The sequence below is a fragment of the Bacillus sp. S2(2024) genome (assembly GCF_050474045.1).
Lineage (GTDB): Bacteria > Bacillota > Bacilli > Bacillales > Bacillaceae_G > Bacillus_A > Bacillus_A yunxiaonensis.
Genome location: NZ_JBFLUS010000003.1, coordinates 312,501 through 427,458, shown reverse-complemented (window position 1 = coordinate 427,458; position 114,958 = coordinate 312,501). Strand labels below are relative to the sequence as shown.

116 protein-coding genes, 19 tRNA genes, 2 rRNA genes, 2 pseudogenes, 6 riboswitches and 2 other annotated features (1 of these 147 running past the window's edge) are annotated in these 114,958 nt (G+C 36.8%); of the genes and pseudogenes, 45 read left to right on the top strand and 94 right to left on the bottom strand.

The window, feature by feature from the left end; translation table 11 throughout:
• Positions 1–18: 18 nt before the first annotated feature.
• The 8 genes from AB1284_RS02345 to AB1284_RS02310 all read right to left on the bottom strand — a co-directional run bounded on the left by AB1284_RS02345 (position 19) and on the right by AB1284_RS02310 (position 8,047).
• Complete coding sequence (locus AB1284_RS02345; protein WP_429751976.1) at positions 19–708, bottom strand: pseudouridine synthase; 690 nt, start codon at positions 706–708, stop codon at positions 19–21.
• A 271-nt stretch (positions 709–979) separates the two neighbouring features.
• Positions 980–1,792: a DUF4247 domain-containing protein gene (locus AB1284_RS02340; RefSeq protein WP_429751978.1), complete on the bottom strand. Its 813-nt coding sequence runs from the start codon at positions 1,790–1,792 to the stop codon at positions 980–982.
• A gap of 12 nt (positions 1,793–1,804) precedes the next feature.
• Positions 1,805–2,311: a DUF4178 domain-containing protein gene (locus AB1284_RS02335; RefSeq protein WP_429751980.1), complete on the bottom strand. Its 507-nt coding sequence runs from the start codon at positions 2,309–2,311 to the stop codon at positions 1,805–1,807.
• Between the two features lie 21 nt (positions 2,312–2,332).
• Positions 2,333–2,737, bottom strand: a complete 405-nt coding sequence (locus AB1284_RS02330) for a DUF350 domain-containing protein (protein WP_429751981.1) — start codon at positions 2,735–2,737, stop codon at positions 2,333–2,335.
• Positions 2,738–2,846: 109 nt separating this feature from the next.
• Positions 2,847–3,512, bottom strand: coding sequence for a PspA/IM30 family protein (locus tag AB1284_RS02325; RefSeq protein WP_429751983.1), 666 nt, complete (start codon positions 3,510–3,512; stop codon positions 2,847–2,849).
• 297 nt (positions 3,513–3,809) lie between these two features.
• Positions 3,810–5,369 carry a fatty acid--CoA ligase gene (locus AB1284_RS02320; protein ID WP_429751985.1) on the bottom strand — a complete coding sequence of 520 codons (1,560 nt, stop codon included), beginning with the start codon at positions 5,367–5,369 and terminating at the stop codon, positions 3,810–3,812.
• Positions 5,370–5,511: 142 nt separating this feature from the next.
• On the bottom strand, positions 5,512–7,002 hold the full coding sequence (locus tag AB1284_RS02315) for a coproporphyrinogen III oxidase (RefSeq protein WP_429751987.1): 1,491 nt from the start codon (positions 7,000–7,002) through the stop codon (positions 5,512–5,514).
• A 172-nt stretch (positions 7,003–7,174) separates the two neighbouring features.
• Complete coding sequence (locus AB1284_RS02310) at positions 7,175–8,047, bottom strand: Cof-type HAD-IIB family hydrolase (RefSeq protein ID WP_429751989.1); 873 nt, start codon at positions 8,045–8,047, stop codon at positions 7,175–7,177.
• Positions 8,048–8,213: 166 nt separating this feature from the next.
• Between AB1284_RS02310 and AB1284_RS02305 the strand changes: the two genes are divergently transcribed.
• Together AB1284_RS02305 and AB1284_RS02300 are read left to right on the top strand one after the other, a co-directional pair.
• Positions 8,214–8,759: an NADPH-dependent FMN reductase gene (locus tag AB1284_RS02305; RefSeq protein WP_429751991.1), complete on the top strand. Its 546-nt coding sequence runs from the start codon at positions 8,214–8,216 to the stop codon at positions 8,757–8,759.
• Positions 8,760–8,923: 164 nt separating this feature from the next.
• Positions 8,924–9,538 carry a DNA-3-methyladenine glycosylase gene (locus AB1284_RS02300; RefSeq protein ID WP_429751993.1) on the top strand — a complete coding sequence of 205 codons (615 nt, stop codon included), beginning with the start codon at positions 8,924–8,926 and terminating at the stop codon, positions 9,536–9,538.
• A gap of 44 nt (positions 9,539–9,582) precedes the next feature.
• Here the strand turns inward: AB1284_RS02300 and AB1284_RS02295 are convergent, their stop codons facing one another.
• Positions 9,583–9,933, bottom strand: a complete 351-nt coding sequence (locus AB1284_RS02295; RefSeq protein WP_429751995.1) for a YlbF family regulator — start codon at positions 9,931–9,933, stop codon at positions 9,583–9,585.
• 291 nt (positions 9,934–10,224) lie between these two features.
• Here AB1284_RS02295 and AB1284_RS02290 point away from each other — a divergent pair, with 291 nt between their 5' ends.
• A complete protein-coding gene (locus AB1284_RS02290) occupies positions 10,225–11,292 on the top strand; it encodes a YheC/YheD family protein (RefSeq protein ID WP_429751996.1) in 1,068 nt (355 codons plus the stop codon).
• 75 nt (positions 11,293–11,367) lie between these two features.
• Here the strand turns inward: AB1284_RS02290 and AB1284_RS02285 are convergent, their stop codons facing one another.
• Both AB1284_RS02285 and AB1284_RS02280 read right to left on the bottom strand, forming a co-directional pair.
• A complete protein-coding gene (locus AB1284_RS02285; protein WP_336483360.1) occupies positions 11,368–11,613 on the bottom strand; it encodes a hypothetical protein in 246 nt (81 codons plus the stop codon).
• Between the two features lie 53 nt (positions 11,614–11,666).
• Positions 11,667–11,861, bottom strand: a complete 195-nt coding sequence (locus AB1284_RS02280) for an alpha/beta-type small acid-soluble spore protein (protein WP_230575247.1) — start codon at positions 11,859–11,861, stop codon at positions 11,667–11,669.
• A 252-nt stretch (positions 11,862–12,113) separates the two neighbouring features.
• Here AB1284_RS02280 and AB1284_RS02275 point away from each other — a divergent pair, with 252 nt between their 5' ends.
• Positions 12,114–12,314, top strand: coding sequence for a small, acid-soluble spore protein, alpha/beta type (locus tag AB1284_RS02275; RefSeq protein WP_429751998.1), 201 nt, complete (start codon positions 12,114–12,116; stop codon positions 12,312–12,314).
• 49 nt (positions 12,315–12,363) lie between these two features.
• Here AB1284_RS02275 and AB1284_RS02270 read toward each other — a convergent pair whose 3' ends face one another.
• The 5 genes from AB1284_RS02270 to AB1284_RS02250 all read right to left on the bottom strand — a co-directional run bounded on the left by AB1284_RS02270 (position 12,364) and on the right by AB1284_RS02250 (position 19,100).
• A complete protein-coding gene (locus AB1284_RS02270; protein WP_429752000.1) occupies positions 12,364–13,098 on the bottom strand; it encodes an amino acid ABC transporter ATP-binding protein in 735 nt (244 codons plus the stop codon).
• 27 nt (positions 13,099–13,125) lie between these two features.
• Positions 13,126–13,827 carry an amino acid ABC transporter permease gene (locus AB1284_RS02265; protein WP_429754368.1) on the bottom strand — a complete coding sequence of 234 codons (702 nt, stop codon included), beginning with the start codon at positions 13,825–13,827 and terminating at the stop codon, positions 13,126–13,128.
• A complete protein-coding gene (locus AB1284_RS02260) occupies positions 13,814–14,620 on the bottom strand; it encodes an amino acid ABC transporter substrate-binding protein (RefSeq protein ID WP_429752002.1) in 807 nt (268 codons plus the stop codon). The genes AB1284_RS02265 and AB1284_RS02260 overlap by 14 nt, the downstream gene beginning before the upstream one ends.
• 728 nt (positions 14,621–15,348) lie before the next feature.
• On the bottom strand, positions 15,349–17,349 hold the full coding sequence (locus AB1284_RS02255; protein ID WP_429752004.1) for an ABC transporter ATP-binding protein: 2,001 nt from the start codon (positions 17,347–17,349) through the stop codon (positions 15,349–15,351).
• The gene (locus AB1284_RS02250; protein ID WP_429752006.1) at positions 17,346–19,100 is read right to left on the bottom strand and encodes an ABC transporter ATP-binding protein; all 1,755 of its coding nucleotides are present in this window, start codon (positions 19,098–19,100) and stop codon (positions 17,346–17,348) included. Before AB1284_RS02250 ends, AB1284_RS02255 begins: the two co-directional genes overlap by 4 nt.
• A 656-nt stretch (positions 19,101–19,756) precedes the next feature.
• Between AB1284_RS02250 and AB1284_RS02245 the strand changes: the two genes are divergently transcribed.
• Entirely contained in the window at positions 19,757–19,936 is a 180-nt protein-coding gene (locus AB1284_RS02245) for a hypothetical protein (protein WP_429752007.1), read from the top strand.
• 353 nt (positions 19,937–20,289) lie between these two features.
• Positions 20,290–20,469 carry a hypothetical protein gene (locus AB1284_RS02240; RefSeq protein WP_429752009.1) on the top strand — a complete coding sequence of 60 codons (180 nt, stop codon included), beginning with the start codon at positions 20,290–20,292 and terminating at the stop codon, positions 20,467–20,469.
• Positions 20,470–20,531: 62 nt separating this feature from the next.
• Here the strand turns inward: AB1284_RS02240 and AB1284_RS02235 are convergent, their stop codons facing one another.
• A complete protein-coding gene (locus AB1284_RS02235; RefSeq protein WP_429752011.1) occupies positions 20,532–20,903 on the bottom strand; it encodes a hypothetical protein in 372 nt (123 codons plus the stop codon).
• A gap of 338 nt (positions 20,904–21,241) precedes the next feature.
• Positions 21,242–21,421: riboswitch (Lysine riboswitch) on the top strand.
• Between the two features lie 130 nt (positions 21,422–21,551).
• On the opposite strand from AB1284_RS02235, the gene AB1284_RS02230 reads away from it, so the two are divergent.
• The 3 genes from AB1284_RS02230 to AB1284_RS02220 all read left to right on the top strand — a co-directional run bounded on the left by AB1284_RS02230 (position 21,552) and on the right by AB1284_RS02220 (position 25,115).
• Positions 21,552–22,970 carry an amino acid permease gene (locus AB1284_RS02230; protein WP_429752012.1) on the top strand — a complete coding sequence of 473 codons (1,419 nt, stop codon included), beginning with the start codon at positions 21,552–21,554 and terminating at the stop codon, positions 22,968–22,970.
• Positions 22,971–23,058: 88 nt separating this feature from the next.
• Positions 23,059–24,258, top strand: a complete 1,200-nt coding sequence (locus tag AB1284_RS02225) for an ABC transporter permease (protein WP_429752013.1) — start codon at positions 23,059–23,061, stop codon at positions 24,256–24,258.
• A gap of 284 nt (positions 24,259–24,542) precedes the next feature.
• On the top strand, positions 24,543–25,115 hold the full coding sequence (locus tag AB1284_RS02220; RefSeq protein ID WP_429752014.1) for a manganese efflux pump: 573 nt from the start codon (positions 24,543–24,545) through the stop codon (positions 25,113–25,115).
• A 96-nt stretch (positions 25,116–25,211) separates the two neighbouring features.
• Here AB1284_RS02220 and AB1284_RS02215 read toward each other — a convergent pair whose 3' ends face one another.
• From AB1284_RS02215 to AB1284_RS02205, 3 genes are all read right to left on the bottom strand, one after another.
• Positions 25,212–25,757 (bottom strand): GNAT family N-acetyltransferase, encoded by a 546-nt coding sequence (locus AB1284_RS02215; protein ID WP_429752016.1) that lies wholly within the window; start codon positions 25,755–25,757, stop codon positions 25,212–25,214.
• Positions 25,758–25,783: 26 nt separating this feature from the next.
• On the bottom strand, positions 25,784–26,329 hold the full coding sequence (locus AB1284_RS02210) for an N-acetyltransferase family protein (RefSeq protein WP_429752018.1): 546 nt from the start codon (positions 26,327–26,329) through the stop codon (positions 25,784–25,786).
• A gap of 75 nt (positions 26,330–26,404) precedes the next feature.
• Positions 26,405–27,664 carry an MDR family MFS transporter gene (locus AB1284_RS02205; protein WP_429752020.1) on the bottom strand — a complete coding sequence of 420 codons (1,260 nt, stop codon included), beginning with the start codon at positions 27,662–27,664 and terminating at the stop codon, positions 26,405–26,407.
• A gap of 105 nt (positions 27,665–27,769) precedes the next feature.
• On the opposite strand from AB1284_RS02205, the gene AB1284_RS02200 reads away from it, so the two are divergent.
• On the top strand, positions 27,770–29,506 hold the full coding sequence (locus AB1284_RS02200) for an ABC transporter substrate-binding protein (protein ID WP_429752022.1): 1,737 nt from the start codon (positions 27,770–27,772) through the stop codon (positions 29,504–29,506).
• A gap of 6 nt (positions 29,507–29,512) precedes the next feature.
• On the opposite strand, the gene AB1284_RS02195 is transcribed toward AB1284_RS02200, so the two are convergent.
• On the bottom strand, positions 29,513–30,010 hold the full coding sequence (locus AB1284_RS02195; RefSeq protein ID WP_429752024.1) for an Lrp/AsnC family transcriptional regulator: 498 nt from the start codon (positions 30,008–30,010) through the stop codon (positions 29,513–29,515).
• 268 nt (positions 30,011–30,278) lie between these two features.
• On the opposite strand from AB1284_RS02195, the gene AB1284_RS02190 reads away from it, so the two are divergent.
• A complete protein-coding gene (locus AB1284_RS02190; protein WP_429752026.1) occupies positions 30,279–31,208 on the top strand; it encodes a DMT family transporter in 930 nt (309 codons plus the stop codon).
• 116 nt (positions 31,209–31,324) lie between these two features.
• Here AB1284_RS02190 and AB1284_RS02185 read toward each other — a convergent pair whose 3' ends face one another.
• On the bottom strand, positions 31,325–31,687 hold the full coding sequence (locus tag AB1284_RS02185; protein WP_429752028.1) for a MerR family transcriptional regulator: 363 nt from the start codon (positions 31,685–31,687) through the stop codon (positions 31,325–31,327).
• Positions 31,688–31,800: 113 nt separating this feature from the next.
• On the opposite strand from AB1284_RS02185, the gene AB1284_RS02180 reads away from it, so the two are divergent.
• Complete coding sequence (locus tag AB1284_RS02180; RefSeq protein ID WP_429752030.1) at positions 31,801–32,562, top strand: SDR family NAD(P)-dependent oxidoreductase; 762 nt, start codon at positions 31,801–31,803, stop codon at positions 32,560–32,562.
• Positions 32,563–32,653: 91 nt separating this feature from the next.
• Here the strand turns inward: AB1284_RS02180 and AB1284_RS02175 are convergent, their stop codons facing one another.
• The gene (locus AB1284_RS02175; protein ID WP_429752032.1) at positions 32,654–33,781 is read right to left on the bottom strand and encodes a cation:proton antiporter; all 1,128 of its coding nucleotides are present in this window, start codon (positions 33,779–33,781) and stop codon (positions 32,654–32,656) included.
• A 320-nt stretch (positions 33,782–34,101) separates the two neighbouring features.
• On the opposite strand from AB1284_RS02175, the gene AB1284_RS02170 reads away from it, so the two are divergent.
• Positions 34,102–35,505 (top strand): amino acid permease, encoded by a 1,404-nt coding sequence (locus AB1284_RS02170; RefSeq protein ID WP_429752034.1) that lies wholly within the window; start codon positions 34,102–34,104, stop codon positions 35,503–35,505.
• Between the two features lie 47 nt (positions 35,506–35,552).
• On the opposite strand, the gene AB1284_RS02165 is transcribed toward AB1284_RS02170, so the two are convergent.
• From AB1284_RS02165 to AB1284_RS02155, 3 genes are all read right to left on the bottom strand, one after another.
• The gene (locus AB1284_RS02165) at positions 35,553–35,753 is read right to left on the bottom strand and encodes a hypothetical protein (protein WP_429752035.1); all 201 of its coding nucleotides are present in this window, start codon (positions 35,751–35,753) and stop codon (positions 35,553–35,555) included.
• 90 nt (positions 35,754–35,843) lie between these two features.
• Complete coding sequence (locus AB1284_RS02160) at positions 35,844–36,446, bottom strand: DedA family protein (RefSeq protein WP_429752037.1); 603 nt, start codon at positions 36,444–36,446, stop codon at positions 35,844–35,846.
• A gap of 11 nt (positions 36,447–36,457) precedes the next feature.
• On the bottom strand, positions 36,458–36,736 hold the full coding sequence (locus AB1284_RS02155; RefSeq protein ID WP_429752039.1) for a YkvA family protein: 279 nt from the start codon (positions 36,734–36,736) through the stop codon (positions 36,458–36,460).
• Between the two features lie 420 nt (positions 36,737–37,156).
• On the opposite strand from AB1284_RS02155, the gene AB1284_RS02150 reads away from it, so the two are divergent.
• Entirely contained in the window at positions 37,157–37,978 is an 822-nt protein-coding gene (locus tag AB1284_RS02150; protein WP_429752041.1) for a Ku protein, read from the top strand.
• Positions 37,979–38,062: 84 nt separating this feature from the next.
• On the opposite strand, the gene AB1284_RS02145 is transcribed toward AB1284_RS02150, so the two are convergent.
• Both AB1284_RS02145 and AB1284_RS02140 read right to left on the bottom strand, forming a co-directional pair.
• Positions 38,063–38,842, bottom strand: coding sequence for a DUF2935 domain-containing protein (locus AB1284_RS02145; RefSeq protein WP_429754369.1), 780 nt, complete (start codon positions 38,840–38,842; stop codon positions 38,063–38,065).
• 96 nt (positions 38,843–38,938) lie between these two features.
• The gene (locus tag AB1284_RS02140) at positions 38,939–39,328 is read right to left on the bottom strand and encodes a VOC family protein (protein WP_429752043.1); all 390 of its coding nucleotides are present in this window, start codon (positions 39,326–39,328) and stop codon (positions 38,939–38,941) included.
• Between the two features lie 107 nt (positions 39,329–39,435).
• On the opposite strand from AB1284_RS02140, the gene AB1284_RS02135 reads away from it, so the two are divergent.
• The 3 genes from AB1284_RS02135 to cotJC are packed head-to-tail and all read left to right on the top strand — an operon-like array spanning position 39,436 to position 40,505.
• Positions 39,436–39,651 carry a spore coat associated protein CotJA gene (locus AB1284_RS02135; RefSeq protein WP_429752044.1) on the top strand — a complete coding sequence of 72 codons (216 nt, stop codon included), beginning with the start codon at positions 39,436–39,438 and terminating at the stop codon, positions 39,649–39,651.
• A gap of 20 nt (positions 39,652–39,671) precedes the next feature.
• Entirely contained in the window at positions 39,672–39,923 is a 252-nt protein-coding gene (locus tag AB1284_RS02130) for a spore coat protein CotJB (RefSeq protein ID WP_429754370.1), read from the top strand.
• A gap of 12 nt (positions 39,924–39,935) precedes the next feature.
• Positions 39,936–40,505: a spore coat protein CotJC gene (cotJC, locus tag AB1284_RS02125; protein WP_098308199.1), complete on the top strand. Its 570-nt coding sequence runs from the start codon at positions 39,936–39,938 to the stop codon at positions 40,503–40,505.
• Between the two features lie 236 nt (positions 40,506–40,741).
• On the opposite strand, the gene trpB is transcribed toward cotJC, so the two are convergent.
• A complete protein-coding gene (trpB, locus tag AB1284_RS02120) occupies positions 40,742–41,938 on the bottom strand; it encodes a tryptophan synthase subunit beta (RefSeq protein WP_429752046.1) in 1,197 nt (398 codons plus the stop codon).
• Between the two features lie 76 nt (positions 41,939–42,014).
• Positions 42,015–42,279 (bottom strand) — a binding site (T-box leader).
• Positions 42,280–42,542: 263 nt separating this feature from the next.
• On the opposite strand from trpB, the gene AB1284_RS02115 reads away from it, so the two are divergent.
• Together AB1284_RS02115 and AB1284_RS02110 are read left to right on the top strand one after the other, a co-directional pair.
• Positions 42,543–43,133: a DUF2441 domain-containing protein gene (locus AB1284_RS02115; protein WP_429752048.1), complete on the top strand. Its 591-nt coding sequence runs from the start codon at positions 42,543–42,545 to the stop codon at positions 43,131–43,133.
• 184 nt (positions 43,134–43,317) lie between these two features.
• Positions 43,318–43,574: a binding site (T-box leader), on the top strand.
• Between the two features lie 55 nt (positions 43,575–43,629).
• The gene (locus tag AB1284_RS02110; protein ID WP_429752050.1) at positions 43,630–44,988 is read left to right on the top strand and encodes an amino acid permease; all 1,359 of its coding nucleotides are present in this window, start codon (positions 43,630–43,632) and stop codon (positions 44,986–44,988) included.
• A 348-nt stretch (positions 44,989–45,336) separates the two neighbouring features.
• Here AB1284_RS02110 and AB1284_RS02105 read toward each other — a convergent pair.
• Both AB1284_RS02105 and AB1284_RS02100 read right to left on the bottom strand, forming a co-directional pair.
• A pseudogene (locus tag AB1284_RS02105) lies at positions 45,337–46,329 on the bottom strand (ABC transporter permease).
• 2 nt (positions 46,330–46,331) lie between these two features.
• Positions 46,332–47,228: an ABC transporter permease subunit gene (locus AB1284_RS02100; RefSeq protein WP_429752052.1), complete on the bottom strand. Its 897-nt coding sequence runs from the start codon at positions 47,226–47,228 to the stop codon at positions 46,332–46,334.
• Positions 47,229–47,485: 257 nt separating this feature from the next.
• Here AB1284_RS02100 and AB1284_RS02095 point away from each other — a divergent pair, with 257 nt between their 5' ends.
• Positions 47,486–48,610, top strand: coding sequence for an LCP family protein (locus AB1284_RS02095; RefSeq protein ID WP_429752054.1), 1,125 nt, complete (start codon positions 47,486–47,488; stop codon positions 48,608–48,610).
• 162 nt (positions 48,611–48,772) lie between these two features.
• Here the strand turns inward: AB1284_RS02095 and AB1284_RS02090 are convergent, their stop codons facing one another.
• From AB1284_RS02090 to AB1284_RS02055, 8 genes are all read right to left on the bottom strand, one after another.
• Entirely contained in the window at positions 48,773–49,552 is a 780-nt protein-coding gene (locus AB1284_RS02090) for a sulfite exporter TauE/SafE family protein (protein WP_429752056.1), read from the bottom strand.
• Positions 49,553–49,663: 111 nt separating this feature from the next.
• Positions 49,664–50,143 (bottom strand): DsrE/DsrF/DrsH-like family protein, encoded by a 480-nt coding sequence (locus AB1284_RS02085; RefSeq protein ID WP_098308181.1) that lies wholly within the window; start codon positions 50,141–50,143, stop codon positions 49,664–49,666.
• 108 nt (positions 50,144–50,251) lie between these two features.
• Positions 50,252–50,548 carry a rhodanese-like domain-containing protein gene (locus tag AB1284_RS02080; protein ID WP_429752058.1) on the bottom strand — a complete coding sequence of 99 codons (297 nt, stop codon included), beginning with the start codon at positions 50,546–50,548 and terminating at the stop codon, positions 50,252–50,254.
• Between the two features lie 16 nt (positions 50,549–50,564).
• Positions 50,565–50,933 carry a rhodanese-like domain-containing protein gene (locus tag AB1284_RS02075; RefSeq protein WP_429752059.1) on the bottom strand — a complete coding sequence of 123 codons (369 nt, stop codon included), beginning with the start codon at positions 50,931–50,933 and terminating at the stop codon, positions 50,565–50,567.
• Positions 50,934–50,954: 21 nt separating this feature from the next.
• Positions 50,955–51,182, bottom strand: coding sequence for a sulfurtransferase TusA family protein (locus AB1284_RS02070; protein WP_429752060.1), 228 nt, complete (start codon positions 51,180–51,182; stop codon positions 50,955–50,957).
• A gap of 69 nt (positions 51,183–51,251) precedes the next feature.
• Complete coding sequence (locus AB1284_RS02065; protein WP_429752062.1) at positions 51,252–52,382, bottom strand: MBL fold metallo-hydrolase; 1,131 nt, start codon at positions 52,380–52,382, stop codon at positions 51,252–51,254.
• A 48-nt stretch (positions 52,383–52,430) separates the two neighbouring features.
• On the bottom strand, positions 52,431–53,000 hold the full coding sequence (locus tag AB1284_RS02060) for a sulfurtransferase TusA family protein (protein WP_429752063.1): 570 nt from the start codon (positions 52,998–53,000) through the stop codon (positions 52,431–52,433).
• An 88-nt stretch (positions 53,001–53,088) separates the two neighbouring features.
• Positions 53,089–53,352 (bottom strand): metal-sensitive transcriptional regulator, encoded by a 264-nt coding sequence (locus AB1284_RS02055; protein WP_154712724.1) that lies wholly within the window; start codon positions 53,350–53,352, stop codon positions 53,089–53,091.
• Between the two features lie 357 nt (positions 53,353–53,709).
• On the opposite strand from AB1284_RS02055, the gene AB1284_RS02050 reads away from it, so the two are divergent.
• The 8 genes from AB1284_RS02050 to AB1284_RS02015 all read left to right on the top strand — a co-directional run bounded on the left by AB1284_RS02050 (position 53,710) and on the right by AB1284_RS02015 (position 62,842).
• Positions 53,710–55,926 carry an MMPL family transporter gene (locus AB1284_RS02050; protein WP_429754371.1) on the top strand — a complete coding sequence of 739 codons (2,217 nt, stop codon included), beginning with the start codon at positions 53,710–53,712 and terminating at the stop codon, positions 55,924–55,926.
• A 393-nt stretch (positions 55,927–56,319) separates the two neighbouring features.
• On the top strand, positions 56,320–57,714 hold the full coding sequence (locus tag AB1284_RS02045) for a sensor histidine kinase (RefSeq protein WP_429752065.1): 1,395 nt from the start codon (positions 56,320–56,322) through the stop codon (positions 57,712–57,714).
• 157 nt (positions 57,715–57,871) lie between these two features.
• Positions 57,872–58,945 (top strand): ABC transporter permease, encoded by a 1,074-nt coding sequence (locus AB1284_RS02040; protein WP_429752067.1) that lies wholly within the window; start codon positions 57,872–57,874, stop codon positions 58,943–58,945.
• Positions 58,945–59,658, top strand: a complete 714-nt coding sequence (locus tag AB1284_RS02035; protein WP_336483299.1) for an ABC transporter ATP-binding protein — start codon at positions 58,945–58,947, stop codon at positions 59,656–59,658. Before AB1284_RS02040 ends, AB1284_RS02035 begins: the two co-directional genes overlap by 1 nt.
• Positions 59,659–59,884: 226 nt before the next feature.
• A complete protein-coding gene (locus AB1284_RS02030; protein ID WP_429754372.1) occupies positions 59,885–60,253 on the top strand; it encodes an HsmA family protein in 369 nt (122 codons plus the stop codon).
• A gap of 74 nt (positions 60,254–60,327) precedes the next feature.
• Entirely contained in the window at positions 60,328–60,726 is a 399-nt protein-coding gene (locus AB1284_RS02025; protein WP_429752069.1) for a DUF2871 domain-containing protein, read from the top strand.
• Positions 60,727–60,739: 13 nt separating this feature from the next.
• On the top strand, positions 60,740–61,234 hold the full coding sequence (locus AB1284_RS02020) for a CcdC family protein (RefSeq protein WP_429752071.1): 495 nt from the start codon (positions 60,740–60,742) through the stop codon (positions 61,232–61,234).
• A gap of 405 nt (positions 61,235–61,639) precedes the next feature.
• Positions 61,640–62,842, top strand: coding sequence for a macrolide family glycosyltransferase (locus AB1284_RS02015; protein ID WP_429752073.1), 1,203 nt, complete (start codon positions 61,640–61,642; stop codon positions 62,840–62,842).
• Between the two features lie 41 nt (positions 62,843–62,883).
• Here the strand turns inward: AB1284_RS02015 and AB1284_RS02010 are convergent.
• From AB1284_RS02010 to AB1284_RS01990, 5 genes and pseudogenes are all read right to left on the bottom strand, one after another.
• Positions 62,884–63,030 (bottom strand): annotated as a pseudogene (locus AB1284_RS02010) (stage V sporulation protein R); the annotation flags it as partial.
• Positions 63,031–63,145: 115 nt separating this feature from the next.
• The gene (locus AB1284_RS02005; protein ID WP_429754373.1) at positions 63,146–64,234 is read right to left on the bottom strand and encodes a GerAB/ArcD/ProY family transporter; all 1,089 of its coding nucleotides are present in this window, start codon (positions 64,232–64,234) and stop codon (positions 63,146–63,148) included.
• Between the two features lie 27 nt (positions 64,235–64,261).
• The gene (locus AB1284_RS02000; protein WP_429752075.1) at positions 64,262–65,452 is read right to left on the bottom strand and encodes a Ger(x)C family spore germination protein; all 1,191 of its coding nucleotides are present in this window, start codon (positions 65,450–65,452) and stop codon (positions 64,262–64,264) included.
• Positions 65,449–67,044 carry a spore germination protein gene (locus AB1284_RS01995; protein WP_429752077.1) on the bottom strand — a complete coding sequence of 532 codons (1,596 nt, stop codon included), beginning with the start codon at positions 67,042–67,044 and terminating at the stop codon, positions 65,449–65,451. Before AB1284_RS01995 ends, AB1284_RS02000 begins: the two co-directional genes overlap by 4 nt.
• Positions 67,045–67,515: 471 nt before the next feature.
• Positions 67,516–68,931: a SpoVR family protein gene (locus AB1284_RS01990; protein WP_429752079.1), complete on the bottom strand. Its 1,416-nt coding sequence runs from the start codon at positions 68,929–68,931 to the stop codon at positions 67,516–67,518.
• 158 nt (positions 68,932–69,089) lie between these two features.
• On the opposite strand from AB1284_RS01990, the gene AB1284_RS01985 reads away from it, so the two are divergent.
• Entirely contained in the window at positions 69,090–69,431 is a 342-nt protein-coding gene (locus AB1284_RS01985) for a DUF952 domain-containing protein (RefSeq protein ID WP_429752081.1), read from the top strand.
• Between the two features lie 41 nt (positions 69,432–69,472).
• Here the strand turns inward: AB1284_RS01985 and AB1284_RS01980 are convergent, their stop codons facing one another.
• The 3 genes from AB1284_RS01980 to AB1284_RS01970 all read right to left on the bottom strand — a co-directional run bounded on the left by AB1284_RS01980 (position 69,473) and on the right by AB1284_RS01970 (position 72,440).
• Positions 69,473–70,033, bottom strand: coding sequence for a nitroreductase family protein (locus AB1284_RS01980; RefSeq protein ID WP_429752083.1), 561 nt, complete (start codon positions 70,031–70,033; stop codon positions 69,473–69,475).
• Positions 70,034–70,360: 327 nt separating this feature from the next.
• Entirely contained in the window at positions 70,361–71,767 is a 1,407-nt protein-coding gene (locus tag AB1284_RS01975) for a sensor histidine kinase (RefSeq protein ID WP_429752085.1), read from the bottom strand.
• Positions 71,754–72,440: a winged helix-turn-helix domain-containing protein gene (locus tag AB1284_RS01970; protein ID WP_429754374.1), complete on the bottom strand. Its 687-nt coding sequence runs from the start codon at positions 72,438–72,440 to the stop codon at positions 71,754–71,756. The genes AB1284_RS01975 and AB1284_RS01970 overlap by 14 nt, the downstream gene beginning before the upstream one ends.
• A 183-nt stretch (positions 72,441–72,623) precedes the next feature.
• On the opposite strand from AB1284_RS01970, the gene AB1284_RS01965 reads away from it, so the two are divergent.
• The 5 genes from AB1284_RS01965 (at position 72,624) to AB1284_RS01945 (ending at position 77,771) form a co-directional block, all read left to right on the top strand.
• Positions 72,624–73,256 carry a hypothetical protein gene (locus AB1284_RS01965; protein WP_429752087.1) on the top strand — a complete coding sequence of 211 codons (633 nt, stop codon included), beginning with the start codon at positions 72,624–72,626 and terminating at the stop codon, positions 73,254–73,256.
• Between the two features lie 182 nt (positions 73,257–73,438).
• Positions 73,439–74,965, top strand: a complete 1,527-nt coding sequence (locus tag AB1284_RS01960) for a spore germination protein (protein ID WP_429752089.1) — start codon at positions 73,439–73,441, stop codon at positions 74,963–74,965.
• Positions 74,962–76,044 carry a Ger(x)C family spore germination protein gene (locus AB1284_RS01955; protein WP_429752091.1) on the top strand — a complete coding sequence of 361 codons (1,083 nt, stop codon included), beginning with the start codon at positions 74,962–74,964 and terminating at the stop codon, positions 76,042–76,044. Before AB1284_RS01960 ends, AB1284_RS01955 begins: the two co-directional genes overlap by 4 nt.
• Before the next feature lie 13 nt (positions 76,045–76,057).
• A complete protein-coding gene (locus tag AB1284_RS01950) occupies positions 76,058–77,149 on the top strand; it encodes a GerAB/ArcD/ProY family transporter (RefSeq protein WP_429752093.1) in 1,092 nt (363 codons plus the stop codon).
• 58 nt (positions 77,150–77,207) lie between these two features.
• A complete protein-coding gene (locus tag AB1284_RS01945) occupies positions 77,208–77,771 on the top strand; it encodes a PCYCGC motif-containing (lipo)protein (protein WP_429752094.1) in 564 nt (187 codons plus the stop codon).
• 213 nt (positions 77,772–77,984) lie between these two features.
• On the opposite strand, the gene AB1284_RS01940 is transcribed toward AB1284_RS01945, so the two are convergent.
• Together AB1284_RS01940 and AB1284_RS01935 are read right to left on the bottom strand one after the other, a co-directional pair.
• Entirely contained in the window at positions 77,985–79,406 is a 1,422-nt protein-coding gene (locus AB1284_RS01940; protein WP_429752096.1) for a PH domain-containing protein, read from the bottom strand.
• Positions 79,399–79,878 carry a PH domain-containing protein gene (locus AB1284_RS01935; RefSeq protein WP_429752098.1) on the bottom strand — a complete coding sequence of 160 codons (480 nt, stop codon included), beginning with the start codon at positions 79,876–79,878 and terminating at the stop codon, positions 79,399–79,401. Before AB1284_RS01935 ends, AB1284_RS01940 begins: the two co-directional genes overlap by 8 nt.
• Positions 79,879–80,039: 161 nt before the next feature.
• Here AB1284_RS01935 and AB1284_RS01930 point away from each other — a divergent pair, with 161 nt between their 5' ends.
• The 5 genes from AB1284_RS01930 to AB1284_RS01910 all read left to right on the top strand — a co-directional run bounded on the left by AB1284_RS01930 (position 80,040) and on the right by AB1284_RS01910 (position 82,658).
• Positions 80,040–80,297, top strand: a complete 258-nt coding sequence (locus tag AB1284_RS01930; protein WP_429752100.1) for a YhdB family protein — start codon at positions 80,040–80,042, stop codon at positions 80,295–80,297.
• Between the two features lie 170 nt (positions 80,298–80,467).
• Positions 80,468–81,367, top strand: a complete 900-nt coding sequence (locus tag AB1284_RS01925; RefSeq protein ID WP_429752102.1) for an LCP family protein — start codon at positions 80,468–80,470, stop codon at positions 81,365–81,367.
• Positions 81,368–81,520: 153 nt separating this feature from the next.
• On the top strand, positions 81,521–81,952 hold the full coding sequence (locus AB1284_RS01920) for a disulfide oxidoreductase (protein ID WP_429752104.1): 432 nt from the start codon (positions 81,521–81,523) through the stop codon (positions 81,950–81,952).
• A complete protein-coding gene (locus AB1284_RS01915; RefSeq protein WP_429752106.1) occupies positions 81,952–82,368 on the top strand; it encodes a thioredoxin family protein in 417 nt (138 codons plus the stop codon). The genes AB1284_RS01920 and AB1284_RS01915 overlap by 1 nt, the downstream gene beginning before the upstream one ends.
• 74 nt (positions 82,369–82,442) lie before the next feature.
• Positions 82,443–82,658, top strand: a complete 216-nt coding sequence (locus AB1284_RS01910; RefSeq protein ID WP_429752108.1) for a DUF1540 domain-containing protein — start codon at positions 82,443–82,445, stop codon at positions 82,656–82,658.
• A 51-nt stretch (positions 82,659–82,709) separates the two neighbouring features.
• Here AB1284_RS01910 and AB1284_RS01905 read toward each other — a convergent pair whose 3' ends face one another.
• The 3 genes from AB1284_RS01905 to AB1284_RS01895 form a co-directional block, all read right to left on the bottom strand.
• Entirely contained in the window at positions 82,710–82,982 is a 273-nt protein-coding gene (locus tag AB1284_RS01905; RefSeq protein ID WP_429752109.1) for a hypothetical protein, read from the bottom strand.
• A gap of 140 nt (positions 82,983–83,122) precedes the next feature.
• On the bottom strand, positions 83,123–83,896 hold the full coding sequence (locus AB1284_RS01900) for a L,D-transpeptidase (RefSeq protein ID WP_429752110.1): 774 nt from the start codon (positions 83,894–83,896) through the stop codon (positions 83,123–83,125).
• A gap of 381 nt (positions 83,897–84,277) precedes the next feature.
• Positions 84,278–85,147, bottom strand: a complete 870-nt coding sequence (locus AB1284_RS01895) for an SDR family oxidoreductase (RefSeq protein WP_429752112.1) — start codon at positions 85,145–85,147, stop codon at positions 84,278–84,280.
• 233 nt (positions 85,148–85,380) lie between these two features.
• On the opposite strand from AB1284_RS01895, the gene AB1284_RS01890 reads away from it, so the two are divergent.
• The 4 genes from AB1284_RS01890 to AB1284_RS01875 all read left to right on the top strand — a co-directional run bounded on the left by AB1284_RS01890 (position 85,381) and on the right by AB1284_RS01875 (position 90,552).
• Positions 85,381–86,682: an NCS2 family permease gene (locus tag AB1284_RS01890; RefSeq protein ID WP_429752114.1), complete on the top strand. Its 1,302-nt coding sequence runs from the start codon at positions 85,381–85,383 to the stop codon at positions 86,680–86,682.
• Positions 86,683–86,771: 89 nt separating this feature from the next.
• Positions 86,772–86,880: riboswitch (SAM riboswitch) on the top strand.
• Positions 86,881–86,964: 84 nt separating this feature from the next.
• On the top strand, positions 86,965–88,077 hold the full coding sequence (locus AB1284_RS01885) for a sugar ABC transporter substrate-binding protein (RefSeq protein WP_429752116.1): 1,113 nt from the start codon (positions 86,965–86,967) through the stop codon (positions 88,075–88,077).
• Entirely contained in the window at positions 88,074–89,558 is a 1,485-nt protein-coding gene (locus tag AB1284_RS01880; RefSeq protein ID WP_429761865.1) for a sugar ABC transporter ATP-binding protein, read from the top strand. The genes AB1284_RS01885 and AB1284_RS01880 overlap by 4 nt, the downstream gene beginning before the upstream one ends.
• Positions 89,542–90,552 (top strand): ABC transporter permease, encoded by a 1,011-nt coding sequence (locus tag AB1284_RS01875; protein ID WP_429752120.1) that lies wholly within the window; start codon positions 89,542–89,544, stop codon positions 90,550–90,552. The genes AB1284_RS01880 and AB1284_RS01875 overlap by 17 nt, the downstream gene beginning before the upstream one ends.
• 36 nt (positions 90,553–90,588) lie before the next feature.
• Here AB1284_RS01875 and AB1284_RS01870 read toward each other — a convergent pair whose 3' ends face one another.
• From AB1284_RS01870 to tenA, 19 genes are all read right to left on the bottom strand, one after another.
• Positions 90,589–91,443, bottom strand: a complete 855-nt coding sequence (locus AB1284_RS01870; RefSeq protein WP_429752122.1) for a patatin-like phospholipase family protein — start codon at positions 91,441–91,443, stop codon at positions 90,589–90,591.
• Between the two features lie 159 nt (positions 91,444–91,602).
• On the bottom strand, positions 91,603–92,748 hold the full coding sequence (gene kdpDN, locus AB1284_RS01865; RefSeq protein WP_429752124.1) for a KdpD-like non-kinase potassium sensor: 1,146 nt from the start codon (positions 92,746–92,748) through the stop codon (positions 91,603–91,605).
• 216 nt (positions 92,749–92,964) lie between these two features.
• A complete protein-coding gene (kdpC, locus tag AB1284_RS01860) occupies positions 92,965–93,546 on the bottom strand; it encodes a K(+)-transporting ATPase subunit C (protein ID WP_429752126.1) in 582 nt (193 codons plus the stop codon).
• Positions 93,547–93,564: 18 nt separating this feature from the next.
• Positions 93,565–95,664 carry a potassium-transporting ATPase subunit KdpB gene (gene kdpB, locus AB1284_RS01855; protein WP_429752127.1) on the bottom strand — a complete coding sequence of 700 codons (2,100 nt, stop codon included), beginning with the start codon at positions 95,662–95,664 and terminating at the stop codon, positions 93,565–93,567.
• A gap of 13 nt (positions 95,665–95,677) precedes the next feature.
• The gene (gene kdpA, locus AB1284_RS01850) at positions 95,678–97,345 is read right to left on the bottom strand and encodes a potassium-transporting ATPase subunit KdpA (protein ID WP_429752129.1); all 1,668 of its coding nucleotides are present in this window, start codon (positions 97,343–97,345) and stop codon (positions 95,678–95,680) included.
• A 19-nt stretch (positions 97,346–97,364) separates the two neighbouring features.
• On the bottom strand, positions 97,365–97,445 hold the full coding sequence (gene kdpF, locus AB1284_RS01845; RefSeq protein WP_336483473.1) for a K(+)-transporting ATPase subunit F: 81 nt from the start codon (positions 97,443–97,445) through the stop codon (positions 97,365–97,367).
• Positions 97,445–97,546 (bottom strand): signal peptide protein, encoded by a 102-nt coding sequence (locus AB1284_RS01840; RefSeq protein WP_429752130.1) that lies wholly within the window; start codon positions 97,544–97,546, stop codon positions 97,445–97,447. The genes kdpF and AB1284_RS01840 overlap by 1 nt, the downstream gene beginning before the upstream one ends.
• 97 nt (positions 97,547–97,643) lie before the next feature.
• Positions 97,644–97,787: riboswitch (cyclic di-AMP (ydaO/yuaA leader) on the bottom strand.
• Positions 97,788–98,027: 240 nt separating this feature from the next.
• Positions 98,028–98,264, bottom strand: a complete 237-nt coding sequence (locus AB1284_RS01835) for a hypothetical protein (protein ID WP_429752132.1) — start codon at positions 98,262–98,264, stop codon at positions 98,028–98,030.
• A gap of 17 nt (positions 98,265–98,281) precedes the next feature.
• Positions 98,282–98,683: a hypothetical protein gene (locus AB1284_RS01830; protein ID WP_429752134.1), complete on the bottom strand. Its 402-nt coding sequence runs from the start codon at positions 98,681–98,683 to the stop codon at positions 98,282–98,284.
• A 94-nt stretch (positions 98,684–98,777) separates the two neighbouring features.
• A riboswitch (cyclic di-AMP (ydaO/yuaA leader) is annotated at positions 98,778–98,924 on the bottom strand.
• 93 nt (positions 98,925–99,017) lie between these two features.
• Entirely contained in the window at positions 99,018–99,830 is an 813-nt protein-coding gene (gene thiD / locus AB1284_RS01825; protein ID WP_429752136.1) for a bifunctional hydroxymethylpyrimidine kinase/phosphomethylpyrimidine kinase, read from the bottom strand.
• Positions 99,831–99,844: 14 nt separating this feature from the next.
• On the bottom strand, positions 99,845–100,864 hold the full coding sequence (locus AB1284_RS01820) for a thiazole biosynthesis adenylyltransferase ThiF (RefSeq protein WP_429752138.1): 1,020 nt from the start codon (positions 100,862–100,864) through the stop codon (positions 99,845–99,847).
• Positions 100,857–101,627, bottom strand: a complete 771-nt coding sequence (locus tag AB1284_RS01815) for a thiazole synthase (RefSeq protein WP_429752139.1) — start codon at positions 101,625–101,627, stop codon at positions 100,857–100,859. The genes AB1284_RS01820 and AB1284_RS01815 overlap by 8 nt, the downstream gene beginning before the upstream one ends.
• A gap of 2 nt (positions 101,628–101,629) precedes the next feature.
• On the bottom strand, positions 101,630–101,833 hold the full coding sequence (gene thiS, locus AB1284_RS01810; RefSeq protein WP_377885001.1) for a sulfur carrier protein ThiS: 204 nt from the start codon (positions 101,831–101,833) through the stop codon (positions 101,630–101,632).
• 15 nt (positions 101,834–101,848) lie between these two features.
• A complete protein-coding gene (gene thiO, locus AB1284_RS01805; RefSeq protein WP_429752141.1) occupies positions 101,849–102,958 on the bottom strand; it encodes a glycine oxidase ThiO in 1,110 nt (369 codons plus the stop codon).
• A complete protein-coding gene (gene tenI / locus AB1284_RS01800; RefSeq protein ID WP_429752143.1) occupies positions 102,942–103,571 on the bottom strand; it encodes a thiazole tautomerase TenI in 630 nt (209 codons plus the stop codon). The genes thiO and tenI overlap by 17 nt, the downstream gene beginning before the upstream one ends.
• 10 nt (positions 103,572–103,581) lie before the next feature.
• Positions 103,582–104,583, bottom strand: a complete 1,002-nt coding sequence (locus tag AB1284_RS01795) for an ABC transporter substrate-binding protein (RefSeq protein WP_429752145.1) — start codon at positions 104,581–104,583, stop codon at positions 103,582–103,584.
• Complete coding sequence (locus AB1284_RS01790; protein WP_429752146.1) at positions 104,580–105,332, bottom strand: ABC transporter permease; 753 nt, start codon at positions 105,330–105,332, stop codon at positions 104,580–104,582. Before AB1284_RS01790 ends, AB1284_RS01795 begins: the two co-directional genes overlap by 4 nt.
• Positions 105,329–106,078 (bottom strand): ABC transporter ATP-binding protein, encoded by a 750-nt coding sequence (locus AB1284_RS01785; RefSeq protein WP_429752148.1) that lies wholly within the window; start codon positions 106,076–106,078, stop codon positions 105,329–105,331. The genes AB1284_RS01790 and AB1284_RS01785 overlap by 4 nt, the downstream gene beginning before the upstream one ends.
• Entirely contained in the window at positions 106,047–106,742 is a 696-nt protein-coding gene (gene tenA, locus AB1284_RS01780) for a thiaminase II (protein WP_429752150.1), read from the bottom strand. Before tenA ends, AB1284_RS01785 begins: the two co-directional genes overlap by 32 nt.
• A gap of 85 nt (positions 106,743–106,827) precedes the next feature.
• Positions 106,828–106,928: riboswitch (TPP riboswitch) on the bottom strand.
• Between the two features lie 58 nt (positions 106,929–106,986).
• Positions 106,987–107,095, bottom strand: a riboswitch (TPP riboswitch).
• A 498-nt stretch (positions 107,096–107,593) separates the two neighbouring features.
• On the opposite strand from tenA, the gene AB1284_RS01775 reads away from it, so the two are divergent.
• Both AB1284_RS01775 and AB1284_RS01770 read left to right on the top strand, forming a co-directional pair.
• Entirely contained in the window at positions 107,594–108,748 is a 1,155-nt protein-coding gene (locus tag AB1284_RS01775; RefSeq protein ID WP_429752152.1) for an SH3 domain-containing protein, read from the top strand.
• 6 nt (positions 108,749–108,754) lie between these two features.
• The gene (locus tag AB1284_RS01770; RefSeq protein ID WP_429752154.1) at positions 108,755–109,090 is read left to right on the top strand and encodes a hypothetical protein; all 336 of its coding nucleotides are present in this window, start codon (positions 108,755–108,757) and stop codon (positions 109,088–109,090) included.
• A gap of 433 nt (positions 109,091–109,523) precedes the next feature.
• On the opposite strand, the gene AB1284_RS01765 is transcribed toward AB1284_RS01770, so the two are convergent.
• From AB1284_RS01765 to AB1284_RS01655, 23 genes are all read right to left on the bottom strand, one after another.
• Complete coding sequence (locus AB1284_RS01765; protein ID WP_429752156.1) at positions 109,524–110,675, bottom strand: DUF3965 domain-containing protein; 1,152 nt, start codon at positions 110,673–110,675, stop codon at positions 109,524–109,526.
• Positions 110,676–111,124: 449 nt separating this feature from the next.
• Complete coding sequence (locus AB1284_RS01760; protein WP_429752158.1) at positions 111,125–111,544, bottom strand: CBS domain-containing protein; 420 nt, start codon at positions 111,542–111,544, stop codon at positions 111,125–111,127.
• Between the two features lie 626 nt (positions 111,545–112,170).
• A tRNA-Glu gene (locus tag AB1284_RS01755) sits at positions 112,171–112,242 on the bottom strand.
• Position 112,243: 1 nt separating this feature from the next.
• Positions 112,244–112,318 (bottom strand) — tRNA-Asn (locus AB1284_RS01750).
• A 3-nt stretch (positions 112,319–112,321) separates the two neighbouring features.
• Positions 112,322–112,398: transfer RNA gene (locus tag AB1284_RS01745), tRNA-Ile, on the bottom strand.
• A 13-nt stretch (positions 112,399–112,411) separates the two neighbouring features.
• Positions 112,412–112,482: transfer RNA gene (locus tag AB1284_RS01740), tRNA-Trp, on the bottom strand.
• A gap of 3 nt (positions 112,483–112,485) precedes the next feature.
• Positions 112,486–112,561, bottom strand: a tRNA-Thr gene (locus AB1284_RS01735).
• 18 nt (positions 112,562–112,579) lie between these two features.
• Positions 112,580–112,655: transfer RNA gene (locus tag AB1284_RS01730), tRNA-Phe, on the bottom strand.
• A 10-nt stretch (positions 112,656–112,665) separates the two neighbouring features.
• Positions 112,666–112,741, bottom strand: a tRNA-Asp gene (locus tag AB1284_RS01725).
• Positions 112,742–112,743: 2 nt separating this feature from the next.
• A tRNA-Met gene (locus tag AB1284_RS01720) sits at positions 112,744–112,820 on the bottom strand.
• Positions 112,821–112,848: 28 nt separating this feature from the next.
• Positions 112,849–112,941 (bottom strand) — tRNA-Ser (locus AB1284_RS01715).
• 10 nt (positions 112,942–112,951) lie between these two features.
• A tRNA-Ala gene (locus tag AB1284_RS01710) sits at positions 112,952–113,027 on the bottom strand.
• A 14-nt stretch (positions 113,028–113,041) separates the two neighbouring features.
• A tRNA-Pro gene (locus AB1284_RS01705) sits at positions 113,042–113,115 on the bottom strand.
• A gap of 9 nt (positions 113,116–113,124) precedes the next feature.
• Positions 113,125–113,198, bottom strand: a tRNA-Arg gene (locus tag AB1284_RS01700).
• 3 nt (positions 113,199–113,201) lie between these two features.
• Positions 113,202–113,290 (bottom strand) — tRNA-Leu (locus AB1284_RS01695).
• 14 nt (positions 113,291–113,304) lie between these two features.
• Positions 113,305–113,379 (bottom strand) — tRNA-Gly (locus AB1284_RS01690).
• 36 nt (positions 113,380–113,415) lie between these two features.
• Positions 113,416–113,496, bottom strand: a tRNA-Leu gene (locus tag AB1284_RS01685).
• A gap of 17 nt (positions 113,497–113,513) precedes the next feature.
• Positions 113,514–113,589 (bottom strand) — tRNA-Lys (locus AB1284_RS01680).
• Between the two features lie 5 nt (positions 113,590–113,594).
• Positions 113,595–113,669 (bottom strand) — tRNA-Gln (locus AB1284_RS01675).
• Between the two features lie 65 nt (positions 113,670–113,734).
• Positions 113,735–113,818: transfer RNA gene (locus AB1284_RS01670), tRNA-Tyr, on the bottom strand.
• A gap of 16 nt (positions 113,819–113,834) precedes the next feature.
• Positions 113,835–113,910 (bottom strand) — tRNA-Val (locus AB1284_RS01665).
• A 4-nt stretch (positions 113,911–113,914) separates the two neighbouring features.
• Positions 113,915–114,030 (bottom strand): 5S ribosomal RNA (gene rrf, locus AB1284_RS01660).
• Between the two features lie 93 nt (positions 114,031–114,123).
• Positions 114,124–114,958 (bottom strand): 23S ribosomal RNA (locus tag AB1284_RS01655) (it continues 2,088 nt past the right edge of the window).

Sequence of the window (114,958 nt, the reverse complement as noted above, 5' to 3'; positions counted from 1 at the left end):
GTTTTTCTTATTATCTTTTTAACCCAACAATGTAAGGAGCTCACTCAGCTCTTCCTCAGTAAGGTCACGCCACTCTCCCATTTCAAGACCATCTACTGTAATATTCATAATCCGAATGCGTTCTAATCGAGTAACTGTATATCCAAATGCTCGGCACATACGGCGAATTTGACGGTTCATTCCTTGCGTCAAAATAATCCGGAATACGCAATCACTCATACGATATATTTTACACGGATCTGTTTTTCCATCACGAATCGTTACACCACCGGCCATTCCCTCTAAAAAGGTATCGTCAAATGGCTTATCCACCGTTACAATATACTCTTTCTCATGGCCATACTCAGAGCGCATCATTTTATTTACGATATCACCGTCATTTGTCATTAAAATTAATCCTTGCGACGCTTTATCTAAGCGGCCAATCGGAAAAATGCGCTCTGGATAATTAACAAAATCGATAATATTTCCTTCTATATGCTTCGCTGCTGTACAAGTAATACCTACAGGTTTGTTTAAAGCTATATAAATATGGTGTGTCTTAGTTGGAATCGGCTTCCCATCAACAAGCACAATGTCACTAGGCTCTACCTCTTGACCTGGTTCACAAATCTCTCCATTAACAGTAATTCGCTTTGCCTCAATAAGGCGATTCGTTTCTCTTCTTGAATAATAACCCGTTTCACTAATGAATTTATTAATTCTCATGCAAAATTCCTTTCCTTATTCGCGCTTTTACCATTTTATCATGAATGAATCATGCAAAAAAACACACAACGCCATGCTCATGGGTGTGTGTTTTTATCCCGCATTAACGGGCAGTAAGACCCCCACTTCAAGATTCAGAGAAAATCGAAGAAGGTCGGTGGGGGATAACTGCCCGTAAAAGCCCGATTGGTTCAACTAACCATCAGTGGGGATACCCTCCACTGATGGAAGTTTCACTTTATCCCGCATTAACAGGAAGTAAAACTTTACTTTACCGTCTCTTCGTAATTTTCCCAGAACCTCCAACTCTCGTTTTCGGAGGGGATGTGTTTTTTGGAGGAGTAGTGATAGATGACTTTGGTTTAACATCTGATCCACTTGGGTTATCAGGTGATTTAATGATTTTTCCTTTATTCTGCTCAGACGGCGGAACAGTTTGATTCCCCTTTTTTGTAACACCATCTTCACTTCCAACAGATGTACCTGAATTGTTTACCTTGTCACTTCTCTTAATGATAGATCCAGTACCTTGTTTTGTTAATGGCGGCAGCGTTTTTTTCTCTTGAGCAGTAGGCGGACGGTAATCAATTATCGGTTTGTACGTTTTCCGGCTTGTATACCCGCGGTAATCACCGTAATACGATTTATGAGAATCAAATAAATTGCTGACTATACTTCCTACAATGTAACCTTCTAAAAAAGACGGCTGATAATTTTGACGTACAAATTCTTTATTGCTTACTTCAATTAATGTATCTGATGATTTTTCTTTATCCTTTTGAATGTTATACCACTCATCAGGATATACGAGAAACATTTGGTTCTCATCTTCCTTAGACATTTGCTCTGGCTTTTTTTGATCGGCCAGTTTTTTCGCTATGTTAGGAACGGATTCATTCGCAGCCCGATATACATATGATTCTTGCTTTCCGTCTTTTACAACGGATTCTAATGGATAAAGATCTTTCACCTCTTTGTCATTATCGCAACCTGACAAAGCGAAAAGAGCGATTATGAATACAAAAGAAGCAGCGATGGTAGAGCCTATGGATGCTTTCATCATGGTAAACAATCGCTTTAACATGATTACACCCCCTTACGTCGCTCGTATAATTTGCACATCTGCAGGAAGAGTCGTTTCCCCTTCGTACATCATTGTGCGCCCTTCTTGCCATTCAATTCTAAGTAATTTCCGATTATCAGACTGAAACTCCCAAATATGCTGTTCACCTGATATTGCAAACGGTGTTCTCCCTGTAACAGACGCCCTGCAAGAATATTGTTCCTCTAGATAATATTCTAAATCATCCATTTCAATTGTCGTAGGAATTTCGTTGAAGGAATCTAATCGACCATCAATTGGTGCATATAGCTCATAATAGACCTTTTCGCGATTTTCAACCTTTAAATAACGAATCGTATTTCCGTCCTGCAATGTTAAGAAAATTTCGTTTCGTTCATGCATACGAGTTTTTCCTATAATTTCATAAGTGACCAAAGATACCTCAAGAATATCCCCAGGCTCTAAAGACAACACGCTTTTCTCAGGCTTAACAGGTTCAGGACTTTTCAATATATTTTTAATACGTTTAAATAAACTCAAAAGCTATCCCTCCTCTTCTTATTATAGACACGCCGCTAAAATGAGAGCACCAACGATATGCAATGAACCTGCTACAAGTGCATGAGCAACCTTTCCTTGCAGAGCCCCCTCCTCCAAGTCTAAACCAGCTAGCTTCTTTAACATAAATTCTACTAACATTTCTAAAACAAATAAGATAACAAAAGAAACAACAGAGGCCAACAAAGCTTGCCATAAATCGTTTGACTTCAAGATCGACTGTGACAAAATATATCCTTGTGCAAAAAGCTTCATAACAAAGCGGGTCGTTACAGCAACATTCCCTTTTTTTATCTCGGCTAAATCCTTATATTTAGTAAAGATTGAATCTATCCACATGAGCACAAATAAAAGAACAGCACTTGACAACGTCCATACAAACATTGCCGCAATATTCATCCATGTCATTACAAATCCTCCCTTACCCCTTTTAAGTAAAAATAGAGAACCGACATCATCTACTCTTGACGACATGTCGGTTCTTCACATACATTTTCTATAATGTCTTCTCGTTCAATTATTTCTCGTACTGCTTCATAATCCGAGCTAACTCATCTTCTACCTGCTTATCTTTATTCATATTCGCAAACTCTTCATCTAACGACTTTTCTTTTTTGTATATTTCACCGCTTGCTTCTGCTTCCGCTTCTAGTTGAAGAGCTTTTTCCTCCATACGGCTTAAACCTGCTTTTGCTGTATTGGAATCAAATCCAGACATCGCCTTGTTAATATTCTTTTGCGCTTTCGCTGCGTTCACCCTTGCAACAAGTGTTTCACGTTTGTTCTTTAACTCCGTCAATTGCTTACGCATCTCTTCTAATTTTGCACGAAGATTATCAGCTGCCAGCTTATTTTGTTCATAACTCGTTTTATACTCATTCATTTTTTGTTCTGCAGTTTTCTTTTCCTCTAAAGCACGGCGCGCAAGATCAATATTATTTGCTTGTACAGCCATATGTGCTTGCTCCTCACGCTTCGTTACGAGTGCAGATTGTTCTTCATATAATAATTTAAACTTTTTCTCAAGTGCAATTTGAGCAGCTACACTCTTCTCCGCTTCCTCTACATCTTCTTGCATATCACGTAAATATTGATCTGTCATCTTAACTGGATCTTCAGCTTTTTCAATTAATGCATATACATTTGACATCGTTAAATCGCGCAATCTTTTAAACATAGACATAAAAAAATTCCTCCTATAAATGAAATAACAATTCAAATTCAATTGTAGACAACACAAAACGTAAATATTACCACAAAGTAAGAATATTCACATTTTCCAAATTATGTGTTTATTATAACAAACTCAACAGGAAAAGCACAGTTTCAAAATGAAACTGTGCTTTCATTTTATCCCGCTCTAACGGGCAGTAAGACTCCCACTTCAAGATTATGAAAATTCAAAGAAGATAAGTGGGAGCTAACTGCCCATAAGAGCCCGATTGGTTCAACTAACCACTAGTGGAAGTTTCACTTTATACTACGATTTCTTCGCTTCCTTCAAAGATTCACGCAGTACAAACTTCTGCAATTTTCCGCTCGCATTACGCGGAAGTTCGTTCGTAAATATGTAATGACGAGGGCGTTTATAATCGGCTAATTCATCACTTTCCTTACAATAACGATCTAACTCCTCAGCTGTTAATGACTCGTCTTTCTTCACAACTACCGCTACTACACGTTCTCCCCATAATTCATCTGGTTCTCCAAGTACAGCAACATCTAAAATACCATCATGGCTGTGCAAGAAGTCTTCAATTTCACGCGGATAAACGTTCACACCGCCGCTAATGACCATATCATCAACACGGTCTGCCACGTATAAATAACCATCTTTATCAAAATAGCCAAGATCACCGGAGTGATACCAGCCTTTATACATTACTTTTTTAGTTGCTTCTTCGCGGTTATGGTATCTAGCCATCATAGTTGGTCCGCGTAAAATGATTTCTCCAACTTCGTAAGGCGGAAGGACATCGTCTGGTTCTGATGGTTCATCTTCATTTGACCTCACGATGCGCACTTCATGACTAAAGCAAGGTGTCCCCGCTGATCCTGCTTTTGTAAGTTGATCTTCTTCTACAAGAAATGCAACAACAGGTCCAAATTCTGTCATCCCGTAAATTTGTACAAGATCGATATAAAGACGTTCTTTACATTCTTTCACAAGCGCCGGCGCCATTGCCGCTCCGCCGTAAACCCCTATCTTCATTGAAGTTAAATCGTATTTTGTTACATCTTCTTGCAGCAGCATGTTCCACATTGTCGGTGCTGCAAAGAACGTTGTAATTTTTTCTTCTTGAATTGTTTCTAACACTGTTTTCGTATCAAAATGGTGTAAAATAACATTTTTCCCGCCAACTTGAATGCGCGGCAGAAAACCAGCGTTTAATTCACCGCAGTGATATAGCGGTGCTACACTTAATCCGACGCTATCACGTGTATATTTTATATAATACGTACAAATCATACTATGCTCAGCCATGTCCCGGTGGCGGTGCAGCACGCCTTTTGGATTCCCAGTCGTACCGCTCGTATATAGCATAGAACAATAGTCCATTTCGTCAACTTCAATGTCAATTGGTTCCGCCTTCGCTTCATTTACTTTTTCATGATAAGAAGCAGCATAAGACGGCACATCATCTTCAATGTACCAAAATGAAGTATGCGGAAAATCACGTTCAATCATAGAAATGGTTGGTTCAACTTCTTTTTCAAACACAACAACTTTAGAGGAAGCATCTTGCAATATGTAGGAAACTTCTTTTGCTTTTAAACGGAAATTGATCGGATTAAAGATTGCGCCAATCTTTGTACAAGCTAGGTAAACGGTTACAAATTCATGTGAATTATATAAGTAAACGGAAACGCGGTCCCCTTTTCTTACCCCTTCTGCAAGTAGTGCGTGTGCAGTTTTATTCACCATATTATCCCACTGTTTATATGTCCAGCGAATGCTTTTTGCAGCTTCTACTAACGCTTCTTTTTGTGGATATTTTTGCACAGCTAGATCGAAAATTCTGCCAATCGTCATATACATGTCGCATTTTCCCCCTTTAAAGTTTTCATAATTTTATGATTTCGTTCACATTTAGACATCTCCTGCTAATTTTTACTTCCTTTTTCTGATCATTCTCGACAGCGTTTTACATAAAAAAAGAAACCGCCAAACTGGCAGCTTCTTATCCGAATAACTCTTGTAAAATTTTAAGTTTATCTTCTGTATACTTTATATAGCCATCATTATATGATTTTGGATCTTTCGGGTTGGCAAAGTGCGTAATAGCACCTGTCTTTGGATGAACAAATTTACTTGATGCACCGCAGCCAAGACCGATAATAGACTGCACTTCTTCCATAATCACAATGTTATAAATGCTTTCTTGACTTGGCATTGCATAACCAACGTTCTCCAAGTTACCTAAAATATTCTTTTGACGATATAAATAATACGGTACGTAATTATGCTCTTTCGTCCACTCTTCTGCTTCATGCATCATTGCTGTAATCTCTTCACGGCCTGCCACTTTATATTTGCGCTTATTTTGCGTCATTTCAGAAGCACGCTTAAAGGATAATGTATGCACCGTTAACGATTCTGGCATAAGCTTTTCTGTTTCATCTAATGTATGCTTAAAGATGTCTAATCCTTCACCTGGAAGACCGATAATTAGATCCATATTAATATTGTTCATACCCATTTCGCGAGCAAGATGGTATTTTTCAATTGTTTCTTCCACTGTATGATGACGTCCAATTGCTTTTAGTGTTTCTTGATGGTACGACTGCGGATTAATACTAATTCGGTCGATATTCCATTTATTTAACACCTCTAGCTTCTCTGGTGTAATTGTATCTGGACGTCCTGCTTCTACCGTTACTTCACGAACTTGTTTCACATCTGGGAACGACTCATACATTTCTTCATACAGCATGTCCATTTCTTCTGCTGTAATACTTGTTGGCGTACCGCCGCCATAGTAAATTGTCGTTACTTTCACGCCTTTTTCTTTTAAAAACTTTCCGATTTCACGAACTTCATAATGTAAGCCGCCTAAGAATGAATCGACAGATCCTTGGCGTCCATTAATCGCATAAGCCGGGAATGTACAGTATGCACATTTTGTTGGACAAAACGGAATTCCAATATAAATACTTACTTCTTCTTTTAAACGATATAGATCTGGCACAACAGCGAGTTGGCAATCCACAATACGTTGCATAAGCTCAATTTTCTCATCATGAATTAAATAACTTTCACGAAGTTCGTTATGCGCTGCCTCTTTTGTCATACCGCTTTGTAACATTTTATGAAGAAGCTTCGTTGGGCGCACACCCGTTAAAATCCCCCACTTTTGCTCCACACCTGTTAACTGTTGGAGAACAGACAGATATACATAAGAGACAACGTGCTTCACTTGCTTCATACGTTCCTTTTCTTCCGTAAAGGACGATAAATCTTTAGAAAACGTCTCTTCATACACGTTTCCTGTCTCAACTTCTGTTAAACGTGCAGAAGCTGTTACATTTCCTTCTATATTTATATCAACAATGATATTTGCATTTTCTTTTTCAAATGCTACCGTACTTTCTTCAAAAAATAAGCCGCTAATATTTTGCAGCGGACGTAAAAAACGATCATCTTGTAACGTTTTAATTGAAATTAACAACAATCATCACCTTTTCTATTTTCAAGCTTCCTTTAGTTTACTTGAAGGCTGATAGTAGGTCAACAAAGAACTATTGGGCATGGGGCTTCTAATTTTTAGAAGCAAATATCCTAAGTTTTTGATGAATTTTTACCATCAGCCTAAAAAACCTCAGGTATTCGCCTGAGGTTTTTTATTACCATTTCTTCATTTGTATATGATTGTTCAAGAACTTAATTGGAAACTGCTTTCGAAAATGTTCTTTAATCATATATTGCACACCATTATCATGATTTGAACGCGTAATCCAATCGGCTGCTTTCTTTAAAGCAACCGGAGCATTCCCCATTGCCACTCCTAATCCAACGCTTTCGATAACGTCTAAATCTTCCAGACTATCTCCAATTGCTACCATTTCCTTTAATTCAATGTCAAGATGCTCACCCAATAATTGCAATCCACGTAATTTCGAGACATGAAGCGGTAATATTTCAATTTGTTCTTTCCCGCATTCTACCAAATGGACATTTTCAAATGATTTTTTTAAGGTTGTGAGCGCACGCCGCTTTTCACTTTGATTCGCAAATGTAACATCGATTTTCGGTGCAGCTACCGGTTGATCGCGAAGTGTATCACCGAGTGAATCAACAAATTGAACCGGGTAAAATAACGGATCAGAAGTTGACAAGACTGTCCGCGCAATTAAATTTGGCGTATGTTGATGCCGATTTCCAATCGAAAATCTTTCATGAGAAATGCGAATGTTACATTCAAAATGCTCGAGTACCTGCACAATATTAAATGTCACTTCTTCTGATAATCGTTTTTGAATTAACGGTTTATCTAATGAAGATGAAATAAATGCACCGCTATGCGTCACTAATATAGAATTTAATTTTAATGATTTTGCTATTTTATGAGCGGATTGAAAATTTCGGTTCGTAAACAGCGTAACATATACACCTTTTCTCTTTACAAATTCAATCGCTTCACGCGTTCCTTTTTGTAATTTCCCATTTGGAAGTAAGAGTGTTCCATCTATATTAAGAGCTAATAAACGATAAATCATGATGAAGTACCTCCTCTTCTTAGCTGCTCTTTTCTATTATTAACTTATGAGACGATGCTGTTAATTAGAACGAGTTAGAATCCAGATAATACGTTTACGATAAAATCGTTCAATATTTTTGATTTCTTTCTAGTTAAGGGAGTATTCTGTTTGTAGAGGTGATTATATGGGTAACTGCAAAAAGATAATAGCTATTTCCGGAAGCATTCGAGAAGGTTCCTCCAACACCAATGTATTAAAAACTTTAGCAGCGTTTATTCCCGAAAATATTGATTATAATATTTATAACGGAATACAAGAACTTCCTCATTTTAATCCAGATATTGATCGCATTCAGGCACCAACTGTTGTTGAAGATTTTCGAAAGACGCTAGCTGAAGCGCATGCACTCATTATCTGCACACCAGAGTATGCAAAAAGTGTACCAGGAGTCTTGAAAAATGCATTAGAATGGCTTGTCTCATCAGCTGAACTTTACAAAAAACCAGTGGCTGTTATAACAGCTTCTCCATCAATTACCGGCGGAGACAAAGCACATGAATCTTTACTACTTACACTAGGTATGTTGGATGTTACTATTGTTCAAAATGGATCAGTTCTTATTCCATCTGTTGGAACTAAATTTAATAATGATGCTACAGTCACAGATGAACAAACAAAGCAGGACCTTATTTCTCTCATTCATGGTATACTGCAAGAATTACATGATTGATTTGTAAAGTGAAACTTTAATCAGTGGGGGGTTTTCTTCATCCCCAACTGATTATCAGCCCCCACCAATCGGGCTTTTACGGGATAAAACAATTCATTTTAAGCAGCATCATACGAAAAGATGCTGCTTTACTCATTTAAAGTCTTACGAAAGGAATTTGCTAAATGAAATGGCCACTTTCTTGGTATGAAGGCGATACATTAGACGTTGCAAAGCGATTGCTTGGACATAAACTCGTTCACGTTGTTAACGGAGTAAAGCGAGGCGGAATCATTGTAGAGGTAGAAGCATATAAAGGGCCTGATGATAAAGCCGCACATAGCTATGGCGGCCGCCGCACAGAACGAACAGACATTATGTTTAGTACTGCTGGTCATGCTTATGTATATCTTATTTATGGCATGTATCACTGCTTTAATGTTATTACGGCACCAGAAGGTATACCGCAAGGAGTGTTAATTCGAGCATTAGAGCCCATAGAAGGTATAGAAGATATGAAGCAAGCAAGATACGGGAAAACAGATATTACAAAATCGCAGTTCAAAAACTTAACAAATGGACCTGGCAAGTTATGCAAAGCAATGGGAATTACGTTAGAGCAAAAAGGATTGCTGCTTACGAGTGATGAGTTATATGTTGAACGGGTTACCGAAGACCATCACCTTTCTCAAACATATGACATTACTGCAGGTCCCCGCATTAATATTGATTACGCAGAAGAAGCAGTGCACTATCCGTGGCGTTTTTACTTTCAAGGTCATCCGTTTGTTTCGAAATGAAAAAGGCACTTCCTCGCTTACGAGAAAGTGCCTTTTTCTTATGATTACATGTATGTGTTATATAAGTCTTCAAGCGGCTTCATGATGATTTTATTTAAATCACCAATTAAGACATTTAGACGTTGCTCTGCTTGCATTAAGTTTGTGATTTTTACATTTTGCTGTACGAATGCTACAACTTCTTGCGCCTTTTGATTATCTTCGTCTGTTAATTGCTCACCTTGCATCATTTTTTGCTGAAGTTCCATTTGCATCATACGGAAACGATCAAATAATTGTTTCGCCTCTGCATCTGCTTGTACTTCTGCATAGCTTACTTTTAATGCTTGAAAATCTGGATTTTCTGTAATTGCTTTTTGTAATTCATAAGCAGCATCATGCATGTTTTTTGCCATCTTATATATCCTCCTTGCAATGTGATATAATATCACACTGTTTATATGTTTTTCAGTCCTTACATACTCTTCTTACGATATCAGACTATGTATGATATGTGAAGTAAATTCACTTTATGACATTATAATTCATATATACATCCCCTTCATTATAACTGCTCTACAATGCTCCAACTAGCCCACTATAAAAAATACTGCTCATTATATTCGAAGCAGTTGGTATAAGACACATTTCTTTGAATATTACTCAATTAAACACATGTTTTTTGCCCTATAAAAGGAGGTTTTTTTATGGTTCTCGGAATATTAACATCGCGTTTTCATCACGAGCGAGAATACTACACAGAAATTGCAAAACGTGCACGCTCCTATCATATTGTCGTTGTACAGTTTACTCCCTTTAGCATCGACCCGCAAACAGAGCTTGTTAACGGACTTCTCTTTGATACCGAAAAACAGGATTGGATAGAGCAACAATTCATGATTCCATCTCGTATATACAATCGATGCTCATACAAAGATGAAAAAAATGTTAAAAAGGCACTCCCTATCATACATTGGCTTCAAAGCCGCCCAGAATCAATATTTTTAAATGATGAGCTTCCAAATGATGCAAATATGTATGAAATTCTTACAAAAAACAACCAACTCATACCGTATATACCTGCAATAAAACAAGCAAGTAAAACAACAACGTTACAGCTATTACAAACAAAAAAAGATGTAATTATAAAGCCATTGCATTCACTTTCAAAGCAAAATATGTACCACATTTTTTATCGAAATCGCACATTTCATGTTACTGCATTAGAACGAAATCGCTTTCCAACAAAAACATTCCCAACAAAAGATACATTTTTACCTTGGTTACAATCGTTACTTCAAACAGGTGATTATACAGTACAGCCTATATTACCTCACTCCACATCTCCTGTTCATATTCGCTCTATTTTACAAAAAAATAAAGCAGGTACATGGGAAGAACTAGAAAAAGTCATTCAAATAGACAACGCACCTTACTCTTTCTTATTTCCCCTTACAGAGCAAACGAAGTTTACTGCATTTAAAAATTGGCAACATCACCTATCAAAAATTGACTTTGCATTCTTACAGGATGGTCTACACACTATTACGAAAGAAACGCCTCGAGTTTTAGAAAATACTTTTCCTCATCTTTTTGAATTAGAGCTCTCTATTGTAATAGATGCAAGTGGTGCCGTTTGGTTATACCACGTAGATGCAAAACCTACTTATACAGCCTTTATTCGACATAATATCAATACTGCTGAAAAAATATACACAGCACCTCTTCGTTATTATCAATCATTACTTTCCTTCAAAGAGAAACAGGAACTGTAAAATGATGATGAAATAGGTTATAGAAACTTTCTGTATTACAAAAAATCCGTCTCAACTTCTTGCTGAGACGGATTTTCATATAAGCTGCACGGTTACTTCTGTTTGCTTTTCACATGTAGGACAATATAAAAGATGAAGGCAATATTGCTGCGAATCATGCGCAGATAATCCATCGACTTTTTCTAACAGTTCTTGCTCCATATAAGCACTATATGGACCAATATAATCGACAGTTTTTCCATAATCTTGGAGTATACTTGTACAAGTAGGACAAGTATATGCTTTATATTCTAATGCATTACAAAGAGGACATATCGCCATTTTGATTCCTCCAAAAAAGGGACGGTATTCCCGTCCCCTATAGCCATTTTGATTTATTTTTGGAAACCACCTAAATGTTGCTCTGCATAAGACACAAGGCGTTTTGTAATTTCACCGCCAACAGATCCGTTTGCGCGTGCAGTTGAATCTGGTCCAAGTTGTACGCCAAACTCAGTTGCGATTTCATACTTCATTTGATCTAAAGCAGCTTGTGCACCAGGAACTGCAAGACTATTGTTTCTAGCCATGTTATATCACCTCCTTGTATTGGTGTATTCATAGTATGTAAAAGCGAATTATTTCTATGCAAACAGGACATTTGTAATTTTTGGCATTATTTAATTTTACAAATTTTACAAACTAACATTCCGCATATCTTTCTACGTATCATCCATACTATGATTACAATCACTCCACACGATGGATTAGCGCCAAATGGGGCGATTCTGGTTCAACTCCAGCTAATCCAACCAAAACTCACACTAAGGAGGACATTTCCTATGACAAACCAAAGTTCTAATCAATTAGTAGTACCTGGTGCAACTGCTGCAATCGACCAAATGAAATACGAGATTGCAACTGAATTTGGAGTAACATTAGGTGCTGATACAACAGCTCGTGCAAATGGTTCAGTAGGTGGAGAAATTACAAAGCGTTTAGTAGCAATGGCTGAACAAAGCCTTGGCGGATTTCAAAAATAAATAGATATGGCAAAAAGGTCTCAAGCATCGCTTGAGACCTTTCTATTTTCTACTGCAGCATTTGTAGAAATCTCTTTGTCCGTTCTTCTTTCGGATGTACTAACACTTCTTCTGGTGTGCCTTGTTCCACAATCACACCGCCATCCATAAAAATAACACGATTCGCAATTTGATGAGCAAAGCGCATCTCATGCGTGACAATTACCATCGTCATTCCCTCCTGCGCAAGTTCTCTCATTACTTTTAATACTTCTTGCACAAGTTCAGGATCGAGCGCTGATGTCGGTTCATCAAATAAAATCACTTGTGGCTCCATCGCAAGCGCGCGTGCAATCCCTACGCGCTGCTGTTGTCCACCTGAAAGCTGAAATGGATATAAATCCATCTTATCACCGAGTCCAACTTTTCTTAGAAAATACTCCGCTTTTTCTCTCGCCTTCTCTTTTGAAAATTTCTTAACGGTTACAAGGCCTTCCATCACATTTTCACGTGCTGTAAAATGCGGGAATAAATTGTGATGCTGAAACACCATACCTGTTTGCGTACGCAGCTTCACAATACCCTGCTTCGTCACCTTTTTTGAAAAGTCGAGTGTTTCATCACCGATACGAATTACACCGCTATTAGGGGTTTCTAATACGTTTAGACAACGAAGGAATGTTGTCTTACCAGAACCAGAAGGTCCAATAATAACAACAACTTCACCTTTTTCTACTTCCATATCAATTTGCTTCAAGACAGTGTTATCACCGAAACTTTTTTGTAAATGTTGAATTGAAATCATATAAACCAAAACTCCTTTTAACAAGGATTATTTTAAAGTATAACGCTCTGTTCGTTTTTCAAGAATTTGCTGCACAATAGATAATAAGAAACAAATTACCCAATACATGAGTCCCGCTTCTGTATAAACAACTAAGAATTCATAGTTTGTCGCTGCAATTTCCTGCGCTTTCCGAAACATTTCTGTTACTAAAATCATTGACGCCAGCGATGTGTCTTTAATCAAACTAATAAATGTATTGGAAAGAGGCGGAATCGAAACACGTGTTGCCTGCGGTAGAATAACACGGCGCAGCGCTTGCGGGTACGACATACCAATGGTATATGCAGCTTCCCATTGCCCTTTCGGAATCGATAAAATAGCAGCGCGAATAATTTCTGAAGCGTACGCTCCGACACTTAACGAGAAACCAATGATCGCTGCTGGAAAAGAATTAATTGTAATCCCAATTGTCGGAAGTCCATAAAAAATAATAAATAACTGAACAAGGAGCGGTGTACCGCGAATAATAGATACATAGATGCGTGCAATCCATTCTAATACGCGATTTCCAGAAATGCGGCATAGTGCTGTTAATGTCGCTAACACTAAACCAATTGCAAATGAAATCAACGTCAGCGGTATCGTATCAGAAATAGCACCCTTCAGCATAGGCATGAAGGATGCTTTTGTTATATCAACCCAAACAGATAACCGATCTAAATCAAATATAGCATTACTTAGATACATCTTCACCAAACCATTTCTTCGAAATTTTGTCGTAAGTGCCGTCTTTTTTCATATCATCTAACGCTTTATTTACTTCAGCAACAAGTTTGTCGCTGCCTTTACGGAACATCAATCCGCTTTGTGATGCTTCTTTTTCTGTATCAACAATTTTTACTGCTGCATCTGGTTTTGTTTTTAAGTAGTTTAATACAGATAAACGATCATTAATTGTTAAATCTACACGACCAGATTTTAATAATTCAACCGCTTGGTTAAAGCCTTCTACACCAACGATTTCCGCACCATTTTTCTTCGCAATGTCAGTAAAGTTACTTGTTAAAGATTGTGCTGCTTTTAAACCTTTTACATCTGCGAATTTCGCTGGTTTGTCTTTATCTTTCGGAATGACAAGTACTGCTGAAGAAGATACGTATGGTTTAGAGAAATCATATTTCTTTTGACGATCGTCGCGAATCCCAACTTCGTTTGCAATCATGTCAACACGCTTTGCGTCAAGCGAAGCAAATAAGCTATCCCATTGTGTTTCTTTAAATACCGGTTTCACGCCAAGGCGTTTTGCTACTTCTTCTGCAATCTCAACATCAAACCCTGTTAACTTTCCACTTGCATCATGGAATGTGAACGGCGGATATGTACCTTCTGTTCCAACTACAATCTCTCCGCTCTTTTTAATTTGATCAAGCGCATCTGTTTTAGTGCCTTGCGCTGTATTATCTTTTGCTTGTTTTCCGCAACCTGCTACAACTCCCACAACCAATAGTGCAAGTACGAAAAATGAAAGTAATTTTTTCATAACGACAGTCCTCCAAGTATTCTGATAGGAATTTAAGAACAATATTGATTATTGTATTCAATCTCGCAATATTTTTCAATCAAAATGTTTTCACTTAGTGTATCCTTTTCGTTCAAAATCAAACAATTATATAAATACATGTAGAAATTAAATTTTATTTAAAGTTCCAGCGGCCCAACTTCTCTTGTGTCGAACATCACCGAAAGGTCTTTATCCCGCTATTCGCGGGCCGTAAAGGATGGCGAAGAACAGGGAAGAAAACTGCCCGTAAACGCCCCATCGGTGAGAGCTTTCCATCAGTGAAAAAACATCACTGATGGAAGTTTCACTTTATATTCTGTCGAAGCGCCGATATATTGGCGGACACGTAAAAAAAGAACTTGCCAGGGCGGCAAGTTCCTCAAGAATCTAATACACAATATCCAATCATTCCACATAGTAACAAAAAGAATGCGATGTTGAATGTAACTGATAATTCCTCCATCATATATTCCCCCTTTATCCCGCATTAACGGGCAGTAATCCATATAACCTATATTCGAAGAAAAACAAAAGCATTGAATGAGGGATAACTGCCCGTAAACGCCCGATTGGTTCAACTAACCAGCAGTGGGGAAACCCTCCCACTGCCGGAAGTTTCACTTTATCCCAAAATATCATGTAGACAAAGGAAGAATACGTCGTACTTGTAAACATTGTTTTAAAATTTTCTGAACATTCCATGAACGTTACGCACTTTGACTACCTGCAATTTGCGTTTTATACATTTCATAATAACGGCCTTTCTTTGCCATCAACTCTTCATGTGAACCTTTCTCAAGAATCATTCCGCGATCTAGTACGATAATTTGATCGGCACTTTTAATTGTTGATAACCGGTGGGCAATAATAAATGTCGTGCGCCCTTTTTTCACGACTTCGAGCGCCTGTTGAATCATTGCTTCTGTTTCTGTATCAATGCTGGATGTTGCTTCATCTAAAATTAAAATTGCTGGATCAAATGCAAGTGCACGTGCAAAGGAAATAAGCTGCCTCTCACCAGTTGAAAACGTACTTCCTTTTTCCGCTACTTCCTCCCCGATGTTGTTTGCAAAACGTTCCGCTCCAATATCACGCAGCGCCTTCATAATCTGTTCCTTCGAAATTTGTTCTTGCTCTAAACTTACATTTGAAGCCACCGTTCCTGTAAATAGGAATGGATCTTGCAGTACAATTCCCATATGCTCGCGAAGCGCCTGTTTTGAGATAGCCTTTATATCATATCCATCAATCGTGATGTTCCCTTTTTGAAATTCGTAAAATTGAAAGAGTACATTCATAATTGAACTTTTCCCTGATCCTGTATGCCCGACTAACGCAACCGTTTCTCCTTGCTTCGCTTCAAAGGAAATGTTTCGCAGAACTTCATCTTTCCCGTTATAAGAAAACGAAACGTTATCAAACCGAACATTTCCTCGTAAACGCGGGATGTGCTCTTCCTCTACTTTTTCTCCCTTTTCATCTAACAATTCAAACACACGCTCTGCAGCCACGCGCGCTTGCTCTAAATTTGCTAACTGATTCACCATATTGGTAATTGGTGAAAATAACCGTGTTAAATAATCAACGAACGCATATAGCACACCTAATGAAATTACCCCCGCTGCACTTAATGATGCGCCGCCAAAGTACCAAATCACAGCTGTAAACGCAATGTTGCGGAGCACACCAACTAAGTTGTGAGACGTTGCTGCATTTAAACTCAAAATTTTATTTTGATACATATAATACTCTTCATTTAGCTGTTCAAATTCCTGTTTTACCGCACGTTCTTGACGAAACGCTTGAATAACAGGCATTCCTTGAATGGATTCATTGACCGTTCCATTAATATCCGATAAACGTGAGCGCATTTTATGATTGTACACAGACGCATACTTGCGGTAGAAAATCGCCCACACACATAAAATCGGAATAAGGATTAAACACATGAGCGCAAGCTTCACATCTAATAAGAATAGGGCAATGAAGATACCAATAATGTAAATAAAGCTAGAAAAGAATGTCGATAGTACTGTTACGTACATCTCTCGAATTGCCTCCGTATCATTTGTCACACGAGAAACAACTTTTCCTGCTGGTAAATGATCAAAATAACGAATCGGCAATGTTTGAATATGAGAAAATACGTCCTCTCGCATAATTTGAATAATTTTATTCGCTGCTTTTTGTAAATAAAATTGTTTGCCGTATGCAAAGAGAGAGACAACAAGTAAAAGCACTAAATATCCGCTTCCGAGTAAAAATAGTCGTTTTATTTCTGGCTGATAAAACGAGAAAACTTCCTTACCTGTAAGCTTAGCCCCTTTATATACTTGCGTTGCTTTCCCTTTCTGAATTGTAATCATATTCCCTTTCACTGAACGTGCTCCATCAAATGCAATTTTGTTAGGAATGAAATAATAATCACTGCCAATTTGAACAATATGAACTTCTTTTCCTTTCTGTTCTCCTGCTTTAAACCGATCGCTTCGCTTATACCAAGCACCGTTATAAAAAACAGTATCGTCTCCTTTTATCGTTTCATGCCAAGGCTTTTCAATCCCAACGATATGTTCATCAATCATCGTTTTTGCAACAAACGGACCAGCTAATTCAGCAATAACGAAAATAAATAACATCGCTAAAGCCACTCCTATCGTTGCTTTTACTTTCATTGCATATTGAAATAATCGTTTTCCAACGCTCATATTTTCACCTCGCCTTCTACGGCTTCCCCTTGCTGTCTTTCAAATTGCTCTGTATACCAACCGCCCTGTTGAATAAGCATGTCATGCGTTCCTTCTTCAATGATTTCACCATTATCCATTACAAGAATCCAATCAGCATGCTCTACAGCGGATAAACGATGTGTCGTAATGATTGTTGTTTTATCACTGCGTTCTTTTCGAATATTTTCAATGATTGCAGCTTCTGTTCTTGCATCAACAGCTGATAATGAATCGTCTAAAATTAAAATTTCTGGATTTTGAATGACTGCTCGTGCAATAGAAATACGTTGTTTTTGTCCCCCTGATAGTGATACACCTTTTTCTCCAACAAGTGTTTCTAATCCATCCGGCAAAAATTCTAAGTCTTTCTTGAAAGCAGCAATTTCAATTGCCTTTTGCAGCTCTTCTTCACTTGCTTCTCGGTTTCCAAATAAAATATTTTCCCGTGCTGTTTTCGAAAAAAGGATGTGTTCTTGCGGGACATATCCAACCCAGCTTAATACATGATCAATGTGTATATTTTGAAGCGATGCACCGGATACTGTAATTTCACCTGTTCCGAGTGGATACTGGCGAAGAAGCTGCCGAACAAGCGTTGTTTTTCCACTTCCCGTTTTCCCAACAATCCCAAGTGTCTCCCCTCTATTCAACGAAAACGAAACGTTTTTCAAATTCAATGTAGGAGATGTTGGATACGAAAAGGATACATCTTCAAAATCAATGCAGTCTGGTTGATGCACACGCAAGGGTTTCCTGATATTTTTTACGTCTTGTTTATATGCCAACGTTTCGTTTACACGATCAAGTGAAGCATTCCCGCGCTGCATCACGTTAATCAGCTCCCCAATCGCAAACATCGGCCAAATCATCATACCAAGGTACACGTTAAACGATACAAGTTCCCCAATCGTTACCTCGTTTTGAAATACTAAAAACGCTCCGTACACAAGGCCGATTAAATAACTCATTCCAACAAGCATTTTCACTGTCGGTTGAAACAGTGAATCAATTTTTGCGACTTTCATATTCTTTGCATACACATCTGTTGCTAACGTATGAAAGCGCTTCTCATCTTCTCTTTCCTGTACATAAGCGCGAATCACACGTACACCGGCAATCGACTCCAGCACTTTATCATTCATATCCCCAAATGCATCTTGTGCAACTGTAAAGCGCTCGTGTAATCTCTTTCCATAAGCACTCACTGCATACGCCATAATCGGAAGCGGTAATAATGCTGCAAATGTTAACTTCCAACTAATTGAAATACCCATCATAAGCACTATTGTGAGCATATATAAGCTCGAATCAACGAGCGTTAAAATACCAAATCCAGCTGTCATGGCAATAGCTTTCAAATCGTTCGTTGCTCTTGCCATTAAATCACCAGTGCGATTCCTTTGATAAAAAGTTGGCGTCATCTTCAGCAAATGCCCCATAAATTTGGAACGCATCGTTTTTTCAAGCACAAATGCACCGCCAAATAAATGATATTGCCACACATAAGAAAGTACATAACCCGCAGTTGCTGCACCAAGTAACATCCCTACATACTTCATAATCCCCGCGTTTGTTAAATCTCCGGCTTTTATATCATCAATTGCCAATCCAATTAACTTTGGCGGAATAATCTCGACCACATTGACAAGAAGTAAACAAACAATGGCAATGCTATACCTTTTCCAATGCGTTTTAAAAAACCACGTTAACTTTTGTAATACAGAAAACAATCTAACCTCTCCCTTCTCGTTGTTGTGTAAACATAGGTTTGTTATCCACTATCCAGCGTCTCCGTTTTTACCATTCGCACCTCATACTTTTTCATCGTCATTCCTTCCTTTCTCAAATTGATTTATTTATTGAAACTATACAAATGTATAGGAACAATCTAAAAAAAGAGACAAAAAAAGCATACCGTCGCTTTGACGATATGCGAAAAACGCATAAAAGCGTACGTCACGACACACGCAACGTACGCTTTCCTTTTCAACTAAAAAGAAGCGTTATTTGTCCGTAGAGGTTGCGTGATGATATTTATTGTTTTCACTGCGTAAAACACCTGATCCAGTCATATTTACAATTACAATCATCACGCACACCTCCTTCTTCTTTTATTTTCCATTTTTAATTGTATAACTTTAAAGACTTTTCTGTCAATTGTTTTTTCATTTTTATGGAAAAACAAAATGAGACTTCCATCAGTAGTATCTTACTACCTACGAATAGTGGAATTAAATTTAATGTAACGCTATAAAGGTAAGTACAAAATATCTCTATTTACCTTTATATTTTACAAAAATGGTTGCTAGCACTACATTTCTCTCACACACGCTCTCTATCTTTTTCATATATATATATTAGCTTCTGAAAGAGAGGTGGTGGTCACATGGCAACATTAAACGGCTTAACAGAAGGCGACAAAATCCGCGTTTTCTCAGCAGGACGTGAAATCGATGGTCAAGGTGTTTTCCTTCGCTTTGAAGGCAACTTCCTAGTCTGGGTGGACAACCGCGCTAATATCAATGTTACAAATTTAAGTGCAATTAGCATTAGTAAAATTTCCTAATTACCTATAAAGAAAATATTCTAAATTCTTTTCACTAAAAGAAGACGAGTCTATGTCAAAAGAGGTTATATAAAACCTTTTTGAATAGGCTCTTTTTTATCCCGCATTAACCATAACAAATGGCTCTGTTCAGATTAGCGGACGCATAAGGTATTCGTAAGAATCTTGAATCTATGACACGTGAGAAAATAACAATATTGAATTTAATGTAACTCTATAAAGGTGAGTAAAAAATAATTTCTACTCACCTCTATATTTTATAAAAATAGTTGCTAGTACTACATTTCTCTCGCACACACTCTCTATCATTTTCATATATATATATTAGCTTCCGGTAGAGAGGTGGTGGTCACATGGCAACATTAAACGGCTTAACAGAAGGCGACAAAATCCGCGTTTTCTCAGCAGGACGTGAAATCGATGGTCGAGGTGTTTTCATTCGCTTCGAAGGTAACTTCCTAATCTGGGTGGACAACCGTGCTAATATCAATGTTACAAGTTTAGATACAATTAGCATTAGTAGAGTGTGCTAATTACTCATAAAGTGTTCTAACTCCTAGGACAAAAAAGCAAAGTCTATTTCAAAAAGAGTTATTTAAACCTTTTTTTGAATAGACTCTTTTTTTATAATATTTTTTACACCTTTTATATGACTAATGGTTAGATCATAATCAACGTTAACCCAATATAACCATTCGTTTGTACACTCAATAAAGATCCCCTCTGTACGTGTCTCTCCATCAAATACTTCTATCTTATCTCCTAATGAAAAAAGAGGTAGCAATGCACTCTTTTCTGTTTTTTTACTTACATTCTTTTGTGTATCATAGAGTAGTCTCATACATCGTTCTAAAGAAGCTGCGAGCTCTTCATTTTGCCTTTTTAACTCCTCTATTACATCGGTCTCCCGTTGCCTATGAATTTCCTTCCCGCATATAAAGCATTTTCTCTTAAACCAGCTCTCCATCCGCAATCCCTCTTTATCCCGCTATTCGCGGGCAGTAAGACCCCCACCTCCAGATTCAGAGAAAAACGAAGAAGATAGTCAGGGGATAACTGCCCGTAAAAGCCCGATTGGTTCAATTAACCATCAGTGAGGGATGAAAAAAGCCTCAGTAATAGCAGCTTTGCTTTATCCCTCATTTTATATACATATTATATGATGGGAAGCCTTAAGTTGTTTCATTATCTTAGACACACCCTATTCTCACAATAATCTGATTATGTTTATTTGCATTGACGAATAAAAAGCCATTTGTTACCCTTGATTATGTTAACTTTATAAATAAATCCTCATTCGTATCTCGGTGAGGTAGAGGTTGCAATTATTAATAGTATGATTTAGAAGATGTGTGGCATCGCTGAACAAATCAGAAAGGAATGATTGCCGAAGTAAGAAGTATCCACAGTACTTTCTTGCTGGGACTGCATTGAATAAGTGCAGGACTGTCACGGGCTTTTTGCTTGTGGAGAGCTATCAAGAGATATGTCCGTGGGTTTCTTAATAAGATTGAAAAACGCGTGAACATACGCGTTTTTTTGTTTTGTTTGGAACTTCAAACACATACATATCTCCGCGCTTGACTTGGTTATACTAATTTTGGAGGTAGTTTCTATGCAACAAAAAAAATGGGGCTTTTGGGTACTCACTGCATTTGTAGTTGGAAATATGGTTGGGGCTGGTATTTTCATGGTTCCAAGTACATTGGCACAAACAGCTAGCCCTCTTGGTGTTACATTAGCTTGGTTAACAACAGGATTTGGCGTATTAATGCTAGCTCTTGTTTTCGGTAATTTAGCGATTCGTCGTCCTGATTTAACAACAGGTCCGCAAAGTCATGCCTATGCGCTCTTTTCTTCACAAAAAACAAAAAAAATGGCAGGATTTAGCATCGTATGGGGCTACTGGGTTGCAAACTGGGCAAGCAACGTAGCCATCATTACATCATTTGCTGGTTATTTATCACTCTTTTTCCCAATTATGAAAGATACTCACATATTGTTTTCAATTGGAACTTTCGACATTGAAGTTGGAAAATTGATTACGTTCTCCATTTGTACCATTTTATTATGGGGTACACATATGATTTTGGCGAACGGCATAAGCGGTGCTGGTAAATTAAACTTTTTAGCAACAACAACGAAAATAACAGGATTCCTTCTTTTCATCATTGTGACATTATTTGCATTCCAAGCTTCTAAACTTGGGCAATGGTATACACCAATTATTGATAAAGAAGGTATTTCACACGGATTACTATCACAAGTAAACTTAGCAGCATTAACAACACTTTGGGCTTTTATCGGCATTGAGTCAGCTGTATTATTATCCAATCGTGCTGTTTCACCAAAAACGGTAAAACGTGCTACTGTTACTGGTTTATTATTAACAGTTTGTATTTATTTAGGGATTACGATTTTAACAATGGGTGTTCTTCATATAGATAAACTACAAGCATCTGAACGACCATTAGCGGATGCATTAACTGCAGTAATGGGTCATAACGGCGGAAAATTAATGGCGCTGCTTGCACTTACTTCTTTATTTGGATCCATTCTTGGATGGATTTTATTAAGCTCAGAAGTACCATATCAAGCAGCAAAAGAAGGATTCTTTCCATCCTTCTTCACAAAAACCAATAAAAAAGGAAGCCCGATTCATTCGCTGCGTTTAACAAATATTATGTCGCAAGTGTTCCTATTCTCAACACTATCCGGGACAATTGCTCAGGCGTATACATTTGTTATTACCGTTTCAACACTTGCCTATTTAATCCCATACCTCGTTTCTCCAATCTTCCAGCTGAAGCTTGTTGTGACAGGTGAAACATACGAAAAACAAAAAGGTGCTCGTATAACGGACGGAATCATTGCCGCTATTGCTCTTATTTATGCATTATGGGTTATTAAAACTGGCTCTGCTGATATGAAAACATTCCTCCTTGGCATTGGATTATTTATAGTTGGCTTTGCTTTCTATCCATTAATGAAACGTGACGAGAAAAAAGATAAACAAGACGAGCAAGTTGCCTAATAAAAGGTAACTTGCTTTTTTATTCCGCTATTCGCGGGTAGCAAGAAGAACACAATCCTGCTTATAATGAAACAAAGGAGTGATTTCAGTGACAATCGAAACGCTTTGGAATGATCGTTTTCAGCAACATCTACAAAAAGTCACAATGTACTTTGCACGTATTGCAAGCAGTTTAGTTTATAGCTTCCTTTTTCTTCTTAGTGTAGGCGGCTATTATTATGCAAAATTTCTTCGCTCACTTCCACCTAAGTTTGTTGTATTAACCATTGTGACGATTTTACTTACAATTGTACTTACTCGTTCTCCCATTCGGACATTTTTACAAAAGCCGGATATCGTATATGTATTGCCACTGGAAGAAAAACTAGCATATTATTTTAGACGCTCTCTTTTGTACAGTTATATCATTCAGCTCTTTCCATTATTATGCGCAGTACTGATCATTACACCTCTTGCAGAGCAGTCATTACATACGACTTCTGCGTTTTTATTCGGAGCTTTTTTCATTCTTGCTCTTATAAAAGGCTGGAATATGTATCTGTATTGGACGCATGGAAGTACAGAATTTGCTCAACTTTGGTTTATCATCCGAATCATCTGCAACGCGACAATTACATATGCACTCTTCCAATTTACTTCTATTACAATCATGGGAAGTCTACTACTTTTAGTAGCCCTTTTATTTTTATATACGATAAACAAAAACACACGGCAAATTCAGTGGGAATATGTAATAGAGCAAGAAGAAAAAATGGACATGCGCTTTTATCAATTTGTTCATTTCTTTACGGATGTACCGCAGGTAAAACAGCAAGTAAAACAAAGAAAATGGCTCACCACTGGGATTGAAACATTACTGCATCAAAAACGATCTCCTTTTTTATATTTGTATAGTTTATCCTTCTTACGCGTGAACGGTTACCTTGGCATTTACATACGATTGACCGTAGTAGGATGCATTGTTTTATACTACATTCCTACGTTCATCGGAAAGGGAATCATCACGTTATGCATCTTATACATATCTGCCTTACAAATTCGTGCCCTTTGGAATTATTTTTCGGGAAATAGTATTGTAGCATTGTATCCAATTTCGCTTATAGAACGAAAACGCGCTTTTATTACGCTTGTATTTCTAGTGACAATCATGCAGCTAATGTTCTTTTCAATTATGATTCTACTTAGTACAGCTCATCTCTTATTTACACTCTTACTACTAGGTGGAAGTATACTGTTTATTCATTTCATTGTTCTAAAAAAAGCAAAAGCATATATTTCTACTTTATAAGCTCCGCCCCCATATTTACACCTTATCTAGGCAAGCTATATGGCTACTATCGCAAGACTGCGTATAGTAGTCTTTTTCGATTTTCTAGGCACCAATCCCATAAACCTCTCATATAGTAAGAACAGATTTATCCCGCTATTCGCGGGCAGTAAGACCCCCACCTCAAGATTGAAGATAGGTGGGGATAACTGCCCGTAAAAGCCCGGTTGGTTTAACTAACCATGAGTGGGAGATAAAAAAAAGCCACTCATGGAAGTTTCACTTTATTTTTTGGAGGTTTTCCTATGCATTGGTTATCCATTTTACTTATCGGAATTGGAGCAAACTTAGATAATTTAGGAATTGGTTTATCTCTTGGAATGAAAAAAATGCGCATTACAGTAATGGCTAATCTCTTTATTGCTATTATCTCTATGTGCGCGGTATACCTTTCCGTTATAGCTGGTTCATTTATTTCGCAATATATCTCCAAAGATGCCGCAAATATAAGCGGCTGCATTCTCCTTATTAGTCTAGGCGCATGGACGATCTTATCTGAATATTTATCACGCCCCTCTCCTGTGCTTCAAAACCCAGAACAAGTAGACAAAGATGATAATCATACAATTTCTTGGAAAGAATCTTTTTACTTAGGAATTATTTTATCTCTAAATTGCCTTACGATGGGTTTTGGCGGTGGAATGAGTGGAATTTCTCCAATTTGGACTGCAGCATCTGTTGGATTCTTTTCATTCGTTTCGATTATGATTGGTTCGCAATCTGGATATAAGCTGTCACAAACATTCATTGGCAAATATTCAAATGTTTTATCTGGTCTTTTGCTCATTGTAATTGGTGTATATGAATTTTTCGCATGACCAGAAAATAAAAAGAATCCATTTTGGTCAAAATGGATTCTTTTTATATCGAACATTGCCGAAGGGTCTTTATTTTCTACCAAAGCACCAATAAACTTAATTCCGAGTAAAAGCGGTAGTTGGAAGCAAGGAGTAAACGTTCGTGTCATATGGAACATTATTTTGATACATATAATTTCTAAGAACGCCTTCATTTTGAAAGCCTAGTTTTGTTAGTAACACATTAGATGCTTTATTTTCTGTAAAAACAACTGCTCCAATACGAGTTAATTCAAGCTCATTAAATCCGTATGATATAACTTTTAAAACTGCTTCAGTGGCATACCCGTTTCCCCAGTGTTCCGGTAAAAGTGCATAAGCGATTTCAGCTCTCTTATGTTCAGAAGACCAGTCGTGAAATCCAATCGTTCCAATAATCCCTTCTGTTTCTTTTCTTTCAATTCCCCATTTTATTCCGCGTTTTTCTTTGTAGTTATTTGAAAAATTTCTAATTATATTTTTAACCTGCTCTATATCTGTTAATGGATTTTGCCCGTAGTAACGTAATACATCCTCATTCGAAAAGCAATTCAATATCCCTTGTGCATCATCTTCTATTAGCTCTCTCAAGATTAGTCTTTCTGTTTCTAATATAGGAAACATTCTCCCACTCCTTTTCCTTTAACACTTTATCCATTAAACCTCCCCATCAAAATAGTATTATAGTAATTTCCATCCGATAGCATTTTGTCATTTTTCAAGATACCCTCTACTTCAAAACCATATCCTTCATAAAGACTTTTAGCTTTCGCGTTCATTTCTAGAACATACAACGTCATTTTCTTAATTCCATTTGCATCTGCCCAATGAATGGATTCTTTTAAGAGGTTCTTTCCGATTCCATATCCCCAATACTCTTGTAATACGCAGACGCCAAATTCTACTTTATGGGCTGTTCTTTTCAATTTATTTCCTTCACACCTTGAAAAACCTACAATTCTTCCATTCACTTCGGCTACTAAAAATAGATTACTAACACTGTCTGTATCCTCTTTAATGATCTTTTTAAACCCAGCTTCATCTATGTATGCTTCGCCTTTTTCTCTATCTAAATTTTCTGTTTCGCCATCTATTTGTAATCGTACTTCAGATAAATTTTTTGCATCTTCTTCCATTGCAGACCTAATCATATAACGTGTATTACGAATATAAAATTCTTTTGGACTAATTTTCATTACAATTACCTCCTATCCGAACTATTTAACATCTTTTAAGAAAGCTACTTGTCCTCAAAACAAGCAGCCTTCTCATTACCCTATCTTCTCTACCTTCGCCCCTTGACGATGATACATATCAACTGCTTTTTTAAATAAGAATATACTGCTTATCCCTATTAAACAGTACAAGATGCTCATTCCCCAAGAAGCAATAACGGAACCAATCATAATGCCGAGCGTTCCAACCATTTTCGCAATTTGAAAGACCATGCCGTTAATCGCCATATAAGAACTTCTTGCATCGTCCCTTGCCATATCTGCCCGAATAGACTGACTTACTGGAACATACATCATCTCTCCAATGGTTTGGAACAAACCTGCTAGTAATAAAATCCATAGACTGTTACTTGCTCCAAATATCGTAAATCCAATTGTATATATAAATAAACCTGTATAAAGTACTTTCCGGTCCTCAAAGTGATTCATGATTTTCACAGCAAGAGCTGAAAATAAAACGATTAATACGGTATTCTCAGTGGAGATCCAGCTTAGCATTCGAATACCTGTTAAATCAAAATGATTTCCATTCCATAGTGAAAATGTCAATGTCTCAAATTCTTTTTGCAGACGAACACCGACATAGTTGTTAATTTGAAACTCTAATGATAATGCGCATACACTTGCCAAGCACAATATGATAAATGCTCGGTCTTTTACGACAACTCGGTAATTATTTACCATATCTTGTAATACGTTTTTCTTTTCTGCTTTCTTTTCAACTACATATACTTCTTCCATATACACTGTAATTAAATACAGTGTTAATAATGCAATGCCTGTCAGCAGCATAAATAATTGGAATCGGTAGTGTTCAAAAAGAAGTCCTCCGAAAATTGCACCAATGGCAATGGATAAATTGACTGCCCAGTAATTAATACTGTACATCATTTTTCGATTTTCCGGTGTACTTACATCAATTAACATTGCTTCTGTCGCTGGATTCATCACGCCAGAACCGATGCTGTTTATAAGTAAAAAGACAAATGTGAGCCAAGGTGAATCTATATAATCTGAGTTCACAACCCCCATGCAAGCAATAGAGACTACTTGAATTACCTGCCCAATAATCATGACCTTTTTCCGCCCTAATGTATCAGCAATATAACCTCCATATAAGCCAACGATAAGTGAGGCAATTACATTTAATAACAATAAAAACCCCGCTAATGCTGCTCCTAATTTTACAGAAAAGTAAATTGCCATAAACGGAAAAATCATCGTTCCTACTGTCCGAGTTAAAAAGGATGTAATAATTCTAATTTTAATGTTGCGATGCATTGACCAAAATCCCATCTGTTTCCCCCTCCTTCTGTTCCTTCATTTTACTTTGAAAAAGAGGAAGAAAAAGGTTAAAATATTCTGAAGAGTTTCCCCTTTTAGAAAAAGGAGATGGATAACATGAAAATTATGGACCACTACATTCGGCTAAGACTTTCCTTTCCAAATGAACAACATATACAACATAGTCTCCAAGAATTGGCTGCTATCTTATTTTGCAGTACAAAAAATGTGAAGATTTTACTAAAAAAAATGAGTGAAGAAAAACTGATTGAATGGATACCAGGAAGAGGCCGGGGAAATAAAACAGAAGTTCACTTCCTACAAACATTTGGAGAAGCGATTTTACCGCATGTTGAAGAACTTTTAAAAAATGAGAAGTTAAAGGAAGTATTTTTATTATTGAAAGAACCGCTGCCTTTCTTACTGCGAGAAAAGATAGAAGAGCGATTAAACACTTATTTTGGACATACAACTTCAGATGATTTATATGATGTATTAAAAATTCCATATAAACGAAAATTACTCCCCATTGATCCGGCATTTGCTGCTGTTACAACTGAAAGTCATCTTATTAGCCAAATCGTTGATACATTGGTGAGATATAACGAAGAAACAGATACATTCGAGCCGCATTTAGCACACACGTGGGAAATGAGCGAAGATCAATTAACGTGGACATTTTATTTACGAAAAGGGGTTCGTTTCCACCACGGCAAAACATTATCGGGAAAAGATGTAATCTTCTCCTTCGAAAGATTACAAACGATTCACTCACCTTTTACTTGGTTAACAGAGGAAATTACTTCAATGAACACTCCTTCTCCTTTGCAGGTAGTGTTTCATTTACGAAAACCGAATCGTTTTTTTCTACATTACATAAGCTCTGTACAATTATCGATTTTACCGCATGACGTAATAATCCAAAATCACCAGTATATTGGTACGGGTCCCTTTAAAATCAAAAGCTTCACTGAAGATCACATTATCTTAGAAGCATTTCCCGATTATTTTAAAGAACGGGCACTGTTGGATCGAATTGAATTTTGGCTCGTTCCAGAACAGTCCAATATACAAACAAATTACGTATTACCGAATATGAGATGTGAAGAAGAAAAAGCAGTGGAAACAGAAGAAATCGGCTGTATATACGCAGCGTTTAATTTTCAAAAAGACGGCCCGCAGCATGATATTTACTTCCGAAAAGCATGGGCAGAAATAATGGACCCTACATCATTAATTCAAGACCTCGGCGGGAAACGTACGATGCCAGCTTATAGCTTCTTTCCTGATAAGAGCCGAACAATGTATAAAGAAACATCTTTATCGAAAGCGAAAGAATATTTACAACAAAGTACGTATAACGGAGAGACTATACACATCTATTTCTTTGCCTTTAAAGGCAGCGAGCACGATGCGATCTGGTTACAAAAACGCTGTGAACCACTCGGCATACACTTACAGCTTCACCCATTTCCAATCACTGATTACTTTAACGAATATATTGTAAACCAAGCTGATATTATTTTGACAGGAGAAGTTCTCGATGCAGATCTTGAAATGGCCTTTTTACATATATTCAAAAATAAAAGCTGTTTTGTTCATCGATTTAGACATCCACATCTTCAAAAACAAATTGATAAACTACTCGATCAACTTATAGCAGAACCAAGTAAAGAAAAACGATACAACTTAATATATGAAATAGAAAAAATCCTTAGGGATCAATACCTTCTTGTCTTTTACTATCATGTCTTAAAAAGAAGAAGTTTCCCTTCCTCTTTGCAAAATGTCACCATTGATTCTTTCGGATGGACAGACTTTGCAAAACTATGGATTCGTCCCCATACACAATAGGCGGAGCTAAACAGCTCCGCCATCTTTTTCGCTCTGCAGGGGCAATACAGTAGAATACTTAATTTCTCGCAGTGCTAAACTCGTTTGAATTCTCGTAATACCGAGCATATTTAATTTACGAATAAAACGTTCCAGCTCGCTTCGATCTCGGTGCACAACTTTTAAAATATAATCATACTCCCCCGTTAAACAATGACATTCTAATACTTCTGGCATTTCGTTCATAGCCTTCTCTAACACTTCTAGCTTCTCCGCTTGATGAATATTTGTACTGACAAAAATAAAGCATAATAAACCAAATCCCAATTTCTCCTGATTTAAAATCGCTACTTGCCGGTTAATAAACCCTTCACTTTCTAATCGTTTCACCCGTGCATGTGTAGCTGGCGGCGAAAGATTCACGCGGCGTGCAACCTCAGCGTTACTAAGCTGTCCTTCTTGTTGCAGCACATCTAAAATTTGCATATCTAAATCATCTAACCCTTTGCGAACTACATGTTCCATTTCCAATCTCCTTTTTTACAACAAACGATTATTCACCAAAACATATAACAACTGCACTTAAAATGAATAAAATTCTGCAAAATAAAATAACAACTTTACATTATTTCGAATTTTATTAATTACACAAAATAACATATATGACAAACAAGAAAAATGCTACAATTTACATAGTTTACAGTATATATCCTACCACCGTGCACAGTGGCTATCTTTCATCAAATGGGCAATGCGCAAGCCCTACTTTCTTGTAAAGGAGCTAACTCATATTATGCCTTATGTCATTTTATTACTCATCACAAGCTTATTGTGGGGCGGAAATTTCGTAGTGGGAAAATCTCTTGTCGAGCATGCTTCTCCGATGACACTGACTACTCTTCGATGGATTATTGCAGACATTTGTCTTTTCCCCATTGTATGGTTAAAAGAAAAGAAACTTTTTCCACCGAAAGATGCAATTCTCCCTTTATTTCTTATGGGGGTTACTGGCGTTGTTTTCTTTAATATTTTTCAGTTTTGGGCATTAGAACATACATCAGCAACAAATGTTGGTCTTATTTCTACATTAAATACGATTTCTATCGCTGTTTGTTCCGCCCTATTTTTAAAAGAAAAAATTAACATCTTTCAAATTACATCTATGATTGTCTCACTTTTTGGAGTTACTCTCGTTCTTTCAAAAGGAAAAATGGATACCCTACTTTCCTTACATTTTAATATAGGTGATTTATGGATGATGGCTGCGGTATGTGTATGGGGAATTTATTCCGTTTGCAGCAGATGGGCAACAAAAAAGACGACACCAATGATGTCCACCTTATATTCTGGTATCTTTGGTATCATCATACTAGCTCCCTTTAACATCTCTCATTTTACTATTTCAAATATGAACGCTTCATTCTTAGGATCCATTCTGTATACAGGCGTTATCTCAACTGTGTTATGTATGGTTTTTTGGAATATCGGTGTCCAAAAATTAGGTGCGACTACTTCCGGTATTTTTTTAAATTTCAATCCTATTTTCACTGCTATTTTAGCGTTTCTATTATTAGGTGAACAAATGACGTGGATTCAAATTGTAGGAAGTATGATTGTTATTGCAGGGTGTTATTTATTCTCACACTTTAAATCTAAAACAGTTCCTAAACAAAAATATACAACTCCGCAGCATACAAATACTAACGTTGCACGTAGCAGCTAAAATATTGAATATATCAAAGAAATCCCGCCACTTCTCTTTAAAGAATGAAGCGGCAGGATTTCTATATTATATAGAGCGCAATACACTTAATTTATTTGCTCTTATAGAACCTGTATCTAATTTTGTTTACTGATGAAATCTTTGTAAGCGGAAATTTTATACTCAAGCATCTCATCCGCAGATTTTAACGTTCTGATTTGTTCCTGAATGGAGTGTTTATGTTCTTCTAAAAGGTTTAATCGCTCTGTTGTGGTATGGTCTCCTTCTAAAACTAATGAAGCATATTTCTTTATTTTCGCAATGGGCATTTGTGTTTCTTTTAACTTGATAACAAATTGCAGCCATTTCATATGCGAGTCGTTATATCGTCTGTCTCCACTTGTATCACGAACGGGAATTATAATTTTTTCCTTTTCGTAATACCGCAATGTATGTGTACTTATCCCTAATATTTTAGCCACTTCACCAATAGTGTGCATAAAAAAACCCCCACATTAAATTCCTCTTGACTTAGAGTTCACTCTAATCAGTATAATCAGCTCATAGTTCTTTCACAATAAAATAAAATTAATAAAATTCAGGAGGAATTTATATGAAATATACAGTTATTACAGGTGCCAGTTCAGGAATCGGGTATGAAACGGCTCTTGCTTTTGCGGCTCGCGGAAAAAACTTAATCCTAGCAGCACGCAGAACGGAGGAATTGGAAAAATTAAAATCAAAAGTGGCTGACATTAACGCAGATCTGGATGTTGTCATTCGAACTGTTGATTTATCTGTTACTGCAAATGTTTATGAATTCTACGAAAGTCTTCAGGATTATCAGATTGAAACCTGGATCAACAATGCTGGATTTGGAAACTTTGCTTCCGTTGGGGAACAAAATTTAAATAAAATTGAGAAGATGCTTCACTTGAATATTGAAGCCCTAACTATTCTGTCCTCTCTTTATGTACGTGACTATGCAAATATTGAAGGAACGCAACTCATCAATATTTCTTCTGGAGGAGGATACGTGATTGTCGCCGATGCTGTGACCTATTGTGCGACAAAGTTCTATGTAAGTGCCTTTACAGAAGGTCTAGCACAAGAACTGAAAGAAAAAGGAGCAGCCATGCAAGCAAAAGTATTGGCTCCCGCTGCAACTGAAACTGAATTTGCTAAACGTTCTTTGGATGCGGATGAGTTTACTTATAAAGGAGCCGTTCCAAAATTTCATACTGCAAAAGAAATGGCCGGATTTATGTTAGATCTTTACGATAGCGAGAAGGTACTTGGAATTGTGGATGGAGAAACGTATGAATTCGAATTAAGAGATCCAATTTATCCGTATGTGACACGGACAAGAAAATAGTTTTTAAAATCACCAATTTCCGGTACGTTAAAAAGTTGGTAATTCTTAATAGGGGTAATGACAGAGTGTTGTCATTACCCCCTATACACTCTCAAACAAAATACTTCTTCAACAAAGGGGGCGTGATAATCGTTGTCAAAATAACAACAATCACAATCGACGTAAAATTCTCTTTCGCTAACAGATTCGCAGTCAATCCGTTAGAAGCGATAATAAGTGCCACCTCTCCCCTTGATACCATTCCCGCTCCAATACTAATAGAGGATCGTAAATCAAATCCCGTTAATCTTGCTCCGAGTCCTGAGCCAACTAATTTTGTTACTATAGCAATAATGGTCATAATGACAATGAACCATATTTGGTTTCCTAATCCTTGAAAGGTAATTTCCATTCCAATACTAACGAAAAAGACTGGGACGAAAATCGCATACGCAATTGGCTCAATTTTACGTTCTACTTCATGCTTATATGAAGTTTGTGAAATTGCGATTCCGGCAGCGAATGCCCCAATAATTCCAGCAATCCCCATGACTTCACTATAATAAGCGAATGAAAAACAAATAATGAGCGCTGCACTAATTAACGACTCTGAAACACGAAGCGGTGACAATATTTTCATAATGAAAGGGACACCTTTCCAGCTAATTAGAAAAATAGTAACAAAAAAGATGACTTTCTTCGCAATTACCAGTGTTACACTCACATCTTGTGAACCGAGAAAACTCATCACAAATGCTAACAATATAACAACGATCACATCATCAAATACAGCAGCTCCTAAAATCGTTGTACTTTCCCTCGTATTCATTTTTCCAAGATCTCGCAATGTTTGAACGGAAATACTAACAGACGTAGCACAAAGAAGCAGTCCTAAAAAAATTGCATGTGCCTGCGGCATTCCAAATAAAAGGCCTGCAACATATCCTCCAATAAACGGAAAGATAATCCCCCCTATTGCTACAGCAAAGGACGATGTAAGGTTGCGGTTTAGTTCCTCTAAATCTGTTTCAAGTCCTGCCATAAACATAAGAAGCAATACACCAATTGCACTTAATTCATCGATAAGCTCAGAACTATTAATAATACCAAACATAGCTGGGCCAATAACAATTCCAATAATTAATTTTCCTAATACAGCTGGTTGTCCAAGCCGAACACTAATATCACCAGCAAGTTTTGTGCAAAGTAAAATGATGACAAGTTCAAAATAAAATAACATAGTTATCTACTCCTACATAAAAAATGCATTAATTTCTTACAATAGTGTTTGCTCAAATATGTCGTTTTATTTGTTACACTTTTCATTGACGAAATATTCTGAATTATGATAAATTTACTAATGAAATTACATATTTATCCTAAAAATAACGTACAACTGCACCATTCTCCATTTTATTTATACATAATACTATTTCTACTCTCTACTTAGTGCTCTAAGGGGCTACGTTTAAACTTAGCAGTTGTATCTATTTATCCCGTACTAACAACGGGCAGTAAGACCCCTACTAATGATTAACCTTATAGAGAGGAGATTCAAATTTGAAAACACTTTTACGAAAGAAACCCCTTACAACCGAAGCACCACGTCAACTCAATCGAACATTAAGTGCCCTTGATTTAACCTTTTTAGGAATTGGAGCTGTTATCGGAACCGGTATTTTCGTTTTAACCGGTATTGTTGCGGCAAAGCACGCTGGTCCTGGTATTATGCTATCCTTTCTACTCGCTGCCTTTACGTGTGCATGCGTCGCTTTTTGCTATGCTGAGTTTTCATCTTCTATCCCAATTTCAGGAAGTGTTTATACATATGCTTATATGACAGTTGGGGAAATTGTTGCTTTCATCATCGGCTGGTGTTTAATGCTTGAATATTTGCTCGCAGTTGCTGCCGTTGCCGTCGGCTGGTCTGGTTATTTACAATCCTTGCTGCTCGGATTTGGAATCAAACTCCCGACCATCATCGCCTCTGCCCCTGGTATAGGAAAAGGCGGCATCATTGATTTACCAGCTGTTCTCATTATACTTCTTATTACAACATTATTAAGTAGAGGCATTCGCGAAAGCGCTCGCATAAATAACATTATGGTACTCATTAAACTAGCCGTCATTATTGCTTTTATCGTTGCCGGCGCAAAATATGTAAAACCAGCAAACTGGACACCGTTTCTACCATTTGGTTACGACGGCATTATCGCCGGTGCCGCAACTGTATTCTTTGCTTTTTTAGGCTTTGATGCGATTGCAACTGCTGCTGAAGAAACAAAGAAACCACAGCGTGACTTACCAATTGGAATTATTGGTTCTCTTCTTATTTGTACCGCACTATATATCATTGTTTCCTTTGTATTAACTGGTATGGTTCCTTACACACAATTAGACGTATCAGATCCAGTTGCTTTTGCTTTGAGGTTTGTCGGTGAAGACACGATCGCTAGTTTGCTGGCAGTAGGAGCAATGACTGGAATGACAACTGTTATTCTCGTCGTTATGTACGGACAAGTCCGCGTCTCTTATGCGATGAGCCGCGATGGATTATTGCCAAAAGCATTATCTCGTGTAAATGAAAAATTCAAAATTCCTTTAGTAAACACATGGATTATGGGTATCGCTGCTGCTGCACTTGCTGGTTTATTAGATTTACATCTGCTTGCAAATCTTGTAAGCATCGGTACATTAACAGCATTCACGTTCGTTTCCCTAGCGGTACTTATTTTACGAAAAACACATCCAAACTTACCGAGAGCATTCCGAGTGCCATTCGTTCCTATTTTACCAATCGTTGCAATTTGCTGTTGTCTATACTTAATGTTTAACCTGTCAAAAGAAACATGGATTGGATTTGGAGTATGGCTAACAATCGGTTTATGCGTATACTTTTTCTATTCGAAACAAAACAGTAATCTACTCATTGCCAAAACGGATAATGAAAAAAAAGAAGCGTAAAAAAGTAAGCTCGCTATCCTTAGCGAGCTTACTTACGTTTTCCGTCATCACTTCTGTTCTTTCCTCTTTTTCCAAGTTTCAATACTTTCAAAGAAAAAGTTAATAAACAATGCTCCTAGTCCTGCTAATATAAAAGTGACTAAAAAAAGAATCCACAGACTTTTCTCTTGCAAATATTTATATCCGACTAGGAGCACAACAATAATCCATATATATTCAAGAATTCTTTTTATCGCTTTTTTCGACATCTAATCAATCCGCTCCTTATAAACAATCTCTATTCTATTTTAACATACTCTCTTCTTCTTTAAAGAACGGTCATGTATAGAGTCTCCATATCAATATTCCGTTCTACTTTTTTTCTTAACCATTTTGGAAATAACCACTCCAAGCATAAAAACAAAAACAACTCCTAATATAGGCAACATATACTGATCCACCATAGCACCAGCCTTCTGCCAATGCGGGCCAAGCTTCATTCCAACATAAATATAAAGGGTGGTTACCGGTACCATCGCCACAAATGTGTAGATAGTAAACTGCACAATATTCATTTTCGCCATTCCGCATGGAATCGAAATAAGTGTGCGTACACCTGGAACAAATCGTCCTGTAAATGCTACCACAGGGCCATATTTTGCAAAGAAATGATCCGCTTTTTGAATCTGTTCTTCTTTAATGAAAAAATACTTTCCATATTTGAGTAATAGCGGACGGCCTCCATAATATCCTAAGGCATACAATGTTAATGGTCCTGTTGTTCCCCCAATTGTTCCTGCTAAAACCGCAATCCAAAAACTCATATCACCTTCATATACCCAGTATCCAACGAGCGGTAATACAATCTCAGCAGGAACAAATTCAAACGTTAAAGCAAAAATAACGCCAAAATAAGAGAATTGCTTTAAGTAATGAATAAAATCTAAAATAAGCTGCTCCATCTATCTTTCTCCTATTCTGCTAATCCATATTTATCCTGCAAATGAACAGGTGCCATCTTCACAATGCACTGCAAAATAAATAGAATCACCGCTACATCATCCAGCACACCAAAAAACAATAAAAAGTCTGGAATGATATCGAACGGAAACATAACATATCCACATAAGAATAAAATAGAAAGTACCTTTTTCTTAAATTCCACATCCTTTGATGTAAAGAATTCAAATAAAAACGGAATAAATTTACGGACTTGGAAGATTAAACGTATTCTTTTCCACAACTTTCTCATATCCTTTCTCCTCTCTCAATCTCTTATTACAGCATATAAAAAGGACCTTTACCAAAATGGTAAAGGTCCTAAAAAGACAATAAGGGGCCTCTACCACGTCTGGTAAAGGTCTCACTAACAACATATTGTTGCTAATAAAGCCGAGGGTTTCTCCCTGTAATGACGACTTTATTATGAAAGTTACTCCCCTTTATACACGTAATTTTATAAGGTCATCTTAAAAGGTTTAGTAGAAAATGTCAATACTTTCTATCACTGCAATAATTGATTAAAATGAAATGTTTATTGTCTATGCATGGGCTATTACTTAGTAACGCTGTCTACTGAAGCGCCTATGTATAAGAAACCTCCATCGCTAGCATAATATGTATATTCATTTTCTTTACATAACAATAATTCTATATAAAGGAGGATATTCTTGTGCATACAATTTGGAAAGGTTCTCTCTCACTTGGGTTATTAAAGATCGGGATTAAATTGTATAGTGCAGTAGAAGAAAAAGATGTTAAGTTATTACACCTTCACAAAGATTGTCTCACCCCTATTAAATATAAAAAGATTGCTCCCGATTGTTCAGATGAAGAAGTAGAAGAAGCAGAAATTGTGAAAGCTTACGAATACGAACCTCATAAATATATTATTTTAGAAGAACAAGAATTAAATAATTTGAAAAAAGAACACGAATTACGAGCAATCCGCATTCTTTCATTTGTTCAACAAGATGAAGTAGATTCTATTTTTTTCGACCGTTCTTATTTTATTGGTCCTACTCCAGGTTCAGAAAAGGCATATTTATTGTTAAAAGAAGCGCTTGAACGCACAAATAAGTTAGGACTTGTCCATATTTCCCTTCGTCAAAAACAACATTTAGCAATCATTCGTAATTTTCGCGAAGGTTTAATGCTGCAAACCATTCACTATTCGGATGAAATACGAAAAGTGGAAAGTATTCCAAATCTGCCGAAACATGAAGAAACACCTTTGCAAAAACAAGAGCTCGTTGCTGCAATGAATCTCATTCACCACCTGACAACTCCCTTTACACCAGAAGAATATACAGATGAATATAGAGAAGCCCTCCTTGACCTCATTGAAGAAAAAATAGAACATGACGAAAAAACTGAAACCATTTTCCCACCTAAAAATATTGTAGATATCATGGCAACATTAAACGCGAGTATTGAACAAACAAAACAACGATCTAAACAAAAGAGCAAACCCAACAAACGAAAAGCAAAATAAAGTGAAACTTCCATCAGTAGGGGACTTTATTTTACACTGATGGAAATTTCACTATCCAGAAGTAGCGGGATAAATCAGCTACTTCTAAAAAGGAGTACAATTCGGAATTTCTATCCCTGAAGATTGTGCAAGTTTCAACAGATAATAGCACTCTTCTCTTGCCATATGATCCGCTATTCTCGCCGAAAACGAACTTAGTATTTGTTCCGATAACTCTAGTTCTTCCAATTCATGAAGAAAACGCGAAAATAAAGTAAGTTCTAATGAAACATCTTTGGTGAATTTCTTTAAAGCAGGAAAAGATGATAATTCTGTCCGTAAATAACCAGTCATTTCAACCGCTTTTAAATAAAATTGCTCAAAATGTTTTACATATGCTTCACTTTTTTCTTTTAAACGCTTCTCAACAAGATCTAGTTCGCTAGAAATGGCTCCTGCATGACCGGCTGCATCTGTTAACCATACGAGATGATAATGTAATTCGTGAAAAAGAGGAGGAACTTTACCTTCCATCAAGTTTTTTAGTACTGTTATGTATTCTTCTACTTCATTCACCATATGATTAAGAAATGTAGGAGTAAGATGAATGACAATTTTCCCTTCTAATTGCTTACGAATAATATGCAGTTTAAATTCTCTAATTGCATTCGCTGCCTCATTCGCCTCTTTTGCAAATGAAATTAAGTTGGCATTCTGAAGTTTCGTTGACAACTCACCAAATTTTCGCTCAAAATTCATTGCCTTTTGAATTTCTTCCTTTTCCTTTGGGGCTAAAGCATCTCCTAGAAAGTGTGCGTGATCTTCCAAAACTCTTAGCCAAAATTTATGCTCAAATAAGGCACTTTCTTCATAAGCCCGATCCATCATATTCTTCCCCCTCGCAGCAAACATTCTTTATTATGTATATTCATCAGGCTTTTTTGTATGTGTACCCGAGGCAGAAAAAAACTCTAGAAGATGTTAAGCTAAATTTTCACTCTTCAATTGTGCTTCCAGCTGAATCATATGTTGATCCGGGTCATAAACGGATAGCACTTTTTTCCCCTCTACATAATCTTCCATTTCTGTATACGTTACATGGTAGTAATCTAATTTTTTAAGCAGATTTTCCACCTCACACAATTGCATATTCACTTCTATTTTTGGAAAAATCCCTTCCTCATTCACCGCTTGTTTTCTTTTATTTACAATGCAACAAATTCGCACAGATCCAACATCATACCATACCCCTGGCAAGTCTAATTGAGGACGGTGCCTACTAGGCTCAAAACCTAATATCCCCTCATAAAAATATAATGTTTTCTTCAAATCTCTTACCTCTAATAAAACAGAATGTACAACCTTGTCCACAATCCAGCCCCCTTTCGCACCTATTAGTTGTTGTATATGAGTCATAAATAGTAATTATGCGCGAATACAATACATAATATCAGTGTTTCACAAAGGAGGTGCACGAATTGGATAAATCCGTAAAATCGTATGTACCGTTTCACAGCCCGCAAGATCCGTGTCCACCTATCGGAAAAAAGTTCTACTTTACTCCCCCGCATTTATATATGGGATTCCAACCGCCAAATTTACCGCAATTCTCGCCAAATGAAGCCTTAAAAAAAGGGACGTTGTGGCCTGCTTTATATGATTACTACGAAAACCCATATAAGAAAGGACGGTGAGAAAAATCGTGGCTCAACAAATGTCAGATGAATTTTATAAATGGATGGAAGAACTGCAGGAACTCGATTTTGTATTAGTAGAGCTCACTTTGTATTTAGATACCCATCCTGATGATGTTGCATCAATTAAACAATTTAATGACTTTTCCTATAAACGTAGATTACAAAAACAAAAAATAGAAGAAAAATATGGTCCTCTTCAACAATATGGAAATAGTTATTCAAATGCACCTTGGGAATGGAATAAAGGGCCTTGGCCATGGCAAATGTAAAGGAGCAAACATATGTGGATATATGAAAAAAAATTACAATACCCTGTGAAAGTAAGTACTTGTAATCCAAAACTTGCGAAATTTTTAATTGAACAATACGGCGGTGCCGATGGCGAATTAGCTGCCGCATTACGCTACTTAAATCAACGCTACACCATTCCAGACAAAGTTGTCGGTTTATTAACAGATATTGGAACAGAAGAATTTGCACACCTCGAAATGATTGCGACAATGGTGTATAAATTAACAAAAGATGCCACACCTGAGCAAATGAAAGAGGCCGGACTTGATGCTCATTATGCTGACCATGATAGCGCCATTTTCTATCACAATGCCGCAGGCGCCCCTTTTACAGCAACATACATACAAGCAAAAGGCGACCCAATTGCAGATTTATACGAAGATATAGCCGCGGAAGAAAAAGCAAGAGCAACCTATCAATGGCTTATTAATATGTCTGACGATCCTGATATAAATGATGGATTACGTTTTCTACGAGAACGCGAAATTGTTCACTCCCTACGCTTTCGAGAAGCAGTCGAAATTTTAAAAGAAGAACGAGATAGACAAATTTATTTTTAAAATGTAACTATGCACATTAACGAGCAGTAAGCCCCCCACCTCCAGATTCAGAGAAAAGCAAAGAAAATAGTTTTTGGATAACTGCTAGCATGCGCCCGATTGGTGAGAGCTTTCCATCAGTGGGGATAAGACCTCCAACTGATGGAAGTTTCACTTTACCTTAAAATCTTTTATACTATATGTGATTTGTTATTTTACGAAAGTATTTCGTTGTACCAGAACGAGATACTTTCTTTTTATTTTTCATTTCTATTTTCTAATTCAAATACTTGTTGCACGTCTTTATCGCCGCGGCCAGATAAGTTTACAATAATCGTTTGCTCTTTCGATAAAGTAGGGGCAAGTTTCATCGCATACGCTACAGCATGTGAGCTTTCAAGTGCAGGAATGATGCCCTCTACTTTTGATAACGCATGAAATGCTGCTAATGCCTCATCATCTGTAATGGATACATATTGTGCGCGGCCTGTATCTTTATAATAACTATGTTCAGGACCAACTCCTTGGTAGTCTAAACCAGCTGCAATGGAATGCGCCTCAGCAATGTCACCATTCTCATCTTTCATCATATAACATTTAAAGCCGTGAATAACTCCCGGCTCTCCCGCTGTTAACGGCGCAGCATGCAAACCTGTTTCAATTCCTTTTCCCCCTGGTTCAACACCAACCATTTTTACTTCTACATCATTATAAAATGGTGCAAATAAACCGATGGCATTACTGCCCCCGCCTACACATGCAACGATATAATCCGGAAGACGGTCTTCTTTTTCAAGATGCTGTTGTTTCGCCTCGTATCCAATTACAGATTGAAAATGGCGGACAATTGTTGGATACGGATGCGGACCTAATGCAGAACCTAACAAATAAAATGTATTTTCATAATGAGTTGCATAATCTACTAAAGCAGCATCCACAGCTTCTTTTAACGTGCGTCCTCCTTCTTGCACAGCAACTACTTTAGCGCCCAGTAATTCCATACGAAATACATTTAACGCTTGGCGCTCTGTATCTAAACCACCCATATAAACCGTACAATCTATGCCAAACATCGCGCATGCTGTTGCTGTTGCAACTCCATGTTGCCCTGCTCCTGTTTCAGCGATAACTCTCTTCGCTCCCATGCGTTTTGCCAATAATATTTGGCCAATTACGTTATTAATTTTATGTGCACCTGTATGATTTAAATCTTCACGCTTTAAATAAATTTTGGCACCACCTAACTGCTCACTTAAACGATTCGCATAATATAACGGATTTGGACGACCTACATATTCCTTTAGGTAGTATTGAAATTCCGTTATAAACTCTGGATCATCTTTGTACATCTCAAAAGCCTCTTCTAAATGCTGTAATGCTTTCTGTAATGGTTCTGGTACAAAGCTTCCTCCATATTCTCCAAAGAAGCCCTCTTTTGCTTGTAATAATTCCATCTTTTTATCCTCCCTTTCAAAGTAAAAACGATGAGAATTTGAGCAATAAAAAAGCCCTCTACATACCTATTGGTATGTAGAGGGCGATATATTACGATACCGTGGTGCCACCTCTATTGACCTTCTATCCTGCTAGAATAAAAGAATCCACTTTTATTGGATACGGAATGTCACATTCGATATCCTCATCCTTGTAACGGCGGAACCCGGGTCGCATACTCCAACTGTTTCAACGTACCTCTCGTAAGTCCATTCCCTATGATCTGTCGTACTGGTTCACACCATGCCCAGCTCTCTGCAACGCCTCAACTATAGGTACTCTTCTTACTCATCGATTTTTACTTATTTAGATTTGATTTTGATTATATATAGCTTGTAATGCAGTGTCAACTAAAACAGAATGACAAGAATCTACATTATTTTAAAATAATAATAGTTCTCGCAATTCGAATACATCTTGTAAGATCATTTATTTTTTATAACGCTGTTTTCTTAAAAATTGTTGTTTTTAGCAATTGTTTTATAACAATAGTACAATTTAAATAAATGACAATCAGTGTAACACCCAACCATTTGCGGCTACTGATGAAATAGGAGGCAGATTATGAAAGAAAACGAATTGTACGCTTATCATATTGTTACTAGAAAGAAAATGAGTCTTGGGCAGATAATCAACTTTGATAAGAACCAAAACAATACCTTATACCATTTCTTCTTTGAGAGGGAACAATTGAATTCAAAAGGCGAAGACTTTATTCAAATTTTTCAAGATCATTATACAAATGAAGGCTTGAACTTGAATAAAGAGGATTCCGAGGTAGCTATTCAATATATAGACCAAACAATCAGAGCTATTAGGGAAGTGATAGTAGAAATGGTTAGACTACAGGAATGTCCTGAATATCCTTCAAGATTATCTTGCTTATACGCTGCGAAAAGCTATGAAGACGCATTGAAATGGAAAGAGTTATTTGACTCTTACAATCGTAAAGTTTTACAGATTGTGAAACTACGAGTTATTGGGAATTCTTTCGAGGGAGATGGAAAACTTTTACCAAAGGAAGATGGAATTCCTTTCTCTCAAAAAATTGAACAAGCTAAAGAATATTGGAAAGGTAATGTAAAAAACGAGCTTCCTGAGCTATTGATTAACGGAAAAATTGAAGTGGTAGAAATTATGAATGATTTCTCATAAGCCAGTAAATTATCTTGAAGAAAAATTAAAATATAAAAGTCCTAAATCCTTCTCACAATGTGAGAGTTCCTTTATTTACCTTTGATTCTGAAGTATATAAAATTTCATAAAATTCTTGACATCCAAATTTTCTTTCTATATATTAATCCATAACATTAACAAAACATCTTATAAGACAGACATAATAAACACAATGATTAGGAGTAGTAGAAGAATTCTCATGATGTGCAGAGAGCTGTGGGGTGGTGGAACACAGTCACATGAAACTTCGAACTCGCCTAGGAGTGGAAAAGCTGAACAAAGTAAGATATGTTAGGCTTTTACGGTTGATTTACGTTATAAAATTTAGCATAAATAATGTGCAAAAAGCTGGATTTCCCTGTATGTGAGGAAGTCAATAAGAGTGGTACCGCGGTAGGTTCTAGGCCCATCGTCTCTTCAAAGAGATGATGGGCCTTTTTATATATTTACAACATAGAGAGGAAGGGAAAATCATATGACAAATAAACAAGAAAGTTTAACACGTACAATAACAGCGCGCCATATTATGATGATGGCCCTAGGCGGGACTATAGGAGCTGGTCTGTTTAAAGGAAGTAGTACAGCTATCGATATGGCAGGACCATCGGTAATTATTGCCTATTTATTTGGAGGAATAATCTTAATGTTTGTCATGAAAGGCATGGCTCACATGGCATTAGAAAATCGACAAGCTAGAACATTTCGAGATTTAATTCAACCCGTTCTAGGTAAATATGCAGGATATTTTTTAGATTGGATTTATTGGAAAATGTGGGTACTAAATATAGCTGCAGAATCATTAGTAGCAGCTACATTCCTTCAATATTGGTTTCCAAATATACAAATTTGGATTTTAGCTTTCATCGTTTCTATCGCTGTTACTATAGTAAATTTATTTTCAGTGAAACTATTGGCAGAAACAGAATATTGGCTTGCCTTATTAAAGATTACTGTCATTGTATTATTTATTGTATTTGGTTTTATTGTTCTACTCGTTCCATTTCAAACTCATACTGCAATAGGATTTTCTAATCTATCATCACACGGTGGATTTTTTCCAAACGGTATGCATGGATTAATTTCAGCTATGCTAGTCGTAATCTATTCATATGGTGGAGCCGAAATGATAGGTGTCACTTTAGCGGAAACGAAAAATCCTGAAAAAGCTATACCAAAGGCTGTAAGAGGAACACTAATTCGAATTATTTCTTTTTACATTTTACCTTTCTTTATCATAGTCAGTTTGATTCCATGGAATCAAGTAAATGGGGTTCCAGAAAGTCCGTTTGTAATGGTATTTAAAGCTATAGGAATTCCATATGCGGATCACGTTATGAATGCAATTATCCTATTAGCCATTATCTCTTCCATGAATGCTGGATTATACGCATCTTCACGTATCGTATATACACAAGCACAAGATGGACAACTTCCAAAAATATTTACAAAGTTATCTCGAAAAAAGGTCCCTGTTTATGCAATCCTAGCTTGTACATCTTCTTTATATGTAGGGGTGCTTATCTCTTTATTCGCCGGAAGCAAAACGTTTAACTATTTAATGGGGTCTCTTGCGTATACAGTATTATGCATTTGGATTATTATTACGCTAGCGTATTTGAAAATTCGTGTGCAACAATGGAAGCAAAATACCTATTCAGCTCGCTATTTTCCTTATACAACATTCGTATCTCTTTTAATTTTAATTTCCATATTAGTAAGTGTAGTTGCTACTACTTCTATAATGGTAACAATTATCACATTTTGTATTTATTTATTGATTACCTTGATTTATTTCAAAGCTTCTTCTCGTTTCACCATGAAACAAGCTGCTTAATGGAGTGGACGTTCCCCGTCAAAGAGCAAAATTCTATTTCACGTTCAAATTAGAATTTTAACTGAGTGAATAGAAACTGAGAAAAAAGAAATTTAGAAGGTGACTCATGCATCAGAAAACAGAACATACGTTTCGTTTCATTCCAATCATATTAGTTATCAACAATTTATTCAAATTTCAAGTAACTTCTGTGGTATCGAATCCAGAGGTGGGAGTCTTACTGCCCTAAAGTAGCGGGATAAACTCACGAATAGCCAGAAAACATGCAAAAGCAGCTGGATTCATCCAGCTGCTTATTTTTCACTTTCTACAAATGGTCTTCCGCACAGCCATAACAAAAATCTACATTCACATCGTATGTTTAAACGCAAACAATTCTTCTGTTGCTATAGGTTGTTTCTCTTCCCTCTTCTCCTGTTTTATACTCTCTCCTAGCTTTGCCTTCATTACTGCATCCTGTATACATTTTACGATTATATTTCCTGAAAAAATGGTTAATCCAAAACAAGTAATAGGTACAAGTGGAATCCATGGATGAACCGTTAAAGATTGAAAATAAAATCCAATTAACCCCGACCATTCATGAGTATATGACTCTATCTCTCCCTCATAAAAAATAACAGTTCCTCCAAAAAATAAACCTAATAAACCGAGATGCAGCAAGATAATAAGTGTTTGCACGAATTGCTGCATAAATACAATAACAAAGGTTGAATATAAGTGCGGAAAAACATGCTTCATGATAATATGTCGTTTACTGCCTCCTAAAATTCTAGCAGCATCAATAAATTCTTCTGTTAATAACTTACGAATTTCATTGGCAATGTATAAAGAAATTGTCGGAACCGCCAATACCGTTAATAAAATGATTTCAAACGAAGCTCATTCAAAAAAGGTAGAAGTTGCTTCACCATTGTCAAACGGAATTGCATAGCGTAGTAAAAAAGCCGCAATCATAACCATTGGGATGATTGTAAAGCTATCAAAAAAAGCCTCTATTTTTGTAAATCCTCGCTTTATATATGTTCCAAGAAAAACACCGAAACAAATACCAAATGCTATGCGTAATAACGCAATAAGTACAGATACACCGATTGTCCACTTCGCACCTTCAATGACTAAATTTAATAAATCAAATCCCTTGTGATCTGTTCCAAGCCAAAACTGGAATGAAGGTGGAAATGGAGCTACTACAGGTGTTCCACCTTTATCGAACTGAATGGAAACTCTTCGAATATGCCCATCATTAAAAAGAGTGTTTCCAACGCTTAATAGAACAAGTATAACAATGAATGATACACTCATCCAAAACCGTTTATCACGTTTTATATATTGCCACATCATTATAGCCTCTCTTTCATTGCATTTGGAACGAGATAATGAAACAGCTTGAAAATAATAAAAATAGGTATATAAAGAAGCAATAAGCTCACTGTAAAAACAGGAATACCTGCTGCAAAATTAACATTTGTGGTTTCCCTTACAAATACAAACACCCCATACGTATTAAACAGCCATTCAATAATGTACAAATTTGATAGCATAAACCAAATGTTCGTTTTTGCAAAAAAGAGCGTGCTTAATAATACATTGCGTAATACGTGATGATTTAAAATATATAGCCTATTTAATCCTTTTGCCTTTGCAAACAGTACATAATCTTTTTCAAGTTCTGTTTCAAAACGGAGTAATAATAGTTTTACAAACATAATTGTTGTCGGTACACTTAAACAAATAATTGGTAATCCTCGAATGGATTTCTCGCCTATCCCCGAAATATTTACCGCTAAAATGCCTGTTTGTTTAAAAATCCAAATGACAAAAAGCTGCGAGCCAATGATGAGAAGAATATCCGGAATAGATTCAAGAAATAGTAAAAATGATTTGATTTTTTCTTGAACACTCGTACTGCTGCGTAAAATAATATAAACAATTAGAAAAGCAATCAAAAGTGAAATAAAAAAAGAAGCTAAAAAGATAATCATCGTTTCTTTATAATGGACAAATAATTGAGGAAATAGCGGTCTTGGCTGCGGATCTTTACTAATTGGTAAATACGTCATCGAGGACATATGTAACAAACTATTACACACCATTTTTACCGTCTCTATATATTTATGAAAATCTATTTTTAATCCTTGAAATAAACCAGGCAACGCTCCTAAGCAAATAATTCCGATAATCGATAAGGCGAACTGCACAATCACTTCCGAACTATGTATGAAAACCTTCTTTACCATACCCCTGCTCCCATCCTTTTTCTTCCATTTTATATACATATTTTTTAATTATAAATATTTTCTGGAAATTTATATTTTAAAGTCATCGGCTCCCTAGTATCTAAATAACTACTTTTTGGACAGATTTTTTTATAAAAAATAGACCGAAAATTCGTAAATTGTAAGTAATTTGTAATGTTCTTTTTTATAACAAAGAATTATAATTAATTGATATAAGCGTTACACTAGCTTCAATTATTGATAAGGGAGTATATCAAATGGATCAACAACCAAATTTGCGTGAACATAGGCATAAAAAAAGCTATAAAGGTTTTAAAATTGCAGCACTTGTTCTTGTATTATTTTTAGTTAGCGGGGGAGGCTACACTTGGTTTTTAGTGAATAAGGCATCTTCTGCTGTGCGAAATGCTTCTCATGATCTAGAACGCGGTGATAAATCCAAATTACGTGAACAGGCTGTCAAACCCATTTCTAATAACGTATCAGTTTTAATTATGGGGATTGATGAAAATCAAGGACGCGAAAAAGAGTACGCTGGCTCATTTCATACAGATGCGCTGCTACTGGCAACTTTTAATAAAGATAGCAAAACAGTAAAACTAGTAAGTATTCCACGTGATACATACTCGTATCTTCCAATAGAAAAGAAAAAAGATAAAATTGCACATGCATATGCATTTGGTTCTGTGAAAAATGGAAAAGATGGTGGCCCTCAAGCTACTATTGATGCAGTAGAAAAACTATTTAATGTTCCTGTCGATTATTTTGTAAAATTTAACTTTAAATCTTTCATTAAAGTTGTCGATGATTTAGGGGGAATCGACATGGATGTACCCGTTACATTTACAGAACAAGATAGTAACGATACAGCTGGTGCCATACATCTTGAGAAAGGATACCAGCATCTAAATGGAGAACAAGCCCTAGCCTTAGCAAGAACACGCAAAATCGATAGCGATGCTATGCGCGGTCAACGTCAACAGCTTGTTATTGAAGCTACTGTGAAAAAATTAGCGAGTGCTGGCTCCATAACAAAAGTAGGAAAAATCATTGATGATATTAATGGGGATTTTAAAACAAACTTCTCATTTGATGACATGTTATCATTCTACAAATATGGTATAGGTTCTTCAATTACAAAAGAACAACTAGCCGGCGAAGACTGCTATATGTCAGAGGATAAAATCTGTAAACCTACTTATGCTCCGAAACATACGTATTACTACATGCCTGATAAAAAAAGCATAGCTAACATAACAAAACAACTTCGTGATCACCTTGGACTTCCTGCTGATACAAAGCGTGTAGAACAAGAAGAATCAGATGATAATCAAAAATCATCATCCAAGAGTAAAACAACTAAATCAACCAATGACAATTAATGTGAGAGATAAGTCCTATGAAAATAGGGCTTATTTTTTATATGGCTTCTTTTAAATAGTAAGAGTTTTTCATCAGTGGAAGGCAAAGCCCCCTTTACAAAAAGCTTTTGCGCAAGAAAATCCTTACGACAAAATTTCTTGCACAAAAGCAAAGTGAGTATATTACAACAACATATCCATCCAAATTTTAACCGATGTTGCGACAATTAATATCGCTAATATCCACTGTAATATTTTTGGATTCATTTTTTTACCGACACTCGCTCCGATAGGGGATGCAAGTAAACTTGCGATAGCAATGATAATAGAAGGAAATACAACCACTTGTCCCGTAGAAATTTTTCCAACCATAATACCTATAGATGAAATAAACGTAATCGCTAATGACGTTGCGATTGTCATACGTGTAGGCAATTTCAGGATAACAAGCATAATAGGTACTAGAAGAAAAGCTCCTCCTGCTCCAACAATCCCTGAAGCAGAGCCTACAATAAAAGCTAAAACACTGCCTAACCATTTATTATACGTAAGTTCCTCTAAAGGAAGATCATCACGATTCTTTTTCGGTACAAACATCATAATGGCTGCAATTGTAGCTAAAATCGCATACACAATATTTACTTGATTCTCATCTAATACCTTTGAACCGAGACTCCCTATAAAACTTCCTACTAAAATACTCGTTCCCATATATAACACTAATTTTTTATTTATATAACCACTTTTACGATACGCCCATACACCTGCAAAAGTCGCAAAAAATACTTGTACAGCTGTAATTCCACTTACTTCATGTGCCGTATACCCAGCAAATCCTAATAACGCGGGAATATACAAAATCATGGGATAGTTAATAATGGCACCACCAATGCCGACCATTCCTGAAATAAATGAACCGATAAAGCCAATTATAAAGAGCACAATGATAAAGCCAAGGCTCATGTTCATTCTTCCCCCTTTTGAAAAGAAGGTATCCTATTCATAGAATACCCTAATCAATTTCTTTATTTCGATACGTACAACTACCCATTAGAGATTTAAAAGGGGTTGAAGTTAAATAAACAAGTTTACATTTCCTTCAGACGCATCCGCTAAATATGCTGCAACTCCTGCAAATTCGACATCTTCCATAATTTCTTCTTCTTTTAGTCCTAATAAATCCACTGTCATTTGACAAGCGACTAGTTTTATTCCTTGTTCTTTCGCCATATCAATTAAATCTGGCAGTGGCATTGCATTATGTTTTTTCATGACATGCTTAATCATTTTCGGTCCCATGCCTGCAAAATTCATTTTCGATAACCCCATCTTATCTGCACCGCGGGGCATCATCTTTCCAAACATTTTCTCTAAAAAATTTTTCTTTGCTTTTATCGGCTCATCTTTCCGAAGCGCGTTCAATCCCCAAAATGTATGGAAAATGGTTACTTCTTGATCATAAGCTGCTGCACCATTTGCGATAATATACGCTGCCATCGCTTTATCGTAATCTCCGCTAAATAACACTATTGTTGTTTTTTTCTTTTGTTCCATATTGACTCCTCCTATTATTACTTATACCCGTATAGGTAATTAAAAAATCTGTACAAAGCCCTTTCACAACTGAAAGGACTTTTTATCTTCTGTTCATCTATTTCATAACTACTCTGTTTTCCCTTCCCAAGCCAACATACCACCATTCATATTGATAACTTGGAAACCATGACTTTCTAAAAACTGAACTGCTCGCGAGCTTCTGCCACCAGAGCGACATACAATTACGTACTCTTTATGTTTATCTAACTCATGCATACGAAACTCTAATAAGCGAAGTGGAATATGAAGCACTCCTGGAATTTTCCCTTCCGCAACTTCTTCTACCTCACGCACATCAATCATGTTTACCGTTTCATTACTCATAAGTTTATGTTCTAATTCTTTCGCAGTGATTTCTTTCATTTTTCATACATCCTCCTTAACTCCAAGCGTTCATACCGCCTGAAACATTTACAATGTGTTTGAATCCTAGTTTTTTTAATATTTTTGTTGCTTGTTTACTTCTCATTCCACTCTGGCAAATTACAACCACTTCTTTATTTTTATCTAAGCTATTTGCTTTTTGCACTAGTTCATTTAATGGAATGTTACGAAATCCGTGAATATGATTGCCTCTAAATTCCCCTGGTGTACGTACATCAATCAATTGCTTATTCTTTTTCATAATCTCATCTTTTAGTTCTTTTCCACTTATATTTTTTACTCCCTTAACAGGTAAAAAACGAGAAACAATAAACCAAGCAATAAGTGTAATAAAAACGATGTTCAATACTGCATTCGTACTCATCCAACATGCCCTCCAAATTTCTTATGCCTTTTTAATCCAGAACTTTAAAACTCCGTCTTCTTCAACATGTTGTAATACTTCATGTCCACCTGTTTGTGACCATGCTGGAATATCTTTTATAGCACCTTTATCTGTTAAATGAACCTCTAGCACCTCTCCAGATTGCAAGGCATCCATCGCTTTTTTTGTTCTGACGATTGGCATTGGGCATGCTAATCCTTTTGCATCTAATACTTGTTTTACATTCATTTTATATACCTCCAGTGGTATGTTTTATTGTAAATTTGTTTCCTAATAGAAGATAATTAGAATCTCATGTTATTCATGTACTGCACAGCGATTTGGTCCTATTTCCATTTCACGTTGTTCTTCTTCATTTGGATTGATTTTCCCCATATTCGTTTGACGAATTTCTTGATATGCATTCGGCTGTGGTGGTAAGTTTTCTGTAACTGTTTTACGAAACTCAGCCTCATCCTCAATATTTAATCCTGCATTCTGTACAAATAAATCTTTCAATTTTGCGCTAACTATGCCTTGTTCATCCAGTTCACTCACTTTAGAATAATGAGCTGGTAAAACAACTAACTCTTGAGATAGTTCTTTGTAACGTTTATATAAAGTAGTACGTAAATCACTTACCCAGTCTTCTGCCTTACCCGCAAGATCTGGGCGACCGATGGAATCTACAAATAAAATATCACCTGATAGAAGATAAGAATCATCTACGATAAATGACGTACTTCCAATTGTATGACCTGGTGAATAAATTGCTTGAATGTCAATTTTTGTTGTTCCAACTGTAATAACAGTTCCTTCTACAAGCGGCTCATAAGAAAATACGACCTCTTCTGCATCTTTTGGTGGTAACCAATACGTACCGTTTACCTTCTCAGCTAACTTACGACCGCCAGAAATATGATCGGCATGTAAATGTGTATCTAAAACATTCGTAATTACAACACCTTGTTCTTTCGCAAAATTTTCATAAGCTTCGATTGTGCGTACAGAATCAATCACTGCCGCTTCACCATTCGAAACAACCATATATGATAAACAACCTTTTCCGACGCGGTTAAATTGATAAATACTGCCGCCATCTTTTAAATTACCTACTTTAATTGGTTTAACATACTCACTCCAAGCTTTCATACCACCAACTAAATAATAGACATTCTCTATGCCAGCTTCTACGAGTTGTTCAGCGACAAACATAGAAGATCCTTCTTTCGCACATACAACAAGAATATCTTGATTTTTTGGCAATTCAGCCAAAATACCGTCTACACATTCTAATAGATCAAAGTATGGCTTATTAATAGATGCTACTTGCTTTCCTTCGATTTTCCAATCCACATAATCTGCTTCATTACGAACATCTAAAATAAATAGTTCTTCAAACAACACCTTCTCAGCAACATCTTTCGCTTGTAATCCTACAATACCCATTACCTTACCCCCTATGGTATATTTTCATTTAAAAAAATAAAAAGCTCTTTATTCCTTCTCCAAAGTACCTTGCCACTGCGACATACCAGGGACTACATTTTTTACATTCAAGAAACCTTGTTTTTCTAATAACTGACATGCTAGATCACTGCGGCTACCTGTGCGGCAAATGACATAAATCGGTTTTGTTTTATCAAGCTCACTCCATCTTTCGTCTAAATCACCAAACGCAATTGAGACAGCAGATGGCACATGACCAAAAGCAAATTCAACTGGTTCCCGTACATCTAATACAATACAATCTTCTTGAGATGCTAATTTATTTTGTAGTTCTTCATTGGTCATTGTATGAAGATATTGAATGGCTTCCTTCATTTCCTCTTGACGTGCTTTTCGTAAATAATGCTTCAAAACACCGTTCTCGTCTTTCGTACCGAGATATTGATGTCCTACATTTTTCGCCCAAGCTTGAATATCAGCTACTGAGCCTTTATCTGTCGCTTCCACTTCAATGACTTGCCCTGCTTCTAGTGTGTCCATTGCTTTCTTCGTCCGAACAATTGGCATCGGGCATGCTAAACCTTTACAATCCAAAGTAGTATTCACTTTTATACTCATGTTTCCTTCCTCCTGAAACTATTATTATACATATACCTGCATGGGTATATTAAAATCGTTTTTAAAATCTGTCAAATAAATTGACAGATTATCTACTTTTTACAAGTAGTTGTACAGCCTCTTTGATTACATCTTCATTAGATGTATCACCTTTTTCAAACTGCTCGCGAAGGCATTTTTCTAAGTTCGTTCCGACAATTAATCCAATCGTACGATCCATGGCAGAGCGTGATGCAGTCAATTGTGTAATTACTTCCTTACAATCTTTTCCCTCTTCCATCATGCGAAGCACACCGCGAATTTGTCCTTCAATTCGCTTCAAACGATTTTTCATATCTTGGCTATATTCCAATGTATAAGCACCTCCATACTTTCATTTGTTTTATATTAAAGTAAAGTGTTTATTTAACCTTATACACGTATATTATACCCTGCAGGGTATTTTGTAAACCCCTCTTTTTTATTTTTTTATGATAAAGTGAACCTTCTATCATTTGGGAATTTTTCATCCCTTACTGATAGAAAGCTCTCACCAATCGGGCGCATACCAGCGGTTATCCCCCATCTCTCCTCTTCGCCTTTCTTTCAATAAACAGAAACAAAGTTAACAGCTAATTATCGACATAATTTTTGTAATATTCTGTTCATATTCCGTTCATATTTCTATTCTAAAATTTTCCTGAAACTAAAAAAGGAGGTTACATATGTGATGAATCGTCCTTTATCCAAACTTGCCCGCTTCATAAGTAGTCCAAAGGGTGCCAAAATAGTTTTAATTGCTTGGATTCTTGCTATCGGCGTTTTAAGTTTCATCGCACCATCAGCCAAAAAGTACGCAACAAGTAGTGGTGAAGGAAGCATACATGAAGATACGCCGTCTGCTGTAGCGCAAAAGATAGTAGACGAACAATTTCCATCTAAAGATGGTGCCGTCGCCCTCCTTGTTTTTCATGGAAAAAACGCCATCACTGAGGCTGAGCGCGCAAAAATTTCAGAAATTAGCAAGTGGCTTTCTTCAGATGATAAACCCAAAAATGTAGCAAGTGCCTTACCATTTCACCAACTCCCAAAAGCCACACAAGATAAAATGTTTTCCAAAGATAACACAACCATTCTTTTAAATGTTGCCCTAACAAAAGGTTTAGAATCAGATCAAATTTATGAAACATTAGATCAAATTCGAAACCATGTAAAACAAATGGATATCGGTGACTTAAAGCTTGAGATTACAGGTCCAGCTGGAATTGCAGCGGATACGATTACGCTGTTCAAAAATGCTGACTTCGTATTAATGTTTGCAACAATCGGATTAATTCTCATTATATTAATCATCATTTATCGCTCCCCATTGCTCGCTGTCATTCCATTAATCATTGCTGGTATCGTATATGAAGTAGTCGATCGCATTTTAGGATTAGCAGGCCAAAATGGATGGTTCGTCGTTGAAAAACAAGCTCTTTCCATTATGATGATTCTGCTCTTTGCAGTTTTAACAGATTATTGTTTGTTCATTTTAGCCCGTTATAGAGAAGAGTTAAAAAAGAGGAGTTCAAAATACGAGGCTATGCAAGTCGCATTAACGCAAGTAATAGAACCTATTTTATTCAGCGGCGGAACAGTGCTGGTTGCGATGCTTACATTGTTCTTTGCTGTTTTTAATGCATATCATAACTTTGCCCCAGTATTTTCAGTTGCCATGGTGTTCATTCTTCTTGGAGGCATCACACTCATTCCCGCTCTATTTGCACTAGTAGGTCGAAAAGCATTTTGGCCTTTCATTCCAAAAGTAGCCGAAAAAGAAGAAAAGTTAAGCGGCTTCTGGACAAATGTAGGCACTCTTGTAAAGAAAAAGCCTTCCATCACAGCAGGTATACTTTTAATTATGCTAATCCTTGCCTCAATTAATGTCGGATCCATGAAATATTCATTTAATTTAATGAAGTCATTTCCAAATGACACTTCATCGCGGCAAGGTTTTGAAATTTTGGAGGAAAACTTTCCACCAGGACAATTAGCACCTGTGACTGTCATTTTAAAATCAGACAAAAAAATTGTACTGGATCAATCCTTCCTTGATAAATTAGCTTCATTATCAAACGCAATGAAAAAACTAGATGGGATAAACACCGTCACACCGGAAATCACTTCCGCATTAGCGGCACCCAATGCGAACTTACCAAAAAATTTCTTATCAGAAGAAAAGCATGCCATCAGACTGCAATTGACTTTACAAGACAATCCTTACGACAAAGCAGCTTTAAATACAATAAATAAACTACGAGACAATAGTAAGGACTTGTTAACAAAGAGCGGCTTTGATTCACAGCAATATTCATTGCATTATAGTGGGCAGACAGCACAGCAACTAGATGTGCAATCTTTAAATCAAAAAGATACAATCATGACGTTCTCACTCATTTCAATTTTCATTTTCATTATGCTTGCATTCCAATCAAGATCTATCATTATAGCACTAACAATGATGATAACAATGTTACTTTCCTATGCGGCAACCCTAGGGCTAGGATGGATGATCTTTCATTATATTTTAGGTTACGACTCGATTAGCTATCGTCTGCCGGTCTACACCTTTGTGTTTCTTATTGCATTAGGAGTCGATTATAATATTATGCTTGTATCCCGAATCAAGGAAGAGGCGCAAAAATATGAATGGAAAGAAGCTGTGGCACGCGGGGTTGCTTTAACGGGAGGCGTCATTTCATCAGCAGGTATCATACTCGCAGCTACATTCGGCGTACTCATTACGCAACCACTTCAGGAACTCTTTCTGTTCGGATTGACAATGACAATGGGCATTTTGATTGATACGTTCCTTGTTCGTGGTATGCTGCTCCCTTCGATTCTAATTTTTTTCAAACTAAACCGTTCTAAGCAAATTTCTTCAATTCCAACAGATTTGAAATAACCTAATGGTTCATCATTTAAATAAAGTGAAACTTCCATCAGTGGGGGTTTTCTTCCCCCCCACTGATGGTTAGTTGAACCAATCGGGCTTTTACGGGCAGTTATCCCCCACCTATCTTCTCCCCTTTTCTCTCACTCTTGAGGTGGGGGTCTTACTGCCCGTTAATCCGGGATAAAATGAAAAGTGTGCTATCAGATTTGTTGACAGCACACTTTTCGCTTTATTCGCAATTGTAATAACGTGTTCATCTTCTGTTCATAAACATTTCTTATTCTACAAACGTAGAACTCCGTCAGTTTTTTCTTCCTCCCCACTTCTCTGTTTATTTCTCAAAATTTTAAGGTGGAAGTCTTACTGTCCAAAATTAGAAAAATGAATTAGAGGTGAAATACTATGCGATCATTATATTCACGATTTGTCATTATATCGATTTTTATTATGTTAATTAGTAGTGTTGTAGCATTTTTACTTACAAATGTATATTATCATGTGTACTTAAAATCATATAACAGTGAGAAAATTTTAAAGTATGCAGAAGAAGTAAAGTATTTATATGAAAAGAATACAGAACTTACTAAAGATGATTATTTACAATCTATTTCTAGCCTCGGCTTTGAAATTTACTTAGTAGACGATAAAAAACAAGGTAAGCGGTACGGCGATGATTTCAAGAAAATGAATATTAGCGCAGGGACGATTGAACATGTATTAAACGGAAATATATACAATGGGATTTTAACATATCCTAATCGTTTATTTGCTACCGGATTTTTTGATAATACACTTTCGAATAGTATAGGAATTCCTATTAAAAATAATGGTAAAGTGTATGCGCTATTTATTCGCCCAGATATTCAACAGCAATTTGGAGAATTACGTATTTTCTATGCTGTCTTATTAGGATTAACTATTATAATCAGCCTCATTTGTATCGCGATAGCTACCCGCTTTGTCGTTCGCCCTATTCAAAGATTTACAGGCGCGACAAAAGAAATTGCAAGTGGTAACTATGATTTAGCACTGCCAGAAAATCGGCGCGATGAGATTGGAACACTTGCTACTAGCTTTCGGAAAATGGCCAAAAGATTACGAAATTCAGAGCAGATGCGACAAGAATTTGTTTCGAATGTTTCGCATGAATTTCAGTCACCATTATCATCTATTCAAGGATTCTCCAAAACATTACAAACAAATGATTTAACGAAATCTGAGCAAACATATTACTTAGAAATCATTGAATCAGAAAGCAGGCGCATGTCCAGTTTATGTAAACAATTATTAATGTTAGCATCGCTTGATAAAGAAGATCTTACCTTACTTAAGCAACCTGTTGATTTAGGGAAACAAATAAAAGATATTATTTTTATGCTTGAGTGGGAATGGCGAACAAAAGAACTTGCAGTTGAAATGGATGTTCCTAGCATACAAATTTACGGAGATGAAAACTTGCTTCATCAAGTATGGACCAACTTGTTTACCAATAGCATTAAATTTACAGAAAGCGGCGGAACGATTTCATTTGAAGCAGAAGAACTGGAAACAGAATGGCGTATTTCCATTACTGATATAGGTATTGGTATACCGGAGAATGAAATAAAAAAAATATTTGATCGTTTTCATAAAGTCGATACTGCCCGAAACAGAAATGTAAACGGAAGCGGATTAGGTCTTTCTATTGTAAAAAAAGTCGTTGATCTTCATGGCGGAGCAATAACGGTTGATAGTGAGCTTGGAAAAGGCACTACCTTCTCTATTTATCTTCCAAAAAAAGAAGAAGAGTCTATCTAAAGGATAGGCTCTTCTTTTTTGAGACTATCACGTTTAAAGACGGCTACGTTTTACGCGCACTTTCCTGTTCGGAAAATCTGTAATCTTTTGTTCATATTCCGTTCATATTTCCTCTTTATGATAAGAGCATAGAACGAAACAAGGAGGAATGGACGTAATGTTTTTAGCACTTAAAGAATTAAAACAATCAAAATTACGATACGGATTAATCGGTACAATTATGATACTTTTATCATTTCTTGTACTTATCATATCAGGTTTAGCAAATGGTTTATCTCATGATAATGCCTCTTCCATTATCGAAATGAAAGCAGACAAGTTTGTCGTATCAAGTGATGCCGAGGGTAAATTATTACGCTCTCAAATTAAGAAAGACGACGTAGATAAAGTATTAGCACAAGTTAATGAAAAAGATGCGGTTCCAATGCATCTTAAAATGACGACATTTGAAAAAGAAGGAAGTTCAAAGAAAGTTGACGCTGCTATTTTTTCAAGTAAACAAGATTCATTCATTGCCCCAAAAGTGATTGAAGGGAAAAACAGTGCTTTAGCAGACGATGAAATCGTTGCTGATGAATCCATCAAAGAAAAAGGTATAAAGCTTGGAGATAAGTTAATAGATCCTATTTCTAAGAAAACTTTCAAAGTTGTCGGTTTTACAGAAAATCAAATGTTCAGCCATACACCAGTTGTTCATATGAATGAAAATGTATGGAGCAGCATTGCAATGCCAAATGAAAAAGATTACAGTATCATCGCTCTAAATACTGATAAAAAAATCGATAATGCAGATAATGTAAAAATTGTTGATAAAAAAGAAGTATTGCAAGGTATTCCAGGTTATAAAGAAGAACAGGGAACATTAACGATGATTATTGCGTTCTTACTTGTAATTTCGGCATTATTAATCGGTGTTTTCTTCTATGTTATTACATTACAAAAAACACACCAATTAGGCGTATTAAAAGCAATCGGTACAAAAAACTCATATTTAGCAGGTAATTTAGTTGTACAATCTATGTTCTTATCTGGTGTTGCTCTTGTAATCGGCATTGGCTTAATCCTTGCAGTGGAAACTATTTTACCAGCCGGCATGCCATTCTTATTAACAACAACAACAATCGCGCAATATTCAGGTATCTTTATCTTAATTAGTATATTCGGTACACTAATTTCTCTATATCAAGTATTGAAAGTAGATGCACTAGAAGCAATCGGAGGTGGAATGTAATGGTAACAGAAGTGAAATGGGATAACCCAGCGTCATTATTAAAGCTTGAACAAGTAAGTAAAGTATATGGCGAAGGAGATACAGAAGTAACTGCCCTGCATCCAATTACATTAGATGTAAAAGAGGGCGAATTTATCGGTATTGTTGGTCCATCAGGTTCAGGAAAAAGTACATTGCTTTCCATTGCAGGTGCACTTCTCTCTCCTTCAAAAGGAAACATTTATATTTCTAACCAAAACGTAACGAATTTATCAGAAAAAGAGATGACAAGTATTCGTCTAGAAAAAATCGGTTTTATATTCCAATTTGCGAATCTCGTACCTTTCTTATCGGTTAAAGAACAACTTTTATATATCGCTAAGTTAAAGGGAGAAAATAAAAAAGAAGCTGACAAATTTGCAACTGAATTACTGAAAACATTTGGATTATCGCATCGAATGAATCATTATCCAAATCAACTTTCAGGCGGTGAAAAACAACGTGTAGCCATTGCTCGTGCTTTTATGAATAATCCAGACTTAATTTTAGCTGATGAACCTACTGCTAGTCTTGATTCAAAACGTGCTAGAGAAGTAGTTGAATTAATGAAGCATGAAGTTAAGAAAAAGAAAAAAGCAGCAATTATGATTACACACGATGAAAAAATGCTTGATGTATGTGATCGAATTTTAACACTTCGAGATGGAAAATTACTAAAAAGCAACGAAATTTAAAAGCAAATGTTAAATTAGAAAAACTTTCTTATCCCCTTATTTGACTAGGGAATAAGAAAGTTTTCTTTCATTTTAAATACACCTTCACTTTTTATTTACATCATAATGCAATTCTAATATAATGATTAAGCAAATTTTTATGTAATATTGCGTTCATATTCTATTCATAATTCTCATGTAACATGCTTTATGTAAAGCAAATGATTCTTAGGAAGGAATGATGAACGTGTTAGCATCTGCTATTACATGTATTACAGCTGCACTCATTTTTTATACAATCGGAGTATGGAGTGAAAAATTTCAAAAGACATTAAAACTTTGGCATGTTATTATTTTTTGGCTTGGACTAGTATGTGATACGCTCGGAACTACATTAATGGAGAAAATGGCTTCAGCAGGATCTCTCCTCAGCTTTCACGGAATAACAGGCTTATCAGCAATTTTACTTATGCTATTCCATGCTGTTTGGGCAACTGTTGTGTTAATAAGAAAAGATAGAAAAATGATGACAACATTCCATACACTAAGCGTTATCGTATGGTTCATTTGGTTAATCCCATATATTTCTGGCCTCATATACGGAATGACAAGGTAGCTTTCAAACATGGTTTTTAAATATGGCTCTATTCCCAAAAATAAACATTGCTAATACTACCTTAGGAGGTTATTATGAAAAAGTTATATAATGCATCTTTTGCCTATTTAATTATCGGTTTATTTTCCGGTGTATTTGCAAGAGAATTTGCAAAAGCGCAGGGAATTCAAGGCACTACTCTGCTGAACCTTTTGCACACGCATATATTAGTTCTTGGATTTTTATTCTTTTTAATTGCCTTTGCATTATCAAAATCATTTGCATTCCATGAAGTAAAAGGTTTTAACGCGTGGTTCATCGTTTATAATATAGGACTGATTTCAACAGTTGGTTCATTGGCGGCCCGCGGACTTCTTCAAATAAATGGAACTGATTTTAAAGGATTAAGCCATATAGCAGGAACGTCTCACACTATCATTGGCATCGCTCTAGTTTGGTTTATGATTTTATTAAAAAAATCATACAAAGGATAAAAGGAGATAAATTATGAATTTAAATATAAACTTCCCTGTCATAATGAGTATTGTTGCTCTTTGCATGGCTATTGGAATGATGATTATTCGCTTAAAATCAGCAAAGAAACCTGTATCGTTAAAAAAAATTATACTCCCTCCGATTTTTATGAGTACGGGAGCATGCATGTATATCTTACCAGAATTTCGATTAACAACATCAGAAATTTGGGAAGCAGTTATCGTTGGTTTATTTTTCTCTATTTTTCTTATTAAAACATCAAAATTTGAAATACGCGGAAAAGATATCTATTTGATACCTTCTAAAGCATTTATTTTTATTTTAGTCGGGTTACTTGCTGTCCGCATCGGTATGAAAGAATATTTAAGTCAATCAATTGATTTAGGACAATTAAGCGGTATGTTCTTCTTACTTGCTTTTGCGATGATCGTATCTTGGAGAGTTGGAATGTATCGTGCATTTACGAAACTGCAAAAGGAAATGAATTCTGTAGAAAGCAGTCTTTAATTAAAATAACGTGAGCCTGGTATTGTACCGAGCTCACGTTATTTATTTTCTATAGAGTTTGGCTTCCCTAGCGAACTTTACACACACACTTCCGATGTGAAAAACCATTACTTTATTAGTTTTTACATAACAAGAACACCCAAAAGCTACGAGCTTAGATTAGCAGTTGTTAAAAGAATAATCGATTTGCATTTCGTGGATTGTATAGAAGAGAAAGAAACAACGTTTAAAGTAAAAAATGAAGTAATTAGTTATGAAAAATTTATTTTTTAGCATACGTTAGGTCACATAGAGGACACACAACTAGTATATTCTGATACTAGTAATTGAGTTGAACAATAATGGACGACAGTGATCCGTACTATTACACAATTTAGAGAACATTTTACCTAAGGAGTGATTATAATGGCACGTATTTTATTTATTAATGGTGGATCAGAAGGACATATTAATCCAACAATTGGTGTTGTACAAGAGCTTATTAAACGCGGAGAAGAGGTAGTGTACTTCACAACAGAAGCTTTTCGGGAGCGTATCGAGAAAACAGGAGCTACTGTACGAACATTTGATGACCAAAAATTTATAAAAGCCTTTATCTCAGGTGGAAGAAATTATTTATCCGAAAGAATCAACGGTCTTTTACATACGGCGGATATCATTATACCTAGCGTTCTTGAACAGATTCAGGGAGAACATTTTGATTACATCATTCACGATTCTATGTTTGGTTGCGGACGTTTACTTTCTCAAATTCTAAAGCTCCCTGCAATTAATTCGTATACATCTTTTGCTCAGACTGAAATGTCATTTGAAAGAATGTTAGAACATCTTTCGCAAAATATCCCAACAGAAGTTGCTAAAGAGATAAACAATGATTTTCAAAACCTAACGACAAAAATTAAAGAAAAATATGGTGTTGAAATCAATTCTCCTTATGAAGTTTTTTGTAACCCTGCACCACTTACAATCGTTTATACAACTAGAGAATTTCAACCTTTTGGAGAAACATTTGACGAAACATACAAATTTGTAGGTCCATCCATCTCTTCACGATTAACGCAAGAAAACTTCGACCTTACTACAATCAAGGGAAAAAGCCCAATTTATATTTCACTGGGTACTGTCTTTAATCAAGCAATTGATTTCTATAAGCTTTGTTTTAAGGCATTTGGGAACACTAATCATACCGTTATCATGTCTATTGGGAAAAAGGTTCAAATATCTGATTTAGGGGATATTCCTAAAAACTTCATTGTAAAAAATTATGTTCCACAAACCGAAGTGCTAAAACACTCTAAATTATTTATCACACATGGTGGAATGAACAGTACCCATGAAGGTCTCTATTACGAGGTTCCGCTAATTGTAATCCCACAAAGCGCGGATCAGCCTTTTGTTGCTCAAAGAGTTGCTAATATTGGAGCAGGTATCAATTTAAGTATGCACAGTCTGAACGCTGACCAACTTAGTGAAACTGCGGACCAAGTATTACACAATCCATCTTTCCTAGAGGCTGTTGGCAACATTAGTGAATCCTTTCAAAAATCGGGCGGGTATCACCAAGCTGTTGATGCGATTTTTGAATTTAAAAGTAAATATGATATCTAAATATTTTTAACATAAAAAAGCCGCTGGTTCCCCAGCGGCTCTTACACATACTTCCGATGCACCATCTTCCCGTCATATGAAAACACAACATTCTTATTCTCCACCACCGACTCCATATGTACCGTTCTTCCCCATAACTGATAAATATATGGTAATACTTTCTCTAAATATTTTAAATCTAATTCAATTCTTCATAGATTTGTCATCAACCTTTTCGCTGGTCAATTTCAAAAACGCGTTTTATTTTCGTATAAAAATTAAGTACCCTTTCACCATTACATTCAATCACACTACCAATTGAGTTTATGCATATTTTCTTCGGATCTTGCCAACCACCAACAACAGCAAGGGAATCCCTAACTCATAGACGGGAAATGCAATTGGAATCACGAAAAACATGTAATAATAATAGGTAAATATGTGGATATTTTTAATCGACACAGCCATGATAAACGAAATAGGAGCAAGAAACCAAGCTACTTTTCGCCAATCCTTAAGGTGAAACATTTGTGCTGTTCCATAACATGCGAGAAACATATATAACGCCAGTTTAACAAATATACTAAAAAACCAAATAATAACAATCAAAATATCCACATTTTGAATGAATTCCATGACGGATATGAACCGACTCAAATCGTAAACTGGATACAAAAACCTTGAAGGCAAATTCGGACCGAATGTTAAAATCACCGCTAATGTTCCAATCGTTATCATGAAAACGGCCAGTCCTACTCCCCACATCGCCCGTGATGACGCTTGGTCTGGTTTGTCCATAAAGAAGACGAGCATTGTCATCATGGCAGACTCTCCAAAAAAAGCGGCTACAGGGGTATAGGAACCTTTAAGGATTGAAAGCCATCCCGAATCTTGATAAATGGGTAGCATATTATGCCAATTCATATTGCCAAGATTCAAAATGATTACAAACGTTATCATTAAAAGCACCATGGGCCCAACGATTTCACTTAAGCGTCCAATTCCTTCCACCCCACCCTGGTAAATGATAAAAATAACCAGTAACATGGCAGTAAAGACAATGACCCACAAAGGTGTTTTATGAAACAAGGCGGTAATAATGAAATCACCAAATTCACGGACGGTTATCCCATTAATCCAGTACCATGGAAGTAAATAGGGAATCACCATCAGCTTTCCTAACCATTTACCGAGAATGGTTTGACTAAATTCAATCAAAGTTTGATTCGGGTAAAGTGAGCCGAGTTTGGTTGCTAGAAAAGTAATAGCAAGCCCTGCAAGCCCTGCAATCACTATCGAGATCCATGCATCTTGTTTGGCAGTACGGACCGTCGACGGGATGATCAGAAGAAGTGTTTGCCCCACTTCTAATGTGAACATCATCCAAAAGATTTGCGTGCCAGAGATTTTCATTGAATTTCTCACAATCCATATACCTCCTTATTTTTTTATTTCATTTTTCTTTAACTGCAACGATGGTCCGGTCAGACCTACTCGCCGAATGGTCAGATTTGCATGGACAGAGACCTGTACTTTCCGAAACTGTTTGTCCCAATTCTTCTTTAGTCCTTTCCATTGGGATGGATATTTTTGATGAATGGCTTCTCCCAAGCCAAAGATATCGGTTCCGTATTGTTTTTGAACCTTTTTGATGGTTTGGAGAGCTTGTTTTTCGGCCTTTTTTTCCAATACATGTTCTAAAAGAGCAAGATTTTTAGGCTGCGTAAGATCTAAATTCGTATTATTCTCCTGAATGGTTCCTTCACCAGAAAGAACAATGTCACACTTGATGGTGTTCCCTCGAATAGTGGGTATGATTTTTCTGCCAATTTTCGTCATATATAAACTGGCACTACCATTTCCTTGGGGGACAGTTGCCGTAATATTCTGTTTACTTAAACGATTAATCAGCCAAAGAGTGGTTAACCATTTCTGTATATTTAAATATCCTACCAATTTAAGGTCTTTGTTAAATATAGCACCACCTACAATTTGAAATCCTTTGAAACCGGTTTTATCTTGTTTTTTAGAAATATGGATCAGTTTAATAACGGGCAAGATTGGGGTGATTCCGTCACTCGTACCGGCAATAAGAAAATTTAATAAAGACGTATCTCCCAATTTCTCTATTTGCATATGTTCTTTAAGTGCCCCAAGTGCCGGGATAGCTTCTAAAGGTTTGGATGCTTCCAGAAACTGTTCTGCAGTACTCCCCTTTACTACTAGTGCATCTGCTCGTAATCGAATATCAGGATCGCGGCTATAGACATCTAAAACAGAAGCGAGACCGTGTCTAGCCAATTGTTCACCAATCAATATTACACGCTGGTGCCCTCGAAAGACTTCTCTTGACAATTTTGTTTGCATCATTTGTCCAGCTTCAATTGTGTCTCTTCCAGTTCCCGATTCTATAAAAACCGATTTTCCTGCAGCACTTCTTCCACTCTGTCCCATTCCCATTTTTGAAGGGATGATAAATTGAGCGCTAACTTTAACCTTGTTATTCTTCGCTTGATCAAGTCCCCAGCCCAATTCTATTGCCAGGTCATTTAATTCCGTACGATCCCAACAGCCCGTCAAGAAAAATAAAGAAATGACCAGTATCGTACAAAGTGTCTTGTGCAGGGTCATTCTGTCTCCCCTCCTCGTTTCGAACCTGGTTGTTGTCCATCTGGGAAACGCATTTTCTCCTCTCCAGATACCAATTTTGGGCGGTGGGTCATGTTCCACCGAGGCGTTCGGATCAAAACATCCTTCAAATCACGAGGAATCTGAGGAGCAACCGGGCTTAGATAAGGAATACCAAAAGAACGAATGTTAGTTAGATGGATCATAATCGCAATGGTGCTTATAGCAACACCATACAGCCCAAGCATCCCCGCCAATAGTAGCATCGGGAAGCGCAGCATCCGATAAGCTGTTCCCAAGTTGTAGCGTGGAAAAGCAAACGACGCAATACCGGTTGTAGCTACAACGATGACTAAGGGTGCCGAGATAATGCCTGCTTGTACGGCAGCTTGTCCGATGACAAGTGCTCCCACGATACTGACTGCTGATCCAATGGGTTTTGGCAACCGAACACCCGCTTCCCTCAAACCCTCAAACAAAAATTCCATCATCAGCGCTTCTACGACAGCCGGGAATGGAATGCCTTCTCGCGCCGCTGCAATACTAATAAGCAAATTTGTCGGGATCAATTTCGGGTGAAAGGTTGTAATAGCAACATAAAGAGAAGGAAGAAATAATGACATATTGATTAATACAAAACGAATCCATCGAATAAAGGTTGTGTAGATGGAGCGTTCATAATAGTCCTCCGCTGCTTGCAGACCTGTCCAGAATGTCATTGGAACAATCAGAACGAAAGGTGTATTATCCACTAAAATGGCGACTTTCCCTTCTAATAGGCTTGCACACACTGCATCTGGCCGTTCGGTATTCTGAATTTGCGGAAAGGGAGAAAAAGGTTGATCCTCGATAAACTCTTCAATGAAGGCTGACTCCAACACCCCATCAATTTGAATTCGCTGAACCCTTTGTCGAACTTCCTCCAAAACCGAATCTGGAGCAATCCCCTCAATGTAGGCAATCACCACATCTGTCTGTGATAATTCTCCAATCGAAAAGGGTTCCATTTTTAGCCTTGGGCTCCGAATTCTTCGGCGAAGAAGGCTTGTATTGACTCTTAGCGTTTCCGTAAATCCGTCCCGAGGGCCACGAACAGAGATTTCGGCAGCAGGCTCTTCAATACTACGCTTTTCAAACCCTTTTAAATCAGCAACTATGGCTTGATTCTCCCCATCTGTTAGAACGACGATATTAGCTTTCATTACTCCCTCTATAACCTCACGAACCTTTGAAACCGTCTTTACTTGGGATACAGCAATAAGCCGATCTTGAATGATTTCCCCTATTGAGTCCACACTCTTTAATCCATTAGGCATACCTTCGTACATCATTGGTTTCAAAACAACCTGGTCTACTACTTTTGTATCCGCTAATCCATCTATATAAACAAGGAGAATTTTGGTTTGACTATTTACGAAAATTGGACGAAAAAAAATATCGGAACAATTTTCAAAAACTTGTTTCAAAACCTTTTCATTCACAGATATATCCTGTTCTAGTTCACAATCTTGAACATTTGGTAGCAGTATGTTGGTACTCTCAAGTGCCTGAATATCTTTCTTTAATCGCTTTATCTTACGAAGTTTTTTCATCATACTACCCCATTTAACATATGGTTTATGTTTTTTATAAAAAGTAGATTTTTTATACTTTGACCTTAGCGTTAATGATTCCTTGATGGAAAGGTTTTACAAATATTTCCATAAAATAAATTTTGAATAAATAATAATTTTTGGAAGGTAAAATCATTTGTCTGAAAAATTCCAACAGGAAAATACAACCTCGACATCCTTCTTAAAATCTCCCTCCACAGGAAAATTATTCAATTATTTCTGTAAGTTAGTTAATCTAAAATGGGGCGATCCATAACGTAACTTTCGAATAATGCTTGATCAAATTGATACGAATAACCTTTGATAAACGAGCAAAAAAGAAAGAGCATGTTTTGAAGAAAGATTGATCAAAACACGCTCTTAATTTATTTAATTGAATCATTCTTTTATAAAAAAGTATGACCATTTCTGTGATCCTTCTTCCATCTTTTTTCTTCATAACAGCTTTTCATGCTACACATACTTCCGATGCACCATCTTCCCATCATAAGAAAACACAACATTCTTATTCTCCACAATCGACTCCATATGCACCGTTCTTCCCCATAACTGATAAATGTATGGCAATACTTTCTCTAAATATTTCAGGTCCAGTTCAATTCCTTCATAACAATGCTTAATGTACAATTCTCCGTTCTTTAGATGGTCTCCATCTTCAACAACTAAATACGGAAATCCACCATTTGTTCTCATATTGACTAACTGGTCCCGAACATTTTCCCAATCTTTATCGACGACTTTATAATCCTTCCCTTGCCGCTGGAATAAGTACATATCTTCCCGCATAACAAGTTCTTTGTTTAAGTAATTTCGCAGGAATGATACGTCCCATTCAATTTCGCGTACTTCAAAGATTTTCTCTCTTCCTGAGTTTGGTTTTGCGCCTCGGCGTATCATTTCTTCTGTCGGATTATCGTAACGTTCTTCAATATCCTCGAAAATTTTGATGCCGAGATAGTACGGGTTAATACTTGTTTTGGACGGCTGTACAACCCCTGCGTTTAGCTTTGCAAATTCTATTGCTTCATCTGAGCTTAAGTCCATTTCGCGAAGGATGCGTTGATGCCAATACGAAGCCCAGCCTTCGTTCATGATTTTCGTTTCAAGCTGCGGCCAGAAATACAGCATTTCCTCACGCATCATCGTTAAAATATCACGCTGCCACTCTTCTAATTCGCGGCTATATTCTTCAATAAAAAGGAGTAAATCTTTTTCTGGCTGCGGAGGAATTTTTCTTTTCTTCCGCACATTAGGTAACTCTCGTTTCTTATTTCGATCCTCTAAATTCCATAAATCATCGTACGGTGTGGCAGCCCTCTTTACTTCTTCCTCTTCTTGATCATCCGCACTCCATGCAAGCTTTGGTCTCATAAGGGAAGGATCAATATGCTCTTGAATGGCTAGCACAGCATCTAAAAAAGTTTCTACTTCTTTTTTTCCGTATTTATGTTCATAATTTTTAACTCGCTCTGCAGTTGCCGCCATACTTTCAACCATATCGCGTTTCGTATTAGAAAAACGAATATTGTTTTTAAAGAAATCACAATGCGCTAATACATGAGCGACAATAAGTTTATTTTGAATCAATGAATTTGTATCGAGCAAAAAGGCATAACATGGATCAGAGTTAATAACGAGCTCATATATTTTACTAAGTCCTAAATCATAGTGCAGTTTCATCTTATAAAATTGCTTCCCAAAACTCCAATGTGAAAAACGCGTTGGCATACCATATGCACCAAATGTATAAATTATATCGGCTGGACAAATTTCATAACGCATCGGATAAAAATCTAACCCAAATCCTGTCGCAATTTCCGTAATTTCTGCAATTGCATATTGTAATGCTTTGTCCTCACTACTTCTCATCTCTGTCCCCTCCTTACACATTCCCTTATAAAAGTGTATGAAGGGAAACAAGCTTTCATGAAAATTAAAGAAATTCCCTCCATTTATTTTGGTTACAATTACCTTACAAAACATGTAAACTTTTCTTTAGAGAACATTCATACAAAGGGGAGAATCTTATGAATACAATCATAAAAGTTATGACACTTCAGGCATGGGAAAATGCAAAAGAAAAAGGAATAATTACCGAACCTTCCTTACAGGAAGAGGGATTCATTCACTGCTCATTTCTTAATCAATCATTACAAGTTGCTCATAAACATTTTGCAGCAGAATCGTCTATTGTATTTTTAACAATTGATCCAGAGCGTGTACAAGCAGAAATTAAGTACGAATTAGCTGCAAACGGGGAGCATTATCCACATATTTATGGTGTTATACATACGAGTGCGATTATAAACATTCATACGTTGAATCAGCATGAAGATAGAACTTTTACACTTCCAGCAGAACTTATATAACAAAGAAGGATGCTTACAATTTAATAAGCATCCTTCTTTCATTATCCTTCAATAATCTCTAATTTCTCCGTAATTGGTGTACGCTCTTTGCCGTCTGGAGCTTTATCAAAATACCCAACATGTAAAATACCAACGATTTGTTGTCCTTTCGTTACACCAATTGCTTTCATGAAAGCAGGATTGTAAATAAGCCCGCCAGTTTTCCAAACAACACCTAATTGACGTTCCCAAGCTAGGAGCTGAAAGTTTTGCATAAATGCACATACAGCGGCATAATCTTCATCACGCTGCGCTTGGCGTGGATCTTCATCCATATAAACAACAATTTGAGCTGGTGTACTCATAAAACGTTCCATTAACATGTTTCCGCGTTTTTCCCTTTCTTCTGGTGAAAAAGAGTTTAAAACAGCGTCTACAAACTTTTTACGACCGTCCCCCATAAATAATTTACATTTCCACGGCTCGCGGTGCTGATGATTCGGTGCCCATGTTGCATAATTTAATAGTTCAATTAATAACCCTTTTTCCACTACTTTATTTGTAAAGGTGCGAATAGATCTTCTTTCTTTAATAACACTTGCAATAGAAGTATAAGTTGTCATATATTCCTCTCCCTCATCATTTTATATCTATATGTATACGTCAATAATTGATAAAGATTATCAATTTCAATTATAAACTAGTTTCCTCATATAAATCAATATTTAATACTGAGAAACATAATATGGACCGTTACATCAAAATAAGGTGAAACTTTAATCAGTGGGGGGGCTTCATCCCCACTGGTTATTAGTTGAACCAATCGGGCTTTTACGGGCAATTTATCTCCCACCTAACTTCTTTGCTTTCACTGAATTTTGAGGTGGGATTATTACTGCCCGTTAATGCGGGATAAAAAATCGCCTTACCTTATATAGTAAGACGATTTTTCATCGCGGAAAACATATGATAAACGTTGTTCCTTTACCTTGTTCACTTTTTACTTCAATTGTTCCATTGTGCAATTTCACAAGTTCTTTTACAATCGATAATCCTAATCCAAATTCGCCATAACTATTTGTCCTAGAGGTATCAGCTTTATAAAAACGTGACCACATTGCAGATACCTCTTCTCGGTCCATCCCAATACCAGTATCTTCAATTTCAATAATTGTCATTTGCCTTTCTTCTTTTCCCCGCAACATAATTGTTCCATTCTCGGTAAATTGCAGACTATTTTTTGTGATATTCAGCAAGATTTGCAATAGCCGGTCATAGTCAGCATAAACAACTAAACTAGCGGGAACATCAATTCCAATTGTATTTTCCTTTTCCTCTGCTTGCAGTTCCAATTGTTCACTAATTACTTCAAAGACTTCCTTTACTTCAATCTCTTCTTTTTGAAGTGCGATTTCATTAGAAAGAATCTTTTCGTAGTCTAATGTTTCATTAACGAGGCGAATGAGTCGTTTCGTTTCTTGTTCCATCATCTCAAAGCAGCGCTGCTTTTTCCCCTCCGGAATGAGGTCATTTTTCATTCCTTCTACTAAACCATTGATTGTCGTAAGCGGTGTTTTTAATTCATGTGAAACGTCAGCAATAAATTGCCGCTTTCGCTTTTCTAAACGATTGATTTCTGTCTGTGCTTTATGAAGCTGTTGTGCCATATTGTTAAAATCATCTCCAAGCAAGCCAATTTCATCGTATTGGCTAATAGGAATATGCACATCATACTGACCTTTTGCAATCATTGCGGTTGCCTGGCGAAGACGCTGCACCCGCCTTACTAAAGAGCGTGAGAAAAAAATACTGACCACTAGCACAATTAGAAACGTAACCCCTGCTGCAATTAATAAATAACGATTTAATTCCGTAATAATTTCAAGTGTGCTGTGAATTGGAGCCGTTAACATCACACCGCCTTGCAGTTCACCATCTCTCATATATGGAATGGCAACAATTGATACAGGTTGTTCAAATCTTTTCACGTCTCGTTTTATTTTCAATGTTTCACCATGCTGAATTTTCTTCCATTCTTCTTCGCTTAATAATGAGGTTTTCTTTACCCGAACTGGTGATTGTGTAATTTCTCCCTTTTCATTAAAGATAAAAAATTTCGTGTCACGTGCATGCAATAGACTAGAGAAATGCTTCAATTTCACAATATGAATATTCATGTCCTTTTTCTCAAGCTCATCAATAATTTTAGTTCCATAAGAAGTAAGCTCTTCCACTTTTGTCTCATAAGCAAGATTTTCAGCTAAACTTAAAAACAGGACACTTAATAGAATAAATGCAACAAGTAAAATAAAAATGTAACTGAACAATAGCTTATAAAAATATTTAATCCTTTTCACAGCCAGCTACCACTTCATCAAATTTATAACCAACGCCCCAAACCGTATGAATCCATATATGTGAGTCCGTGCGAATTTTTTTACGAAGCCGTTTAATATGTACATCCACTGTTCGTTCGTCCCCGTAAAATTGATATCCCCAAATGCGTTCTAAGAGCTGTTCCCTTCGAAATACTTGGCGCGGGTGCTTCGTGAAAAAAACGAGCAACTCAAACTCTTTTGGCGTTAAATTTTCCACTTTTTCACCGTCTAAAAATACTTCTCTTGTTTCTTCATTAATATGAAAATGATTAATTTCGTTTTTCACCTGTTTTTTTGATAAACGGCGTACAACCGCCTTCATCCTTGCGATTAACGTAAGCGGGCTAAACGGCTTCGTAACATAATCATCTGCCCCAATTTCTAATCCTAGTACTTGATCGGCTTCACTATCTTTTGCGGTTAACATGATAATAGGAACATCACTGCTTTCTCGTATTTTTTGACATAGTTTTATACCATCCATGCCTGGAATCATCCAATCTACAATAAGCAAATCCCAATCTTTCTTTTGAAACAATGAATATGCTTCTAAACCATCTGCGACAAATGTTGCTTGAAAGTCTTCTTTCATAAAAAACATTTCAAGCATTGAACACACGCTCTCGTTATCCTCTACAATTAACACATGCATCGCAGCATCTTCTCCATTCATTGAAATCTTTTTCTCCATTTTAAAACTCTTATCATATGGAAACAACTTTCTATTTCTCTTTTCTATCTTACAAATAAAAACATAATTTGTTCATAGTTTTGTCATACTTTTTGGATAAGCTATATAATGCAAGCAGTTTACTACTTATAGGAGTGATAAAACATGAAGAAAAAGTTAGTAACAGGAATGTTAGCGTTATCATTATTATGCGGAGCAACATCGCTAACGGCATACGCTTCTACCGATAGCTCGCAATCAGAAACAAAACAAGAAACGAAACAAGTAGCGCAACACCACAAATTCATTTCTGAAGAACAATACAAATCATTAATAGAAAAAGGATATAAAAAACATGAGATTTGGAAAGCGGCACGCATCGCAAAGTTAAGTGGAAAAGATATTAATGCTGTATTAGAGTACTATAAGCAAAAGCATACATGGAAAGAAACTGCGCAGCACTTTGGCGTTGATCCAAAGAAACTTCATAAATTTCATAAACATCATATGAGTAAAGAAATGGAAGGAAAACTGTTACAAAAAGTAGCAGCGATGCAAAAATCTACTCCAGATCAAGTGAAACAAACAATGCGCGACTATGAAGTATCTTTATTCCACCTTGCTGTACTGAACATTATTTCACAAAAAAGCGGTACATCATTAAATGATGTATTAAAAATGAAAAAAGACGGTATGAATGTAAAACAAATTGCTGAAAAATTAAATGTAAAAAAAGAAGATATTAAAGCAGAAATGAAAAAATTAAAAGCATCACTGAAAATGGAAAAAGCACAATAAGTATAAATAAGGAAGAAGCAACTACATGCTTCTTCCTTATTTTTATGTTTCTTTTCCTCCACTATCATTATGGAAAAACACGGAATATCCCAACCTATTTTTCACATATTTCTCCGTATAATTCTACATTTATTTCTAAAAACTAACAGAGGTATTTTCTAAACCGGAAAGAGGTGAACCCTATGTTTCGTTTACCATTCGGAAAAAAAGAGGAAAAACAACAAAAGAATAACAAAAATAATTGTTCCATACCAGAATTTATTGAAAAGATGAAACAATCTATGGATTTTCTGCATTTCAACATAACGGACAATGGGAGTTTACGTATATTTTATATCAAATCCGTATCAGAAGAACTTGTACTAAAACGTTTTATTCTTTCTCCTATAAAAGAACAGCTAGCAAACATTGAAAAAATAGAAGATTTATCTAATATTGTTCCGATTGAAGAAATTATCTTATCTCCTTCTATAGAGGAGATTCGCGAAAAATTATTAGGTGGATTTATATTAATACAGCTTCGAAATGTCTCACAAGAGGATGATTATGCTCTAATTCGTGCCGAAAGTACAGTTCCAGGCAGCCGTATATATAATGATACTGAAAATGAATATAGTGTTGTTGGACCGAAAGTTGGATTTGTAGAAAGCCTTGATGTTAACCTGCATTTATTACGCCGAAACATTGTAACAGAAAATCTAATCTTTAAAGAAGTTACTGTTGGGTCCCTATCAAAAACACAGCTCGTCGTTGGTTACCTCGAAGGAATTACAAATGAACAACATGTCAACACTGTAATGCAACGGTTACAAGATATTGATTTTGATATTCCATTTGACGCAACAATGATTGAACAACTCATTAGCGATAATAGTAATTCAATCTTTCCGCTTCTGCTATCTACAGAACGCTTAGATCGCGCTATGTATGCATTGATATCTGGGCAAGTAATCATTGTAACAAATGGTTCTCCTTATGTTTTGGCTGGCCCAACAACTTTACTTGACTTCTTTGTTTCACCAGAAGATTATTATTTGCCGTGGATTATTGGATCATTTTTTCGTTTTATTCGATTTTTCGGAGCTTTATTCTCTATTTTTTCTTCAGCGATTTATACAGCTGTTTTAACATATCATTATCAAATGATTCCAACAGATTTAGTCGGCCCTATTGTTTTCTCTAGAGCAAATGTCCCTTTTCCACCTGTATTAGAAGTTCTTTTTTTAGAAATTACGATTGAATTATTACGAGAAGCGGGCGCACGCTTACCGACAAAGGTTGGACAAACGCTTGGTATTGTCGGTGGCATTGTCATCGGGCAAGCAACAGTGCAGGCTGCTTTGACAAGTACAATTTTACTCATTGCTGTTTCTCTATCAGCACTCGCTGCTTTTACAACCCCGACAATTAAAATGACTAGCACGATTCGTATCCTACGATTTCCACTTATTATACTAGCTGGTATGATGGGTGGTCTCGGTTTAATAATTGGTTTTACTCTTATTTTGGCTCACTTAATTCATTTAAAATCACTTGGTTCATCTTACTTATTACCACTTTATCCATTTAGAAGTATTGATTCATCGGAAGCATTTGTCCGCTATCCGTTCAGTATGGCAGCAAAGCGCCCTTCTTCCCTACGCCCAAAATCAAACTGGCGCTTTAATCCGAAGAAAGCAAAAACAAAACAGAATGGTGACAAAACATGAGAAACTTTTTCTTTCCATTCCTTATATGCTTACTATTTTTTCTTTCTAGTTGTGCACAATCACAAGTTGTAGATGAAATGCGAATTGTTCATACTGTTGGATTTGATTTAACTAAAGACAACAAAATTAAAGGAACTATTCTATACCCTGTTTACAATCTTGGGAAAAATAAACCCCCAAAAATATTATCATCAATCGGACGCTCAGGGGAAGTAGTGGCAGCTAATTTAGCTACCAAATCTCCTCACAAGCTAGTAGTAGGTCAAACACGAATGATTGCATTTGGATCAAGTTTAGCTAAACAGGGAATTTCAAATATAATTGGAAATTTGCAACGCGATCCGAATATTGGACGAGATGTACAAATTGCAATTGTAGATGGCACAGCAGAACAATTACTAAACCATACAATTAAAAATGGATCTCTATATTTATCAGAACTAATTGACCAAAATGTTGCAAACGAAAGTATACCGACAACAAACTTACACGTTTTTCTATATAATTATTTCTCATTTGGATGTGATCCTTTTCTTCCCTATATCCGAATAGACGGTGAAGATTCTGCTTCTCTTCAAGGCCTTGTATTTTTAAAAAAAGATAAAATTATGATGTATGCGAATAATGAAGACTCATTTTTAATCAAATTAATCATGAATCCAATGAAAAATGGCCGATACGAAATGAATATACAAAGAGGAAAAAATAAAGGTGTTGCTGTCATTCACAGCTTATCGGGAAACAGCACCTATCATATTACAGATAACAATTCTTCACCTAAAGTAGAAATTAAAGTGAAACTAAATGGTTTAATTAAAGATTTCCCTAGCTGGATGAATTTACAAAACCCTAAAAATATTTCTTATATTGAAGCACAATTGCAAGAAAATATTGAGAAGCATGTAACAGCACTCATTCGTCAATTTCAAAATAAAAACATAGATCCACTTGGAGTTCGTGATCAAATTAGAAGTCACTCTAGAAAGTGGAATATGGAGCAACTTTCAAACATGTATCCATCTATGGATGTTTCTGTAAAAGCAAAAGTCAACATTGTACAATCTGGAATTGGAGAATAAGGAGGAGAAAAAAATGAATCTACATAGCAAAGAATTTACGGTTTCTCCTTATTTTACGTTTTTTTTAATTCACTCTCTTCAAATAGGAGTAGGGATTTTAGGCTTTCAGCGTATTCTTATTAAACATGCTGGCTATGATGCTTGGATTTCCATTATTATCATGGGAATCATTACGCATTTCGTTTTATTTTGTATGCTTCAAATGCTTGAAAAAGATAATGATTTAATTAACATTCATACTACATGCTTCGGAAAATGGCTAGGTAAAGTCTTTACAATATTCTTTATGATATATTACGGACTATCTTGTCTTACCATTTTCCGGACATATATTGAAGTTGTTCAAGTATGGGTATTCCCAACTATTAAATTATGGCAAGTGGGACTTATTATTTTATGCGTTGTGTACTACATTTTAAGCGGAGGATTTCGCTCTATAACAGGTATGTGCTTTTTAGGCGTTATCTTGCCTCTTTTAATACTTTCCTTTTTCGTTTTCCCACTTAAATACGCTCATTTCCGCAATATTTTACCTGTTTTTACTCACTCTTTTTCCGATATTATGTTATCGACAAAGCAGGCTTCGTTAGAATTTCTAGGATTTGAAGCATTACTCATGTTTTATCCACTTATTGAAAAAGGGAAAGGCGTAAAGCGGTGGGCACATTTTAGCATTTTTTTTACAACCTTTCTATATGTGCTTGTAGCCTTGCTATCATTTGTTTACTTCAGTGAGGGTCTGCTGCAGCATACAGTATGGGGGACATTAACAATGTTTAAAATCATTAAAATCCCTTTTATTCAACGATTTGAATACGTGGTTATCTTCCTTTGGTTTCTCATCATTTTACCAAATCTTTGCTTAACAACATGGGCTTCTTGCCAAGCTGTACATCGTTCTTTTCAGCTGCCATTTAAGGTTGCTTTTCCAATATTTATTGGAATCATTTATATTAGTTCCTTATTTTTTATGAACCGTGAATCCATCAACACATTAAATACGTATACTTCTAAAATTGGATTGTATTTAATATATGTTTATATACCTGTCCTTTTTGTTTGGCACTACTTTTGTTATCGGTTGAAAAATAACACTTCCTCATAGGAAACAACTGGGAAGTTTGTTACAATTTTAGTAAAATTAAAATAAAGGAGAAATGTTGATGAGAAAGCCGCTTTTATTATGCAGCATGACAGGAATGCTTGCCTTTACAATGATTGGCTGCACGAATACTGAAGATAAACAGTCAGCAAAAGAAACAAGTTCTTCCACTTCATCACATGAACATAAACAACCAGCAAAAGAAACAAGTTCCTCCACTTCACCACATGAACATCACCAAGAACAAAGGGATATCGCCGAAACAACAAAAGGAATCGATACGCTCCCTTCTTTCTTATCTGGACATGATGCACAAATAAGCCAAGTTTATGCCGTAGCAGCAAAACATGCTGAATTACTTCAATGGATTCCATGCTACTGCGGATGCGGTGACAGCGTCGGGCATAAAAGCAATAAAAACTGTTTCATTCGTGAAATCAAAAAAAATGGTCAAGTTGTTTGGGATTCTCATGCAACAACTTGTGTAAACTGCCTAGAGATTGCTCTAGAATCAGCAAGATTACAAGACAAAGGAAAATCACCGCTTGAAATTCGAAAATACATCGATAATAAGTATAAGGAAGGATATGCGAAACCAACGCCTACTCCAATGCCAAAAGAATAAAGTGAGACTTCCATCAGTCCACGAATAGCAGAATAAAAACGAGGGAGATAATCCCTCATTTTTTATCCCGCATTAACGGGCAGTAAGACCCCCTCCTCAAGATGCAGAGAGAAACGAGGAAGATAGGCGGGGGATGACTGCCCGTAAAAGCCCGATTGGTTCAACTAACCATCAGTGGGGGATGAAGCGCTCCCCACTGACGGAAGTTTCACTTTATGCGAAATCACTCTCTTTTTCGTAAGAATACCATCTCCGAAGCGAAGTTCCAACTGTATCGTCTGCATCTTTTATACGAAATGTCATGTTTTTCGCACCCGATTTCACACATATTTTCACATTACATAACGCTGATGGTTCTTGAAGTAATGTTTTGGAAACCGTTAACGCCTGTATATGACTTTTTTTTGTATACACCGTTATTCTTCCAATTCGGCGATATATGACAGTAAGTTGCTCTCCCGTAATACACCAACGCGCATCATAGTATCTGCGATAACCTAAGACTGCGCCAACAATAAGAAAAATAGGTGCTGCATATTTTACCATTGCAGTTTGAGGTAGTGTAATCGCTATGAATAAAAGAACAGGCACAATAACTCTTATCATATAGCGCTCAAATGATCGCTTTGGTAAATGTTGAAACGAAGATGGAGCTCGATAATCAGGAAAATAACGCTGCAATAAATATGGAATATGGCTTCGCTTTACGAGCGGAAAACAGACAAGGCGAAAACCTGCGTATTCTTCTTCTTTCGAACTTGCACTCACAAAACGAATTGTAGCATAACCAAGCCATTGCCGAATTATATTTTCCTCTACTTTAATTGCTTGAATACGATTAAGCGGAACGATAAGTTTTTTCTTCTCAAATAATCCCCTCGTAATAACAAGGTCATCCTTTTGTTTCACAACTGTAAATCCATGATATTTTTGATATACAAGCAACGTACCGAGTAACCATCCCGCTGCAAGAACAGCAATTGCAACCTCTCCGTAAAAAGAAGGTGTTTGTGACTGAAAATTTTCTAACTTAAAATGAATCGAAACGTACTCATCTATCTCTGTATAAATACCAAGCAGCACCGAAAATACAAAGCCAATACTGCCTGATGTAGCCGCATATAGAAACGTCTTTTTATTCGATAATGTGAATACTGGCAGCACAGCAATATCCTCTTGTTTCCTTCTCTTTCTTTCAGAAAGCTGCTCTTGAATATGACTCGCTTCTTCTTTTGTAATGATTTGTAATACTACTTCTGCTCCTTCCCTACTTCCCGCCGTATCAATTTGCAGTTCCGTTAACCCAAACAAACGATGAATTATATTTTGTGATTCATGAATTGCCTGAATTCGTTCTTTCGGAATGTACTTTCGTTTTTGATTTAACCATCCTTTCTCAAGAATTACTTGTTCTTCAGTAATCGTATATGTAAATCGATACCAACGCATCCAAGCAATACAGATAAGAATAAACAAAGGCACAAAGCTAAAAATAATCGTATTTATCAAAATAGAAAACGGTAAGCTATTGCGAAACTTAAATAAGAAAATAAGATAAAGGGGAAATAATGCCGATGCATGTTTCACAACTGACAATAGGATTGACAACGAATGAATTCTATTTCTTCTATACATCGGCAACCGCCACCTGCGCTAAAGTAGAAAGTTGCTCCCGTAAATATTCTGCATCTTCATATGCAATCGCTGGAATTGTATGAGTTGCCGCTGCTGTCGTAATATCCACTGATGCTAATTGGTAATAACGTAAAAATGGGCCTTGCCTTACATCTACATGTTGCACACGAATCATAGGAATTAATGTTTTCTCTGTAATAAATACCCCTCGCTGTAAGTCAATCTCCTGCCCGCGTATCATATAGCGCCACCTCTTCCATCTAAGCTTTGGATATATACCAATTGTAAAGATAGCATGTCCACCAAAAAAACAAAGAAATAAGAGTTGTAAGTTTGTCATACTTCGAAATGCGTCAAGCCAATATACCGCTCCGCCATAAGCAATCCAAACAATAATATTGATTGAAAGTGCCGTTAATCTCCATACTTGAATCGCTCGTTCATCAACCGACTTTAGTAACCTTTGACTCATTGACTCACCCTCTCCGTCTCTTTATTTTCTTAATATTCTTACTATTTATTATAAACATATTTCCTTTTCTTTCCCATAACATTCTGTTAACAAATTCTTTCAAGTGTATTTCTTCTTTTCCGTCACACACTATATATAACTCCTCACTAAGGAGGTACACCATGCAAACATACACCGACTACGATAAAGCTCTCTATTACACGTATTGCTGTAACTGGGAGAAGCTGCTTGTACTTATGGTACAAACAGAAGATGAGCTGTTTTCGAAACGAATTGAACACTTTCTACATGCTTATCAATACGGTAAAGATTTATCAGAAGTTGACCAAAAACTTCAACTTTTGTTTCAATATATTGATCATGCAACGCAAAAAACATATACAGAACAAGCGGAACAAGTAGAGCAAGTTCATATGTAAATAAAGTGAAACTTCCATCAGTAATTGACTTTCTAATAACAACCATTAAACCAATCAGGCTTTTACTACCATAAAACGCTATCCCTATGCAACGGGATAGCGTTTTTGTATATTTTTCCAAATCATTGTTCATAATACATAATGAATATTACGTAGACGGACGTGATCATGTGAAAAAACATATGTGCTTATTTTTACTTATTGCATTATTTATGATTGGCTGCCAAAAATCATCCAAACAAAATAATCCGGAACACTTCCAACCATTTCATGGAGCTAAAAACAAGCAAGGACCATTTAACGTACTACTTATCGGAAATGATTCTCGCGGAGAAAAACAAGCTAGAGCTGATACAATTATGATTGCACAATACAATAAAAAAGAAAAAAACGTAAAACTCGCTTCTATTATGCGTGATAGCTACGTAGAAATTCCTACCTATGATAAAAAATATAATAAAATTAATGCCGCCTACTATTATGGAGGTCCTGAATTATTACGAAAAACCATTCAACATAACTTCGGAATCGATGTATCACATTACATTACAATTGACTTTGCGGCATTCGAAAAAATTGTAGATACCGTCGCTCCAGAAGGAATTACCGTAAATGTAACGCAAACAATCATCGATGATATGGGATTACATTTACAACCTGGACCCCAACGATTACATGGAAAAGAATTACTAAAATATGCACGTTTCCGTCATGATGCTGAAAGTGACTTCGGACGTGTCGGGCGCCAACAAGAAGTACTACAAGCTCTACAAAAAACCTTTACCGAAAAAGTTCAATCCGTAGACGGTGTATTCCAATTACCTACGATCATACAAGACCTTCTCCCTTATATCCATACGAGTATGGATGCTCAAACATTATTTTCACTCGGTAGCAACGTTCTATTGCATCCTATTGAAAAGATGGAAACAATGCGAATTCCAGTGGCAAATGGATATGAACCAAAAACATACGAGCATGCCGGGGCAGTATTACAGCTTCACCCACAAAAAAATAAAGAAGCAATTCAAAAATTTTTTATCGATTCAACGAAAGCTGTTAATCGTTAAAACCAAGTAAAAACAAGGTGTACATCACCTTGTTTTTTTATTTCCAAGTTTTCAGCGCAAAAAACTTTTATTATGTTGAATGTTTTCTCTTTCTTTTCCACTCCTCCTCGTACTATAATTTTGTATGTAACTATTATAAGAGAGGTATAAAGAATGGATCGCGAAAAAAAACAAGAAACTTTGTTATTTACTGCTTGGGGAACTTCGTTTATTGCTACACTCGGAAGCTTATATTTTTCCGAAATTATGAAATTTGAACCATGTACATTATGTTGGTACCAACGTATTTTTATGTATCCATTTGTGTTACTACTTGGCATTGCAGTTGCACGCAAAGATTACCGCATTGCCACATATTCCTTACCAATCGCAAGCATCGGTGCCTGTATATCGCTATATCATTATGCCATTCAAAAGATACCTGCTTTTTCAGAAGCTGGAGCAGTATGTGGACGAGTTCCTTGTACAGGAGAGTATATTAATTGGTTTGGTTTTATCACAATCCCATTTCTAGCACTAACTGCTTTTGTAATTATTTCTATTTGCAGTTTTCTTTTACTAAAAACAAATAAGGAGATGAAATAATGAAAAAAATGTTTCTTTTTGGCGGCATTGTCGTCGTTTTATTAATCGCTATTTTTGCAGTAACAAAAACTGAACAAAAACAAGAGAATGCAACAGACTACTATACAAATAAAATTTCTTTAGAAGATCTCCGAAAAAATGTAACAGAAAAGAAAGATCAAACAATTTACTTCTACCAGACAGACTGTGTACATTGTAAAAAAGTATCGCCAATTGTCATTCCAATGGCAAAAGATATGAACATTGATATGAAAGTTTTCGACTTAGAAAATCAACCAGATGCTGTGTGGGATGAGTTTAAAATTACAGGTACACCAACTATCATTCACTTTAAAGAAGGGAAAGAAGTAAGCCGTATTGAGGGAGAAGAGTCGAAAGACAAGTTCAAAGAATGGTTTACAGCAAACAAGAAGTAACAAGAAAAGGAAACTTCCTTTATACATGAAGTGAGTACAAAAATCTCACACTACTTATATAAGGAGGGGATCCTATGCCAGAAGTACGATGTTCTGTCTCCAACTGCTCATTTTGGGGACAAGGTAACTTTTGTCAAGCAAATGCCATCCTCGTTCAACCTGACTCTCAAGAATCTATACAATCAGCGGACGAGTCATTTACAGATACAATATTATCTGGACAAACAATAGAAAGCTCGGCAACAACGAGTGTAGAAACATGTTGCCATACCTTTCAACCAAGATACTAAAACAACAGCCCACGAGTAGCGGGATAAAAGCGTACGATGAATCGTACGCTTTTATAATAAAATAACCCCCTGTTTCCAAGAAGCATGCATCATTGAAATATATACAATAACAATAAAAACCGTACCAAATAATGTAACCCATCGATATATATCATTTCCACATTCTCTTGCCTCAACAAATGCCCATACAAAACCCACTAATAATAATAAGTCTATATATGGAATGTACATAGAAAAAATAAATGAAACAAACAAATATATAACAAATAAACAAAGTGTAATTAAAAAAATTGCAAACGCAAATTTACTGTCTCCATTTTGCATAGCATATGTCCCCCTCAGCTTTACAATATTATATTCAGAGAGGGATTTTGTTGCGTTAAAAAAAGGATACCCTGTCCCAGCGGTACCCTTTATCCCCGCTATTCGCGGGCAGTAAAACCCCCACTGATGGAAGTTTCACTTCATTCCACTTCATATTTTCGTTTGTATATATCACTCAGTACAGAGTAAGGAATTTGTTCATACCTTACCGTTGTTTCTTTTTCATCCATAATATATAAATTATTCCCTATGTAATACAGTCCTTTTTTTCTTTGCGAATACACAGGATATACTTCATTTGGTAATACTGTTTTAACTGCTGTAAATTGCCCGTTCGGTTCTTGCCAATATATTTTTGTTTGATCTATCGTCCTAATCTTACCAATTTGCTCTTCCTTTACCACTCTTCCATTCCAACTGACAACCCGGTATCCAAATTTATGTGCTGCATATTCAGGAGATGTATGAAAATGAGCAATAATTACCTTCGTTTGTAATGGAACTCGATCATACAGCCATTGAATATCTCGATCATACATACGAATACATCCATTTGACTGACGACTGCCAATCGACCATTCACGATTTGTCCCATGAATCCCATATTCATTTTTATTTAAGCCCATCCACCTAGTGCCGAGTGGATTATTAGGTGCACCGCCCGGAATATTTTTTCTGTGATATGCTTTATTTTTATATTTATTAATAATGCAAAATGTTCCTTCTGGAGTAGGAGTGCTTGTCCTTCCTGTTGTTACAGAAAAAGTTCGCACATAATTTCCATCTTCAAAAAAAGATAGTTGGTTTGTCGCTAGATTTATAAGTAATAAATGATCTGTCTTCTCAGCAGAAACAATTGGTACATATAAAAAAAAGAAAAGAAATAACAATGTAAGTGAACATGCTTTTTTCATCAATGTCACCTCCACATTCTCCTTGAAATCTCACCATAAAATGCTATGTGGTTCATTTAGTTTTTACTATAAATTCAATTCTTATGAATGAGAGTTGACCTTAAAGGTCAGTCTCTTTTTTACGCGCTCTTAAAAATATCGGCGGAAATAGTACATTTATCCCGCTATTCGCGGGCAGTAGCCGCCACCTCAAGATTCCGAAAAAGGCGAAAAGGGTAGGTGGAGGATAACTGCTGGCATACGCCCCCCGATTGATGAGAGCTTTCCACCAGTGGGGATAAAACCTCCCACTGATGGAAGTTTCACTTTATCGGCGCTTCGACACAATATAAAGACCCTCCGACATGCAAATAGTCGGTCCACCAGCTAGTCCAATACCATCTAACCGTTTACAATAACGCCGCCATTAACATGAAGCATTTGTCCAGAAACATAAGTAGAATCATCAGAAGCTAAATACACATATGCTGGCGCTAACTCAGATGGTTGTCCTGGCCGTTTCATTGGTACATTGCTGCCAAATTCCGATACTTTTTTCTTATCAAAACTTGACGGGATTAGGGGTGTCCAAATGGGACCTGGTGCAACTCCGTTAACACGAATACCTTTTGGAACTAGCGATTTTGCCAATGAACGTGTAAAGGAGACAATCGCACCTTTTGTTGCTGAATAATCGATTAACTGCTCATTTCCTTCGTATGCCGTAATGGAAGCAGTATTCACAATTGTATCGCCTTGTTTTAAATGAGCTAGTGCTGCTTTTGTTATATAAAAATACGAGAAGATATTAACTCGAAATGTCTTTTCCAGCTGCTCTGCTGTAATTTGCTCTAAACCTTGCTGCGGATATTGCTGAGCAACATTATTCACAACAATATTTAAACCTCCCAATTGCCTTGCAGCCTCCGCTACAACTTGCTGACAATGCTGTTCATCACTTACATCTCCCGGAAATAAAAAACATTGTACACCTTGCCCTTCTACCCAACGCTTCGTTTCCTCTGCATCTTCATGTTCATCTAAATAAGCAATTGCTATATTCGCGCCTTCTTTTGCAAAAGCAATCGCTACTGCTCGGCCAATTCCGCTGTCTCCTCCTGTAACAAGTGCGTATTTCCCTTGCAACTTCCCGCTCCCTTTATACTTCTCATCTATACATTTTGGGCGTGGATTCATGATTTTCTCAATACCCGGCTGTTTCTCTTGATGCTGCGGGGGCAATGTTTTCTTTGGTTGTTCTTGTTGCGTCATATAGAAAAAACCTCCTTATCATATCTCTTTCTTATGATGTGCCAAATCAAAAAATATACTTATTCTTACAAAAGCGAAATATATACGTAAAAAAGACCTTTAATATTCGAAATTTCTACATAAAATAAAGAGAAATGTAAGTTTTTTTATGTAAACCTCTTGCCAAAAAACAAAATAACGAATATTATATATAACTGTTGTGTAAATTATTCGTAAAAAGAAAGGATGTTTTTATGTTTAACCTTTCAAAACATCAAACTTCTATTAAAACTGAAATTATGGCTGGTATTATTACCTTCTTAACAATGGCATATATTATTGTCGTAAACCCAGTCATCCTTGGTGATGCAGGCGTTCCATTTGAACAAGCATTTACAGCGACAATCATCGCTGCTGTTGTCGGAACATTATTTATGGCATTCTTTGCAAATTTACCAATTGCACTTGCACCAGGAATGGGATTAAATGCTTATTTTGCTTACTCTGTTGTAAAAACTCATGAAGGTATGACATATGCAATTGCTTTCTCTGCTGTATTCGTAGCAGGTCTAATTTTAATTTTGCTATCATTAACTTCTTTCCGTACAAAATTAATGGAAGCTATTCCTGAAAACTTAAAACATGCAATTACAGCTGGTATCGGTTTATTTATCGCATTTATCGGCTTACGTCTGACAGGCATCGTTACGAAACATCCCTCCAATTTAGTTGGGCTTGGAGATCTTCACTCTCCGCCTGTTTTACTTGCATTAGCTGGACTCGGTATTACATTAGTACTTATGTCTTTAAACGTGAACGGTGCATTATTTATCGGTATGTTATTAACGGGAGTTATCGCTTACTTTACTGGTCAATTAACATTTTCAAACGGAATTACATCTCTGCCAGGTTTACCTGAAGGCGTGATTGTTTCCAATCCAATTACAGCATTTTCTGACGTTATTAACTATGGATTATACGGTGTTGTCTTCTCGCTCCTCCTTGTAACATTATTCGATACAACAGGTACATTACTTGGAGTTGCACAGCAAGGCGGGTTTATGAAAGATGGCAAACTTCCAAAATCCGGTCGTGCCCTTCTTTCAGATTCTATCTCAGCAACGATTGGCTCAATGTTCGGTACAACACCATCGACTGCTTATATCGAATCTTCTGCTGGTGTTGCTGCCGGTGGGCGTACAGGTTTAACAACACTAACTGTTGCGATATTATTTGCAGTAGCTGCATTCTTCGGTCCGCTTGTGGGCGCAGTATCTGGTGTTGCCGCAATTACAGCTCCATCATTAATTATTGTTGGTAGTTTAATGATGGGCACAGTTCGTCATATTGATTGGGATACATTTGATGAAGCTTTCCCAGCGTTTTTAGTTATTTTAACCATGCCGCTTACATCAAGTATTGCAACAGGTATTGCGCTCGGCTTCATTTCATACCCGCTTATGAAAATGGCAAAAGGTCAATTTCGTGCAGTTCATCCGCTTTTATACGTATTCGGTATTTTATTCGCTTATCAGTTAGTATTCATACCACATTAAGCTTCCTCTTTATGAGGAAGTTTTTTCATAAAAAATGTTTGACACCTATCTGGAAATGTGGAATAATTCAAACTAGTCAAATATTCGATGTCTTATCAAGAGCAGGTGGAGGGATGAGCCCTACGAAGCCCGGCAACCGACCCATAAATGGGCACGGTGCTAATTCTTACAACACAATCATGTGTTGAGAGATAAGAGAAATATGATAAGACGTCTTTTCTATGAAAAGACGTTTTTTATTTCCTCTCCCTCCCCGCTCTTGTAAATTGGGGAGGGATTTTTATGAAGAAATTATGTTCAATCTTATTAATTATTCTATTATTCACATTAACAGCCTGTAAAAATGAACAAGATGCTGTTTCAACACAAAAACAACAAACAGCTACAAAAGAAACAACTTCAAAACAAGAAACTTCACAAACGGAAATTCCAAAACAAGTACAAAAACCTTTAAAAGTTGCTTTAATTATGCAAATGTCTATTGGCACTTTCTCTTCTCAATATATTGAAGGAGTAAAAAAGCAACTTGAACAATTCGGTGGAAGTGTTCAAGTGTACAACTCCGATAACGATTTAGCAAAGATGGCTGCCAATTTAGATGCTGCTATTAACGCAAAAGTGGATGGAATTTTAATTGATCATGGGCGCTCTGAAACATTAAAACAAGGTGTAGAAAAAGCATTACAAGCAAATATTCCCGTCGTAGCATTCGATAACGATTTACGTTTACCTGGTGTTACTGTTATTGATCAAGATGACTATAGCCTCGCATGGAAATCATTAAAAACATTAGCTGAAGATTTAAACGGAAAAGGAAATATTGCCGTTGTATGGGTTGGCGGATTTGCCCCAATGGAACACCGCAGCGTCATTATCGATGCCTTTTACAAACGTTACCCAAACATAAAAGAAGTAGCTCGCTTTGGTACAGCTAGTAACAATACCGCTCTAGATACGCAAGCACAAGTAGAAGCATTGCTAAAAAAATATCCAAAAAAGGGAGAGTTAGATGCTATTTTTGCAGCTTGGGATGAATTTGCAAAAGGTGCAGTAAAAGCACTAGAACAAGCAGGCCGAACAGATATAAAAGTGTACGGTATTGATTTAAGCAACGAAGATTTACAACTCATGCAAAAATCAGCTTCTCCATGGGTCGCAACAGCTGCCACTGATCCAGCTGAAGTAGGAAAAGTACAAGTACGCTTCTTATACCAAAAGATTGCAGGAGAACATACGCCAGATATTTATTCATTAGAACCACATCTTGTAAAGAAAACGAATTTACCTACAGAAAGTGTAGCAATGGAACAGTTATCAAAATACATAAATGGCTGGGGCAACTCAAAAGATGCTTACTCACCTTGGATGAATAAATTAGAGAAGGAGAAAAAATAATGACATTTTCACTCCAAAACATTACACATCATTATACGGATTCTCCTGTATTACAAGATGTTTCTATGACGATTAAAAAAGGACAAATACACGCGTTACTAGGAATGAACGGAGCAGGAAAAAGTACTTTATTAAAAATTGCAACCGGAGAAATCACTCCGGTTGCTGGAAAACTTCTCATCGATGAGAAAGTAGTCTCTTTTTCTTCACCACGAGATGCAAAAAAACATGGCATTGCTTTCGTAACACAAGAAGTTGATCACGGATTGATTCCGAATTTGTCTGTATTAGAAAATGTACTCCTTGATTATTTAGCAATGCAAAACAAAACATTTTTTTCAAAATCAAAACTCGTACAGCTTGCAGAACATTACTTGCATGCTGTACATGTTGATCTGAATGTATGGAAAGACATTTCAAATTGTTCTTTACACGAAAAACAATTGCTTCTCATTTCTCGTGCCCTATCAAATAACGCAACTTTTCTCTTATTAGATGAACCTACTTCGTCACTTGGTCCTAAAGAAGCAGCAAACTTCGGTAATTTATTACAACAATTAAAAGCACAAGGAATTGGAATTGTTTTAATTTCTCATCGCATTTCAGAAATTAGACAATATGCAGATGTTGTAACTGTATTACGAGACGGAAAAGTTGCACTGTCTGAAGCTACCTCAACAATTAGCGACCAACAAATTATTGAAGCGATGACAGGAAAACAAATAACAATGCATGCAAATACACAAAGTAAATTAGAAACACCATATATATTTCAAGCTGACAATCTTTATACATATCGGAATCGTCCTCCCTTGTCCCTTCACATTCGTAAGGGGGAAACAGTTGTCATATATGGATTAATAGGCAGCGGAAAAACGACTCTTGCAGAAACATTATTTGGTGCTCGTCATTCTTATAAAGCAGTCATTACTAATAAGAACATAAAAATTAAAACGCCGCGCGATGCCATTCAAGCAAAGATTGCGCTCGTACCCGAAGAAAGAAGAAAACAAGGATTATTTTTATCGGAAAGCATTACAGACCATTTAAATTTACATCAATCCGGCTGGAAACAATTACGTTCAGAAAGAGCTCATACAGAAGCAGCCATTTCTTCATTTCGTATTTCGCCAAACGATCCAAATGCATTTGTGCATTCACTTAGCGGGGGAAATCAACAAAAAGTTTCTATAGCAAAATGGATCGGGTTTACACCAAACATATTTCTTTTGGATGAACCAACAAAAGGAGTAGACGTCGCTGCAAAACAAGATATCTTTCGATTTATTAAACAAATCACAGCAGCTGGTAACTCGGTTATATATTTCACTGGAGAACAAGATGAAGCATTACAAATCGCAGATCGCATTCTTATATTAGCAAACGGAGAATTTATAGGAGACTATCTTCCACATGAACTATCTCCAGAACAACTTTTACATCTATCTGAAGGGAGCCATTCCATTGAATCTAGTTCATGAAACAAAATCAAAAAAGCAACTTATACCTACTAATCTTTTCTATCAATTTAGCACAATCGCTATTATTATAGGTGTTACGATTTTCTTTTCAATTGTAAATGATTCTTTCTTAACTTATAAAAATATTAGTGATATTTTACGCTCTGTTTCTATTGTTACATTACTTGCAATCGGAGTTACATTTACATTAATAGTTGACGGTTTCGATTTATCAGTTGGATCAACAGCTAGCTTAGCAACAATTGCTTCTGCAGCATGTCTTGTTTTATACAGACAGGAATTGTTACTTACACTACTAATCCCCATTTGCTGCGGGCTATTAGTTGGATTACTAAACGCATTACTCATTATCCGTATTAAACTATCTGATTTACTTGCTACATTAAGCGTGATGTACATTGTTAACGGAATTCACCTAACATTTTCAAAAGGCTCTTCTATTTATGAAGGAATGTCTAGCACGAACGGCACTGCTTCCGGACATTTTATCCCTTCCTTTTTATTTATTGGTCAAGGTTCTATCGCGAGTGTCCCAGTTCCTGTAATCATCATGCTAATCATTGTACTCATTTCATATTTATTTTTAGAAAAAACAACGTATGGACGCTTCTTTTACATGACAGGTGGAAACCGTGAAGCTGCTCGATTAGCCGGGATTCCTACAGATCGTTACCGTTTATATGCGTATATGATCAGTGGGCTTCTCGCTTCTATTGGCGGCATCGTTCTTAGCAGCCGTATTGGGACTGGTCAAGTATCAGCTGGTGCACCACTATTAATGGACGCTGTCGCTGCCGCTTATATTGGCTATGCAATGTTCGGTGCCAAAAAACCGAACGTAATTGGAACTTTTCTTGGCTCTATTCTAATTGGTATCATTTTAAATGGTTTAACAATGATGAACGTTCCTTATTATGCTCAAGATATTGTAAAAGGAAGTATTCTCGTTGCTGCTCTTGCCTTTTCATTCACCAAAAAGAAGCTTGCTCGCTAAATAAAAAGGTGACTCATATTATCTTGAGTCACCTTTTTACTTAGCAAGAAATTGCACTAAATCTTCATGCATTTTCTCAGCATCTTGAAATCCTTGCTCATACAAGCGCTGTAATTTTTCTGGATTCTTCTCCATACGATCCACTTCTAATTGGTCTGTCGGACGAATAACAAATATATTCCCTGCTGCCTCTTCTTTTTCAATATAATGAAGTGTCTCATTATATATTTCATAACGGGCTAGCATGGTGTTTACTAAATTAGGATATTTTTTATACGCTTTCGCTGCAATCCAGCCAAATTTTGATTTTTTCTTCGCATAGCCTTTATTTCTTGTCAAAACAACAACTGATTTTTGATAACCATCTACCTGTGCCTTCCGAACAGGAATTGGATCTGAAATTCCACCATCCAATAGCTTTTTCCCGCCAAATTCTACAACAGGTGCTACAAATGGCAATGAACTTGATGCCTGTAGTAATGTTAATGCTTCTTCTTGTGTACGTCCCTTTTCAAAATAAACAGGCTGTCCAGTTTCACAATCCGTCGCTCCTACAAGCAAACGCTGTTCCGTATTAAAATAGGTTTCAAAATCAAATGGAACATGCTGCTTTGGGATTTCACGAAAAATAAAGTCCATATCAAACAGCTGACGCTTTCTCCACAAGTTTTTATACGATAAATATCTTGGATGCGTCACATATTCAATGTTTACTGTTTTATTTCTTTCCTTTTGTCTTGAAAGATACGACGCTGCATTACATGCACCTGCCGATACACCAATCACATATGGAAAATATAAATCATTTTCCATAAAGTACTCCAATACACCCGCTGTATATACACCGCGCATACCGCCGCCTTCTAATACTAGACCCGTATTTTTGAGCATTTCCTTCTCCTCTTTCTACATAATATATATAGACTTTAATCATTCACATTGTTAAGTATCTCTTTCTATTATATAGAAAATTTTTAAGAAACCCTATTCAGAAGACTTACAAAATGGAAAAAATCGTATTCATATACATGAATACGATTCGAGTATGACCTACATCCGTTGATCTGCCACAATATGAATATCAATGTTCTTCGTCTGTCTCATAATTTCATTTACAATCGAGCCTTTTCGAATTTCTTCCCATCTTGTTCTTGCTGATTGTCCTAATAAAATTTGTGTTACCTGCAATCGTTTGGCAACTTGAATAATCGTATCCGCAGGCTTATTTCCCTTGGTTTCTTCTAATAAAAATGTGGCGTCAAACTGACTCGTTAAAGCTTTCCATTCGTTAATAACCTGTTTCTTTGCTTCTGATAAAGATTCAATATTTTCTCTTTCTACATTTAATACATATAACTCTGCATTTAAACGGTTTGCCATGCGCCAGCCTCGACGAATGAGCTTTTCTGCCGTTGAGCTGTACTGAACACAAACAAGGATTTTTTCTTTCACTCCAATTGGTTCTTCAGCAAATTGGCTAATTTTCTCATCCATATCATCTGCAACTTCTCGAAGTGACAATTCACGGAGCGCACCTAAATTATTAAGCGTAAAAAAATGATTTAAACTGCGTTGAATTTTTTCTTCCTTATATATCTTTCCATCCATCAATCGTTTTCTAAGTACTTCCGGCGTTACATCCACAAGCTGAATTTCATTTGCCTTTTGTAAAATAAAATCAGGAATGCGCTCCCTTACTTTCACACCTGTAATTTGCTCCACAATATCATGTACGCTTTCTAGATGCTGGATATTAAATGCAGATAAAACATCAATACCGGCATCCACTAATTCTTCCACATCCATATAACGTTTTTTATGTTTAGAGCCTGGAATATTTGTATGAGCCAACTCATCAACAATAACAACTTGCGGTGCCCGTTTTATAATTGCTTCTACATTAAGCTCGTGAAACACTTTTCCTTTATACTCAATTTCTTTTAAAGGAACAGCCTCTAAATCAGCGATAGCATCGTCTGTTTCTTTTCGCCCATGTGTTTCAATTAAACCAATAACAACATCAATGCCTTCTTTTCGCATCTCTCTCGCATCAAAAAGCATTTTATAACTTTTTCCCACTCCTGGAGCTGCTCCGACATACAGCTTTAATTTTCCTCGATTCAGTTGCCGAATATATTCTAAATATTCTTCTGGTGTACGCCTTTGGAACGTTGGCTTATAGTCATCTGCATACATCACAAATTCCCCCTACCCCTATCAAACAATGCTACCCCAATCACATAGATTGAGGTAGCATTGTTATTATCCCGCTATTCGCGGGCAGTAAGACCCCCACCTAAAGATTCAGAGACAAGCGAAGAAGATAAGTGTGGGATAACTGCCCGTAAAAACCCGATTGGTTCAACTAACCATCAGTGGGGAATAAAGCGCCCCACTGATGGAAGTTTCACTTTATTTGATCATTTTTTGTAATTCTAGATTTAGCTTTAATACATTGACACGATCTTCACCAAATAGTCCGAGTGCTTTTCCTTCTGTTTGAGATTCAATAAGTTTATTAATTCTCTCTTTCGGAATATTCGTTATTTTAGAGATACGATCTACTTGTGCGTAAGCTGCTTGTGGACTAATATCAGGATCTAATCCTGAACCAGAATTCGTTACTAAATCCATCGGAACCTCTGAAACAGGAACTGTTGGATTCTCCTTCTTCCAATTTTCCACGCTCTCTTCTACACGTTTTAATAAATCTGGATTAGATGGCGCATAGTTATTAGATCCGGATGCTTCTGCTTTATATTCTATACTAGAGACACGTCCATGAAAATAACGTGGATCTGTAAAATTTTGACCAATTAATTTTGAACCAATCACTTCATTTTTTTCATTATATATGAGACTTCCGTTCGCATTATCTTTCATAACCGCTTGTGCAATTCCTGTGACAAGTAATGGATATACAAGCCCGCATACAATAAGAAACGTAAAGGTTATACGAATGACAGGTGAAAGTATCTTTTGTTTTTCAAACATTTTCATTTCCCCTTTTCCTTAAATAAACAGCCCTACAATCATGTCAATCAGCTTAATACCAATGAATGGAACAATCATTCCACCAAGTCCATAGATAAGTAAATTACGTCCTAACAATGCATTAGAGCTCATCGGTTTATAAGCAATTCCTCTCATCGCTAACGGAATAAGCAGCGGGATAATAATCGCGTTAAAAATAAGCGCTGATAAAATGGCTGATAACGGTGAATGTAATTTCATAACATTCAAAGCTTCCATTTGTGGAATTGCCAATGTAAACATTGCTGGAATAATCGCAAAGTATTTAGCAATATCATTGGCGATACTAAATGTTGTTAATGCACCGCGTGTCATTAATAGCTGCTTACCAATTCCTACAACCTCAATAATTTTCGTTGGGTTTGAATCTAAGTCAATCATATTTGCTGCTTCTTTCGCTGCTGCAGTACCGCTATTCATCGCCAGACCAACATCCGCCTGTGCTAAGGCCGGTGCATCATTTGTACCATCACCAGTCATGGCAACAAGCTTTCCTTTTTCTTGCTCTGCTTTTATTACTGCAATTTTATCTTCCGGCTTACATTCTGCTACAAATTCATCCACACCTGCTTCTTTTGCAATTGTTGCGGCAGTAAGCGGATTATCACCTGTACACATTACTGTTTTAATTCCCATTTGACGAAGCTGTTCAAAACGTTCGCACATACCTGGTTTGACAGTATCTTTTAAATAAATTAATCCGTAAATACGATCATTTGCTGCAACTGCAAGTGGTGTACCACCTTCTTTTGCAATTAAATCAGCTTTTTGATTTAAGTCTTTCGGAACTGTACCGCCTTGTGATTGTACCCATTCAAGTACAGCACCAACTGCACCTTTTCGTACTTTTGTACCATCTACTAAGTCAACACCGCTCATTCGTGTCTCGGCTTTAAATGGAACAAACTCACCTTGCTCAGCAAGTGTACTGTTATAAGAGAATGCTTTTGATTGTACGTATTCAATAACCGAACGTCCTTCTGGTGTTTCATCTAACACTGAGCTAAGCGCTGCCCATTTTGCAACTTGTTCAATTGTTTCATTTCCCACTGGCAGAAGCGTATGTGCCATACGATTACCAAATGTAATAGTACCTGTTTTATCTAAAATAATTGTATTAATATCACCAGCTGCTTCAACTGCTTTACCACTCATTGCTAAAACGTTAAACTTCGTTACACGGTCCATACCTGCAATCCCAATTGCGGATAACAAACCACCAATTGTTGTTGGAATTAAACAAACAAGAAGTGCAACTAGTATAGACGTATCAATTTGAAAACCAAGATAATTCGTAAAGATTGGTAACGTAACAACAACGATTAAGAAAATAAGTGTTAAACTCGTTAATACAGTGTTCAGAGCAATTTCATTTGGTGTTTTTTGACGAGATGCTCCTTCTACTAAAGAAATCATTTTATCTAAGAAAGATTCACCAGGATTACTCGTAATTTGAATTGTAATTTCATCACTAACAACGATCGTACCCCCTGTAACGGAGCAAAAGTCACCGCCAGCCTCTTTCATAACTGGTGCAGATTCCCCTGTAATAGCTGATTCATCAACAGATGCTAAGCCACGAATAACTTCCCCGTCACTTGGAATCATTTCTCCTTGTTTTACAATAACAACGTCGCCTTTTCTCAGTTCAGTTGCTGAAACTTGAACAACATTTCCATTCTCTCTTATTACATTTGCAAATACATCTTTTTTAGATTGTTTTAACGAATCAGCTTGCGCTTTTCCACGCCCTTCTGCCAATGCTTCTGCAAAATTAGCAAATAAGACAGTGAATAATAGAATAAGAGAAACCGTTATATTGAACCACCCTGGTATATTTTTAGATACATTCGGTAGAAATGATAAAATCAACGTTAGAAAAAAGCCAATTTCCACCACGAACATAATAGGATTTTTCACCATAACTCGCGGATCCAATTTTACAAACGCTTCTTTTATGGCATGTGTAATAATGTCATGATCCATTGTTTTTGCTTGTCTTACTTCATCTTCTGCTCCCATTTTTGGTGATGCAATCGATTGATTTGGTTGTTTATCTTTTACCACTACAGGTTTCATCATTTACCCTCCATTACTTCAATGTAAGAAATTCTGCGATTGGCCCTAACACTAACATTGGGAAGAACGTCAATGCTCCAACAATTACGATTGTTCCAATGAAAATACCCCCAAATAAACTATTATCTGTACGGAATGTTCCGATTGTTTCTGGTACTACCTTTTTCTCTTTTAATGAAGACGCTACAGCCAACATTGTAATTAAGCTGAAATAACGTCCTAAGAACATCACGATACCAGTCGTAATATTCCAAAAAGCTGTGTTGTCTCCTAAACCCTCAAAACCGGAACCATTATTTGCAGCCGAGGAAGTATACTCATATACAACTTGTGTTAAACCATGAAACCCAGAATTCGAAATCGCATCTGTTCCTAAATGAGTTGAAAATGCCAACGCTGAAAATCCTAAAATCAGTAAAGGATGAAATAGTATGGTTACCGCAATCAATTTCATTTCCTTGCCTTCAATCTTTTTCCCTAAAAATTCTGGTGTACGTCCAACCATTAACCCCGATATAAAAACAGCTATCATTGCGTACATAATAATATTGACAAAACCTGCGCCAACTCCGCCAAACACTGTATTTAACATCATATTTACAAGTGGTACCAATCCACCAATTGGCGTTAACGTATCATGCATGGTATCAACAGCACCTGTTTCCGCTGCAGTTGTTACAGTAGCATACAGTGAAGAAAACACTGTTCCAAATCGAACTTCTTTCCCTTCCATACTACCTTGAGTATGCTGCATACCCATTTGATTTAACGCTGGATTTCCATGTAATTCTGCCGTCACAATTGTTGCAAATCCCATTAAAAACACAATGAATAAAGAAGCGAAAAGAACACGTCCTTGTTTTTTATTCCCAACCATTCTTCCATACGTAAATGGTAAAGCTGTCGGTAACAGCATCATCAGCATCATTTGTAAAATGTTACTTATTTGTCCTGGGTTTTCAAATGGATGCGCGGAATTGGCTCCGAAAAATCCTCCGCCATTGTTCCCTACTTCCTTAATAGAAACGAAAGAAGCAACTGGACCACGTAATATGCTTTGTTTTGCCCCTTCAATCGTATGAGCTGTAACGGCTCCGTCCAACGTTTGCGGTACACCAAGAGCAACGAAGACCAACGCTGTTACAAACGCGATTGGAAGAAAAACCCTTGTTAAAGCACGTATAAAATCTACGAAAAAGTTCCCAAGTTCCTTACCTGCTAATCCTCTTATAAAAGCCATTACAAGTGCTAATGTTGTTGCTGGTGCTGTAAACATTAAAAACGTAATCGCGATTAATTGTGATAAGTACGATAAACCATTCTCACCGCTATAATGCTGTAAATTTGTATCTGCCATAAAACTAATAGCTGTATTAAAAGCAAGCGTAGGCTCCATGCCTTTAACATGAGCTGGATTTAATGGCAGCACGCCTTGTAAGCGAAATATGAAATATACGACAATAATCATAAAACCATTAAGAGCAACTAATGATAGTGCGTATTGCTTCCAACTCTGGTTATAAGGCTTAATACCCGAGATTTTGAAGATGATTTTTTCAACAGGGCCAAATATTTTGTCTAATTTACGATTCCCTTGGAACGCCTTCTCTAAATAAATCCCCATTGGTTTTGCAACAAGAACAAATAATAGCATTGTGATCAAAACTGCAATCCAAACCATAATAAACGCTTCCCCCTAATTAAAACTTTTCTGGATTTAATAACGCATAAACTAAGTACACAGTAAGTGCGGCAACAATAATAAATACTGCAATACTCATTACTTCTTCCCTTCCTTCACAACATTATCCGACCATCTTGCAAGGCCAATCATTGATCCAACTAACACGATTAAAGTCCCTATCATAGCGATATCTAACATATTCATCCCTCACTAAATGTAAAATTTTACCATTAAGAGCATAAAAAAGAACACTGAGGATCTACTCAGTGTTCAAAAATGAACAACACAAAAGTAAACCTCCTCTCCAAACGCTTACGAGGTTAGCTGTCGGATTCGGGCCTAAAGAGTAGCCCTACTTTCGTAATGAAAGATTCACCCCAAGTGACAATGCACAAAATTGGTTCCCCCGCTCCATTTCTGGACTCAGCGATATCAGGTTGTTTTTTGGAAATTTTATGAACAATTTATGAATGTAAATATACTCCTCTAAATTTTACTTGTAAAGAGGTGAAATAACTAAAATATGAAAATATAAGACCTTTTAAACGCTTACATTAAGGGAAAATACTCTCTTATCATCTTTTTTCTTTTGTTTTCTTCTTTTTTCATGAAATAGACGTTCTTTTGTAAATTTAAAACAAAAAGGTTATCTCAATACATGAGATAACCTTCTAAACACTTAACCTAAATCATGAAAAAAAGAACGTAAGTTACGCCCCCTAATATATACTTGCCCTAATTCTGCATGCTGTTTCTCATATTCAATAATATCTTGCTCTAAATATAAACAAGTATCTTCTGGTGGAAGAGTTACATATGGCTTCGGAAAAAATGGATCATGTTCTAGTAACTCATATACTCGTTCTAACGATAACGCCCAACGTTTTGCTAAATCATGGCAAAGGAATATTTTCATATCCGTTTTCTCCACCCCTATTCTAAAATCAAAAACGAAATGTTATCACAAGTTGTAAACACCACTAATTTAGCTCCTATCGTTTCATAGAGGTGCTTTGGATATTGTTTATTTCGCGTGACAACCGTAATAGGCGCATTAAAAGAAAATCGAATACGTTCTGCAAAGAAACTAATTGTGGATAATTCATCTCCTAGTAAAATCACTTTTTTAATTCCTTTACACATTTTCACAATCATTCTTGCATCATTTGGACAGCAATATGCTTCCTGAAATCCACATACTTTCACTTCATTAACCATATGCTCGTTCTCTGTGAAAATGATTATTTTACTTTGTAAAGGCGCTAAACTTCGTAAACTCTTAATTTTTTCCGCTTCTCCTACACAAATGAGTGTGTACTCTTTTTCCTCATCCATATATTTCATCCTCCCCCGCATAAAAGAATTTTAAATTATATGATTAAAATTCTTTTATACTAGTCAGACCGCTGAATAATTGTATTCACTTGTATCATCCTCTCTCAATACGCTTACGGAGTTAGCTGTCGGATTCGGATTTTGAGAGTAGCCCTACTTTCATTGTGAAAGATTCACCCCTAGTGACAATGCACAAAATTGGTTCCTCCGCTCCAGAGTCTGGATTCAGCGTTCTAAAAAATAGATTCTGGCTGATATAGTACTCCTAATTTTGGAAAAAGTAAACAAGAAAAAAGCCAGTTTTTTTCAACTGGCTTCTTCAAAAAATACATATTTATACATTTATATTTTTACGTCCATAAGCAAAATGATTCGTTGGTCCATGGCCGCTCCCAATGTTCAGCTCGTCTTCAATTGCTATACTAATAAAACACTTTGCTACACGAACTGCTTCTTCAATTTCATAACCTTTTGCTAATCCTGCCGTTACAGCTGCGGCAAATGTACATCCGCTTCCGTGTGTTTGTGCTGAATCAATACGTTCGCTTCTGTACTCCATAAATTCATTGCCATCAAACAATAAATCTATTACTTCATTTCCTTGATACGCCGCATGTCCGCCTTTCATAACAACAAACTTCGCGCCTAAATTATGCAGTACTTTCGCAGCTTCTTTACTATCTTCAATCGTATGAATCTTCATTCCTGTTAATACTTCTGCTTCAGGAACATTTGGAGTAATTACCGTTGCAAGCGGCAACAAATATTCTTTTAATGCTGCAACAGCTTCTTGTTGTAGTAAAGATGCTCCGCCTTTTGCAATCATAACAGGATCTAGCACAATATTATTCCATGAAAATGATTTAATGTTTTCAGCTACAATTTTAATAATTTCACTACTAAATAACATACCAAGTTTCACTGCATCTGGCGTTAAATCGACACCGATTGAATGTAACTGTTCTTCAATACCTTCTACTGGAACAGGATATACTCCTTGTACGCCAAGGGTATTTTGTGCGGTAATCGCTGTAATTGCTGTCATTCCGTACACACCGAGCTCTTGAAACGTTTTTAAATCCGCTTGAATACCTGCACCGCCGCCGCTATCAGATCCAGCAATCGTTAATGCTTTATTCACTTTCATTTCACTCACCCTTTTTAACCAAAGTAACGATGATAAATCGTTTTTGCTTCCGCTATGTCTTTTGTACCATGTACAAGCACACGACCGTCTTGAAATGCTACTAATCGTTTATCGTCAACAGAAAACGATAATAAATACGGATTAACTGTTAAATCCATTACGCGATCTTGCAGTAGATTTTTATACATAGAAAGATCAAACTGTTCTTTATATGGCGGACGAATTTGCACTGTATTTCTACCGCATAAAACAGCTGTCTTAGAAGTATTCTCTTTACTTAAATACGGATAAACTGCGTCCTCTCCGCATGATAAACATTGTTTTTTTCTCAATTTCTGTACATTCATACATGAATATTCATTTTTCCATACATCAAATGAAACGAGTCCATCACGAAGGGCTTCATAATCCTCTACTAAAATCTTTAATGCCTCTGCAATTTGATGTGATACAACAATTGATACAGCGGGTGAAATAATCCCTGCTGTATCACATGTTGCTCCGCCAAGAGGGATAGATTGTAGTAAACAAGATAAACATGGTGTCCTTCCTGGTAAAATCGTATAAGAAAGACCGTAACTACCGACACAGGCTCCATAAATCCATGGCACTGAATGCTTTTGTGATATATCATTTACAATAAAACGTGTCTCAAAATTATCCGTTGCATCAATGATAAGATCTACACCTGTAACAAACTCTTCTAGTTCTTCTGCTGTTACATCTTGTACATAAGCTTCTACAACTACATCGCTATTAATAGCTTGTAAACGGCGCTTTGCTGCCACTGCTTTTGGTAAATTATTTTGTACATCTTCCTCACAGTATAACTGTTGGCGCTGCAGATTACTCCAATCAATGTAATCGCGATCAACAATCGTCACTTTGCCAACTCCAGCGCGAACAAGCATCTCTGCATTCGCGCTGCCAAGTGCTCCTGCACCGATAATGAATACATGTTTTTCTCTTATTTTTTGCTGTCCTTCTTCTCCAATTGGAGAAAACAACACTTGACGAGAATATCGACTATTCAAGAATACTCATTCCTTCTAAAGGACTACTTGCAGTTGCACAACGCTTACGTGCAATACGTCCCGCTTCAAAACCTAATTGACCTGCATGAATACTAAGTTTCATTGCTTCCGCCATTTTCACAGGATCTTTTGCCCCAGAAACAGCTGTATTCAATAAAACACCATCTGCACCTAATTCCATCGCAAACGCTGCATCAGCTGGACTACCGATACCAGCATCAACAATAACTGGAACAGTTGCTTGCTCAATAATAAAGCTTAAATTTAACGGATTTACAATACCAAGACCAGAACCGATTGGTGATGCACCTGGCATAATTGCATGGACACCTAATTCTTGTAATTTACGTGCTAACACAACATCATCAGACGTATAAGGAAGAACAATAAACCCTTCTTTTAATAACATTTCGGATGCCTTTAACGTTTCAACTGGATCTGGCAATAACGTTTTATCATCACCGATTACTTCTACTTTAATCATGTCACATAATCCTGATGCTTTCGCTAGTTTCGCAATGCGCACTGCTTCTTCTGCTGTTTTCGCTCCTGCTGTATTTGGAAGAAGTGTATACTTTGTTACATCAATTTTTTCTAGTAAATTCGGTTGCTCTGCATCAAAAATATCCATACGACGCACCGCAAATGTTAAAATTTCTGCTTCTGACACTTCAATTGCTTTCTTCTGTACATCAAAATCCGAAAATTTCCCTGTTCCTAATAACAACCTAGAATGAAAAGTAAATGGTCCAATCTTTAACATAATCAACCGCCTCCTACGAATGTTACAATTTCAATTTGATCTCCATCAAAAACAGATGTATCTTGATGATCATCCTTTTGTAAAATGTCTTGATTGCGTTCTACAACAACAATTTTCATCTCTAATCCTAAATGAGCAAGCAAATCAGCTACCGTTTTAACTTCACTTGGTACCTCTACTTGCCTACCGTTAATTTTTAAGTTCAATCTTTCATCCCCTTACTAAATAGATTGTGAAAGCAATGAATCTAGTAAACGATTATCTTGCTTTCCGTCTATAAGATCAGCCATATATTGACCCGAAACTGGACTTAATAAAATTCCATTTCGATAATGGCCAGTACAAGCATATAAACCCGTAATTTCTTCATGCATACCGATATATGGCATACTATGATTTGATTGTGGACGTAATCCTGCCCATGCACTTTCCCACTCTGCTTCTTTTAATGCTGGAAGGATACTATAGGCACGCTCTAATATAGAAGTAATACTTTCTGGACGTACGGCTTTGTTATATGTATGAGGTTTCATTGTCGCCCCAATGACATAGCGTCCACCGCGTTTTGGTGCAATATAAAATCGCTCTTGAAAAATAGGTGCTTGTAGTAGCGGCTTACGACTGCGCACTGCAACAACTTCACCTTTAACAGGATATGTCCCCCACTCACTATGAAAATATTCTAGTAATTTCGTACTCCATGAACCTCCAGCAATTACTACTTTTTCGCATGAGATTGTTCCTTCTGTTGTAAATAATCCTGTTACTTGATTATCCTTAATTTGAATATCAAACACTTCAGTTTCTTCATATATATCCGTTCCAGATATCGCAGCAGAGTGAGCAAATGCTTTTGTCAATTCAGGTGCAATCACATGGCCATCTTTTGGATGATATACCGCTCCAATAATAGAAGAGGATAAACATGGTTCCTTTTCGCGCAGCTCTTCACCTGAAATAAAATGTGACTCCTCTCCTGTCTCCTGCTGCCATTTCATAATATGAAGAAGTCGCGCGCTCTCTTCTTCATTTTGGGCAATGCGATAAATTCCTTTTTCTTCATAGCCGATATCAATTCCGGTTTTCTCACGTAATACACTTGCAAGCTTTGGAAACATCGCGCGGCTTTGCCTACCTAATTCAAACAGCGGATCGTATTCATCCCATTCTGCCTGTACACCTAGTAATCCGGCTGCTGCTTTAGAAGCTTCAGAAGCGATCTTTTGTTTTTCAATGATGGCAACTTTATAACCTCTTTCAGCAAGAAAATGTGCAACTGAACTTCCAATTACACCGCCGCCAACGATGGCAACATCATATATTTTTTTCATGATTTCTCGCCCACTTTCGTATCATTTCCTTATATAATTTCGCTTGCTCATTCGGTCTTACTGCGCTTAAAATTCCGGACATAATTGCAATACCAGTGGCCCCGGTGCCAAGTACTTCTGCTGTATTATCGGGAGTAATCCCGCCAATAGCCGTAATCGGGATTGTTAAATGTTTTGCTATTTCTGTAATTTCTTCTAATCCTCTTGGCGGGACTCCTTTTTTGGAGTTTGTTTGAAACAAATGTCCATACATAAGAGAATCCGCACCGCTTTTAAAAGCAACAATAGCTTCTTCAAGTGAATGAACAGAATAACCAACATGTAAATAAGAAAACTTTTCTTTTACAAATCTTATATCAGCGCTGCGATAGCCAAGCTGTACACGTCTAATATTTAATAAAATTGCAATATCAATTCGATCATTGATTACAAGTTTAGAAGAAGGAAAGCCCTTATTTAAGAGCTTTTCCACACCTTCATATAACTCTTTCGTATTTTTCTCCCGCTCACGAATGTGCAAATAATCTATTTCACTTTCAATATCAGTTGCTATATTTGCTAACTCTTCAAATGACATACGACCATTTGATATGACGTGAAGCTCATCTTTCATATAAATTCGCCTACTTTAAAATGTTTTCAAACAATTCATTTGCCGGAACAATTTCTTTTGCCATTCCTTTTTCTTTTAACCACTTATTTTGTTTTTCCCATGAATCTGCTGTATCTGATAAAAATGGTTCATCTTTTGTTTCCATTTTATCTAATAAAATTTTCATACTTTCTTTTTCAACATCTGGGATAAGCGGGAAGTTTTCTTTTTCTTGATGGTTTAATAAAATGTTTAATGCTTCATCTGGATTTTTCTTCGTAAATTCATAACCTTTTTTTGCCCCACGTAAAAAGGCCTGTAATGTTTCTTTATCTTTCTTCAATGTTTTATCGCCTGTTACAAATACAAGTTCATGATAATTTGGTACACCGTAATCTGCTGGGTTGAAATATGCTGGGTCAAACCCTTCATGGCGCAGTACTGGTACTTCATGGTTAATATATGCGCCTGTAACAGCATCTACTTTTTTCGTAGTAAGAGCCGGTACTAAATCAAAGCCAACATCAACTACTTTTACGTTATCTGGATTTCCACCATCTTCTTTAATCATCGTTTTTAAATATTCTTCACTTAACGGTGTTCCTGAATATCCAACTGTTTTTCCTTCCAAATCCTTTGGAGAAGAAATGCCAGCTGATTTTAACGATACAACATGATTTAAAGGTGAGCGAACAACCGCCCCGATAGATTTCACAGGAATATTTTCGTTCGCTCTAGCAATAACAACGTCAGGCTGATAATATAATCCAACCGTTACTTTTCCTGCTGCAGCTAACGTTAATGGATCAGTTGGATTTGAAGGAAATTTAATATTTACCTTTATACCTTCTTCTTTGAAATAACCCTTTTCAATTGCCGCATAAATAAAGCTATGCACTGCATTTGGATACCAATCAAGCATTACTGTTACTTCTTTTTCACCCTTTTTCTTTTCTGATGCCGAATTGCTAGAACACCCAGCAATCATCGCAATTAATAATGTAAACACAAAGATGCGTTTTAATAATTTCATGAATGCTTCCTCCAACTAATAAACTTCTTCTCTAATATAGAAATGAATAATACAAAGAAAATAGCAAGTAATGACAATAAGACAATTGGTGCAAATACACCTGCACCATCCATTTGTGTCATCATTCGTTTACTAAAATAACCTAGTCCCGCTTGCGCTCCAAGCCATTCTCCCATTGCTGCCCCAATCACACTGAATGGCACAGCCACCTTCAAAGCAGAGAAAAAGTATGGAAGTGCGGATGGTAATTTCAATTTTAAGAAAACATCTTTTTTTGTTGCACCATATGTAATTAAAAGCTCTTCCCATTCCTTGTTCGTACTGCGGAGACCATCATATGTATTCACCGCAATTGGAAAGAACGTAATAAGTACTGTGACAACAACCTTACTCCAAATAGAGTAGCCAAACCATAAAACAAATAATGGTGCCAAAGCTGTAATCGGAATCGTTTGTGAAGCAATTAATAATGGATAAAATGCTTTCTCAGCAAATGAGCTCATACTCATCACCATCGCTAAACTAACACCTAATACAATGGAAATGCCAATACCGATAACTGTAACAGAAAGAGTTGCCGGTAAATGCACCGTAAGCAATATATCCCGCAAATCCCATATTTTTCGAACAATGGCACTTGGAGATGGTAAAATGTACATTTCATCGAGAATCCGCGCCCCTACTTCCCAACCAATAAGAAAAATAGCAATAACAATAAAAGCTGGAACATAGTCTACAATTCTCTTCATACAAGTACCTGCTTTTGTAACATTCCAATGAGTTCATCTTTTAATGCCAGCATTTCTGGACGATGCAAATCCTTTCGAAATCGTTCTTGCCCAAGAGGTACAATCCGCTCTGTCAATGATGTAATGGGCTGCTCTGTTACGATAAAAATACGATTGGAAAGATAAAGCGCTTCCTCTACATCATGTGTAATAAATACAATCGTTTTTTGCCAATGTTTCCATTGTTCAAACAGCCACTCTTGCAGATATGCTTTCGTCAATGCATCGAGTGCACTAAATGGTTCATCTAATAGTAAAAGGTCGCCGCCCGTTAACAACGTACGAATAAAAGATACACGTTGACGCATTCCACCTGATAAATCTTTTGGCTGTTTATTTTCATATCCTTGCAGTCCAAACTGCTCCAATAATTTTTGTGCTTGCATTTGTGCTTCTTTTTTCTTCACACCTTGACATTCAAGAGGCAATGCTGCATTTTCGATAATCGTTCGCCAAGGGAGTAACATATCTTTTTGTGGCATATAACCAACAGGATGATTCGTTTCTCCTATGACATTAACAGTACCCTCACTTGCTTTCTCGAGTCCTGTAATGAGCCGAAACAATGTACTTTTTCCGCAGCCACTTGGGCCAATAATGCTAACGAATTCTCCTTGTTGTACTGCAGCATCAAGGTTCGCTATAATCTGTTTCTCATCATAATGAAAGGAAACGTTATGAAATTGTAGTATGTTCTTGCTCCTCAAAACCCCACATCTCCTTACGATATGCCATATCCCAGAATAAATATTCAAAACGACTGGAATATAAGAAGATTTCTTCTAAACGATTTAGTTCTTCTTCTGTTTTTCCAATTGCAATTTCATTACATAAATCAATTAACCACACGCAAAGATTTCCGTATTCTTCAGAACTATACCCTTGAATCCACTCGCCAAAAAATTCATGATCGCGTGCTCCTGGAATATCATTTAAACGCTTTCCAATTTCCCAATAACTCCACATACATGGAAGCAACGCTGCGATTAACTCAGCTAGTGTACCGTTTTGTGATACGGACATCATATAGTTTGTATATGCAAGATTCATAGCAGACGGCTTTGCTAATTCCATTTCTTCAACAGAAATTCCTAAACGCTTTGCGTATTGTTTATGAATCGTCATTTCTCCATTTAAAATTCCATCAATTTGTTCAGCAAACTTCGCCATTACTTTTGGATTTGTTGCTTTTACAACACCGATTGCATATAATTTTGCGTAATCTAACAAATACAAATAATCTTGAACAATATAATATTGAAATCTATCTTTCTCTAACGTTCCATCTCCCATACCTGTTACAAATGGATGATTATGACTCTTCTCCCAAACAGGTTGCACCTTTTCAAATAGTCTTTCACAAAATGTCATCTCCGCTTCCCCTTCCTGTATATATATTTCCAAATAAAAAACCACTTCTATATAAGAAGTGGTCACAGCAAACAAAAGAAAACTCTATTTGTTGTTTCCACTTCCCTACGCTAGTATCACCTAGATCAGGTTATAAGGGTTAAGGTTTCTACCTCTCTCAGCTTTCAAGCACCCCTAGTGGTGTTCTATAAAATTTTCAATAAAAAATCCCCGTTTCTATACGCAAAGAAACGGGGACGTTATATACATCGTCCAATTGCTTCCCTACGCTAGCATCATCTAGATCAGGTTCAAGGGTCAAAGACTATAGGTCTTACTCTCAGCTAGCAACACTAGCTCCCCTAGCATTATATTCATTTAACATAGTCAGTATACCATCGCCCTATATCATCGGCAACTCTTTTGAGTTATAAAGTCAAAATTCCATCAGCGGTAATTTTAAACAAAAGGTGGCTAGTTAGGCCACTCTATGTCTTACGGGAGGTTTTTCATCTTAAAGCTTTTCCCTAAAATATCAATGTTTTGAGCAAGATAAAGTGAAACTTTCAGCAGTTATCTCCCACTTATCTTCTTTGTTTTCTCAGAACCTTGAGGTGGAAGTCTTACTGCCCTAAAGTAGCAGGATAAAATATCATTTTATGTATTTTGTAAGTTCAGAAAAACATAAATTCCTTCTATCTATTCCCATAACACTGATAAATCTGCTATCCTTTTATTATATGACTTTATAATATAAAAAAATGTTTATTTATTTTTCAATATTACATTTCTATGCATACGAGACAAATTAAATATTGTTATATTATAATTAATAATATATAAATTTATTACATAAGGAGGCCTCTAATTATATGAACATGAAAGCCGCAGCAATGACAGCAGCTACTGTCGCAGTCGCTTCTATGCTCCCGTCTATGACAGATTCCACTGTACAAACTGTATCAGCACAGCAAAAACCAAAAATGAAAATTGGTTATGTAAAAACGAATACATTACAAGTGTACACTAGTCCTAAAGCAACAGATTCTGTTATTGAAACCATTACACAGAACACTCCAGTTACAATTCTTGAAACAACAAACGAATGGTATAAAATTCACACTCAAAATAAAACTGGCTATGTAAAAAAAGAAGCAATTTCTTTAACAAAAACAAGCAATAATACGCAACAATATATCGTTAATGCAGATGCATTAAACGTTCGCTCTGAGCCAAATACGCAATCTGAAATTATTGATGTATTACCGAATGGAAAATTTGTTACGATTCAGGAAGAACAAGAGGGATGGTATAAAGTTATACATAATGGAACAAGTGGCTATGTAAAGAAAGAATTTTTATCTAACGTAGCTCAGCCATTAGTAAAAGGAATTACTGTACAAGGCGGAAGTTCTTATTATGTGGCTACTCCAGTATTAAAAGTACGCAGCGGTGCAGGAACAAATACAGCCATTATTGGCTCTTTACAGAACGGAGCACAAGTACAAGTCGTCGGAAAAGTTGGCACATGGTATAAAATTCGCTACGGATCAGGATATGGCTATGTCGGGCAACAATATATACTGCAAGGACAGCAGCAACAGCAACCACAAGCTAAACCATCTATTCCAGCTGTATTTAAATATCCAACTCAAGGGAACGTGAGCTCAACATTTGATGTACGTTGGGGACAGATGCACTATGGTGTAGACTTTGCGGCAACCGGAAATGTTTCAATTCAAGCTGCTGCACCTGGCACTGTTGTTAAGTCATACTATTCTACAAGCTATGGAAATGTTGTATTTGTTGCCCATCATATAAATGGGAATTTATATACAACTGTATATGCTCACATGAGCAATCGTGCGGTTAAAGTAGGCGATAACGTAGCAACGGGCCAATTGCTCGGTTATATGGGAAATACAGGACATTCTACTGGTCAACACTTACATTTTGAATTACATAACGGGGAATGGAATTTTGAAAAAACAAATGCAGTAAATCCGCTTCCTTACCTAATTAGGTGATGTAAGATGACACGTAATATTTCACTAATTATTGAGTATTTAGCGTTTTTCGGTCTAATTTGTTGCTTATTAATTTACAATACAAACATTGTATTTTTAAGCATCACTATTGCATTTGTTGCTTGTGAAGTGATGATGGAAGTATTCAAAATTCGATTAAAACGACATATTTCACACATATATACTGCTCTGTTCATTATAAGTTCCTTACTAACAAATATTATTTTTACTGGCCTACATGCCGCCGCAATTTTTCCGGTATTCTTTATGACTATTCTTCTTATAGTATCTCAATATATATATGTTCCAGAATATCGTAAACAGCAATATCAAGAAACATAGAAAGAGGGAAAATGTTGCAACGTTTATTCGAAGCTAGTCTTACAAAATATTTTTTAGACTTATATGAAAGAATGAATGAGTTTTTTGGTATTAAAGAAAATAGAAATAGCCAATTCCTTTTATATGGAATGATTTCTCTCATAATAATCTCTTTTTTTATTTACTATTAAATAAGGATTCCACATAAAGTGGAATCCTTATTTGTATTCTACGCTATTTCTTTTTATTAGATAAAGTGAAACTTTAATCAGTGGGGGTTTCTTCATCCCCACTGATTATTAGCCCTCACCAATCGGGCGCATGCCAGCAGTTTATCTCCCACTTAACTTCTTTAGAAAAGCAAAAGCGGCTCGAACAGAATCGCAGGATAAAGTATGCTTTCTCAAAGGAACGAACTTTATAAATTCACATAACCATTAGTGGAAAACTCACTTTAGCCACAGGCATATTGTTCATAAATAAAACTTAAGTTATATTTATGTTCTAAGTTCATACGCTGTTCATCGCTACACCAGTAAAATAAAATGTCATGTATTGATGCATAGCGCTTATTCTTTAAAAATTGCTTAATAAAAGAAGGGAAACAATTTGGTAATTGTATAAATATATAATTGCGTAGTAGTTCCTCTTTGTAGCCTACTCCTTTACATATATACATGAGTTCTTCACAATAATATGCATGCTGTGGAACTTGAATCATCTCGAAAAATGGAACATATGATAATAATTTCCCGATAAAATGCTCATATTTTTTTATAAATTCAAATGACATATATTCCATTATTTCTTTTATAACAAATAAATAATCATCAACATGAGTTGTCTTTAATGGATTAAGATGATCTGATATTTGTGCAATCACCGCATGCTGACATGCTACAACAGCTCGGCTTGGTTCATAATATATTAAGAAATCCGTGCATTTTCTATATTTTTTCAATAAATCTAATGTGTATAAATCATAAATGTATGTATTACAATATATCGCTAACTCCATTAAGTTTTCATCTAACTTCTCTTTTGATAATGTCTTTGCTTGTTTACAAAGATATAGAAACATAAATTCCAACATTTCTTTATGCGACAAAAGTACCTTATACTTTTCAATACACTCTACATTAAATTTAATTCTTTCCCAAATAAAATAATCATTGCTATCTAACTCAGCAGCTTTTTGTTTTATAATTAAATAATTCCAAGCAACTACTTGTGTAAACACATCCCATGATTCATACTCTAAAGATGTTTGTACGAATTCCTCTAATCCTTCTTCAACCATAAAACAATAAGCTTGTTTATACCATCCTACTTCTTGACATAGACGAATAATTCGAACTAAAGTTGGCATTTCATCTTTATGAAACTTTGGTAAATCATGTGATTTTTTCATTCCATATAAAATAAAAGGAATTAAATTTTCTTTCTTGTAAAATTCTTTTTCTTTCCAAGCCAAAATAGTTCGTTCTTTTCCTTCACCTTTTGGACGCTCTGGTATAAGCAAAGAGAATAAATCCGCAAAATGTTCCGGCTTTTCATACGCATCCGTAACCAAATTCCAATTAGGTTCGGTTTGCATAATCGTCATATAATTCCCCCTCCCTTTTCTATATGTATGATAAATGCTTACATGTTAATCTATATTATTAATATTACTATATTCAAAATAACATATGATACTTATATTTATTAGTATACCACTTTTTTCATATGATAATAGTTGTTAACAAAAATTTCAAAAGTAAATTACATAAAGTCAAACTTCCAACAGTGAGTTTTTTCATCCCTCACTGTTGGAAAGCTCTTACCAATAAAACATTTACTGACAGTTAGCCCCACCTATCTTCTTAAGAAAATAGGTGGGGCTCGCTCAGCATCGCAGGACGCCTACGCTCAAGGCAGAGAGGCGCTTTTGCCTCGTCCAAGGGGGCAGATTCTAGCCGCTAGAGCTGGACAATGCTTTTCTCTAAATCTTAAGGTGGGGTTCTTGTTGGCCGCGAATTACGGGATAAAAAACAGCATAAAATATTCTATTCTTTACTTTGTATCCTCTGATATTTCACTTAAGGCAACACCCGCTTGATTATCTGCATATTTAGTTGTAGCTAAATCTCCAAGTGATAGCATTCCAACAATTTGTCCATGTTCAATTACCGGCAATCTTCTGATTTGGTAACGTGCCATTAACTCTGACGCTTTTTCAACAGCGTCATCAGGAGACACTGAAATAATTTGTGTTGTCATAACATTTGTAATTTGATTAGAACCCGGGTGCTTTTCTGCAATTCCTCTCACAACTAAATCACGGTCTGTTACAAGACCAATAACGTGACTATTCTCTACAACAGGAATCATCCCTATATCTTCTTCTTTCATTTTCACAGCTGCTTCATACACATTATCTAGCGGCGTACAATGTACAATATTTGTGCTCATCAATTCTCTAACAGTTGTCATAAATATATACCCTCCTTTACACACTTTAGCCTTTCCAATTCTCCTTATTTAAATTCACGGTTCCTAGAAAGATGAATGCAATACGATACGCTCATCTCTGTAAAAACAAAGGAATTTGCTCTTTAACAACCTCGAAGAATTGTCTGAATAGCGCTACCTAAGGACAATTAGACTTTTAGCTACTAGTCATAGAACTATAAACTAAATTGAGTATTCTAAAATATGACAATCCATCTAAGATCATTAGAATTGAGAAGAGAAAATATTGATTTTATTCATCAGGGCAGCTAAAATAGTCAATCGATAAAATATAATGTACAATGTTCTTTCCTAATTACACAAAATAATACAAAATCCTTCATTATTCACAATAAAAAATGAAATATTTCATAATATGTAAAAAATAAAGTGACACTCTCATCAATAGGGTTTTCTTCATCCCTCACTAATCGAGCTCTTATGGGCAGTTATCACATGAGTCTTAAGGTGAATTTAGAAATAATAGGATAAACATGTTTGTAAGGAGATTATTAATCAAGGAAGTAATTATGGTTTGATAAAACAAAGATATAGTATCTATTTTCTTCAAAAAAAAAGAGTCAGCATATTGCTGACTCTTTTTTTAGTGACCCGTACGGGATTCGAACCCGTGTTACCGCCGTGAAAGGGCGGTGTCTTAACCACTTGACCAACGGGCCATGGCTCCGCAGGTAGGACTCGAACCTACGACCGATCGGTTAACAGCCGATAGCTCTACCACTGAGCTACTGCGGAATATGGTGGGCCTAAATGGACTCGAACCATCGACCTCACGCTTATCAGGCGTGCGCTCTAACCAGCTGAGCTATAGGCCCTTAATCTTTTCTACAGGGGCAGTAGGAATCGAACCCACGCCGGAGGTTTTGGAGACCTCTGTTCTACCGTTAAACTATGCCCCTAAGTGGTGCCGGCTAGAGGACTTGAACCCCCAACCTACTGATTACAAGTCAGTTGCTCTACCAATTGAGCTAAGCCGGCTAGTTTACAAAAAAAAAATGGTGGCTCGGGACGGAATCGAACCGCCGACACGAGGATTTTCAGTCCTCTGCTCTACCGACTGAGCTACCGAGCCTTTATGTAAATGGCGGTCCCGACCGGGGTCGAACCGGCGATCTCCTGCGTGACAGGCAGGCATGTTAACCACTACACCACGGGACCATTGGTTGCGGGGACAGGATTTGAACCTGCGACCTTCGGGTTATGAGCCCGACGAGCTACCAGACTGCTCCACCCCGCGATGATATAATATTCTTTTAAATAAAAAATGGAGGAGGTAGAGGGATTCGAACCCCCGCGCGACTCTCGCCGCCTGTCGGTTTTCAAGACCGATCCCTTCAGCCGAACTTGGGTATACCTCCGTTATATAAATGGTGGAGCCTAGCGGGATCGAACCGCTGACCTCCTGCGTGCAAGGCAGGCGCTCTCCCAGCTGAGCTAAGGCCCCATTTTTTAAAACTATCGGGAAGACAGGATTCGAACCTGCGACCCCCTGGTCCCAAACCAGGTGCTCTACCAAGCTGAGCCACTTCCCGTTAATAAAGCGCGCCCGAGAGGACTCGAACCCCTAACCTTTTGATCCGTAGTCAAACGCTCTATCCAATTGAGCTACGGGCGCATATGGTGCCGAGGGCGGGGGTCGAACCCGCACGGTGGTCACCCACCGCAGGATTTTAAGTCCTGTGCGTCTGCCTGTTCCGCCACCCCGGCGTCATATTGAAAATTGGAGCGGAAGACGGGATTCGAACCCGCGACCCCAACCTTGGCAAGGTTGTATTCTACCACTGAACTACTTCCGCAAAACATATATGACTGATTGCTTATTTAATTAAAAGTGCGGGTGAAGGGAGTCGAACCCCCACGCCAAAGGCGCCAGATCCTAAGTCTGGTGCGTCTGCCAATTCCGCCACACCCGCATATTACATTTTAAAAATGGTGAGCCATGAAGGACTCGAACCTTCGACCCTCTGATTAAAAGTCAGATGCTCTACCAACTGAGCTAATGGCTCTTAAATGGCTGGGCTAGCTGGATTCGAACCAGCGCATGACGGAGTCAAAGTCCGTTGCCTTACCGCTTGGCTATAGCCCATTGATTTTTCTTTATGAAATTACTTCATTTAAAGTAAATCATTTAATATGAAGATTAATTATAAATGGTGGAGGGGGGCAGATTCGAACTGCCGAACCCGAAGGAGCGGATTTACAGTCCGCCGCGTTTAGCCACTTCGCTACCCCTCCGACATTAAAAATTATATGGTGGAGGATGACGGGATCGAACCGCCGACCCCCTGCTTGTAAGGCAGGTGCTCTCCCAGCTGAGCTAATCCTCCATTTGCCTGGCAACGTCCTACTCTCACAGGGACAAAGTCCCAACTACCATCGGCGCTAGAGAGCTTAACTTCCGTGTTCGGTATGGGAACGGGTGTGGCCTCTCTGCCATCATTACCAGACTTTTATTATTATACACATTCTTTTTAGAATGTCAACAGGAATTTCAAAAAAATATATTCCTTCAAAACTAGATAACATTTGCTTCATATTATATGGTTAAGTCCTCGATCTATTAGTATTCGTCAGCTCCACATGTCACCATGCTTCCACCTCGAACCTATCAACCTGATCATCTTTCAGGGATCTTACTAGCTTAACGCTATGGGAAATCTCATCTTGAGGGGGGCTTCATGCTTAGATGCTTTCAGCACTTATCCCTTCCGCACATAGCTACCCAGCTATGCCCTTGGCAGAACAACTGGTACACCAGCGGTGCGTCCATCCCGGTCCTCTCGTACTAAGGACAGCTCCTCTCAAATTTCCTACGCCCACGACGGATAGGGACCGAACTGTCTCACGACGTTCTGAACCCAGCTCGCGTACCGCTTTAATGGGCGAACAGCCCAACCCTTGGGACCGACTACAGCCCCAGGATGCGATGAGCCGACATCGAGGTGCCAAACCTCCCCGTCGATGTGGACTCTTGGGGGAGATAAGCCTGTTATCCCCGGGGTAGCTTTTATCCGTTGAGCGATGGCCCTTCCATGCGGAACCACCGGATCACTAAGCCCGACTTTCGTCCCTGCTCGACTTGTAGGTCTCGCAGTCAAGCTCCCTTATGCCTTTGCACTCTACGAATGATTTCCAACCATTCTGAGGGAACCTTTGGGCGCCTCCGTTACTTTTTAGGAGGCGACCGCCCCAGTCAAACTGCCCACCTGACACTGTCTCCCGGGTCGATAAGACCCGTAGGTTAGAATTTCAATACAGCCAGGGCGGTATCCCACCAGCGCCTCCACCGAAGCTAGCGCTCCGGCTTCAAAGGCTCCCGCCTATCCTGTACAAGCTGTACCAAAATTCAATATCAGGCTACAGTAAAGCTCCACG

What these genes read in the sequence shown, in the direction of transcription:
- AB1284_RS01770 (WP_429752154.1), top strand. Translation starts at nt 108,755, where the DNA reads ATGACACGTAATATTTCACTAATTATTGAGTATTTAGCGTTTTTCGGT.
- kdpC (WP_429752126.1), bottom strand. Translation starts at nt 93,546, where the DNA reads ATGTTTGAAAAACAAAAGATACTTTCACCTGTCATTCGTATAACCTTT.
- AB1284_RS02215 (WP_429752016.1), bottom strand. Translation starts at nt 25,757, where the DNA reads ATGTTTCCTATATTAGAAACAGAAAGACTAATCTTGAGAGAGCTAATA.
- AB1284_RS01840 (WP_429752130.1), bottom strand. Translation starts at nt 97,546, where the DNA reads ATGTTAGATATCGCTATGATAGGGACTTTAATCGTGTTAGTTGGATCA.
- AB1284_RS01920 (WP_429752104.1), top strand. Translation starts at nt 81,521, where the DNA reads ATGGATCGCGAAAAAAAACAAGAAACTTTGTTATTTACTGCTTGGGGA.
- kdpB (WP_429752127.1), bottom strand. Translation starts at nt 95,664, where the DNA reads ATGAAACCTGTAGTGGTAAAAGATAAACAACCAAATCAATCGATTGCA.
- AB1284_RS01970 (WP_429754374.1), bottom strand. Translation starts at nt 72,440, where the DNA reads ATGCATGTGTTAATTGTAGAGGATAACGAGAGCGTGTGTTCAATGCTT.
- AB1284_RS01830 (WP_429752134.1), bottom strand. Translation starts at nt 98,683, where the DNA reads ATGGATGAGGAAAAAGAGTACACACTCATTTGTGTAGGAGAAGCGGAA.
- AB1284_RS02160 (WP_429752037.1), bottom strand. Translation starts at nt 36,446, where the DNA reads ATGGAGCAGCTTATTTTAGATTTTATTCATTACTTAAAGCAATTCTCT.
- tenA (WP_429752150.1), bottom strand. Translation starts at nt 106,742, where the DNA reads ATGACATTTTGTGAAAGACTATTTGAAAAGGTGCAACCTGTTTGGGAG.
- AB1284_RS01955 (WP_429752091.1), top strand. Translation starts at nt 74,962, where the DNA reads ATGAGAAACTTTTTCTTTCCATTCCTTATATGCTTACTATTTTTTCTT.
- AB1284_RS02050 (WP_429754371.1), top strand. Translation starts at nt 53,710, where the DNA reads ATGAATCGTCCTTTATCCAAACTTGCCCGCTTCATAAGTAGTCCAAAG.
- kdpA (WP_429752129.1), bottom strand. Translation starts at nt 97,345, where the DNA reads ATGGTTTGGATTGCAGTTTTGATCACAATGCTATTATTTGTTCTTGTT.
- AB1284_RS02080 (WP_429752058.1), bottom strand. Translation starts at nt 50,548, where the DNA reads ATGAAAGAAATCACTGCGAAAGAATTAGAACATAAACTTATGAGTAAT.
- AB1284_RS02015 (WP_429752073.1), top strand. Translation starts at nt 61,640, where the DNA reads ATGGCACGTATTTTATTTATTAATGGTGGATCAGAAGGACATATTAAT.
- AB1284_RS02325 (WP_429751983.1), bottom strand. Translation starts at nt 3,512, where the DNA reads ATGTCTATGTTTAAAAGATTGCGCGATTTAACGATGTCAAATGTATAT.
- AB1284_RS02195 (WP_429752024.1), bottom strand. Translation starts at nt 30,010, where the DNA reads ATGGAACATGTAGTTCGCAAAGGGTTAGATGATTTAGATATGCAAATT.
- AB1284_RS01760 (WP_429752158.1), bottom strand. Translation starts at nt 111,544, where the DNA reads ATGACAACTGTTAGAGAATTGATGAGCACAAATATTGTACATTGTACG.
- AB1284_RS01930 (WP_429752100.1), top strand. Translation starts at nt 80,040, where the DNA reads ATGCAAACATACACCGACTACGATAAAGCTCTCTATTACACGTATTGC.
- AB1284_RS01910 (WP_429752108.1), top strand. Translation starts at nt 82,443, where the DNA reads ATGCCAGAAGTACGATGTTCTGTCTCCAACTGCTCATTTTGGGGACAA.
- AB1284_RS01985 (WP_429752081.1), top strand. Translation starts at nt 69,090, where the DNA reads ATGAATACAATCATAAAAGTTATGACACTTCAGGCATGGGAAAATGCA.
- AB1284_RS02230 (WP_429752012.1), top strand. Translation starts at nt 21,552, where the DNA reads ATGCAACAAAAAAAATGGGGCTTTTGGGTACTCACTGCATTTGTAGTT.
- AB1284_RS02175 (WP_429752032.1), bottom strand. Translation starts at nt 33,781, where the DNA reads ATGTTATTTTATTTTGAACTTGTCATCATTTTACTTTGCACAAAACTT.
- AB1284_RS02045 (WP_429752065.1), top strand. Translation starts at nt 56,320, where the DNA reads ATGCGATCATTATATTCACGATTTGTCATTATATCGATTTTTATTATG.
- AB1284_RS02300 (WP_429751993.1), top strand. Translation starts at nt 8,924, where the DNA reads ATGAAATGGCCACTTTCTTGGTATGAAGGCGATACATTAGACGTTGCA.
- tenI (WP_429752143.1), bottom strand. Translation starts at nt 103,571, where the DNA reads ATGAAAGATGAGCTTCACGTCATATCAAATGGTCGTATGTCATTTGAA.
- AB1284_RS02060 (WP_429752063.1), bottom strand. Translation starts at nt 53,000, where the DNA reads ATGAGTATAAAAGTGAATACTACTTTGGATTGTAAAGGTTTAGCATGC.
- AB1284_RS02200 (WP_429752022.1), top strand. Translation starts at nt 27,770, where the DNA reads ATGAAAATTATGGACCACTACATTCGGCTAAGACTTTCCTTTCCAAAT.
- AB1284_RS02210 (WP_429752018.1), bottom strand. Translation starts at nt 26,329, where the DNA reads ATGAAAATTAGTCCAAAAGAATTTTATATTCGTAATACACGTTATATG.
- AB1284_RS02280 (WP_230575247.1), bottom strand. Translation starts at nt 11,861, where the DNA reads ATGGCTAGAAACAATAGTCTTGCAGTTCCTGGTGCACAAGCTGCTTTA.
- AB1284_RS02295 (WP_429751995.1), bottom strand. Translation starts at nt 9,933, where the DNA reads ATGGCAAAAAACATGCATGATGCTGCTTATGAATTACAAAAAGCAATT.
- AB1284_RS02205 (WP_429752020.1), bottom strand. Translation starts at nt 27,664, where the DNA reads ATGGGATTTTGGTCAATGCATCGCAACATTAAAATTAGAATTATTACA.
- AB1284_RS01980 (WP_429752083.1), bottom strand. Translation starts at nt 70,033, where the DNA reads ATGACAACTTATACTTCTATTGCAAGTGTTATTAAAGAAAGAAGATCT.
- AB1284_RS02025 (WP_429752069.1), top strand. Translation starts at nt 60,328, where the DNA reads ATGAAAAAGTTATATAATGCATCTTTTGCCTATTTAATTATCGGTTTA.
- AB1284_RS01935 (WP_429752098.1), bottom strand. Translation starts at nt 79,878, where the DNA reads ATGAGTCAAAGGTTACTAAAGTCGGTTGATGAACGAGCGATTCAAGTA.
- AB1284_RS01765 (WP_429752156.1), bottom strand. Translation starts at nt 110,675, where the DNA reads ATGACGATTATGCAAACCGAACCTAATTGGAATTTGGTTACGGATGCG.
- AB1284_RS02190 (WP_429752026.1), top strand. Translation starts at nt 30,279, where the DNA reads ATGCCTTATGTCATTTTATTACTCATCACAAGCTTATTGTGGGGCGGA.
- AB1284_RS01795 (WP_429752145.1), bottom strand. Translation starts at nt 104,583, where the DNA reads ATGAAATTATTAAAACGCATCTTTGTGTTTACATTATTAATTGCGATG.
- AB1284_RS01895 (WP_429752112.1), bottom strand. Translation starts at nt 85,147, where the DNA reads ATGACGCAACAAGAACAACCAAAGAAAACATTGCCCCCGCAGCATCAA.
- AB1284_RS02090 (WP_429752056.1), bottom strand. Translation starts at nt 49,552, where the DNA reads ATGAGCCTTGGCTTTATCATTGTGCTCTTTATAATTGGCTTTATCGGT.
- AB1284_RS02000 (WP_429752075.1), bottom strand. Translation starts at nt 65,452, where the DNA reads ATGACCCTGCACAAGACACTTTGTACGATACTGGTCATTTCTTTATTT.
- thiD (WP_429752136.1), bottom strand. Translation starts at nt 99,830, where the DNA reads ATGAAAGTGAATAAAGCATTAACGATTGCTGGATCTGATAGCGGCGGC.
- AB1284_RS01950 (WP_429752093.1), top strand. Translation starts at nt 76,058, where the DNA reads ATGAATCTACATAGCAAAGAATTTACGGTTTCTCCTTATTTTACGTTT.
- AB1284_RS02130 (WP_429754370.1), top strand. Translation starts at nt 39,672, where the DNA reads ATGTCAGATGAATTTTATAAATGGATGGAAGAACTGCAGGAACTCGAT.
- AB1284_RS02070 (WP_429752060.1), bottom strand. Translation starts at nt 51,182, where the DNA reads ATGAATGTAAAACAAGTATTAGATGCAAAAGGATTAGCATGCCCAATG.
- AB1284_RS02020 (WP_429752071.1), top strand. Translation starts at nt 60,740, where the DNA reads ATGAATTTAAATATAAACTTCCCTGTCATAATGAGTATTGTTGCTCTT.
- thiO (WP_429752141.1), bottom strand. Translation starts at nt 102,958, where the DNA reads ATGAAAAAAATATATGATGTTGCCATCGTTGGCGGCGGTGTAATTGGA.
- kdpDN (WP_429752124.1), bottom strand. Translation starts at nt 92,748, where the DNA reads ATGTATGCAGATGACTATAAGCCAACGTTCCAAAGGCGTACACCAGAA.
- AB1284_RS02185 (WP_429752028.1), bottom strand. Translation starts at nt 31,687, where the DNA reads ATGCACACTATTGGTGAAGTGGCTAAAATATTAGGGATAAGTACACAT.
- AB1284_RS02035 (WP_336483299.1), top strand. Translation starts at nt 58,945, where the DNA reads ATGGTAACAGAAGTGAAATGGGATAACCCAGCGTCATTATTAAAGCTT.
- AB1284_RS01995 (WP_429752077.1), bottom strand. Translation starts at nt 67,044, where the DNA reads ATGATGAAAAAACTTCGTAAGATAAAGCGATTAAAGAAAGATATTCAG.
- AB1284_RS01870 (WP_429752122.1), bottom strand. Translation starts at nt 91,443, where the DNA reads ATGCTCAAAAATACGGGTCTAGTATTAGAAGGCGGCGGTATGCGCGGT.
- AB1284_RS01905 (WP_429752109.1), bottom strand. Translation starts at nt 82,982, where the DNA reads ATGCAAAATGGAGACAGTAAATTTGCGTTTGCAATTTTTTTAATTACA.
- AB1284_RS01815 (WP_429752139.1), bottom strand. Translation starts at nt 101,627, where the DNA reads ATGTTAAAGATTGGACCATTTACTTTTCATTCTAGGTTGTTATTAGGA.
- AB1284_RS02100 (WP_429752052.1), bottom strand. Translation starts at nt 47,228, where the DNA reads ATGGTAAAGAAGGTTTTCATACATAGTTCGGAAGTGATTGTGCAGTTC.
- AB1284_RS02240 (WP_429752009.1), top strand. Translation starts at nt 20,290, where the DNA reads ATGGCAACATTAAACGGCTTAACAGAAGGCGACAAAATCCGCGTTTTC.
- AB1284_RS01965 (WP_429752087.1), top strand. Translation starts at nt 72,624, where the DNA reads ATGAAGAAAAAGTTAGTAACAGGAATGTTAGCGTTATCATTATTATGC.
- AB1284_RS02095 (WP_429752054.1), top strand. Translation starts at nt 47,486, where the DNA reads ATGGATCAACAACCAAATTTGCGTGAACATAGGCATAAAAAAAGCTAT.
- AB1284_RS02305 (WP_429751991.1), top strand. Translation starts at nt 8,214, where the DNA reads ATGGGTAACTGCAAAAAGATAATAGCTATTTCCGGAAGCATTCGAGAA.
- AB1284_RS02085 (WP_098308181.1), bottom strand. Translation starts at nt 50,143, where the DNA reads ATGGAACAAAAGAAAAAAACAACAATAGTGTTATTTAGCGGAGATTAC.
- AB1284_RS02265 (WP_429754368.1), bottom strand. Translation starts at nt 13,827, where the DNA reads ATGTATCTAAGTAATGCTATATTTGATTTAGATCGGTTATCTGTTTGG.
- AB1284_RS02340 (WP_429751978.1), bottom strand. Translation starts at nt 1,792, where the DNA reads ATGTTAAAGCGATTGTTTACCATGATGAAAGCATCCATAGGCTCTACC.
- AB1284_RS01900 (WP_429752110.1), bottom strand. Translation starts at nt 83,896, where the DNA reads ATGAAAAAAGCATGTTCACTTACATTGTTATTTCTTTTCTTTTTTTTA.
- AB1284_RS02330 (WP_429751981.1), bottom strand. Translation starts at nt 2,737, where the DNA reads ATGACATGGATGAATATTGCGGCAATGTTTGTATGGACGTTGTCAAGT.
- trpB (WP_429752046.1), bottom strand. Translation starts at nt 41,938, where the DNA reads ATGGAATTATTACAAGCAAAAGAGGGCTTCTTTGGAGAATATGGAGGA.
- AB1284_RS01890 (WP_429752114.1), top strand. Translation starts at nt 85,381, where the DNA reads ATGTTTAACCTTTCAAAACATCAAACTTCTATTAAAACTGAAATTATG.
- AB1284_RS01835 (WP_429752132.1), bottom strand. Translation starts at nt 98,264, where the DNA reads ATGAAAATATTCCTTTGCCATGATTTAGCAAAACGTTGGGCGTTATCG.
- AB1284_RS01945 (WP_429752094.1), top strand. Translation starts at nt 77,208, where the DNA reads ATGAGAAAGCCGCTTTTATTATGCAGCATGACAGGAATGCTTGCCTTT.
- AB1284_RS01775 (WP_429752152.1), top strand. Translation starts at nt 107,594, where the DNA reads ATGAACATGAAAGCCGCAGCAATGACAGCAGCTACTGTCGCAGTCGCT.
- AB1284_RS01915 (WP_429752106.1), top strand. Translation starts at nt 81,952, where the DNA reads ATGAAAAAAATGTTTCTTTTTGGCGGCATTGTCGTCGTTTTATTAATC.
- AB1284_RS02285 (WP_336483360.1), bottom strand. Translation starts at nt 11,613, where the DNA reads ATGGCGATATGTCCTCTTTGTAATGCATTAGAATATAAAGCATATACT.
- AB1284_RS02165 (WP_429752035.1), bottom strand. Translation starts at nt 35,753, where the DNA reads ATGTCGAAAAAAGCGATAAAAAGAATTCTTGAATATATATGGATTATT.
- AB1284_RS01960 (WP_429752089.1), top strand. Translation starts at nt 73,439, where the DNA reads ATGTTTCGTTTACCATTCGGAAAAAAAGAGGAAAAACAACAAAAGAAT.
- AB1284_RS02290 (WP_429751996.1), top strand. Translation starts at nt 10,225, where the DNA reads ATGGTTCTCGGAATATTAACATCGCGTTTTCATCACGAGCGAGAATAC.
- AB1284_RS01990 (WP_429752079.1), bottom strand. Translation starts at nt 68,931, where the DNA reads ATGAGAAGTAGTGAGGACAAAGCATTACAATATGCAATTGCAGAAATT.
- AB1284_RS02065 (WP_429752062.1), bottom strand. Translation starts at nt 52,382, where the DNA reads ATGGGTATTGTAGGATTACAAGCGAAAGATGTTGCTGAGAAGGTGTTG.
- AB1284_RS02245 (WP_429752007.1), top strand. Translation starts at nt 19,757, where the DNA reads ATGGCAACATTAAACGGCTTAACAGAAGGCGACAAAATCCGCGTTTTC.
- AB1284_RS02320 (WP_429751985.1), bottom strand. Translation starts at nt 5,369, where the DNA reads ATGTATATGACGATTGGCAGAATTTTCGATCTAGCTGTGCAAAAATAT.
- AB1284_RS02145 (WP_429754369.1), bottom strand. Translation starts at nt 38,842, where the DNA reads ATGGATCGGGCTTATGAAGAAAGTGCCTTATTTGAGCATAAATTTTGG.
- AB1284_RS02005 (WP_429754373.1), bottom strand. Translation starts at nt 64,234, where the DNA reads ATGAAAATCTCTGGCACGCAAATCTTTTGGATGATGTTCACATTAGAA.
- AB1284_RS02255 (WP_429752004.1), bottom strand. Translation starts at nt 17,349, where the DNA reads ATGAGCGTTGGAAAACGATTATTTCAATATGCAATGAAAGTAAAAGCA.
- AB1284_RS02235 (WP_429752011.1), bottom strand. Translation starts at nt 20,903, where the DNA reads ATGGAGAGCTGGTTTAAGAGAAAATGCTTTATATGCGGGAAGGAAATT.
- AB1284_RS02275 (WP_429751998.1), top strand. Translation starts at nt 12,114, where the DNA reads ATGACAAACCAAAGTTCTAATCAATTAGTAGTACCTGGTGCAACTGCT.
- AB1284_RS02310 (WP_429751989.1), bottom strand. Translation starts at nt 8,047, where the DNA reads ATGATTTATCGTTTATTAGCTCTTAATATAGATGGAACACTCTTACTT.
- AB1284_RS02180 (WP_429752030.1), top strand. Translation starts at nt 31,801, where the DNA reads ATGAAATATACAGTTATTACAGGTGCCAGTTCAGGAATCGGGTATGAA.
- AB1284_RS02040 (WP_429752067.1), top strand. Translation starts at nt 57,872, where the DNA reads ATGTTTTTAGCACTTAAAGAATTAAAACAATCAAAATTACGATACGGA.
- AB1284_RS02115 (WP_429752048.1), top strand. Translation starts at nt 42,543, where the DNA reads ATGAAAGAAAACGAATTGTACGCTTATCATATTGTTACTAGAAAGAAA.
- cotJC (WP_098308199.1), top strand. Translation starts at nt 39,936, where the DNA reads ATGTGGATATATGAAAAAAAATTACAATACCCTGTGAAAGTAAGTACT.
- AB1284_RS02270 (WP_429752000.1), bottom strand. Translation starts at nt 13,098, where the DNA reads ATGATTTCAATTCAACATTTACAAAAAAGTTTCGGTGATAACACTGTC.
- AB1284_RS02110 (WP_429752050.1), top strand. Translation starts at nt 43,630, where the DNA reads ATGACAAATAAACAAGAAAGTTTAACACGTACAATAACAGCGCGCCAT.
- AB1284_RS02260 (WP_429752002.1), bottom strand. Translation starts at nt 14,620, where the DNA reads ATGAAAAAATTACTTTCATTTTTCGTACTTGCACTATTGGTTGTGGGA.
- AB1284_RS02075 (WP_429752059.1), bottom strand. Translation starts at nt 50,933, where the DNA reads ATGAGTACGAATGCAGTATTGAACATCGTTTTTATTACACTTATTGCT.
- AB1284_RS02345 (WP_429751976.1), bottom strand. Translation starts at nt 708, where the DNA reads ATGAGAATTAATAAATTCATTAGTGAAACGGGTTATTATTCAAGAAGA.
- AB1284_RS02155 (WP_429752039.1), bottom strand. Translation starts at nt 36,736, where the DNA reads ATGAGAAAGTTGTGGAAAAGAATACGTTTAATCTTCCAAGTCCGTAAA.
- AB1284_RS01885 (WP_429752116.1), top strand. Translation starts at nt 86,965, where the DNA reads ATGAAGAAATTATGTTCAATCTTATTAATTATTCTATTATTCACATTA.
- AB1284_RS01790 (WP_429752146.1), bottom strand. Translation starts at nt 105,332, where the DNA reads ATGAAGAGAATTGTAGACTATGTTCCAGCTTTTATTGTTATTGCTATT.
- AB1284_RS01940 (WP_429752096.1), bottom strand. Translation starts at nt 79,406, where the DNA reads ATGTATAGAAGAAATAGAATTCATTCGTTGTCAATCCTATTGTCAGTT.
- kdpF (WP_336483473.1), bottom strand. Translation starts at nt 97,445, where the DNA reads ATGAGTATTGCAGTATTTATTATTGTTGCCGCACTTACTGTGTACTTA.
- AB1284_RS02220 (WP_429752014.1), top strand. Translation starts at nt 24,543, where the DNA reads ATGCATTGGTTATCCATTTTACTTATCGGAATTGGAGCAAACTTAGAT.